At 66.9% G+C, this 113,849-nt stretch carries 111 protein-coding genes and 2 pseudogenes (1 of these 113 cut by a window edge); 61 read left to right on the top strand and 52 right to left on the bottom strand.

From position 1 onward, the window contains the following. Both BN4346_RS43375 and fadD3 read right to left on the bottom strand, forming a co-directional pair. Nucleotides 1-230, bottom strand: the 5' end (the start) of a protein-coding gene (locus tag BN4346_RS43375) for an acyl-CoA dehydrogenase family protein (RefSeq protein ID WP_067976345.1). The gene continues 904 nt to the left of window position 1, outside the view; only the first 230 of its 1,134 coding nucleotides appear in the window; the start codon lies at nt 228-230; its stop codon lies off the left edge, out of view. Next, nucleotides 231-1,757: a 3-((3aS,4S,7aS)-7a-methyl-1,5-dioxo-octahydro-1H-inden-4-yl)propanoate--CoA ligase FadD3 gene (gene fadD3, locus BN4346_RS43370; protein ID WP_067976344.1), complete on the bottom strand. Its 1,527-nt coding sequence runs from the start codon at nt 1,755-1,757 to the stop codon at nt 231-233. Nucleotides 1,758-1,863: 106 nt separating this feature from the next. On the opposite strand from fadD3, the gene ipdE1 reads away from it, so the two are divergent. Genes ipdE1 through BN4346_RS43345 form a run of 5 tightly spaced genes read left to right on the top strand, consistent with a single transcriptional unit; the run spans nt 1,864 to nt 6,225 of the window. Further along, complete coding sequence (gene ipdE1 / locus BN4346_RS43365) at nt 1,864-3,012, top strand: acyl-CoA dehydrogenase IpdE1 (RefSeq protein ID WP_067976342.1); 1,149 nt, start codon at nt 1,864-1,866, stop codon at nt 3,010-3,012. Then, nucleotides 3,009-3,797 (top strand): (5R,7aS)-5-hydroxy-7a-methyl-1-oxo-2,3,5,6,7,7a-hexahydro-1H-indene-carboxyl-CoA reductase, encoded by a 789-nt coding sequence (gene ipdF / locus BN4346_RS43360; protein ID WP_067976340.1) that lies wholly within the window; start codon nt 3,009-3,011, stop codon nt 3,795-3,797. The genes ipdE1 and ipdF overlap by 4 nt, the downstream gene beginning before the upstream one ends. Before the next feature lie 4 nt (nt 3,798-3,801). Continuing rightward, complete coding sequence (gene kstR2 / locus BN4346_RS43355) at nt 3,802-4,380, top strand: TetR family transcriptional regulator KstR2 (protein WP_067976338.1); 579 nt, start codon at nt 3,802-3,804, stop codon at nt 4,378-4,380. Between the two features lies 1 nt (nt 4,381). Then, nucleotides 4,382-5,548: a steroid 3-ketoacyl-CoA thiolase FadA6 gene (fadA6, locus tag BN4346_RS43350; protein WP_067976336.1), complete on the top strand. Its 1,167-nt coding sequence runs from the start codon at nt 4,382-4,384 to the stop codon at nt 5,546-5,548. A gap of 11 nt (nt 5,549-5,559) precedes the next feature. Continuing rightward, a complete protein-coding gene (locus tag BN4346_RS43345; protein WP_067976335.1) occupies nt 5,560-6,225 on the top strand; it encodes a TetR/AcrR family transcriptional regulator in 666 nt (221 codons plus the stop codon). Nucleotides 6,226-6,242: 17 nt separating this feature from the next. On the opposite strand, the gene BN4346_RS43340 is transcribed toward BN4346_RS43345, so the two are convergent. Further along, entirely contained in the window at nt 6,243-6,848 is a 606-nt protein-coding gene (locus BN4346_RS43340; protein ID WP_067976333.1) for a TetR/AcrR family transcriptional regulator, read from the bottom strand. Nucleotides 6,849-6,934: 86 nt separating this feature from the next. Between BN4346_RS43340 and BN4346_RS43335 the strand changes: the two genes are divergently transcribed. The 3 genes from BN4346_RS43335 (at nt 6,935) to BN4346_RS43325 (ending at nt 9,080) form a co-directional block, all read left to right on the top strand. Beyond that, nucleotides 6,935-7,621, top strand: coding sequence for a DUF899 domain-containing protein (locus tag BN4346_RS43335; RefSeq protein ID WP_067976331.1), 687 nt, complete (start codon nt 6,935-6,937; stop codon nt 7,619-7,621). 32 nt (nt 7,622-7,653) lie between these two features. Then, complete coding sequence (locus BN4346_RS43330) at nt 7,654-8,043, top strand: VOC family protein (protein WP_067976417.1); 390 nt, start codon at nt 7,654-7,656, stop codon at nt 8,041-8,043. A gap of 119 nt (nt 8,044-8,162) precedes the next feature. After that, nucleotides 8,163-9,080 (top strand): endonuclease domain-containing protein, encoded by a 918-nt coding sequence (locus BN4346_RS43325; protein ID WP_067976330.1) that lies wholly within the window; start codon nt 8,163-8,165, stop codon nt 9,078-9,080. Nucleotides 9,081-9,095: 15 nt separating this feature from the next. On the opposite strand, the gene ipdC is transcribed toward BN4346_RS43325, so the two are convergent. The 4 genes from ipdC to echA20 are packed head-to-tail and all read right to left on the bottom strand — an operon-like array spanning nt 9,096 to nt 12,548. Continuing rightward, complete coding sequence (gene ipdC, locus BN4346_RS43320; RefSeq protein ID WP_067976328.1) at nt 9,096-10,169, bottom strand: (3aS,4S,5R,7aS)-5-hydroxy-7a-methyl-1-oxo-octahydro-1H-indene-4-carboxyl-CoA dehydrogenase; 1,074 nt, start codon at nt 10,167-10,169, stop codon at nt 9,096-9,098. Beyond that, entirely contained in the window at nt 10,166-10,918 is a 753-nt protein-coding gene (gene ipdB, locus BN4346_RS43315) for a cholesterol ring-cleaving hydrolase subunit IpdB (protein WP_067976326.1), read from the bottom strand. The genes ipdC and ipdB overlap by 4 nt, the downstream gene beginning before the upstream one ends. Then, a complete protein-coding gene (gene ipdA, locus BN4346_RS43310; protein ID WP_067976324.1) occupies nt 10,915-11,793 on the bottom strand; it encodes a cholesterol ring-cleaving hydrolase subunit IpdA in 879 nt (292 codons plus the stop codon). Before ipdA ends, ipdB begins: the two co-directional genes overlap by 4 nt. Beyond that, nucleotides 11,790-12,548: a (7aS)-7a-methyl-1,5-dioxo-2,3,5,6,7,7a-hexahydro-1H-indene-carboxyl-CoA hydrolase gene (gene echA20 / locus BN4346_RS43305; RefSeq protein ID WP_067976322.1), complete on the bottom strand. Its 759-nt coding sequence runs from the start codon at nt 12,546-12,548 to the stop codon at nt 11,790-11,792. The genes ipdA and echA20 overlap by 4 nt, the downstream gene beginning before the upstream one ends. 79 nt (nt 12,549-12,627) lie before the next feature. Between echA20 and BN4346_RS43300 the strand changes: the two genes are divergently transcribed. The 4 genes from BN4346_RS43300 to BN4346_RS43285 all read left to right on the top strand — a co-directional run bounded on the left by BN4346_RS43300 (nt 12,628) and on the right by BN4346_RS43285 (nt 17,026). Continuing rightward, nucleotides 12,628-13,404: an SDR family oxidoreductase gene (locus tag BN4346_RS43300; protein ID WP_067976320.1), complete on the top strand. Its 777-nt coding sequence runs from the start codon at nt 12,628-12,630 to the stop codon at nt 13,402-13,404. Nucleotides 13,405-13,417: 13 nt separating this feature from the next. Beyond that, a complete protein-coding gene (locus BN4346_RS43295; protein ID WP_067976318.1) occupies nt 13,418-14,323 on the top strand; it encodes an SDR family oxidoreductase in 906 nt (301 codons plus the stop codon). A gap of 233 nt (nt 14,324-14,556) precedes the next feature. Beyond that, a protein-coding gene (locus BN4346_RS43290; RefSeq protein ID WP_407695161.1) for an IS3 family transposase occupies nt 14,557-15,956 on the top strand; the annotation gives its coding sequence in 2 pieces (ribosomal slippage) (nt 14,557-14,898 and nt 14,901-15,956; 1,398 coding nt in all). 119 nt (nt 15,957-16,075) lie between these two features. Further along, nucleotides 16,076-17,026, top strand: coding sequence for a fatty acid desaturase (locus BN4346_RS43285; protein ID WP_154677670.1), 951 nt, complete (start codon nt 16,076-16,078; stop codon nt 17,024-17,026). 25 nt (nt 17,027-17,051) lie between these two features. Here the strand turns inward: BN4346_RS43285 and BN4346_RS43280 are convergent, their stop codons facing one another. From BN4346_RS43280 to BN4346_RS43255, 6 genes are all read right to left on the bottom strand, one after another. Beyond that, on the bottom strand, nt 17,052-20,306 hold the full coding sequence (locus BN4346_RS43280) for a LuxR C-terminal-related transcriptional regulator (protein WP_078058818.1): 3,255 nt from the start codon (nt 20,304-20,306) through the stop codon (nt 17,052-17,054). Between the two features lie 350 nt (nt 20,307-20,656). Continuing rightward, nucleotides 20,657-20,893 (bottom strand): response regulator transcription factor, encoded by a 237-nt coding sequence (locus BN4346_RS43275; protein WP_067976313.1) that lies wholly within the window; start codon nt 20,891-20,893, stop codon nt 20,657-20,659. A 21-nt stretch (nt 20,894-20,914) separates the two neighbouring features. Next, nucleotides 20,915-21,865 (bottom strand): histidine phosphatase family protein, encoded by a 951-nt coding sequence (locus BN4346_RS43270; protein ID WP_067976311.1) that lies wholly within the window; start codon nt 21,863-21,865, stop codon nt 20,915-20,917. 8 nt (nt 21,866-21,873) lie between these two features. Further along, complete coding sequence (locus BN4346_RS43265; RefSeq protein WP_067976309.1) at nt 21,874-22,362, bottom strand: nitroreductase family deazaflavin-dependent oxidoreductase; 489 nt, start codon at nt 22,360-22,362, stop codon at nt 21,874-21,876. Nucleotides 22,363-22,371: 9 nt separating this feature from the next. Continuing rightward, entirely contained in the window at nt 22,372-22,761 is a 390-nt protein-coding gene (locus BN4346_RS43260) for a hypothetical protein (protein WP_067976307.1), read from the bottom strand. A gap of 10 nt (nt 22,762-22,771) precedes the next feature. After that, nucleotides 22,772-23,923, bottom strand: a complete 1,152-nt coding sequence (locus BN4346_RS43255; RefSeq protein WP_067976304.1) for a steroid 3-ketoacyl-CoA thiolase — start codon at nt 23,921-23,923, stop codon at nt 22,772-22,774. Nucleotides 23,924-24,116: 193 nt separating this feature from the next. Between BN4346_RS43255 and BN4346_RS43250 the strand changes: the two genes are divergently transcribed. Genes BN4346_RS43250 through BN4346_RS43225 form a run of 6 tightly spaced genes read left to right on the top strand, consistent with a single transcriptional unit; the run spans nt 24,117 to nt 30,129 of the window. Continuing rightward, the gene (locus tag BN4346_RS43250) at nt 24,117-25,367 is read left to right on the top strand and encodes a cytochrome P450 (RefSeq protein WP_067976303.1); all 1,251 of its coding nucleotides are present in this window, start codon (nt 24,117-24,119) and stop codon (nt 25,365-25,367) included. Between the two features lie 37 nt (nt 25,368-25,404). Then, a complete protein-coding gene (locus BN4346_RS43245; RefSeq protein ID WP_067976291.1) occupies nt 25,405-26,409 on the top strand; it encodes an acyl-CoA dehydrogenase family protein in 1,005 nt (334 codons plus the stop codon). Further along, nucleotides 26,410-27,573 carry an acyl-CoA dehydrogenase FadE29 gene (gene fadE29, locus BN4346_RS43240; protein WP_067976289.1) on the top strand — a complete coding sequence of 388 codons (1,164 nt, stop codon included), beginning with the start codon at nt 26,410-26,412 and terminating at the stop codon, nt 27,571-27,573. It abuts the gene before it with no gap. 14 nt (nt 27,574-27,587) lie between these two features. Next, on the top strand, nt 27,588-28,565 hold the full coding sequence (locus BN4346_RS43235; RefSeq protein WP_067976408.1) for a bifunctional MaoC family dehydratase N-terminal/OB-fold nucleic acid binding domain-containing protein: 978 nt from the start codon (nt 27,588-27,590) through the stop codon (nt 28,563-28,565). Next, on the top strand, nt 28,562-28,963 hold the full coding sequence (locus tag BN4346_RS43230; RefSeq protein WP_067976287.1) for a MaoC family dehydratase: 402 nt from the start codon (nt 28,562-28,564) through the stop codon (nt 28,961-28,963). The genes BN4346_RS43235 and BN4346_RS43230 overlap by 4 nt, the downstream gene beginning before the upstream one ends. An 8-nt stretch (nt 28,964-28,971) precedes the next feature. Then, on the top strand, nt 28,972-30,129 hold the full coding sequence (locus BN4346_RS43225) for a lipid-transfer protein (protein ID WP_067976403.1): 1,158 nt from the start codon (nt 28,972-28,974) through the stop codon (nt 30,127-30,129). A gap of 74 nt (nt 30,130-30,203) precedes the next feature. Here the strand turns inward: BN4346_RS43225 and BN4346_RS49785 are convergent. From BN4346_RS49785 to kstD, 3 genes and pseudogenes are all read right to left on the bottom strand, one after another. Further along, nucleotides 30,204-31,671 (bottom strand): annotated as a pseudogene (locus BN4346_RS49785) (PPE domain-containing protein). Between the two features lie 81 nt (nt 31,672-31,752). Continuing rightward, nucleotides 31,753-32,613 (bottom strand): MaoC/PaaZ C-terminal domain-containing protein, encoded by an 861-nt coding sequence (locus BN4346_RS43210; protein ID WP_067976285.1) that lies wholly within the window; start codon nt 32,611-32,613, stop codon nt 31,753-31,755. A gap of 2 nt (nt 32,614-32,615) precedes the next feature. Then, nucleotides 32,616-34,319: a 3-oxosteroid 1-dehydrogenase gene (gene kstD, locus BN4346_RS43205; RefSeq protein WP_208863307.1), complete on the bottom strand. Its 1,704-nt coding sequence runs from the start codon at nt 34,317-34,319 to the stop codon at nt 32,616-32,618. Between the two features lie 256 nt (nt 34,320-34,575). Between kstD and BN4346_RS43200 the strand changes: the two genes are divergently transcribed. The 6 genes from BN4346_RS43200 (at nt 34,576) to BN4346_RS43175 (ending at nt 41,151) form a co-directional block, all read left to right on the top strand. After that, nucleotides 34,576-35,835 carry a cytochrome P450 gene (locus tag BN4346_RS43200; protein WP_078058815.1) on the top strand — a complete coding sequence of 420 codons (1,260 nt, stop codon included), beginning with the start codon at nt 34,576-34,578 and terminating at the stop codon, nt 35,833-35,835. A 154-nt stretch (nt 35,836-35,989) separates the two neighbouring features. Continuing rightward, the gene (locus BN4346_RS43195) at nt 35,990-36,775 is read left to right on the top strand and encodes a 2-keto-4-pentenoate hydratase (RefSeq protein ID WP_067976283.1); all 786 of its coding nucleotides are present in this window, start codon (nt 35,990-35,992) and stop codon (nt 36,773-36,775) included. 20 nt (nt 36,776-36,795) lie between these two features. Next, on the top strand, nt 36,796-37,728 hold the full coding sequence (locus BN4346_RS43190; protein ID WP_067976281.1) for an acetaldehyde dehydrogenase (acetylating): 933 nt from the start codon (nt 36,796-36,798) through the stop codon (nt 37,726-37,728). Further along, nucleotides 37,725-38,753: a 4-hydroxy-2-oxovalerate aldolase gene (gene dmpG / locus BN4346_RS43185; protein WP_067976279.1), complete on the top strand. Its 1,029-nt coding sequence runs from the start codon at nt 37,725-37,727 to the stop codon at nt 38,751-38,753. The genes BN4346_RS43190 and dmpG overlap by 4 nt, the downstream gene beginning before the upstream one ends. Before the next feature lie 29 nt (nt 38,754-38,782). After that, nucleotides 38,783-40,867 carry a RecQ family ATP-dependent DNA helicase gene (locus tag BN4346_RS43180; protein WP_067976277.1) on the top strand — a complete coding sequence of 695 codons (2,085 nt, stop codon included), beginning with the start codon at nt 38,783-38,785 and terminating at the stop codon, nt 40,865-40,867. A 20-nt stretch (nt 40,868-40,887) separates the two neighbouring features. Further along, entirely contained in the window at nt 40,888-41,151 is a 264-nt protein-coding gene (locus tag BN4346_RS43175; RefSeq protein WP_067976275.1) for a heme-binding protein, read from the top strand. On the opposite strand, the gene BN4346_RS43170 is transcribed toward BN4346_RS43175, so the two are convergent. Genes BN4346_RS43170 through BN4346_RS43155 form a run of 4 tightly spaced genes read right to left on the bottom strand, consistent with a single transcriptional unit; the run spans nt 41,126 to nt 44,184 of the window. Continuing rightward, nucleotides 41,126-41,845 carry an EthD domain-containing protein gene (locus tag BN4346_RS43170; RefSeq protein WP_067976274.1) on the bottom strand — a complete coding sequence of 240 codons (720 nt, stop codon included), beginning with the start codon at nt 41,843-41,845 and terminating at the stop codon, nt 41,126-41,128. The two genes, BN4346_RS43175 and BN4346_RS43170, sit on opposite strands and share 26 nt — an antisense overlap. A 10-nt stretch (nt 41,846-41,855) precedes the next feature. After that, entirely contained in the window at nt 41,856-42,785 is a 930-nt protein-coding gene (locus tag BN4346_RS43165) for a TIGR03619 family F420-dependent LLM class oxidoreductase (protein ID WP_078058814.1), read from the bottom strand. Further along, nucleotides 42,782-43,252: a nuclear transport factor 2 family protein gene (locus BN4346_RS43160; protein WP_067976272.1), complete on the bottom strand. Its 471-nt coding sequence runs from the start codon at nt 43,250-43,252 to the stop codon at nt 42,782-42,784. The genes BN4346_RS43165 and BN4346_RS43160 overlap by 4 nt, the downstream gene beginning before the upstream one ends. Continuing rightward, the gene (locus BN4346_RS43155; RefSeq protein WP_067976270.1) at nt 43,249-44,184 is read right to left on the bottom strand and encodes an IclR family transcriptional regulator; all 936 of its coding nucleotides are present in this window, start codon (nt 44,182-44,184) and stop codon (nt 43,249-43,251) included. Before BN4346_RS43155 ends, BN4346_RS43160 begins: the two co-directional genes overlap by 4 nt. Nucleotides 44,185-44,280: 96 nt before the next feature. Here BN4346_RS43155 and BN4346_RS43150 point away from each other — a divergent pair, with 96 nt between their 5' ends. From BN4346_RS43150 to BN4346_RS43140, 3 genes are read left to right on the top strand one after another with little or no spacing between them, the layout of a single operon-like run. After that, the gene (locus BN4346_RS43150) at nt 44,281-45,408 is read left to right on the top strand and encodes a hypothetical protein (RefSeq protein ID WP_067976268.1); all 1,128 of its coding nucleotides are present in this window, start codon (nt 44,281-44,283) and stop codon (nt 45,406-45,408) included. A 2-nt stretch (nt 45,409-45,410) separates the two neighbouring features. Continuing rightward, complete coding sequence (locus BN4346_RS43145) at nt 45,411-46,193, top strand: SDR family oxidoreductase (protein WP_067976266.1); 783 nt, start codon at nt 45,411-45,413, stop codon at nt 46,191-46,193. After that, nucleotides 46,193-47,338: a sulfotransferase family protein gene (locus BN4346_RS43140; protein ID WP_067976264.1), complete on the top strand. Its 1,146-nt coding sequence runs from the start codon at nt 46,193-46,195 to the stop codon at nt 47,336-47,338. The genes BN4346_RS43145 and BN4346_RS43140 overlap by 1 nt, the downstream gene beginning before the upstream one ends. A 15-nt stretch (nt 47,339-47,353) precedes the next feature. Here BN4346_RS43140 and BN4346_RS43135 read toward each other — a convergent pair whose 3' ends face one another. After that, nucleotides 47,354-47,836, bottom strand: coding sequence for a hypothetical protein (locus tag BN4346_RS43135; protein ID WP_067976262.1), 483 nt, complete (start codon nt 47,834-47,836; stop codon nt 47,354-47,356). A 10-nt stretch (nt 47,837-47,846) separates the two neighbouring features. Continuing rightward, on the bottom strand, nt 47,847-49,019 hold the full coding sequence (locus tag BN4346_RS43130) for a Rieske 2Fe-2S domain-containing protein (protein WP_067976259.1): 1,173 nt from the start codon (nt 49,017-49,019) through the stop codon (nt 47,847-47,849). 110 nt (nt 49,020-49,129) lie between these two features. Between BN4346_RS43130 and BN4346_RS43125 the strand changes: the two genes are divergently transcribed. After that, nucleotides 49,130-49,666, top strand: coding sequence for a gamma carbonic anhydrase family protein (locus BN4346_RS43125; RefSeq protein ID WP_067976257.1), 537 nt, complete (start codon nt 49,130-49,132; stop codon nt 49,664-49,666). Between the two features lie 74 nt (nt 49,667-49,740). Here the strand turns inward: BN4346_RS43125 and BN4346_RS43120 are convergent, their stop codons facing one another. Further along, complete coding sequence (locus BN4346_RS43120; protein WP_067976254.1) at nt 49,741-50,010, bottom strand: helix-turn-helix domain-containing protein; 270 nt, start codon at nt 50,008-50,010, stop codon at nt 49,741-49,743. Between the two features lie 84 nt (nt 50,011-50,094). Here BN4346_RS43120 and BN4346_RS43115 point away from each other — a divergent pair, with 84 nt between their 5' ends. Further along, the gene (locus BN4346_RS43115; protein ID WP_067976253.1) at nt 50,095-50,373 is read left to right on the top strand and encodes a type II toxin-antitoxin system Phd/YefM family antitoxin; all 279 of its coding nucleotides are present in this window, start codon (nt 50,095-50,097) and stop codon (nt 50,371-50,373) included. Further along, a complete protein-coding gene (locus BN4346_RS43110; RefSeq protein WP_067976251.1) occupies nt 50,370-50,774 on the top strand; it encodes a type II toxin-antitoxin system VapC family toxin in 405 nt (134 codons plus the stop codon). The genes BN4346_RS43115 and BN4346_RS43110 overlap by 4 nt, the downstream gene beginning before the upstream one ends. 65 nt (nt 50,775-50,839) lie before the next feature. Here BN4346_RS43110 and BN4346_RS43105 read toward each other — a convergent pair whose 3' ends face one another. Genes BN4346_RS43105 through BN4346_RS43090 form a run of 4 tightly spaced genes read right to left on the bottom strand, consistent with a single transcriptional unit; the run spans nt 50,840 to nt 54,499 of the window. After that, the gene (locus BN4346_RS43105) at nt 50,840-51,250 is read right to left on the bottom strand and encodes a nuclear transport factor 2 family protein (protein ID WP_067976249.1); all 411 of its coding nucleotides are present in this window, start codon (nt 51,248-51,250) and stop codon (nt 50,840-50,842) included. An 11-nt stretch (nt 51,251-51,261) separates the two neighbouring features. Next, complete coding sequence (locus BN4346_RS43100) at nt 51,262-52,434, bottom strand: thiolase domain-containing protein (protein ID WP_067976247.1); 1,173 nt, start codon at nt 52,432-52,434, stop codon at nt 51,262-51,264. After that, nucleotides 52,434-53,498 (bottom strand): thiolase domain-containing protein, encoded by a 1,065-nt coding sequence (locus tag BN4346_RS43095; RefSeq protein ID WP_067976244.1) that lies wholly within the window; start codon nt 53,496-53,498, stop codon nt 52,434-52,436. Before BN4346_RS43095 ends, BN4346_RS43100 begins: the two co-directional genes overlap by 1 nt. Nucleotides 53,499-53,506: 8 nt before the next feature. Beyond that, the gene (locus BN4346_RS43090) at nt 53,507-54,499 is read right to left on the bottom strand and encodes a Zn-ribbon domain-containing OB-fold protein (protein ID WP_067976242.1); all 993 of its coding nucleotides are present in this window, start codon (nt 54,497-54,499) and stop codon (nt 53,507-53,509) included. Between the two features lie 58 nt (nt 54,500-54,557). Between BN4346_RS43090 and BN4346_RS43085 the strand changes: the two genes are divergently transcribed. Together BN4346_RS43085 and BN4346_RS43080 are read left to right on the top strand one after the other, a co-directional pair. Then, the gene (locus BN4346_RS43085; protein ID WP_067976240.1) at nt 54,558-55,589 is read left to right on the top strand and encodes an LLM class F420-dependent oxidoreductase; all 1,032 of its coding nucleotides are present in this window, start codon (nt 54,558-54,560) and stop codon (nt 55,587-55,589) included. 66 nt (nt 55,590-55,655) lie between these two features. Next, nucleotides 55,656-57,215 (top strand): acyl-CoA synthetase, encoded by a 1,560-nt coding sequence (locus BN4346_RS43080; protein WP_067976238.1) that lies wholly within the window; start codon nt 55,656-55,658, stop codon nt 57,213-57,215. A 534-nt stretch (nt 57,216-57,749) separates the two neighbouring features. On the opposite strand, the gene BN4346_RS43075 is transcribed toward BN4346_RS43080, so the two are convergent. From BN4346_RS43075 to BN4346_RS43060, 4 genes and pseudogenes are all read right to left on the bottom strand, one after another. After that, complete coding sequence (locus BN4346_RS43075) at nt 57,750-58,163, bottom strand: hypothetical protein (protein WP_078058812.1); 414 nt, start codon at nt 58,161-58,163, stop codon at nt 57,750-57,752. Nucleotide 58,164: 1 nt separating this feature from the next. Then, nucleotides 58,165-59,997: a putative alpha/beta hydrolase gene (locus BN4346_RS43070; RefSeq protein ID WP_067976236.1), complete on the bottom strand. Its 1,833-nt coding sequence runs from the start codon at nt 59,995-59,997 to the stop codon at nt 58,165-58,167. Beyond that, a pseudogene (locus BN4346_RS43065) lies at nt 59,979-60,244 on the bottom strand (DUF2563 family protein). The gene BN4346_RS43070 and the pseudogene BN4346_RS43065 overlap by 19 nt, the downstream one beginning before the upstream one ends. A 168-nt stretch (nt 60,245-60,412) precedes the next feature. Beyond that, the gene (locus BN4346_RS43060) at nt 60,413-61,138 is read right to left on the bottom strand and encodes an acetoacetate decarboxylase family protein (protein ID WP_096867731.1); all 726 of its coding nucleotides are present in this window, start codon (nt 61,136-61,138) and stop codon (nt 60,413-60,415) included. 28 nt (nt 61,139-61,166) lie between these two features. On the opposite strand from BN4346_RS43060, the gene BN4346_RS43055 reads away from it, so the two are divergent. Beyond that, nucleotides 61,167-62,396 carry a cytochrome P450 gene (locus BN4346_RS43055; protein ID WP_067976235.1) on the top strand — a complete coding sequence of 410 codons (1,230 nt, stop codon included), beginning with the start codon at nt 61,167-61,169 and terminating at the stop codon, nt 62,394-62,396. 20 nt (nt 62,397-62,416) lie between these two features. Here the strand turns inward: BN4346_RS43055 and BN4346_RS43050 are convergent, their stop codons facing one another. From BN4346_RS43050 to BN4346_RS43040, 3 genes are all read right to left on the bottom strand, one after another. Beyond that, the gene (locus BN4346_RS43050) at nt 62,417-63,292 is read right to left on the bottom strand and encodes a hypothetical protein (RefSeq protein WP_067976233.1); all 876 of its coding nucleotides are present in this window, start codon (nt 63,290-63,292) and stop codon (nt 62,417-62,419) included. Between the two features lie 80 nt (nt 63,293-63,372). Beyond that, a complete protein-coding gene (locus tag BN4346_RS43045) occupies nt 63,373-64,359 on the bottom strand; it encodes an NAD-dependent epimerase/dehydratase family protein (RefSeq protein ID WP_067976232.1) in 987 nt (328 codons plus the stop codon). Next, nucleotides 64,359-65,159, bottom strand: a complete 801-nt coding sequence (locus BN4346_RS43040; RefSeq protein ID WP_067976225.1) for a crotonase/enoyl-CoA hydratase family protein — start codon at nt 65,157-65,159, stop codon at nt 64,359-64,361. Before BN4346_RS43040 ends, BN4346_RS43045 begins: the two co-directional genes overlap by 1 nt. A 69-nt stretch (nt 65,160-65,228) precedes the next feature. Here BN4346_RS43040 and BN4346_RS43035 point away from each other — a divergent pair, with 69 nt between their 5' ends. Together BN4346_RS43035 and BN4346_RS43030 are read left to right on the top strand one after the other, a co-directional pair. Further along, nucleotides 65,229-66,881 (top strand): acyl-CoA synthetase, encoded by a 1,653-nt coding sequence (locus BN4346_RS43035; RefSeq protein WP_067976223.1) that lies wholly within the window; start codon nt 65,229-65,231, stop codon nt 66,879-66,881. A gap of 64 nt (nt 66,882-66,945) precedes the next feature. Next, nucleotides 66,946-68,361, top strand: a complete 1,416-nt coding sequence (locus tag BN4346_RS43030; protein ID WP_067976221.1) for a WS/DGAT/MGAT family O-acyltransferase — start codon at nt 66,946-66,948, stop codon at nt 68,359-68,361. Nucleotides 68,362-68,364: 3 nt separating this feature from the next. On the opposite strand, the gene BN4346_RS43025 is transcribed toward BN4346_RS43030, so the two are convergent. The 3 genes from BN4346_RS43025 to fadD17 form a co-directional block, all read right to left on the bottom strand. Next, a complete protein-coding gene (locus BN4346_RS43025; protein ID WP_067976218.1) occupies nt 68,365-69,918 on the bottom strand; it encodes a succinic semialdehyde dehydrogenase in 1,554 nt (517 codons plus the stop codon). 43 nt (nt 69,919-69,961) lie between these two features. Further along, complete coding sequence (locus BN4346_RS43020) at nt 69,962-70,672, bottom strand: serine hydrolase (protein ID WP_067976395.1); 711 nt, start codon at nt 70,670-70,672, stop codon at nt 69,962-69,964. A 221-nt stretch (nt 70,673-70,893) separates the two neighbouring features. Next, the gene (fadD17, locus tag BN4346_RS43015) at nt 70,894-72,408 is read right to left on the bottom strand and encodes a long-chain-fatty-acid--CoA ligase FadD17 (RefSeq protein ID WP_067976216.1); all 1,515 of its coding nucleotides are present in this window, start codon (nt 72,406-72,408) and stop codon (nt 70,894-70,896) included. Nucleotides 72,409-72,437: 29 nt separating this feature from the next. Between fadD17 and BN4346_RS43010 the strand changes: the two genes are divergently transcribed. Next, entirely contained in the window at nt 72,438-72,914 is a 477-nt protein-coding gene (locus tag BN4346_RS43010) for a nuclear transport factor 2 family protein (protein WP_067976215.1), read from the top strand. Nucleotides 72,915-72,919: 5 nt separating this feature from the next. Here BN4346_RS43010 and BN4346_RS43005 read toward each other — a convergent pair whose 3' ends face one another. Next, nucleotides 72,920-74,017 (bottom strand): acyl-CoA dehydrogenase family protein, encoded by a 1,098-nt coding sequence (locus BN4346_RS43005; protein ID WP_067976214.1) that lies wholly within the window; start codon nt 74,015-74,017, stop codon nt 72,920-72,922. A 33-nt stretch (nt 74,018-74,050) separates the two neighbouring features. Beyond that, on the bottom strand, nt 74,051-75,229 hold the full coding sequence (locus BN4346_RS43000) for an acyl-CoA dehydrogenase family protein (RefSeq protein WP_067976212.1): 1,179 nt from the start codon (nt 75,227-75,229) through the stop codon (nt 74,051-74,053). A 193-nt stretch (nt 75,230-75,422) separates the two neighbouring features. Between BN4346_RS43000 and BN4346_RS42995 the strand changes: the two genes are divergently transcribed. From BN4346_RS42995 to BN4346_RS42935, 13 genes are all read left to right on the top strand, one after another. Beyond that, nucleotides 75,423-75,617, top strand: a complete 195-nt coding sequence (locus tag BN4346_RS42995) for a ferredoxin (protein WP_024442226.1) — start codon at nt 75,423-75,425, stop codon at nt 75,615-75,617. Between the two features lie 80 nt (nt 75,618-75,697). After that, nucleotides 75,698-76,606, top strand: coding sequence for a 3-oxoacyl-ACP reductase (locus BN4346_RS42990; protein ID WP_067976211.1), 909 nt, complete (start codon nt 75,698-75,700; stop codon nt 76,604-76,606). Between the two features lie 240 nt (nt 76,607-76,846). Next, nucleotides 76,847-77,611 (top strand): MlaE family ABC transporter permease, encoded by a 765-nt coding sequence (locus BN4346_RS42985; RefSeq protein ID WP_046286802.1) that lies wholly within the window; start codon nt 76,847-76,849, stop codon nt 77,609-77,611. A gap of 1 nt (nt 77,612) precedes the next feature. Then, nucleotides 77,613-78,455 (top strand): MlaE family ABC transporter permease, encoded by an 843-nt coding sequence (locus BN4346_RS42980; protein ID WP_065042408.1) that lies wholly within the window; start codon nt 77,613-77,615, stop codon nt 78,453-78,455. Between the two features lie 40 nt (nt 78,456-78,495). After that, nucleotides 78,496-79,668 carry an MCE family protein gene (locus BN4346_RS42975; RefSeq protein WP_067976207.1) on the top strand — a complete coding sequence of 391 codons (1,173 nt, stop codon included), beginning with the start codon at nt 78,496-78,498 and terminating at the stop codon, nt 79,666-79,668. Next, a complete protein-coding gene (locus tag BN4346_RS42970) occupies nt 79,668-80,705 on the top strand; it encodes an MCE family protein (protein ID WP_067976204.1) in 1,038 nt (345 codons plus the stop codon). Before BN4346_RS42975 ends, BN4346_RS42970 begins: the two co-directional genes overlap by 1 nt. After that, nucleotides 80,692-81,750 carry a virulence factor Mce family protein gene (locus BN4346_RS42965; protein ID WP_067976202.1) on the top strand — a complete coding sequence of 353 codons (1,059 nt, stop codon included), beginning with the start codon at nt 80,692-80,694 and terminating at the stop codon, nt 81,748-81,750. Before BN4346_RS42970 ends, BN4346_RS42965 begins: the two co-directional genes overlap by 14 nt. Further along, entirely contained in the window at nt 81,747-83,081 is a 1,335-nt protein-coding gene (locus BN4346_RS42960) for an MCE family protein (RefSeq protein WP_067976200.1), read from the top strand. Before BN4346_RS42965 ends, BN4346_RS42960 begins: the two co-directional genes overlap by 4 nt. After that, nucleotides 83,078-84,265, top strand: coding sequence for an MCE family protein (locus BN4346_RS42955; protein ID WP_067976197.1), 1,188 nt, complete (start codon nt 83,078-83,080; stop codon nt 84,263-84,265). Before BN4346_RS42960 ends, BN4346_RS42955 begins: the two co-directional genes overlap by 4 nt. A gap of 6 nt (nt 84,266-84,271) precedes the next feature. Continuing rightward, nucleotides 84,272-85,969, top strand: a complete 1,698-nt coding sequence (locus tag BN4346_RS42950; protein ID WP_067976196.1) for an MCE family protein — start codon at nt 84,272-84,274, stop codon at nt 85,967-85,969. Next, nucleotides 85,966-86,637, top strand: a complete 672-nt coding sequence (locus BN4346_RS42945; RefSeq protein ID WP_067976194.1) for a mammalian cell entry protein — start codon at nt 85,966-85,968, stop codon at nt 86,635-86,637. Before BN4346_RS42950 ends, BN4346_RS42945 begins: the two co-directional genes overlap by 4 nt. Continuing rightward, nucleotides 86,634-87,122 (top strand): mammalian cell entry protein, encoded by a 489-nt coding sequence (locus tag BN4346_RS42940; protein ID WP_067976394.1) that lies wholly within the window; start codon nt 86,634-86,636, stop codon nt 87,120-87,122. The genes BN4346_RS42945 and BN4346_RS42940 overlap by 4 nt, the downstream gene beginning before the upstream one ends. A gap of 17 nt (nt 87,123-87,139) precedes the next feature. Beyond that, on the top strand, nt 87,140-87,679 hold the full coding sequence (locus BN4346_RS42935) for a hypothetical protein (protein ID WP_154677668.1): 540 nt from the start codon (nt 87,140-87,142) through the stop codon (nt 87,677-87,679). 56 nt (nt 87,680-87,735) lie between these two features. Here BN4346_RS42935 and BN4346_RS42930 read toward each other — a convergent pair whose 3' ends face one another. Together BN4346_RS42930 and BN4346_RS48270 are read right to left on the bottom strand one after the other, a co-directional pair. Beyond that, on the bottom strand, nt 87,736-89,229 hold the full coding sequence (locus BN4346_RS42930; RefSeq protein ID WP_407695152.1) for an alpha,alpha-trehalose-phosphate synthase (UDP-forming): 1,494 nt from the start codon (nt 89,227-89,229) through the stop codon (nt 87,736-87,738). Beyond that, nucleotides 89,230-89,403 carry a hypothetical protein gene (locus tag BN4346_RS48270; RefSeq protein WP_096867729.1) on the bottom strand — a complete coding sequence of 58 codons (174 nt, stop codon included), beginning with the start codon at nt 89,401-89,403 and terminating at the stop codon, nt 89,230-89,232. Nucleotides 89,404-89,502: 99 nt separating this feature from the next. On the opposite strand from BN4346_RS48270, the gene BN4346_RS42920 reads away from it, so the two are divergent. Continuing rightward, the gene (locus BN4346_RS42920; RefSeq protein WP_067976190.1) at nt 89,503-90,435 is read left to right on the top strand and encodes an enoyl-CoA hydratase; all 933 of its coding nucleotides are present in this window, start codon (nt 89,503-89,505) and stop codon (nt 90,433-90,435) included. Between the two features lie 175 nt (nt 90,436-90,610). Beyond that, nucleotides 90,611-91,546, top strand: a complete 936-nt coding sequence (locus tag BN4346_RS42915; protein ID WP_067976189.1) for an SDR family oxidoreductase — start codon at nt 90,611-90,613, stop codon at nt 91,544-91,546. A 22-nt stretch (nt 91,547-91,568) separates the two neighbouring features. Here BN4346_RS42915 and BN4346_RS42910 read toward each other — a convergent pair whose 3' ends face one another. Continuing rightward, a complete protein-coding gene (locus tag BN4346_RS42910; RefSeq protein WP_067976390.1) occupies nt 91,569-92,444 on the bottom strand; it encodes an NAD(P)-dependent oxidoreductase in 876 nt (291 codons plus the stop codon). A 61-nt stretch (nt 92,445-92,505) separates the two neighbouring features. Between BN4346_RS42910 and BN4346_RS42905 the strand changes: the two genes are divergently transcribed. Then, nucleotides 92,506-93,366, top strand: coding sequence for an SDR family oxidoreductase (locus BN4346_RS42905; protein WP_067976187.1), 861 nt, complete (start codon nt 92,506-92,508; stop codon nt 93,364-93,366). 1 nt (nt 93,367) lies between these two features. Here BN4346_RS42905 and BN4346_RS42900 read toward each other — a convergent pair whose 3' ends face one another. Then, nucleotides 93,368-94,384: an Lrp/AsnC family transcriptional regulator gene (locus tag BN4346_RS42900; RefSeq protein ID WP_167666260.1), complete on the bottom strand. Its 1,017-nt coding sequence runs from the start codon at nt 94,382-94,384 to the stop codon at nt 93,368-93,370. A gap of 98 nt (nt 94,385-94,482) precedes the next feature. On the opposite strand from BN4346_RS42900, the gene BN4346_RS42895 reads away from it, so the two are divergent. Next, entirely contained in the window at nt 94,483-95,913 is a 1,431-nt protein-coding gene (locus tag BN4346_RS42895) for a M28 family peptidase (protein WP_067976185.1), read from the top strand. Beyond that, nucleotides 95,910-96,923: a hypothetical protein gene (locus BN4346_RS42890; RefSeq protein ID WP_067976184.1), complete on the top strand. Its 1,014-nt coding sequence runs from the start codon at nt 95,910-95,912 to the stop codon at nt 96,921-96,923. Before BN4346_RS42895 ends, BN4346_RS42890 begins: the two co-directional genes overlap by 4 nt. Before the next feature lie 14 nt (nt 96,924-96,937). Here BN4346_RS42890 and BN4346_RS42885 read toward each other — a convergent pair whose 3' ends face one another. Next, the gene (locus BN4346_RS42885) at nt 96,938-98,554 is read right to left on the bottom strand and encodes a flavin-containing monooxygenase (RefSeq protein ID WP_067976177.1); all 1,617 of its coding nucleotides are present in this window, start codon (nt 98,552-98,554) and stop codon (nt 96,938-96,940) included. A 100-nt stretch (nt 98,555-98,654) separates the two neighbouring features. Between BN4346_RS42885 and BN4346_RS42880 the strand changes: the two genes are divergently transcribed. Both BN4346_RS42880 and BN4346_RS42875 read left to right on the top strand, forming a co-directional pair. After that, nucleotides 98,655-99,431: a glucose 1-dehydrogenase gene (locus tag BN4346_RS42880; RefSeq protein ID WP_067976388.1), complete on the top strand. Its 777-nt coding sequence runs from the start codon at nt 98,655-98,657 to the stop codon at nt 99,429-99,431. A gap of 23 nt (nt 99,432-99,454) precedes the next feature. Next, complete coding sequence (locus BN4346_RS42875; RefSeq protein ID WP_235653778.1) at nt 99,455-100,276, top strand: IclR family transcriptional regulator; 822 nt, start codon at nt 99,455-99,457, stop codon at nt 100,274-100,276. A 5-nt stretch (nt 100,277-100,281) separates the two neighbouring features. On the opposite strand, the gene BN4346_RS42870 is transcribed toward BN4346_RS42875, so the two are convergent. From BN4346_RS42870 to BN4346_RS42855, 4 genes are all read right to left on the bottom strand, one after another. Then, nucleotides 100,282-101,412, bottom strand: a complete 1,131-nt coding sequence (locus BN4346_RS42870) for an acyl-CoA dehydrogenase family protein (protein WP_235653777.1) — start codon at nt 101,410-101,412, stop codon at nt 100,282-100,284. Next, nucleotides 101,409-102,800, bottom strand: coding sequence for an IS607 family element RNA-guided endonuclease TnpB (gene tnpB, locus BN4346_RS42865; protein WP_067976167.1), 1,392 nt, complete (start codon nt 102,798-102,800; stop codon nt 101,409-101,411). Before tnpB ends, BN4346_RS42870 begins: the two co-directional genes overlap by 4 nt. Continuing rightward, nucleotides 102,800-103,378, bottom strand: coding sequence for an IS607 family transposase (locus tag BN4346_RS42860; RefSeq protein WP_067976161.1), 579 nt, complete (start codon nt 103,376-103,378; stop codon nt 102,800-102,802). Before BN4346_RS42860 ends, tnpB begins: the two co-directional genes overlap by 1 nt. 251 nt (nt 103,379-103,629) lie before the next feature. After that, nucleotides 103,630-104,799 carry an acyl-CoA dehydrogenase family protein gene (locus BN4346_RS42855; RefSeq protein ID WP_067976384.1) on the bottom strand — a complete coding sequence of 390 codons (1,170 nt, stop codon included), beginning with the start codon at nt 104,797-104,799 and terminating at the stop codon, nt 103,630-103,632. Between the two features lie 138 nt (nt 104,800-104,937). On the opposite strand from BN4346_RS42855, the gene BN4346_RS42850 reads away from it, so the two are divergent. Continuing rightward, nucleotides 104,938-105,447, top strand: a complete 510-nt coding sequence (locus BN4346_RS42850) for a TetR family transcriptional regulator (RefSeq protein ID WP_067976159.1) — start codon at nt 104,938-104,940, stop codon at nt 105,445-105,447. A gap of 1,308 nt (nt 105,448-106,755) precedes the next feature. Here the strand turns inward: BN4346_RS42850 and BN4346_RS42840 are convergent. Continuing rightward, nucleotides 106,756-107,940, bottom strand: a complete 1,185-nt coding sequence (locus tag BN4346_RS42840) for a Fic family protein (RefSeq protein ID WP_067976155.1) — start codon at nt 107,938-107,940, stop codon at nt 106,756-106,758. 198 nt (nt 107,941-108,138) lie between these two features. Here BN4346_RS42840 and BN4346_RS49580 point away from each other — a divergent pair, with 198 nt between their 5' ends. Then, nucleotides 108,139-108,270, top strand: a complete 132-nt coding sequence (locus tag BN4346_RS49580; RefSeq protein WP_268811500.1) for a hypothetical protein — start codon at nt 108,139-108,141, stop codon at nt 108,268-108,270. Here BN4346_RS49580 and BN4346_RS42835 read toward each other — a convergent pair. The 3 genes from BN4346_RS42835 to BN4346_RS42825 form a co-directional block, all read right to left on the bottom strand. Beyond that, entirely contained in the window at nt 108,259-109,317 is a 1,059-nt protein-coding gene (locus BN4346_RS42835) for an IS630 family transposase (protein WP_407695151.1), read from the bottom strand. The genes BN4346_RS49580 and BN4346_RS42835 overlap by 12 nt on opposite strands. A 184-nt stretch (nt 109,318-109,501) precedes the next feature. Next, a complete protein-coding gene (locus BN4346_RS42830) occupies nt 109,502-110,257 on the bottom strand; it encodes an SOS response-associated peptidase (RefSeq protein ID WP_067976151.1) in 756 nt (251 codons plus the stop codon). A gap of 16 nt (nt 110,258-110,273) precedes the next feature. Next, a complete protein-coding gene (locus BN4346_RS42825; RefSeq protein ID WP_067976150.1) occupies nt 110,274-111,008 on the bottom strand; it encodes a class I SAM-dependent methyltransferase in 735 nt (244 codons plus the stop codon). Between the two features lie 91 nt (nt 111,009-111,099). Between BN4346_RS42825 and BN4346_RS42820 the strand changes: the two genes are divergently transcribed. The 3 genes from BN4346_RS42820 to BN4346_RS48265 form a co-directional block, all read left to right on the top strand. Further along, nucleotides 111,100-112,161: an LLM class flavin-dependent oxidoreductase gene (locus BN4346_RS42820; RefSeq protein WP_067976382.1), complete on the top strand. Its 1,062-nt coding sequence runs from the start codon at nt 111,100-111,102 to the stop codon at nt 112,159-112,161. Between the two features lie 209 nt (nt 112,162-112,370). Then, the gene (locus tag BN4346_RS42815) at nt 112,371-112,670 is read left to right on the top strand and encodes a PE family protein (protein WP_067976147.1); all 300 of its coding nucleotides are present in this window, start codon (nt 112,371-112,373) and stop codon (nt 112,668-112,670) included. Nucleotides 112,671-112,679: 9 nt separating this feature from the next. After that, nucleotides 112,680-113,849 (top strand): PPE family protein (locus tag BN4346_RS48265; RefSeq protein ID WP_067976146.1); only part of this gene is annotated, 1,170 nt, incomplete at its 3' end.

Raw genomic sequence — 113,849 nt, 5'->3', positions numbered from 1 at the left:
TCCTCGTACACCACCCACTGCAGCATGCTGGCGTCGCGGCCGCCGTATTTCTTCGGCCAGGCGATCACCGACAGGCCGGCGTCGAAAAGCACCTTGTCCCAGCGGCGGTGCTGCTCGAAACCCTCGGCGGTGTCGTAGGACTCAGTCGGGAACTTGCCCTTGTTCGCGGCCAGGAAGTCGCGGACCTCGGCGCGGAAGGCCTCGGTCTCGGCATCAATATTCAGGTCCATCTAGGCCCACTCTCTCAATTCATGCTTGACCACCTTGCCGCCGGGATTGCGCGGTAGGGAGTCGGTGAAGGTCACCGATCGCGGCGCCTTGAAGTTCGCCAAATTCTCACGGGCATAAGCGATCACCGCTTGCTCATCGAGCGTCGACCCGGACCGGCGCACGATGAAGGCACGGCCCACTTCGCCCAGCCGTTCGTCGGGAACGCCGATCACCGCCACGTCGGCCACGCCGTCGAGGCGGGCCAGTGCCTGCTCGATCTCGGCCGGATAGACATTGAAACCGCCGCAGATGTACATGTCCTTGAGCCGGTCGGTGATCCGCAGATTCCCGGCGGTATCCACCGTCCCGATGTCGCCGGTGTGCAGCCAGCCGTCGGCGTCGATCGCCGCGGCGGTGGCCTCGGGGTCATCGAGGTAGCCGAGCATGATGTTGGCGCTGCGCAGCAGCACCTCGCCCGAATCGCCAATGCGCAGCTCGAAGTCGCCGATCGGACGCCCGCAGGTGGTGGCGACGGTGACGGCGTCGTCGTCGGCGCGGCACATGGTGCCGAACCCACCGGATTCGGTCAGCCCGTAGGCGGTGAGCACGATGTCGATGTCCAGCTCGGTCTGCATCCGCTCGATCAGCACCACCGGGACGGTGGCCGCGCCGGTGACCGCGAACCGCAGCGAGCTCAGGTCATACCGGTCACGCTCGGGGTGATCCAGCAGGGTCTGGTAGATGGTGGGCGGCCCGGGCAGCACGGTGATCCGATGGGATTCGATGGCGCGCAGCGCGCCGGCCGGGTCGAAGGTGAGCTGCGGGATCAACGTCGCGCCGGTCTGCAGGCAGGCCAGGATGCCGGCCTTGTAGCCGAAGTTGTGAAAGAACGGGTTGATGCACAGGTAGCGGTCCTGCGCGGTCATCTGACCGCACTGCGCCCAGGCCGCCGGGCCGGCCAGCGACTGCCGGTGGGCGCAGAGCACGCCCTTGCTGCGGCCGGTGGTCCCGGAGGTGAACAGGATGTCGGAGAGATCATCGGGTCCGACGGCGCTGGCGCGGGCGTCGACGTCGGCGGCCGGCACCGCGGCGCCGGCGGCGATGAATTCGTCCCAGGTTCCGTCGGAGATTTCCACGGGTACCCGGACGACGTGCTGTAGGTCGGGCAGCTGGGCGCGGTCCAGTTCGGTGAGCCGGTCGGTCTTGAGGAACCGGCCCATCCCGACCAGTACCTTGGCTTTGCTGCGGGCCAGGATGTCGGTGGCCTCTGCCGCGGTGTAGCGAGTGTTCAGCGGCACCAGCACGCCGCCGGCGTAGTGGGTGCCCAGGCAGGTGATCACCCAGTGCCAGGTGTTGGGCGACCAGAGTGCAACCCGGTCGCCAGGCTGCACACCCAGGGCGATCAGGGCCGCGGCGGCTCGCCGCACCTCGTCGCGCAGGCGCGCATAGGTGAAGCGGCTGTCCCCGGTGACCAGGGCGTCATGGTCGGGCAGCGCACGCGCGATGTGGTCCAGGGCCGCAGGTGTGGTCTGCGGTTCTGTACTCATAGGCGCTGCTCCTCCCCGTCGCTGAACTCTGCACCGCCGTCAGCGCGGGCTCCCTGGGCTCGACGGCTCGTAGCCGAGCAAGTGCTTGGTAGGTTAGCCTACAAGGGTGCAAGCAGTCGAGGAGTTCCGGGCTGAGGTCCGTGCATGGCTGGCCGACAACCTGGTCGGGGAGTTCGCCGAGCTCAAGGGCCTCGGCGGCCCGGGGCGCGAGCATGAGGCGTTCGAGGAGCGGATGGCGTGGAACCGCCATCTGGCCGACGCCGGACTGACCTGCCTGGGCTGGCCGGTGGAGCACGGCGGGCGCGGCCTGTCGGTGGCGCACCGGGTGGCGTTCTACGAGGAGTACGCCCGCGCCGACGCGCCCGACAAGGTCAACCACCTCGGCGAAGAGCTCTTGGGGCCGACCCTGATCGCCTTCGGCACGCCCGAGCAGCAGCAGCGTTTCCTGCCCGGCATCCGCAATGTCACCGAGCTGTGGTGCCAGGGCTACTCCGAGCCGGGGGCCGGCAGCGATCTGGCCAATGTAGCCACCACCGCGGTGCTCGACGGCGACGCCTGGGTCATCAACGGCCAGAAGGTCTGGACCTCGCTGGCGCACCTGTCGCAGTGGTGCTTCGTGGTGGCCCGCACCGAGAAGGGCTCCAAGCGGCACCACGGACTGTCCTACCTGCTGGTGCCGCTGGACCAGCCCGGGGTCGAGATCCGGCCGATCGTGCAGCTCACCGGCACCTCGGAGTTCAACGAGGTGTTCTTCGACGACGCCCGCACCGACGCCGACCTGGTGGTCGGTGAGCCCGGTGACGGCTGGAAGGTGGCGATGGGCACGCTCACCTTCGAGCGCGGCGTGTCCACCCTGGGGCAGCAGATTCGTTACGCCCGTGAGCTTTCCGCGCTCGCCGAGCTCGCGCAGCGCAATGGCGCCGCCGAAGACCCGCTGATCCGCGAGCGGCTGACTCGGTCCTGGGTGGGTTTGCGGTCGATGCGGTCGTACGCGATGGCCACCATGGACGCCGAGCAGCCCGGGCAAGATAACGTCTCGAAGCTGCTGTGGGCCAACTGGCACCGTGACTTGGGCGAGCTGGCCATGGACGTGATCGGGCGCGACTCGATGGTGCTGCGCGACGGCGAATTCGACGAGTGGCAGCGGCTCTACCTGTTCACCCGCAGCGACACCATCTACGGCGGGTCGAACGAGATTCAGCGCAACATCATCGCCGAGCGGGTTCTCGGCCTACCCCGGGAGGCAAAGGGATGAACCTGGCTCAGGCACCGGAAGAGATTGCCGGACACGGCCTTTTGAAGGGCAAGACCGTGCTGGTCACCGCCGCCGCCGGCACCGGCATCGGCTCCACCACCGCTCGGCGTGCACTGCTCGAAGGTGCCGACGTGGTGGTCTCCGACTACCACGAACGCCGGCTCGGCGAGACCCGCGACCAACTGGCCGACCTCGGGCTGGGCCGGGTCGAGGCGGTGGTCTGCGACGTCACCTCCACCACCGCGGTGGACGCGCTATTCGACGAGGCCGTGGCAAAGATGGGCCGGCTCGACGTGCTGGTCAACAACGCCGGACTCGGCGGGCAGACCCCGGTCATCGAGATGACCGACGACGAATGGGACCGAGTGCTGAACGTGACGCTCACCTCGGTGATGCGGGCGACCCGGGCGGCGCTGCGCTACTTCCGGGACGCCCCGCACGGCGGGGTGATCGTCAACAACGCCAGCGTATTGGGTTGGCGGGCACAGCATTCGCAGTCTCACTACGCCGCGGCCAAGGCCGGCGTGATGGCCCTGACCCGGTGCAGCGCGATCGAGGCGGTCGAATACGGGGTGCGGATCAACGCGGTCTCGCCGTCCATCGCGCGGCACAAGTTCCTGGAGAAGACCAGCTCAGCCGAGTTGCTGGACCGGCTCGCCGACGGCGAGGCGTTCGGCCGGGCCGCCGAGCCATGGGAAATCGCCACCACCATCGCATTCCTGGCCAGCGACTACTCCAGTTACCTGACCGGCGAGATCATCTCGGTTTCCAGCCAGCGGGCCTGATGCCATGACGCGCCGTGACGAACTCCTGAACCTGGCGGCGGCGATGATCGCCGAGCGTGGCCTGCGCGCCACCACGGTGCGCGACATCGCCGACGCCGCCGGGATTTTGTCCGGCAGTCTGTATCACCATTTCTCCTCCAAAGAGGAGATGGTCGATGAGGTGCTGCGCGACTTCCTGGACTGGCTGTTCGCCCGTTACCAGCAGATCGTGGACAGCGAAACCGATCCGATGGAGCGCCTCAAGGGGTTGTTCCTGGCCTCGTTCGACGCGATCGAGCATCGACACGCCCAAGTCGTCATCTACCAGGACGAAGCCAAGCGGCTGTCGTCCCACGAGCGGTTCTCCTACGTCGACGAACGCAACCGGCAGCAACGCAAGATGTGGCTCGACGTACTGGCGCAGGGTATCGAAGCGGGATGTTTCCGGCCCGACCTCGACGTTGACCTGGTGTACCGCTTCATCCGCGACACCACCTGGGTATCGGTGCGCTGGTACCAACCGGGTGGTCCCTTGACAGCCGAAGAAGTCGGCAGGCAATACCTCGCCATCGTGCTGGGTGGAATTACCAACGAAGGAGTCTGAAATGGCCGCACATGTCTCTGAGGCGTACGTCATCGACGCTGTTCGCACCGCCGTCGGCAAACGCAACGGGTCATTGGCCGGTATTCACCCGATCGACTTGGGTGCGTTGGCCTTTGGTGGTCTGCTGGACCGCGTCGGTGTCGACCCCGCCGCCGTCGACGATGTGATCACCGGCTGTGTGGATGCCATCGGCGGCCAGGCCGGCAACATCGGCCGGCTCGCGTGGTTGGCGGCCGGCTTCCCCGAGGGAGTTCCCGGGGTCACCGTTGACCGGCAGTGCGGTTCGTCCCAGCAGGCGATCTCGTTCGGCGCGCAGGCGATCATGTCGCGCACCGCAGACCTGATCGTGGCCGGTGGCGTGCAGAACATGAGCTGGATCCCGATCTCGTCGGCCATGGTCGTCGGCCAGCAGTTCGGCTTCACCTCGCCCACCAACGAGTCGAAGAAGTGGCTGGAGCGCTACGGGGACGAGGAGGTCTCGCAGTTCCGCGGCGCCGAGATGATCGCCGAGCGCTGGGACATCTCCCGCGAGGACATGGAGCGCTTCGCGCTGCAGAGCCACCAGCGGGCGTTCACCGCGATCGCCGAGGGCCGTTTCGACAACGAGATCATCCCGGTCGACGGTTTCCGGGTCGACGAATGCCCGCGGGAGTCCACGCTGGAGAAGATGGCCGGCCTCAAGACACTGGTCGAGGGCGGCCGGCTGACCGCCGCGGTCTCCAGCCAGATCTGTGACGGGTCGGCGGCGGTGTTGCTCGCCTCAGAAAGCGCAGTACAGGCGCACAACCTGAAGCCCCGTGCACGCATCCACCACATCAGCGCCCGTGGTGACGACCCGGTGATCATGCTGACCGGCCCGATTCCGGCCACCCGCTACGCGCTGGAAAAGACCGGTCTGAGCATCGACGACATCGACGTCGTGGAGATCAACGAGGCGTTTGCTTCGGTGGTGCAGGCCTGGATGAAGGAATTCCCGATCGACCCGGCGAAGGTCAACCCCAATGGTGGGGCGATCGCGCTGGGCCACCCGTTGGGGGCTACCGGGGCCAAACTGTTCACCACCATGCTGAACGAGCTGGAGCGCACCGGCGGTCGATACGGTTTGCAGACGATGTGTGAGGGCGGGGGCACGGCTAACGTCACGATCATCGAGCGGCTGGACGGCTAAAATTGGGCGTCATGGAAACACCGGCTCGGACGGCACCACGGGGGCGCCGGATTCGCGGTCTCGACGCTGATCAGCGCCGCGCTCAGCGGCGTCAGCAACTCCTGGCCGCAGCGTTCGAATTGTTTGCCCGAGACGGCTACCTCAATACGTCGATCGAGCAGATCTGCCAAACGGCCTACGTTGGCAACAAGGCCTTCTACGAACTGTTCGACAGTAAGGAAGACTGCTACCTGGAGCTGATGAACGAGATCAGCGACCGCATCGAGGCAAGGGTCGAGGAGGAGTTGCTGCACAGCGCTCCCGACGAGACCGAAGAGGCGACGGTGCGCCGCGTTCTTACCGTGTTCGCCCATGAACTGGTCGTCGATCCCCGGGTGGCGGTCGTTGCGTTCCGGGAAAGCGCCGGAATCTCGCCGCGGGTCGAGGCGCAGCGGCGGACGAACCGTCGGTGGGCCGCGGGCTTCATCGAGTCGTTCTGGCGCAGCAAGGCCCAAGCCGGTGACGTCGTCGACTATCGGCCGATGGCGGTAGCCACCGTCGGGGGACTCTTCGAGATCATTGCTGATTTCCTGCACCAGACCGATCCGCCGCGATCGATGGACGACCTCACGCGCGACCTCACCCTATTCTTGATCACGGTCACCAACGGGATCCATCTGCCGGCCCAAGCCAGCTGAACCCCGCCGTCGTCGAATCAGCCCACCAGCCCGGCGATGATGTCGTCGACCGTTCGTTGCGCGAGCGCGTCCAGGTCGGGGCGGGGGGCGCCGCGTAGCGGCCCGCGCAGGGCCAACTCGGCGAATCCGTGCACTGCCGACCAGCACGGCCACTCCGCGCCCGCGCGCCGGTGCGGTTGCAGCACGCCGGCATCCGTCATCGCATCGAGTGCGTCGACCAGCGCGCGAAACGGTGGTGGGACGCCGTCATCGTCGACTGCGGTGACCCCGGAGCCGAAGAATGCCACGGTGAACCACCCGGGCTCATCCAACGCGAATCCGATGTAGCCGAGCCCGACCGCGCGGAGCTGATTGCGTGCCCGGTTCGCCGCGGTGCCGCGTCGGCTCACCGAGGGGAGCATGCGCGCGGCCATCCGGTCGCCGATGGCGATCGCGACCGCCCTCAACAGTGCCTCGCGGTCGGCGAAGTGCCGGTATGCGGCGTTGGGGGAGACCCCGACGCGCCGGGTCGCCTCCCGGACGGTGAGCGCCTCTGGGCCGCCGAGCCGGGTCAGCTGCAAACCGGCGTCGATCAGCGCCGCGCCCAGGTCGCCGTGGTGATAACCGGTCTTTGTCGCAGTCACCTCTTGACAGCTCCCTCGGGTTCAAGTGTACGGTGTGAACATAGTCAATGTAGACGCCGTACACATAACAATGGGAGTTTTCGCCGATGACAGATTTCACGGCGCCGCCGGTGGTGGATCACCAGACCTGGCAACGCGAACTTGACGCGTTGCGCGTCCGGGAGAAGGCGGCCACCCGCGAACTCGACGCGATCGCCGCGCTGCGCCGGCGCCTGCCGATGGTCGCCATGGACGACTATGTGCTCGAGGGCGAGAGCGGGCGGGTTCGCCTGCCCGAGGTGTTCGAGGGCAAGAGTCAACTGATCGTCTATCACCACATGTGGTCACCGGGCCAGGAATGGCAGTGCCCGGGATGTACCGGCTACACCTCACAGTTCACCCGACTCGACTTCCTGGACGCCTATGACGCACGGTTCGTGATTGTCACGCAGGGGCCCATCGACGAGGCGATCGCGTACAAGCGGCGGGTCGGCAACCAGATGGCCTGGTACAGCACCGCCAACAGTCCGTTCGGTACCGACGTCGGGGTGCCGCCAGGTGGCCAGTTCGCGGTGAATGTCTTTCTGCGCCAAGGCGATGCGGTCTACCGCACCTGGTGCACCAACCACCGCGGGGTGGAACAGCTCAGCCACATATTCCCGCTGCTGGATGTGCTGCCCTACGGGCGCCAGGAACAGTGGCAGGACTCGCCCGAAGGCTGGCCGCAAGGCCCCACCTACAGTCGCTGGGCCAGCTCGCCGCAGATCGCCCAGCTATACGGCGTCAATTCGTAGTGTCCCCAACCCATCCCAACAGAAGGAGAATGATGAGCACGACCAAGACCGGCCTGAAGACGATCAACCTGGTGTGCGTGCCGACGCCCGAGCAGGACAAGGCGGTGGCTTTCTATGAGTCGCTGGGCTTTGAGAAGCGCACCGACATCGAGATGGGCGGTGGCTACCGGTGGATCGAGGTCTACCCGCCCACCGGCTTGGCCGGCATCGCCCTGGCCCCGCCGCCGCCGGAGAGCGGGCCGGTCGAACCGACCGACACCGGCATCGTTCTGAACACCGATGACATCGATGCCACCCACGCCGCGATGGCCGAACTCGGTGTCGACGTCGATGCTCAAGTGGCGCGGATGGGGGACCCGGTTCCGCCGATGTTCTGGTTCCGCGACCCGACCGGGCACACCCTGATGGTGGCGGAGGCCTAACCCTTGCGCCGAGTGTGAATCTCGCGACGCCGCTGCGGCGGGTCGCGTCGTGAGATTCACACTCAGCGGGCTGTGGAGTGCTGTCGGGGTGGATTGACGTCCGGTAGCACGCTGTGGGCATGACAGAACTGGACTGGCCGTTCCTTGGGGTCGAAGCATTGGCTGCCAAGATGATTCCCGAGCGGGCGATGCGGACGCTCTACGAACCGATCTACCCAGGTGTCTACGCCCCATGGGGCATCACGCTGACCGCGCGGCAACGGGCGTGCGCGGCCTGGCTGTGGTCGCGGCGGAGGGGAATCGTCGGCGGTAACTCGGGTGCAGCGCTGCTGGGGTCCAAGTGGGTGAGCCCTGAACTCGACGCGGAACTGGTGTACGTCAATCGCAAGCCACCGCCAAGGCTTGTCGTTCACACCGACACCCTGAAAGCCGGTGAGGTGATAGCCGTCGACGGGATGGCGGTAACTAGCCCGGCCCGGACGGCTTTTGACATCGGACGGCGAACGCCGTCGAGGGTGCTTGCCGTCGCGCGCGTCGACGCACTGGCCAATGCCACCGGTATCGGGATAACCGACGTCGAGGCCGTCATCGCCGCGCATCCGGGAGTGCGGGGCTTGAATCGGCTGCGACGAATCCTGCCGCTGGTCGACGCCGGCGCGGAATCGCACCAAGAGAGCCGCACCCGGCTGGCGCTCATCGACGCGGGCCTGCCGCGCCCGGAGACCCAGATCGTGGTGTACGACGAATACGGCGGGTTCGTGGCGCGAGTCGACATGGGATATCGGGAATTGAAGGTCGGCATCGAGTATGACGGCCCGCAGCATTGGACCGACCCGAAACAGCGGCAGCGCGACATCGACCGTCAGGTGGCGCTGGCCGAGCAGGGTTGGCTGATCATTCGGGTCAGTGCCGAGCTGCTCCGCTACCGGAAGGCGACGCTGATCGCTCGGGTAGCGGACGCGATGTACGCCGCTGGCTGGGCCGGCCCCGGCGTGGGTGTGGAATTGGCGACGCTTCCGCGGCGTGTTGCGTCGTGAGGTTCACACTCGGGGTTAGGGCTGGATGTGGGACGCCGCAGCCTGCAGGTGCTCGACTGCGTCGTCGACGATCGAGTTAATCAGCTCCGCGCAGGACGGCAGGCTGTCCAGGATGCCCGCCACCTGGCCCGAGGCCAGCACGCCGGCTTCGGTGTTGCCTTCCACCAGACCGGCTTTGAGCAACATCGGAGTGTTGCCGGCCATCAGCAGCTGCGACCAGGTGAGTTCCTTGCCGTGCCGCATCGCCAGTCCGTCTTTGACCATGGCCGGCCAGCTCATCTGCGACATCTTCTTGAACTTCGCCGCGTTGCGGATGGCAGCGCTGAAACCGCGTGCCCGTGAGCCGCTTTCGAGCTTGTTCACCAGTTCGGTGCGCAGCACCCGATGCGGCATGCCGTCGACCCGGGTGGAAACCACGGTGCCGTTCAGGTCGGCGGCCAGGTAGCGCTGCTTGACCGCGTCCGGAACGGTGGAGTCGCTGGTCAGCAGGAACCGGGTGCCCATCGCGACGCCGGTCGCGCCATAGGACAGCGCGGCGGCCAGGCCGCGGCCGTCGAAGAAGCCGCCGGCGGCGATCACCTGAACTCCGGTGCCGGCTACCGCGTCGAGCACCGACGGCAACAGCAGCGTGGTGGCGACCGGGCCGGTGTGCCCGCCGCCCTCGCCGCCCTGCACGATCACCGCGTCGGCTCCCCAGGACGCCACCTTCTTGGCGTGCTTGGCCGCACCGACCGACGGGATCACCACCGAGCCGGCCTCTTTGAGCTTGGCGATCAACTCGGCCTTGGGGGCCAGCGCGAACGACGCCACCTTGACACCCTCGCGGATCATCAGATCCACCCGGTCGCCGGCATCGGCTCCGTCGGCGCGGATGTTGACCCCGAAGGGCTTGTCGGTGCTGGACTTCACCTTGGCGATCGCGGTGGCCAGCTCGTCGATCGTCATGGTCGCCGAGGCCAGGATGCCCAGCCCGCCGGCATTGGCGGTGGCCGAGACCAGCCGGGCGCCGGCCACCCAGCCCATCCCGGTCTGCACCACCGGGTGTTCGACGCCGACCAGCTCGGTCAGCGGGGTCTTCAACCGGCTCATGCTCGTACTTCTTTGTCCCGCAGCGACTTCGGGTCGATGACCTCGCGGATCAGCCGCAGCTCCTCGACCGTGGGCTCCCGGGTCACCGCGGCCTCGCCCAAGCCGTGCACCTCGAACGCGGTGTTCTCGGCGACCTCGTCGGCGGTGACCCCGGGGTGCAGCGAGACCGCGCGCATCTGATGCGACGGACCGCCGAAGTCGAATACCCCGAGGTTGGTCACCACGCCGCCCAGGTTGAAGAAGCGGAATGCCGGGTTGGCCGGGTCGACCTTGTCGTAGCCGATACCCGAGACGATGTCGACGGTCTCGCAGAACACCCGCGACGAGTGCGCGCCCACCCAGTAGCTGGTGGTGTGGTTGATGGTGTTACCGGGCGCCCCGCGAACTCCGAACATCTGCCGGGTGGGCTGCTGCAGCGGGCCGAACGCGCTCAAGTTCTGGTTGCCGTAGCGGTCGATCTGGTTGGCGCCCATGATCACATGGCGCCGGCCCCACGACAGGGTTTCGAAGACTCGGTTGAACGGCATCCACCCCTCCAGCGGCCCGACCTTGCCGATCGCCGGGGTGTCGGCCAGGATGCGGGCCTCCCCGTCGGTGAGCACCAGGTCGGGGGAGAAGGTGAGACGGGCGAGGCGGGCGCCGACCGAGGGCACCGTGGCCATGGGTGAGGCCATGATCTCGCCGGCGTCGCGGAACAGCTCGGCGCAGGCGACCGCGCAGATCTCGGCGCGAGTGGGTGAATCGGTCATGCTTGTGCCTCCGCTCCGAATGCCTTGACCGCAGCCTGGTAGTCGTCTTCGCTGCCGGACAGGTAGGTGGCCTTGAATTCCGCCCAGGTCTCGTCGGACTTGGCGGCTTCGGCGTAGTGCCGCTGGAACTTCTCGTCGCGGCCGTAATCGGCTGCGCCAATGGTGAAGTGAGCTCCACCCGGGGCTTCGACCACCTTGTCCACCATCATCCGGTTGATCACCTGGGTCTGCGGTGACGTGGTGGCGATCAGCTCTTCGGTGGGCACGATCTTTTCCACCGACAGGAAGCGGCGCTGCGCCGACATCAGGAACAGGTCGTCGAAGTACGGGTCGATGCCGGTGTAGGCGGCGTTGCCGCGCTCATCGCCGAGGTTCATGTGCACGAACGCGGCGTCCAGGTTCAGCGCCGGCATCGCGACCAGGGTCTCGTGACCGCCCTCGACGGGGTACGGAGAGGTGACGGTCTTGAGCTCACCCTCCCAGAAGTCGATGACCGAGCTGCCCAGCCCGGCGCGAATCGGCAGGAACGGCAGCCGCTGGGCGGCGGCCTGCAGTCCGCAGCGCAGCATGCCCTCGTCCATCTCGCGGGCCTCGATCGCCCCGGTGGTGCGGGCACGCGAGAACCACGGGTCGTAGAACGGGGGAGAGTCCAGCGAGACGAAGCCGTAGTAGGCCCGGCGCACCTTGCCCGCCGAACACAGCAGTCCCAGATCCGGTCCGCCGTAGGTCACTACGGTCAGATCCTTGACGTCGGTACGCAGCATGGCGCGGACGAACGCCATCGGCTTACGGCGCGAGCCCCAGCCGCCGATGCCGATGGTCATGCCGTCGCGCAGTTCGGCGACGGCGTCGTCGAGGGTAGTGACCTTGCTCATTTCTTGGCGCCCTTCTCGGTCCCGGCGAATGCGTCGCGGTGCTCGTCGGCCACGCCGGCGAGGTTGAGTTCGAAGGTGAAGCCCTGCTCCATCCGGTAGCTGGAGTTGACCTTCTGCACGTCGATGAGGTTGAGGGCTTCCTTGGCGGCTCGGATCACCCGGGTGTCCTTGGACGCGATGTCGCGGGCCACCCGCAGCGCGGCCTCGTCGAGCTCAGCCCGCGGCACCACTTCGTGCACCGAGCCGTAGTTGGCCAGGACCGAGGCGGGGACGGTGGCTGCGGTGTAGAACAACCGGCGCATCATGTGCTGCGGCACCAGCCGGGACAGGTGGGTGGCCGCGCCCAGCGCGCCGCGCTCCACCTCCGGCAGCCCGAACTTGGCGTCGTCGGAGGCCACGATCACATCGGCGTTGCCGACCAGGCCGATACCGCCGCCCACGCAGAATCCGTTGACCGCGGCGATCACCGGCACCGCGCACTCGTAGACGGCCTTGAACGCCGCGAAGCAGCCACGGTTGGCGTCGATCAGGGCGGTGAAGCCCTCGGTGGCCTGCATCTCCTTGATGTCCACGCCGGCGTTGAAGCCGCGGCCTTCGGCGCGCAGGATCACCGCGTGGGTGTTCATGTCCTTGCCGGCGGCGGTGATGACGTCGCCGAGTTCGAACCAGGCGCGGGAGGGCAGGGCGTTGACCGGTGGGAAGTCGACGGTGACCGCGACGATCCCCGGTTCGACGGTGGTGGATGTGATCGGCATGGGCGGACTTCCCTGTCGTATTGGGGTCTTTGGACACCTATAGCTGCCTAAGCAAGCACTTGCTTGGTACGCTAGCACAGTGTCTGACTCTGCGGCTGCCGCGATCAACCTCGGATTGACCGGCAAGGTGGTGCTGGTGACCGGTGGAGTGCGCGGCGTCGGCGCGGGCATCAGCGCTGTCTTCGCCGACCAGGGCGCAACGGTGTTGACCTGCGCCCGACGCCCGGTGGACGGCCTGCCCTATGAGTTCCATTCCTGCGACGTCCGCGACGACGACGCGGTGAAGGCCCTGATCGAAGCGATCGTGGCCACCCACGGCCGGATCGACACGATAGTCAACAACGCCGGCGGATCCCCCTTCGCGTTGGCCGCCGACGCGTCGGCCAACTTCAGCCGCAAGATCATCGAGCTGAACCTGCTCAGCACCCTGCTGGTGTCCACGCACGCCAACGCCGTCATGCAGACCCAGGACAGCGGAGGCTCGATCGTCAACATCACCAGCGTCAGCGGCCACCGGCCGTCACCGGGCACCGCCGCCTACGGCGCGGCCAAGGCAGGAGTGGATAGCCTGACCACGTCGCTGGCCGTCGAATGGGCGCCGAAGGTGCGGGTCAACTCGATCGTGGTCGGCATGGTCGAGACCGAGCAATCCGAATTGTTCTACGGCGACGCCGAATCAGTGGCCGCCGTCGGCGCCACCGTGCCACTGGGCCGGTTGGCCAAGCCATCTGAAATTGGTTGGACCGCAGCGTTTTTGAGTTCCGATCTGGCGTCCTATGTCAGTGGCGCCAGCCTGACCGTGCACGGTGGCGGCGAGAACCCCGCCTACCTCGACGCATCCAGCGCTAACAAATAAGGAGAGAACACTGATGGGACTTCTCGACGGCCGCGTGGTCATCGTCACCGGAGCCGGCGGCGGAATCGGGCGGGCGCACGCGCTGGCCTTTGCCGCTGAGGGCGCCCGGGTGGTGGTCAACGACATCGGCGTGGGCCTGGACGGCTCACCGGCCGGTGGGGGCAGTGCCGCCCAGGGCGTGGTCGACGAGATCGTTGCAGCCGGCGGGGAGGCCGTCGCCAACGGCTCCAACGTCGCCGACTGGGCCCAGGCGGAGCAGCTCATCCAGACCGCGGTCGAGCAGTTCGGCGGGCTCGACGTACTGGTCAACAATGCCGGCATCGTGCGCGACCGGATGTTCGCCAACACCAGCGAAGAGGAATTCGACGCCGTCATCGCCGTGCACCTCAAGGGGCACTTCGCCACCATGCGGCACGCCGCCGCCTATTGGCGGGCGCAATCCAAGGCCGGCGAAACGGTGGATGCCCGGATCATCAACACCAGCTCCGGCGCCGGCCTGCAGGGCAGTGTCGGGCAGGCCAACTACTCGGCCGCCAAGGCCGGTATCGCCGCAATGACGCTGGTCGCCTCGGCCGAGATGGGCCGCTACGGCGTCAGGGTCAACGCGATCGCCCCGTCGGCGCGGACCCGGATGACCGAGACCGTCTTCGCCGACATGATGAACACCCAGGACCAGGCCTTCGACGCGATGGCCCCGGAGAACGTCAGCCCGCTGGTGGTCTGGCTGGGCAGTGTCGAGTCGCGTGAGGTGACCGGCAAGGTCTTCGAGGTCGAAGGCGGCAAGATCCGGGTTGCCGAGGGGTGGGCGCACGGCCCGCAGGCCGACAAGGGCTCTCGCTGGGACCCCGCCGAGCTGGGTCCGGTCGTCACCGATCTGCTGGCCCAGTCGCGGCCGCCGGTGCCGGTGTACGGAGCCTGAGCCGCGGGGGACTAAAAGTCACAATGCATGGACCTGCGGCGTTATACGCGGGCGTCAATATTGTGATACTTACTTAGCCAGACACCGAAGCGTTGCGGCCCGCCCTTCATCGGGCCCTGCGTGTCAGGGTGAGTTGAGTCCAACGGTTCATAGCAATCCGCTTGCAGGGCGAGATACGGATCAACTCGAAGATGACGATTTCCAGCCTGGCGACCGCCGGGGAGAATGCGGCCATGGAATCCAGTGGCCCTCGTGCCGACGGCCCGCAACGGCGGCGCTCGTTCAGTCCCGCCGACAAGCTCGCGCACCTGGCTGCCTACGAGCAGGCCTGCACCACCAACGATGGCGGTGCTTACCTGCGTCGTGAGGGCCTGTACTCCTCGCTGATCAGCGAGTGGCGCAAGCAACGCGACGCTGGCGTCCTTGAGGGCAAGCCGGCCGGGGCGAAGGTCGGCAAGCTGACGGCCGAGCAGGCCGAGATCGCCCGGCTCAAGCGGGAACTCGCTCAAACCAGCAAACGGTTGGCCACCACCGAGGTTGCCTTGGAGATCATGGGAAAAGCACACGCGCTCTTGGAAAGCATCTCCGAGAGCGCGGAGCAGCTCGACAAGCCGACCAAGCCCTGATGGACGCCTGGACCGACCTGCGCGGCCATGGGATCACCACCCGCAAGGCGGCGGCGTTGACCGGCATGCACCGCTCGACCGCGATCCGCCGCGCCAAACCCGTGCCGCCGCGTGATCCGGTGATGCGGGCGCCGGTCAACAAGCTCACGCCGGCTGAATGCGCACGAGTCCTCGCCGAGCTCAACAGTGCCCGGTTCGTTGATGCCGCCCCGATGCAGGTGTGGGCCACCCTGCTCGATGAGGGCACCTACCTGTGCTCAATGTCGACCATGTACCGACTGGTGGACGCCAATAACCAGATCAAGGAACGGCGCCGCCTGGCTCGGCACCGCAAGGCGGTCTGCCCGGAACTGGTGGCGACCGCACCGCGGCAGGTCTACTCGTGGGACATCACCAAACTGCGGGGCCCGGTCAAAGCGGTCTACTACGACGCCTACGTGATGATCGACATCTACTCGCGCTACATCGTCGGGGTGCACGTGCACGCCCGCGAATGCGGGGTGCTGGCCAAGGAGATGATGGAGCAGATCTTCGGCACCTACGGCATCCCACACGTCGTGCACGCTGATCGGGGCACCTCAATGACCAGCAAATCCGTGACGAGCCTGCTCGATGATCTGGGCGTGACCCGCTCGCATTCACGACCGAAGGTCTCCAACGACAACCCCTACAGCGAATCCTGGTTCAAGACACTCAAATACGCGCCGACGTTCCCGGAGCGCTTCGAATCCATCCATCACGCAAGAGATTTCATGGGCACGTTCGTCAACTGGTACAACCACGAACACCACCACAGTGGCATCGGCCTGCACACCCCCGCTGACGTGTTCTACGGCCTGGCGGCCGCCAAGGACACCCAGCGCCGCGTCGTGCTCGCCGGCGCCCGAGCACGCCACCCGCACCGGTTCGGCCGCGACACCGCACCCAAGATCATCGACCTACCCCAGGCCGCCGCGATCAACCCACCAAAACCTGCCGAACAGGAGGACCAGACGGCAGCCGCCTAACACCCACTGGACTCAAACACCTTGACAAATTCCGGGGAAGCAACGTAATCTTTCACCTGTTCTTAGGTGACGCCGTGTCCCGTGTATGCCCTGCTGGAGGTCTTGTGTCGGTGCTCGAGGTGGACGACCACCCACCCGCGGCAGTCCGACGTCGGCGGCACCCGCATCCGGGCGAGGGCATGCCGGACTTCGCGTGGCCGACCTTCGGGCTTGCGTTGGGAGCACTGGCCGTTTTCGTACTGGTGGTGCTCGGCACCATCGACGGATTCCTGCCGGCCTGGGCGGCGATACCGTTGAGCACCGCAGTCACCTATGTGATGTTCTCGGTGGCACATGAGGCCTTGCACCGCTCGTTGTGTTCGGTGCGCTGGGTGAACACGGTGGTTGGGCGGCTGGCTTGGCTGTTCGTGATCTTGCCATTCTCACTGCCGGCCTTCGGGTACGTCCACGGTGAGCATCATCGGCATACCAACGACCCCGATCGCGACCCGGACATGTTCGCCACGCACGCACCGGTCTGGCAGTTGCCATTCCGCTGGGCGCTGATCGACCTTTTCTACGCTTCCTGGTACATCCGCAAACTGCGGCGGCGGGTGCACCATGGCTGGCGTCGCCCGGTGGCCGAGATCTCCGAAACGGTGCTACTGTCCTCGTTCGCAGTAGTGGGTATCGGTGCGGCAATTGTCACTGATCATTTCTGGACTCTTGCGGTGATCCTGTTGATCCCGCAGCGCATCGGCATCTTTATCATTGGGTGGTCCTTCGACTGGCTGCCGCACCACGGGCTCGAGGAGACCCAGCGCGGGAACCGGTATCGTGCCACGCGCCTGCGGGTTGGTACGGAATGGTTGTTGGCGCCGTTGATGCTGTCGCAGAATTACCACCTCATCCACCACCTGCACCCGTGGTTGCCGTTCTACCGTTACCTGCAGGCGTGGCGACGTAACGAGGACCTCTACTTGGAGCACGACGCCGCCGTCACCACCGTGCTCGGCCGGGAACTGAACGCCGAGGAATACCGGCACTGGCAGCTGTGGGCGCAGGTCGAGCCCGAGTCCCGCATCGCCTGACACGTCGCGGGGCAACGTCGCCGCGTCAGGTGTTTCGCGCCGCCTCTTGAGCGAGTTGCAAGCGGGAAGAGATATTGAGCTTGGTGTAGATCCGGTTCAGGTGCGAATGCACCGTACGGGGCGAGACGCTCAGCTGTGTAGCGATCTCCTTGTCGCGGAGACCGGCACTGATGAGCCGGACGACATTGCGCTCGGCCGGAGTCAGCGAGGCCCAACCGCTGAACGGGCGTTTGGATTCGCCCTTCCCCGTTCGGTCGTGGCGGCATGCGTACGCAATGGCCTCAGCCGTCGACAGCGCATTGCCCTGAGCCCAACGACGATCAAAGTCGTTCTGCTGCATCGCTTCTTGTAGCGAGTTGACGGTGGCATCGTATTCGGCGTCGTAGACCTTGGCGCGGACTGCGCCGGTGCGACTACGGGCGCCCGCTGCTGAGCCGAACAGCCGTGCTGCGTCGTGGTGCCGCCCAGCGGCCGCTGCCGCCGTTGCCAGCAATTCGATCAGATCTGGGGCAGCCAAAGTTGCCTCGGTGTCCGCCGCGATGGCCAGCGCGTCCCTCGTGTCTCGCTCGACCTGCTCAAAGTCACCTTCAGCCAAGGCCACCCGGCCACGTATCTCCAGCAGCAATATCCGATGGATACCCGAACCCACCGACAGCGCCTCGTCCGCCCAACGGCGCGCCGCGGCCAGGTCACCGGATGCCAGTGCTGCGCGAGCGACCGGATTGCCGTTTATTGCCAGCAGTTGGGGCAGTGCGCATGCTTGGCACGCCGCATCAGCAGCGCTGAGCGCGCCGGCCACATCACCGTCGGCCAGAAATGCGTCTACCACGGCACCGAGGCCGATCGCGCGGTGGAAGTCGATGAGTTCGACGGCGGCCCCGACACACGCTTCTGCTGCCGCGTGCGCCCCGCGGATATCCCCCTGGCAGGCAAGGGCTGCGGCCAGGACAGTCAGACTCTGGGAGCTGAACAGCGGATCGCCTGCGGCCTCGGCCTCCATCGCCACCTGCCGGGCCTGATCGACTGCCATCGGGAACTCTGCGCGATGAAGGTGCGCCAATCCCAGGCAGAGGCGGCACAGTCGCGCAACCGACCAGTCACCGACCGCGTCGGCGAGGACCGCTCCTTTCTCAGCGGCGAGCCGCATCGTTGCGAGGTCCCCGGCCACGAACGCCGAATACGCCTGCACGCCATATATCTGGCTCAACCGCCAGTCGTCGTTGAATGCCGGGGACAGCGCGATGGCCTGCTCGAAATAGGGCAGGGCGAGTTCGGGACTGTAGCTGCAGGTGAAGCCGCAAGCGGCCAGCGCCCAAGCGAGCAGTCCTGGTTCGTCGAGATCCCGTGCGATCGAGACGGCTTCCTCTGCATGTCGGGCCTGCCCGTAGTTTCCGATCAACGCGTCGAAGATCGCTTTGTCCGCGAGCGCGCGGGCACGAACGCCCGGCGCCATCGTGGCGCTGACGGCGAGCACGGCATTGAACCATGCCAGCCCTTCCATGGTCTGGCTATGGATCCACAGCGGGAACAACGACGACGCGAGACGTGCGGCAAGGTTGATGTCGCCGTGCTGGCGGCTCCAGGTGAAGGCGGCCCTGAGGTTGTCGATCTCCAGTTCCGCCTGCTCCATGTGCCACCCGTATCCGGCGGTCACGTCGGAACCGAACACGGCTGTGTAGTGATCACGGTGGCGTGCCTGGATGGCCTCGGATTCCCCAGACTGCTCAAGTCTTTCCAGGGCGTACTGCTGCACGGTCTGCAGCAGCCGGAAACGCGTCGATTCCCCGGTGCTGTCGGCTATCACCAGCGATTTGTCTACCAGCGAAGTGAGTAAGTCGATGATCCGCCCGCGCGGCAGGTCAGTGCCGCCGGCGACGGCGTGGGCGGCATCAAGGTCGAACCCGCCCCGAAATGGCGCCAAACGGCGAAACACCACGCGCTCGGGTTCGCTTAACAGGTCGTGCGACCAGTCTTCGGAAGCCCGCAGGGTCTGCTGGCGCGGTACCACGGTGCGCGCCCCGCCGGTCAACAGTTGGAAGCGCTCACTCAATCCATCCGCAATTTCGGTAAGTGACAACGCCCGAATCCGTGTCGCGGCAAGCTCGATGGCCAATGGCACCCCGTCCAGGCGCCGGCAGATCTCGGCTACCAAGGCAGCATCGTCGTCGGTGTTGGTGAAACCCGGCCGGACCAGCCGAGCGCGCTGCCGGAACAGCTCGACCGCCTCGTCGCCCAGCGAGAGCGACGGGGTCTTCCAGGTCACTTCGCCTGCCACCCTGATGGGTTCGCGACTCGTCGCCACGACGGTCAGCTCTGCACCGGCGGCTAACAGGATGGCGGTCAGCTGCGCGCATGCGTCCAGTAGATGCTCACAATTGTCGAGCACCAGCAGCAGTTGCCGGTCTGCGATGAAGCGCACCAGAGCATCAAGCGGGGAGCGGTCTGGCCGTTCGGGCAGGCCCAGCATGTGTGTTACTCGCTCGGGTATCAGGTCTGGATCAGTGATCGGCGCCAGGTCCACGCACCATGCCCCGTCGCGGTACCGGCAGGCCAACTCGTCCGCCAGTTGCAGCGCCAGCCGGGTCTTGCCAACTCCGCCGGTGCCGGTCAGCGTCACCAGACGGTTGTCGGCAACCAGACGCCGCAGCTCGGCCAACTCGACTTCGCGCCCGACAAAACTCGTCAGCGGCGTCGGAAAATGTGGCTCCGCCAGCGACATTCCGGTTCGTAAGGGTGGAAAGTCGCTGGCAAGGTCGGGGTGGCAGAGCTGTGCTACGCGCTCCGGAAACGGAATGCCGCGCAGCCGATGAACGCCCAGATCGATCAGCCAAGTCTCCGAGGGCAGCAGATCCGTCAACGATTGCTGGGCGGTCTCGGACAAGACCGTCTGACCGCCATGGGCCAGGTCGCATAACCGCGCGGCGCGGTTCACCAGGGATTCGGGGTACGGGCCCGGTTCACCGGCCGGCGCCTCGTCGGAATGCACCGCGATGCGCGGTCGGATCGGTGCCGAAGGAGTGCGCTGCAACGCGATAGCGCATGCCAGAGCGTCACCGGCTTCGGCGAACCCGGCGGCGAGCCTGTCCCCGTAGTCCTGCTTCATCAGGCGGACACCGTGGTGGGCGGCAACCGACTCGGTCAGCGTGCGCTCCAGCCACGAGTGGGTGGTCGATAGCGACTCGGTCCCGGGCTGCCAGTGTGGCCGTGGGTCCCCGCCATCGACCACCAAGACCGTGCGCGCTATGGCGGACGGGAAATCTGCCTCGCTTGCGTTCGACAAGATGTACCGTCCCCTAAAGGTCACAATGCTCGCGCAAGAGGCCAGCCCTCCTTTTCAGGATGGATAACTTGCGCAGCGGTATTTCTTGTCTCCCGACCATTACGTATTTGTACCGATACTTCCCGGGGTACGCCACCGTAGTAATTGGGCGCTTTGCCGCCGATGCTGTTTGCTGCGTGCTGTCGGACAGTGGCAGGGACGGGCTGGACCTACTTGGCGGATGTCGGGCTAATTGCGCTCGGCCGGTCGAGGGCCGCGGCGGTAACGATAAGGGCGGCGGCCTGAATCGCGTCCAGGAACCTCGTCGGTTCTGCTGCCGAGCACAGGGATTTCCCGAGGTAGATCGCCGGTCAGCTGTTGCGGGCCGCCTCCCGGGCGAGGTGCACGCGGGAGGACACTCCGAGCTTGCGATAGATGCGGGTGATGTGGGTGTCGACAGTCCGGATCGAGAGAAACAGCTGTGCGGCGATGTCCTTGCTGCGCAGTCCTTGCCCGACGAGTAGGGCGACGTTGAGTTCGGCCTGGGTCAGTGCGGCCCAGCCGTCTTTCGGCCGGTCCCGCTCGGTGCGAACTCGGGAGGCATTCACGACCGCCTCGGTCCACCGGGATCACAACGACGCGCCGAGCAGGTCGTCAAATACCGCGACCGGGAACTGCAGGGCCGCCGCACCGACGTCGTCGGCACCGGCCCGGATCGCGTCGAGGAATATCGTCGTATCCCCGCTGAGCAGAGCTTCCCAGACGTGGAAGATCGCCATTTGCGGCGCGGTGATCACGTCGCGCACGTCGACGAAGAGCTCGGTGAGCAGGCCCGGGTTTTCGGCAACCGGCTGCCCGTTCCAGCTGACCAGCGTCCAGCCGTCCTCCGGGTTGCCGCGGACCTCGATGACGCCGGTGAAGGGCAGCAGCTCACCGGTGGTCAGCGCTTCGTTGAGGATGATGCCGAAGTCAGGATTGTCGACGTTCATCAACGTCCAGAACACCATCGACCCTTCGTGGGTGAACACCGCATCGGTGTCGCCGCCGTCGCTGCCGGCATAGATCGCGGCAACGGCGTCAGAGAAACGATCCTGGAAAACCATCCCGTTGAAATCCGAGGAACCCAGCTGCGGAACGAAATACAGACCGAGCGCCCACAGCATCGGGGCTGCGGCGTACAGCACCGCCCCCACCGGCAGCCCACCGACGTTCACCGGCAGATCCGCAAGAAGACCGGCGTCGATCTCGTTGAGTCCGGCCAACTCGTGCACGGGCAGGCCCAGCAGCTGGGCCAGTGGATCCGCGGTCTCCTGCGCCCGGGTCATGATCGAGGAGTAGATACCCGTGATGTGGTCACCGGCCAGCAGATCGGCGACGTTGCGCGCCTGCTGTTGGCCGAGTTCGGTGAGCGGGGGACCGGGAACCTCGTTGTTGATCACCAGGTTGTCGCCGGCTTGCCCGTGCCGGACGAACTCCAGCGTGATCGATTCGGCAGCCCATGCCGCCGGGGCTGCGAACAACACGACGACCGCGGGAAGGGCGGCTGCCCCGTACCGCAGGCGCCGCGAATCCCGGATCACCGGCGGCCCTAGGGTTCGCAGATGACGATCGGGATCTCCCGGTCGGTCCAGGCCCGGTAGTTGACGAAGTCGGGGTACATCTTGTCGAGCTTGGGCCAGTACGCGGCCCGCTCGGCCTCGCTGGCGTCGCGGGCACGCAGGATGAGCACCTCGCTGCGGATCCGGAATGACACCTGCGGGTTGGCCTTGAGGTTCAGGTACCACATCGGGTTGGTGGCACGCCCGCCCTGGGAAGCCACCAGGATCACCCGGTCACCTTCGCGCAGGAACAACAGCGGGGACTCCCGCGGCTGACCGGATTTGCGTCCGGTGGTGGTGAGGATGCCGACCTCGGGAACCTCACCGAAATGCTTTGTGCCCAAACGCCACTTCCCGCCGACCCGTCCACCGGTTGCCTTGTAGGCCCAGGTGTTTGCCCGCGACATCCACTTGATCACCGTCCCGGTGACCGGCGAATCCAGCGACTTCGGCTTTTCTGGTGTGTCTGGGTTGCTCACGGGCTCACTCTAACGGTGGATGAACGGACGAATCCCCGCGCGGATGTGGTGGATGACCGCGGTGCCGTCCGGGCTGTCGGCAGGGATCCGGAAAACCTCGTCGACATGCGAGCAGACCCGAACCCCGAACAGCGACGGCTTGGTGATGATGTCGTAGACCGCCCGCACGTCATCGCCTTCGATGCTGTACTTCGGCAGCGTGGCCGCCGAGATCAGCCGGAACTGCGGACCGCGGTTGAGGCTGCGTCGCAAATGATTTCCCGAGAAACCGGTCTTGAGTCCGACCTCGATCCGGACGCAGTCCGGGCTGAACCGAACCGCCGAAGCGTCGTGACTGACCAGCGCGTCGATGTAGGCCTGTGCCGCCGCGATGCGGTCGTTCTCCGGAACTGTAGTCATTTGTGGGCCACTAGATGCGCTCGATGATGGTGCCGGTGGACAGCGCTCCGCCGGCACACATGGTGATCAGCGCGGTGGACTTGTCGGTGCGCTCGAGCTCGTGCAGCGCCGTGGTGATCAGCCGGCTGCCGGTGGAACCCACCGGATGGCCCAGCGCGATCGCCCCGCCGTTGACGTTGACCCGGTCCATATCCGGCTTGTGCACCGCGGCCCAGGACAGCACCACCGAGGCGAATGCCTCGTTGATCTCGACCAGGTCGATGTCACCGATCTTCATCCCGGCCTTCTCCAGCACCCGCGCGGTGGACTGCACCGGGCCGTCCAGGTGGTAGTAGGTCTCCGAGCCGACGTTGGCCTGGCTGATGATCCGGGCCCGCGGCCGTAGGCCCAGGGCTTTCGCCTTGTCCTCGTCCATCCACAGCACCGCGGCGGCGCCGTCGGAAATCTGCGACGAGGTGCCGGCGGTGTGGATACCGCCCTCCATGACGGGGTTCAGCGCCGCCAGGCCCTCGGCCGTGGTGTCGCGCAGGCCCTGGTCGCGGCTGACGATGTTCAGCTCTGCGGTGGGTTGCTTGTTCTCATCGATCACCGGGGCCTCGATCGGGGAGATCTCCCGGTCGAAGCGGCCCTCGGCCCAGGCCTGCTTGGCCAGCTGCTGGGACCGCAGTCCCAGGGCATCCACGTCGGCGCGGGTGATGCCCCGGCGCTTGGCGATCCGCTCGGCCGCCTCGAACTGGTTGGGCAGGTCGATGTCCCAGGACGCCGCGCGGGCGCCGCCGCCGTTCGCGCCCAGCGGCACGCGGCTCATCGCCTCGATACCGCAGGCGATGCCGATGTCGATGGCACCGGCGGCAATGAGGCCGGCGATCAGGTGATTGGCCTGCTGTGCGCTGCCGCACTGGCAGTCGATGCTGGTGGCGCCGACGTGCTCGGGCAGCCCGGCCACCAGCCAGGACTGCCGGGTGACGTTGTTGCCCTGCTCGCCGAACTGCGTGACGCAGCCACCGATGACCTGCTCGACGCTGCCGGCGTCTATCCCGGCCTTCGCGACCAATGCCTTCTGCACCGCCCCCAGAAGTTCGGTGGCGTGCAGGCCGGACAACCAGCCATTACGTTTACCGATCGGGCTGCGGGTGGCTTCGACGATGACAGGATTACCCATGCGGCCAGGCTAGAACACGTTTCATTAGTCTGACAAGCGACGATGCAGCACCGCCTTTGATCTGCGGTCGGGCCGTGTTTCAATGGTCGCAATCAGGCACTAGACGGCGTTGTACTTGCTCCATCGTTCATGCTCCATAGTTCAAGCGTCGTCGAACACACAGTTACCTACCGAACACCCTAGGAGTAGACACATGGGCTGCCCCGCCATCCCCAGCGACTTCGACTTCCTCGACTCCGAGATGAGCCTGAAGGGCCTCCCCGTTCAGGAACTCGCTGAGCTGCGTAAGTCTGAACCGGTGCGCTGGGTCGACGTTCCCGGCGGAACCGGAGGCTTCGGCGACAAGGGCTACTGGCTGGTGACCAAGCACAAAGACGTCAAGGACGTCTCGCTGCGCAGCGAGGTCTTCTCCAGCGCGATGAACGGCGCGATCCCGGTCTGGCCGCAGGAGATGACCCGTGAGGCGGTCGACCTGCAGCGCGCGGTCCTGCTGAACATGGATGCGCCGCACCACACCCGGCTGCGCAAGATCATCTCCCGCGGCTTCACCCCCCGCGCCCTCTCGCGGCTCGAGGACGAGCTGAAGGCGCGGGCGCAGAAGATCGCCCAGACTGCCGCGGCGTCCAACACCGGCGACTTCGTCGAGCAGGTGTCCTGCGAGCTGCCGCTGCAGGCCATCGCCGAACTGCTCGGTGTGCCCCAGGACGACCGGGACAAGCTGTTCCGCTGGTCCAACGAGATGACCGCCGGCGAGGACCCGGAGTACGCCGACGTCGACCCGGCGATGTCGTCGTTCGAGGTCATCACCTACGCCATGAAGATGGCCGAGGAGCGGGGCAAGAACCCCACCGACGACATCGTGACCAAGCTGATCCAGGCCGACATCGACGGCGAGAAGCTCAGCGACGACGAGTTCGGCTTCTTCGTCATCATGCTGGCGGTCGCCGGCAACGAGACCAGCCGCAACTCGATCACGCACGGCATGGTTGCGTTCTCGCAGAACCCCGACCAGTGGGAACTGTTCAAGCGGGACCGGCCGCAGACCGCCGTGGACGAGATCATCCGTTGGGCCACACCGGTTTCGGCATTCCAGCGTACGGCGAGCCAGGACACCGAGATCGACGGCGTCAAGATCAAGGCCGGTGACCGCGTGGTGATGTCCTACCGTTCGGCCAACTTCGACGAGGAGGTGTTCGACGACCCGTTCACCTTCAACATCCTTCGTGACCCGAACCCGCACGTCGGCTTCGGCGGCACCGGCGCGCACTACTGCATCGGCGCCAACCTGGCCCGCCTGACGATCAACCTGATCTTCAACGCGGTCGCCGATCACATGCCCGACCTGAAGCCGATGGGCGACCCAGAGCGGCTGAAGTCCGGCTGGCTCAACGGCATCAAGCACTGGCCGGTCGACTACTCGGGTGCGTGCCCGGTCGCGCACTGAGCTGACTGACCGCGTCGACGAATCAAGGAGGATTCGGGTGGATTTCACACCGAACCCGGAGCAGCAGGCTGTCGCCGATGTGGTGACCTCGGTCCTGGACCGTGACAACAGCTGGGAGGCGCTGGTCTCCGGCGGGGTTGCGGCGCTGGGCGTGCCCGACCGACTGGGCGGCGACGGCTTGGGCCTCTCGGAACTGGCCACCGCCCTGACCGAGATCGGCCGTCATGGCACCATCGGTCCGGCGCTGGCAACACTGGGCCTGGGGTTGATTCCGCTGCTGGACCTCGCGTCCGAGGCTCAGCAGGACCGGTATCTGTCGGGGGTGCCCACCGGAGCGGTGCTCTCGGCCGCGCTGAACGAGCCCGGCCGGCAGCTGCCGGAACACCCCAAGACCAGCTTCGCCGGCGGAAAACTCAACGGCACCAAGACCGGTGTGCCCTACGCCGAGACCGCGGCGTGGCTGATCGTCACCGCTGACAAGGCGGTGGTGGTCGTCGCCCCGGACGCCGACGGCGTCACGGTCACCAAGACACCGACCTCCAACGGATCCGACGAATACGTGGTGACCTTCGCCGATGTCGCGATCGAGGACGCCGACGTGCTCGACGGCGCCAGCGTCGCCCGGGTCAACCAGCTGGCGCTGGCAGCCACCGGGGCCTTCGCGGCCGGACTGGTGGCCGGCGCCCTGCGGCTGACCGCCGACTACGTGGCGACCCGCGAGCAGTTCGGCCGTCCGCTGTCGACCTTCCAGACAGTGGCCGCGCAGCTCTCCGAGGTTTACATCGCCTCGCGGACCATCGCTCTGCTGTCGACCTCGGCGATCTGGCGGTTGGCCGAAGGCCTTGATGCCGACGAGGATCTGAACATCCTGGGCTACTGGCTGACATCGCAGGCTGCACCGGCCATGCGACTCTGCCACCACCTGCACGGCGGTATGGGCATGGACATCACCTACCCGATGGATCGCTACTACTCTTCGATCAAAGACTTGACCCGGCTGTTGGGTGGTCCGGTGCACCGCCTCGATTTGGTGGGAGCGTAAATGTTCATCGACCTGACGCCCGAGCAGCGGGCGCTGCAAGCCGAACTGCGCGAGTACTTCTCGACCCTCATCACGCCCGAAGAGGCGCAGGCGATGGAGTCGGATCGGCACAACGAGGCCTACCGCGCCGTGATCAAGCGGATGGGCAGCGACGGTAAGTTGGGCGTCGGCTGGCCCAAGGAGTACGGCGGCCTGGGTTTCGGTCCGGTGGAGCAGCAGATCTTCATCAACGAAGCCAACCGGGCTGACATCCCGTTGCCGATGGTCACCCTGCAGACCGTCGGCCCGACGCTGCAGGCACTCGGCACCGAAGCGCAGAAGAAGAAGTTCCTGCCTGGAATTCTCTCCGGCGACGTACATTTCGCGATCGGATACTCCGAACCCGACGCCGGTACCGATCTCGCCTCACTGCGTACCACCGCGGTCAAGCACGGTGACGAGTACATCGTAAACGGTCAGAAGATGTGGACCACCGGCGCCCACGACGCCGACTACATCTGGCTGGCCTGCCGGACCGACCCGACCGCTGCCAAGCACAAGGGCATCTCGATTCTCATCGTCGACACCAAGGATCCCGGATACTCCTGGACGCCGATCATCCTGTCCGATGGGGCCCACCACACCAACGCGACGTACTACAACGACGTCCACGTGCCCGCCGACATGCTGGTCGGCGAGGAGAACGGTGGCTGGAAGCTCATCACCACCCAGCTCAACCACGAGCGCGTCGGTCTGGGTCCGGCTGGTCGGATCGCCGGCATCTACGACCAGGTACACCACTGGGCGTCCAAGCCCGGCTCGGACGGCGTTACGCCGATCGAGCACGACGACGTGAAACATCTGCTGGCGCAGATCAAGTCGATCTGGCGTGTCAACGAGTTGCTCAACTGGCAGGTGGCAGCCTCTGGTGAGAACATCGCCGTCGCCGACGCCGCGGCCACCAAGGTGTTCTCCACCGAGCGAATCCAAGAGGTCAATCGCCTCGCCGAGGAGATCGTCGGCAGATTCGGCAACCCGGCCGACCCCGAGACCGCCGAAGTCCTCGTCTGGCTGGACAAGATGGCCAAGCGCAACCTGGTGATCACCTTCGGCGGCGGCGTCAACGAGGTCATGCGCGAGATGATCGCCGCCTCCGGCCTCAAGGTTCCGCGGGTGTCACGATGAGTCGAGGAGAGGTGATGAGCGAGCTTTCCTCTGGAATCGAGCAGATCCTGGCGTCGGGCCGCAGCAAGCCGCGGTCCGGCCGGGACCCGGTGAATCAGCCGATGATTCGCCACTGGGTCGATGCGATCGGCGACGCCAACCCGATCTACACCGACGAGGCGGCCGCGCAGGCTGCTGGTCACCCCGGAATCGTCGCTCCGCCGGCCATGATCCAGGTCTGGACGATGATGGGCCTGGGTGGGGAGCGCCCCGCCGACGACCCGCTCGGCAAGGTCATGGAACTGTTCGACGGCGCAGGCTATGTCGGCGTGGTGGCCACCAACTGTGAGCAGACCTACCACCGCTACCTGCGCCCCGGCGAAGAGGTCAGCGTCACTGCCGAGGTGACCGACATCGTGGGCCCCAAGCAGACCGGCCTGGGTGAGGGGTACTTCGTCACTCAGAAGATCCGTTGGTGGGTCGGAGAAGAAAACGTCGCCGACATGGTCTGGCGCATCCTGAAGTTCCTGCCCGCCGACAAGAGCAGTCCAGGCTCCACTCCGGGTGCCGTTGTGCCCGAGGATCTCGACCCCGACAAGATGATGCGCCCGTCGTGGTCGCGGGACTCCAAGTACTTCTGGGACGGGGTGGCCGCACACGAGCTGCGCATCCAGCTCCGCCCGGACGGCAGCCTGCAGCACCCGCCGGTTCCGGCGGTCTGGAAGGACAAGACCGAGACCACCGACTATGTCGTTTCCAGCGGCAAGGGAACGGTGTTCAGCTACGTGGTGCACCACGCACCCAAGGTGCCCGGCCGCAGCGTGCCGTTCGTGATCGCGCTGGTTGAGCTCGAGGAGGGCGTTCGGATGCTCGGTGAGCTCCGCGGCGCCGACGCGGCCGCGGTAAAGATCGGCATGCCGGTTCGCGCAGCCTTCCTCGATTTCCCAGCTAGCGATGTCGGTCCGGCGTGGTCGCTGTACGCGTGGGAGCCGGTGGAAGGAGACGGGGCATGAGCGCTGCAACGGTCGACGTGGGCACCAAGCTGCCCGAGCTGAAGATCTACGGTGACCCGACGTTCATCGTCTCCACGGCGATTGCCACCCGCGACTACCAGGATGTGCACCACGACCGGGACAAGGCGCAGGCCAAGGGCTCCAAGGACATCTTCGTCAACATCCTCACCGACACCGGCCTGGTGCAGCGTTACCTCACCGACTGGGCCGGATCCAATGCGGTGATCCGCTCGATCGGGCTGCGGTTGGGCGTGCCGTGGTACGCCTACGACACCGTCACCTTCTCCGGCGAAGTGACCGCTGTGGAAGAGGGCCTGGTGACCGTGAAAGTCGTGGGCAACAACAGTCTTGGCGACCACGTCGTCGCCACCGCCACTCTCACCCTCGGGGAGCGTTAATGCCCGGCATGCTTTCAGGACAGGCGGCTATCGCCGGAATCGGCGCGACTGACTTCTCCAAGGAATCCGGGCGCAGCGAACTGCGGCTGGCCGCCGAAGCGGTGCTCGACGCCCTCGACGATGCGGGCCTGAAGCCCTCCGACGTCGACGGCCTGGTCACTTTCACCATGGACTCCAACCTGGAGACCGCCGTGGCGCGTGCCACCGGGATCGGTGAGCTGACGTTCTTCTCCCAGATCGGTTACGGCGGCGGTGCCGCCGCGGCGACAGTGCAGCAGGCCGCCCTGGCGGTGGCAACCGGGGTCGCCGAAGTCGTTGTGGCGTACCGAGCGTTCAATGAGCGCTCGGAGTTCCGGTTCGGCCAGGTGATGACCGGGCTGACCGTCAACGCCGATTCACGCGGCGTGGAGTACAGCTGGTCGTATCCGCACGGCCTCAGCACGCCGGCGGCATCGGTGGCGATGATCGCCCAGCGCTACATGCACGAATACGGCGCCACCAGTGCGGATTTCGGTGTGGTGTCGGTGGCCGATCGCAAGCACGCGGCGACCAACCCCAAGGCGCACTTCTACGGCAAGCCGATCACCATCGAAGATCACCAGAATTCGCGGTGGATCGCCGAACCGTTGCGGCTGTTGGACTGCTGTCAGGAGACCGACGGTGGGGTGGCGATCGTCGTGACCACCCCGGAGCGGGCCCGCGACCTCAAACATCGCCCGGCGATCATCGAGGCGGCAGCGCAGGCCGCCGGGGCCGACCAGTTCACCATGTACTCCTACTACCGCGAGGAGCTCGGCCTGCCCGAGATGGGTCTGGTGGGCAAGCAGCTGTGGTCGCAGTCGGGTCTGACACCCGCCGACATCCAGACCGCGGTGCTCTATGACCACTTCACCCCGTACACGCTGATCCAGTTGGAAGAGTTGGGTTTCTGCGGCAAGGGGGAGGCCAAGGACTTCATTGCCGGTGGTGCGATCGAGCTCGGCGGCCGGCTGCCGATCAACACCCACGGTGGCCAGCTCGGCGAGGCCTATGTGCACGGCATGAACGGCATCGCCGAGGGCGTGCGTCAGCTGCGCGGCACATCGGTCAACCAGGTCGACGGCGTCGAGCACGTGCTGGTGACTGCCGGGACCGGTGTGCCTACCTCGGGTCTGATTCTGGGTTAACGTTCCTTCTCCTTACCGTCGAACGTGAAGTTGGCTTTACGTTGGGCGGGGGGCGGGAGGGGAATCCGCAGCGCTCAATCGTTGGTGGGCTCGCCCCAGCTCTCGGGCAACAGCGGAAGGGTGGGCCCGTCGCTGAAACCGCCGCTCGCCAACCTGGTCAAACCTGTTGCGGGCAGACCCGGCTTGGCTTGCGCCGCAGCGAATCCCAGAGGCCCGGCACTGCTGTTGGAGGCGCGAGTCGCGGCGTCGGGTCCGATGTCGGGGGTGTCGTCGGCGTAGACGTAGATGAACTCGTCCGCGTGCCCGCGAGCGTTTCGGCGCCGGCGGGCCCGGGACCGATCCCGTGCGGCCGCAGCTGCGGCCGCCGCCTCGGCGGCCGCTTCCGGACTCTGTGCCTTCTTGACGGCGTGAGCGCGGGCCGCGGCGGGCATCCGGCCGGTCGCACCGGGAGGGCCGATCACATAGGGCGGGAAGAAAGCCGGGGCGCCGCTTGCCGGGGGAGCTGCGGGCGGTGCTGCCGCGGGCGCGGCGCTGGTGGTCGGTGCCGATACCGATCCTGCCGTGGTCGGTGCCGCAGCAGTGTTGGCGACGGTAGTGGACGTATTCGCTGAACCCACCGACGCCAAGGGGTTTTCAGCGGGCAGGACTTCGGCGGGCAGAACGGCCGGCGCAGGCTGAATTCCGGCGAGTCCGGCCAAGCCGGCTGCCCAACCCAGGTTGCCGATCGCCAGGCCCAGCGCGGGTTGCAACAGCGCCGGCGCGAATTGGCTCAAGGTGGCGGCAAGCTGACTGGCGTGGAAAGTCACGTCGGCCATGATGACTGGAAGATCGGTCAGCAGCGCGGAAGACGTCTTTCCCCCAGTCCGGGTCGGGAGGATCCAGATCGCGGTCGTGGATCCCGTCGTGGTCGTGGTCGTGGTCGTGGTCGTGGTCGTGGTCGTGGTCGTGGTCGTGGTCGTGATCGTGATCGTGATCGTGATCGTGATCGTGTCCGGCCTCGGCGTGGTTGACGATCGGCGGTGCCACGGTCAGCTGTGGGGCCGACGCCACCGCCGCGCCGGAGACGGCTTCGTAGGTCGCCATGGTGGTGGCGGCCTGGACCCACATCCGTACGTAGTCGGCTTCGTTGACCGCGATCGGGATGGTGTTGACCCCAAAGAAGTTGGTAGCGACCAAGACTCCGTGGATGGCGTGGTTGGCCGCCAGTTCGGGCATGGTAGGCATGGCCGCCAGCGCACTGACGTAGGCCGCGGCCGCCGTTTCGTGTCGAGACGCCCGCGCGGCACTGTCCGCGCTGGCCGTTTCCAACCAGGCCAAGTACGGCAAGTGGGCTGCGAGATAACTTTCGGCGCTGGGGCCCTGCCACGACGTGGCCTGGGTGGCTCCCAGCACCTCCCGCAATGCCTCCGCGATCGCGGTGTACTCCAGGCTCAGTGATGACCACGCGCCGGCGGCGGCCAGCAGCGGACCGGGCCCCGGGCCGCTGCTCAGCGCAGCCGAATGCACCTCTGGGGGAGATGCCATCCACACCGGCGCCGTCATGGCGCCCACCATATCGAAGATGAAAGTCATTTTCAATTAGGTGCCACGCGCGGGTGACCGGCGGGGACGCCGGGGGTCTAGCTACGCCGAAACAAGCTCCACATCGTTGAGGATGGCGGCATCCTCACGCGAGGGCGCCACCACGTTGCCCATCAATCGATCGCCGTCTTTCCACAGCCGGGCCCGCAGGATCTCGCCCGGGAAGACCACGCCGGCGAACCGGGCGCCGAAGGAACGAACCGCGCCGGCGTCACCGCCCAGCGCGGTGTCCACCGCCGCCTTGCAGGTCATGCCGTAGGTGCACAGCCCGTGCAGAATCGGCCGGTCGAAGCCCGCCGCAGCCGCGAAAGCCGGGTCTGAATGCAGCGGGTTGCGGTCGCCGCAGAGCCGGTACAGCAATGCCTGCTGCGGGGACACCGGGATGTCGACTTCGAAATCCGGTGCCCTCTCGGGCAGTTCGCTCGACGTCGACGGTCCGCGTTCACCGCCGAAGCCACCCTCGCCGCGAGCGAAGATGGACCGGTGCTGCGTCCACAGCGGCGTGCCGTCGGTGCTGGTCACCGAGGTTTCGAGCACCACCACCGCGGCTTTGCCCTTGTCCCACACCTCGACGATCCGGCTGATCGCGCGGGCGCTGCCCGACGGCGGCAGCGGCGCGGGCACGGTCACCTTCTCCGAGGCGTGCAGGATCTTGGCGAGGTCGATTTCGATACCGGGCCAGCTCACCTTCGGCGGGTCTACCTCGTTGAACGACGCCGCAACGCAGCCGAAGGTCGGCAGCACCTGCGGCTTGCCGTCCACGACGTAGCTCAACTCACGCGGGTCCATCGGGTCCGACCCGGCGCCCAGCGCCAGGTTGTAGAGCTGCACATTGGTTGCGGTCCAGGAGAATTCGACCTGGCCGAACTCCGCGCCCAGGGCGACGTCGAGGTTGATCGGCATGTCTAGGGCCTCCGGGCTTCGGAATGGGCAATGTCGAGGGCTGCCAGGTAGCCGAACGTCATGGCGGGTCCAATGGTGCCGCCCGGTCCGGGGTAGGTGTGGCCCATCACCGGTGCGCTCACGTTTCCTGCCGCATACAGCCCCGCGATGACGCTGCCGTCGTCCCGCAGCGCCCGGCCGTTCACGTCGGTGCGGATCCCGCCCTTGGTGCCCAGGTCGCCCGGCACCATCTTGGCCGCGTAGAACGGGCCCTGCGCGATCTGGCCCAGGTTCGGGTTCGGCTTGTTGGTCGGGTCACCGTAGTAGCGGTCGTAGGCGCTCTCGCCGCGGTGGAAATCCTCGTCCACGCCGTTGCGGGCGAACTCATTGAACCGGTCGACGGTCGCGGCCAGTGCAGCGGCCGGCACGCCGGTCTTGGCCGCCAGCTCTTCCAGGGTATCGGCGGACACGATCACGCCGGATTCCATCCACTTCTGCGGGATCCGTTGCCCCGGCTGCAATCCGGCGAAGATGTAGTTGTTGCGGTAGCGCTGGTCGAAGATCAGCCAGGCCGGGATGTTCTCGCCGGGGCCGGGACCCTGGCCGAACTCGCCGCCGTACATGTGGTGGCAGGCCTCGACATAGGGCATCGACTCGTTCATGAACCGCTTGCCGGCCATGTTCACGATGATCGATCCGGGCGAGTTGCGCTCCGAGAGCGCGAACCACGGTGACCCGGGCAGCGGCACCGTCGGACCCCACCAGGAGTCCTCCATGATGTCCAGGGCGGCACCGAGCTTCTCACCGGCGAGAATGCCCTCGCCGGTGTTGGCCTTGGCTCCGACGGTCCACTCGGTGGTGATCGGGGCGCGCTGGTACTTCACCCGCATCTGTTCGTTGTGCTCGAATCCACCGCTGGCCAGGATGACCCCGCGCCGTGCCCGGATCAGTCGCGGCTCGCTCGATTCGGAGTCGCCCGCGCCGCGGACGTAGACACCGGAGACCACACCGTCTTCCACGTAGAGGTCGGTCAACGCGGTGTTGAGCTCCACCGGGACGCCGGCGTTGCGCAGGCCGATCCGCAGCGGCGCGATCAGGGCGCGGCCCATGCCGACCAGGTTCTTGCCGGTGGCCTGGGCCCACATGGTGCGGGCGCCCACCTTCAGGCTGCGCAGCACCCCGCGCGGGTGGCGCTTGAGCTGGTTGAGCCGGACGTAGTCCTGCTGCATGACAACGACATTCAGCGGCACCTTGCCATAAGCCGGCTCCAGGCCGTTCATGTCGGCGCCCAGCTTCTTGGCGTTGAACGGCTTCGGCTCGATCGAGCGGCCGGTGGGCTTGCCGCCGGGCTGCTCGGGGTAGTAGTCGGCGTAACCGGGAACCCAGCACATCTTCAGCGGTGAGTTGGCCAGCACGAACGACAGCATCTCCGGCCCGCGCTGCAGGTAGGTGTCGATCTTCTCGGCCGGAACCACGTCGCCGATGATCGCCTGCAGGTAGGTGCGGGCCGCGTCGGCGGTGTCCTTGACCCCCGCGCGCTGCAGCACCTCATTGTTGGGGATCCACACGCCACCGCCGGATCGAGCAGTCGAGCCGCCGTAGTGGGGGGCTTTCTCGATGACGATGGTGGACAATCCCTGGTGGGCGGCGGTGAGGGCGGCGACCATCCCGGCGCCGCCGCTTCCGACCACGACGACGTCGTACTCCTGTTCGGCCATGTAGAACACGTTATAGAATTGCCCCGCCCGGGCGCCACTTGGCTGGCCGTATTGCTCGGGCGACTCTCCCGTACAACCGTTCCCTACCCTGCTGATAACCATCGGTTCTCGCCAGGTCAGGCCGACCTGGCGACGTAGTAGAACGTGTTTCAGTTTAGCCCTGAATGCAGGGCCTTTCTGCCCTTTCGCCTGAGGTAAAGCCATGCTTTACTGACACGAGAACGTATCGTTTTCTCCTGCGGTTCAGTAGTGAGGAGTTGTCATCGTGGTCAGCCCTGCTATCTCGTCAGCCACCGGCATTCCCGCCGGTTTCGACCTCACCGACCCGGAAATCTATGCCGAGCGACTGCCCGACGCGGAGTTCGCCGAACTGCGGCGCAGCGAGCCGATCAAGTGGATCGCGCAGCCCGACGACAAGAGCGGCGGATTCAAAGACGGCGGTTACTGGGCGATCACCCGGCACGAGGACGTCAAGGAGATCTCGCGACTCGACGACGTGTTCTCCAGCGAGCGCAACGGTGCCATCCCCAGGTTCCACGACGAAACAACCCGCGAGCAGCTTGATGCGCAGCGGATCTTGATGCTGAACCAGGACGCGCCGAAGCACACCCGGCAGCGGCGGATCATTTCCCGCGGCTTCACACCCCGGCACATTCTGCCGCTGCACGATGACCTGCAGGCGCGGGCGCAGGCGATCACCAAGGAGGCGCTGGCTCGGGGGAGCGGTGACTTCGTGGTGGAAGTGGCTTCGGAGTTGCCGCTGCAGGCGATCGCCGGGCTGATGGGGGTGCCGCAGGAGGACCGCGGCAAGTTGTTCGACTGGACCAACCAGATGACCTCCTACGACGACCCGGAGTTCGCCCACTACGACCCCGCCAATTCCGCGATGGAGATCATCTCCTACGGGCTGAAGCTGGCCGAGATGAAGCGGCAGAACCCGGGCCCCGACATCGTGACGACGCTGGTCGAGGCCGACGTCGACGGCGAGAAGCTGGGTGACGACGAGTTGGGTTACTTCATCATCCTGTTGGCGGTCGCCGGCAGTGAGACCACGCGCAACTCGATCACCCAGGGAATGATGGCGTTCACCGAACATCCCGAGCAGTGGGAACTGTTCAAGAAGGAACGTCCGGCGACCACCGCCGATGAGGTGGTGCGCTGGGCCACTCCGGTGACGTCGTTCCAGCGCACCGCGACCCGTGATCACAACCTGAACGGCACGTTGATCTCCGAAGGTCAGCGGGTGGTGATGTTCTACCGCGCGGCCAACTTCGACGAGACGGTGTTCGACAAGCCGCAAGAGTTCAACATCTTGCGTGACCCCAACCCGCATGTCGGTTTCGGCGGCACGGGTGCGCACTACTGCATCGGCACGCATCTGGCGCGGATGACCATCGGGCTGATCTTCAACGCGATCGCCGACAACATCCCCGACCTCAAGCCCCTGGACCGTCCCCAGCGGCTGCGCTCGGGCTGGCTCAACGGCATCAAACACTGGAACGTCGACTACACCGGCGGTAGGTGATCTACAAGCCGCCGGTGTTGCAGCGGGTGAAGTAGGGCAGGCTTGCCAGGGCTACGGCATCGTCTCGGTGTTTGCGGTTTTAGAACACGTTATAGAATTGCCGCTGAACGGCACGTTTTCACCCGCTCCACACCACCCGAGGGGACCATCGAAGATGCTCAGCGCCCAGATCCGTGAGGAACTCGCTGCCGAGTTGGCGCAGGCGGAGCGGAGTCGGGTTCCGATCTCGCCGTTGACGGCGGCTCAGCCCGGCATCGACGTCGTCGACGCCTACGAGATCCAGCTGATCAACATCCGCCAGCGGATCGCCGAGGGCGCCCGGGTCGTCGGACACAAGGTCGGCCTGTCCAGCGAAGCGATGCAGCAGATGATGGGCGTCGACGAACCGGACTACGGGCACCTGCTCAATGCGATGCAGGTGTTCGAGGACAAGCCGGTCAAGGCGGCGAACTACCTCTACCCGCGGGTCGAGGTCGAGGTGGCGTTCATCCTGGCCGCGGATCTGCCGGGCGCGGACTGCACCGAGGAGGACGTGCTGGCCGCCACCGAGGCGTTCGCCCCGGCGATCGAATTGATCGACAGCCGGATCAGCGACTGGAAGATCAAACTCTGCGACACCATCGCCGACAACGCCTCGTCGGCAGGATTTGTGCTGGGCAAGCAGCGGGTTAAGCCGGGAGACATCGATATCAAGAACATCGATGCGGCGCTGACCAAGAACGGCGAGGTGGTCGCGCAGGGCCGCAGTGACGCGGTGCTGGGCAACCCGGTCACCGCGGTGGCGTGGCTGGCTCGCAAGGTGGAAAGCTTCGGGGTGCGGTTGAAGGCAGGCGACATCGTGTTGCCGGGCACTGCGACCCGGGCCATCGACGTACACGCCGGCGACGACTGTGTCGCCGAGTTCTCCGGGCTGGGTTCAGTCCGGCTGGTTTTCGAATAGATTCCAATAGAGGAGCGTTCATGGCTGCCAAAGCCTCAGTCGCGATCGTCGGGTCGGGCAACATCAGCACCGACTTGCTGTACAAACTGCTGCGTTCGGAGTGGCTGGAGCCGCGCTGGATGATCGGCATCGACCCGGAGTCCGAGGGTCTGGCCCGGGCCCGCAAGCTCGGTCTGGAGACTTCGGCCGAGGGGGCGGACTGGCTGCTCGCCCTGGATGAGAAGCCGGACTTCGTCTTCGAGGCCACCAGCGCCTACGTGCACAAGGCGTACGCGCCCAAGTACGAGGCCGCCGGTATCCGGGCCATCGACCTGACCCCGGCCGCGGTGGGCCCGGCGGTGATTCCGCCGGCAAACCTGCACGAGCATGTCGACGCGCCGAACGTCAACATGATCACCTGCGGTGGCCAGGCCACCATTCCGATCGTGTACGCGGTCACCCGGGCGGTCAAAGAGCAGGGCGGCACGGTGCCGTATGCGGAGATCGTGGCCAGCGTCGCGAGTGTCTCGGCGGGACCGGGCACCCGGGCCAACATCGACGAGTTCACCAAGACCACCTCGGCGGGTGTGCGGACCATCGGTGGTGCCGAGCGCGGCAAGGCGATCATTATCTTGAACCCCGCCGACCCGCCGATGATCATGCGCGACACCATTTTCTGCCAGATCCCCGAGGACGCCGACCGCGACGCGATCACCGCGTCCATCAAGGATGTCGTTGCCCAGGTGCAGACCTACGTGCCGGGCTACCGGCTGCTCAACGAGCCGCAGTTCGACGAGCCGTCGCTGAACTCCGGCGGGCGTGCCGTGGTCACCACGTTCGTCGAAGTCGAGGGCGCCGGCGATTATCTGCCCCCGTATGCGGGCAACCTGGACATCATGACCGCCGCCGCGACCAAGGTCGGCGAGGAGATCGCCCGCGAGATGGCCGGCGTGAGTGCTGGAGGAGTGAAATGAGCGACCACATCTTCGACGTGCGGATCACCGACACCTCGCTGCGGGACGGCAGCCACCACAAGCGGCACCAGTTCACCCCCGAGGAGGTTGCGGCGATCGTCGCCGCGATCGACGCCGCCGGAGTGCCGGTCATCGAGGTGACCCACGGTGACGGGCTGGGCGGGTCCAGCTTCAACTACGGGTTCTCCAAAACTCCTGACCAGGAGCTGATCAAGCTGGCGGCGCAGACCGCCAAGGACGCCAAGATCGCCTTCCTGATGCTGCCCGGCGTGGCGACCAAGGAAGACATGAAGGAGGCGCAGGGCAACGGCGGACAGATCTGCCGGATCGCCACCCACTGCACCGAGGCCGATGTCTCCATCCAGCACTTCGGTCTGGCCCGGGAGCTGGGCCTGGAGACCGTCGGGTTCTTGATGATGGCCCACACCGTCTCCCCGGAGAAGCTGGCCGGCCAAGCCCGGATCATGGCCGACGCCGGCTGCCAGTGCGTGTACGTGGTCGATTCGGCCGGCGCGCTGGTGCTCGAAGGCGTCCGCGATCGGGTGGCCGCGTTGGTCGCCGAGCTGGGCGACGACGCCCAGGTGGGTTTCCACGGCCACGAGAACCTGGGCCTGGGCGTCGCCAACTCCCTGGAGGCGGTGCGGGCCGGCGCCAAGCAGATCGACGGCTCGGTGCGCCGGTTCGGTGCGGGTGCGGGCAACGCCCCGGTCGAGGCGCTGATCGGGGTATTCGACAAGGTCGGGATCAAGACCGGTATCGACTTCTTCGACATTGCCGACGCCGCCGAGGAAGTGGTGCGCCCGGCTATGCCGGCCGAGTGCGTGCTGGACCGCAACGCGCTGATCATGGGCTACTCCGGGGTGTATTCCAGCTTCCTCAAGCACGCGGTGCGCCAGGGCGAGCGGTACGGCGTGCCGGCCCACGAGCTGCTGCACCGGGCCGGGCAGCGCAAGCTGATCGGCGGCCAGGAGGACCAGCTGATCGACATCGCGCTGGAGATCCAGCGGGAGCGGGCCGCGAAGTAGTTGTCGGCGAGGTCCGGCACGATGGGGCTGTGAGTTCGACGCGCGCTGAAGCCCAGGCGATTCTGGAGCAGCTGGCCGGTCCGCAGGCGCGGCTGCGTGACGACCAGTGGACAGCGATCGAGGCGCTGGTGGTGGGGCGCCGCCGCGCCCTGGTGGTGCAGCGCACCGGCTGGGGCAAGTCGGCGGTGTACTTCATCGCGGCCAAGCTGCTGCGGGCCGGCGGGCACGGTCCGACGGTGATCGTCTCGCCGCTGCTGGCGTTGATGCGCAACCAGGTCGCCGCTGCCGAACGCGCCGGTGTGCACGCGGCCACCATCAACTCCTCGAACGTGACCGAGTGGGCCGACGTGCAACGCCGGGTGACCGCGGGCGAACTGGACGTGCTGCTGGTCAGCCCGGAGCGGCTCAACAACCCCGACTTCCGCGACGAGGTGCTGCCGGCGCTGGCGGCCCGGGCCGGGCTGGTCGTGGTCGACGAGGCGCACTGCGTCTCGGACTGGGGCCACGACTTCCGGCCGGACTACCGGCGTATCCGCACCCTGATCGCCGAGCTCGGCGCCGACATCCCGGTGCTGGCGACCACGGCGACCGCCAACGACCGGGTGGTCGCCGATGTCGCCGGCCAGCTCGGGGTCGGCGGTGGCGACACCCTGGTGCTGCGTGGCGGTCTGGATCGCGAGTCGTTGCGGATGTCGGTGGTGGCTGCCGGTGGCCCGGCGCAGCGGGCCGCCTGGATCGGCGCTCACCTGAACGAGCTGCCCGGCTCCGGGATCGTCTACACGCTCACCGTGGCCCAAGCCCACGATGTGGCCGCCGACCTGCGCGCCCAGGGCTTCGCGGTGGCCGCCTACACCGGTTCGACCGATTCGGCCGATCGGGAGCAACTCGAGGCCGATCTGCTGGCCAATCGGGTCAAAGCACTGATCGCCACGTCGGCCCTCGGCATGGGATTCGACAAGCCCGACCTGGGATTCGTCGTCCACCTGGGTGCGCCGTCCTCACCGATCGCCTACTACCAGCAGGTCGGTCGAGCCGGACGCGCCACCGCCAGCGCCGAGGTCATCCTGCTGCCCGGCACCGAGGACCAGGACATCTGGCGCTATTTCGCCTCGCTGGCCTTCCCCGCGGAGTCCTTGGTGCGCAAGGTGATCGGCGAGCTGTCGCCGGATCAGCCGCTGTCGACACCGGCGCTGGAAGCGCGGGTCGACCTGAATCGGTCCCGGTTGGAGATGGTGCTCAAGGTCCTCGACGTCGACGGCGCGGTGCGCCGGGTCAAGGGCGGTTGGTTGGGCACCGGAGCGCAGTGGGCCTACGACGAGCAGCGCTACCGCAAGCTCGACGAGCTGCGACGGGCCGAGCAGCAGGCGATGCTGGACTACCAGAGCACCGGCGGCTGCCGGATGAGTTTCCTACGCGCCCAGCTCAATGACCCGCAGCTGCAAGCGGGGGAGCGTTGCGGGCGGTGCGACAACTGCACCGGGCCGCGGTTCGATGCCGCGGTGGATCCCAGTGCTGCCGAGGCCACCCGGGAGCGGCTGATGCGTCCCGGCGTGGAGATCACGCCGCGCCGACAGTGGCCGTCGGGGCTGGCGCAGCTCGGCGTGGAACTATCCGGCCGGATCGCCGACGGGCCGGAGCCGGGCCGGGTGATCGGCCGGCTAACCGACCTGGGTTGGGGTGCGCGGCTGCGCCGGCTGCTCGACGAGCCGGACCGCGAGGTGCCCGACGAGGTGGTACGCGCAGCCGTGAGCGTGCTGGCCGGCTGGGAGTGGCAGAGCCGGCCGACCGCGGTGCTGGGCCTGGACTCGGCCACGCACCCGGTGCTGATCGGCTCGCTGACCGACCGGCTGGCGCAGCTCGGCCGCCTGACCCGCTTGGACACCCTGCGATATGCGCCAGGCCGGCGAGCGACGGCGGCCGCGAACTCCGCCTACCGGGTCGCCGCATTGCAGGGCTGCTGGCTGCCGCCGGCGGAACTTCCGGCAGGTATCGGCCCGGTGCTGCTGGTCGACGACGTGACCGACACCGGGTGGACGTTGACGATGGCGGCCCGGGTGTTGCGCGCGGCCGGCGCACCGCAAGTCCTGCCGTTCGCCCTGGCCAGCGTCAGCTAAAACGCGGGTACCGTCGAGTGATGAGCGGTATTACTCGAGCGATTGCGGTCGGCTTGCTGAGCGTGGCAGGGGTCCTGACACCGGTGGCCAACGCAGCGCCGTGCGACCAAACCGTCGGTGAATCCATCGACTCGTACCTGAACCGGCATCCAGATGTCAGGAACGACCTGAACGAGCGAGGAAAACAAGAGGACCCGAATTCACCGAACCCGGTGCTGGCCTACCTGGAGCGGCACCCCGACGTGCGGCAGGCGCTGATCACGCTGTCTCAGCAGTGTGTGTGACGAACGGCGACCGGAACACATAGCGGCTGGTGGGCACCGTGTCGATGTTCAGGTGCGCGCCGAACGCGCTGACACTGGCGATCATCCGACCCACCCGATCGGTCAGATCGGTCTCGTCGGCCGCGCCATAGAACGCGTACGGGTCGGACACCGCCTCGTCCGGGAAGTTCTCCTCGACAATGGCGTCGATCCGGGGTGCATCCTCGGTGAGCGGGCGGATCACCACATTCTGGGTGTAGCCGAAGGTGGCCTGGGTGTCGATGGCGACTTGGGTGTGGTCGATGTGCCAGCGGTGCAGCCAGGTCGCCTCATCCAAATCAGCCGGCCGGCGCAGCAGCGCCACGTTGGCCAGCCCCCGGGTGCGACGGCCCTCGCCGGCATCCGGCGGCGGCATGGGCATCGATTCGGTGACCAGATACGCTGCCGCCGAATCAGATTCGGCTTCGATCAGTGCGATGGCGGCGCGGGTCGCTTCGCCGTAGTACTGCTGGGTCCACAGGCTGATGACGGCCGCCGCCGGCGGATCCAGCGTCGTCAGGGTCATCATGGAGTCGCGCACCGCCTCGTCGCGCACGTTGACCACGACGCCCGGCAGCCCCAGATCCAGTAGTTTCGCCGCGATCGGACCGCGCAGATTCTGGCACCATTGGTCGCTGAAATCGGCTGTCCGCGCGATGATCATGACCTTTTCCATCGATGTCTCCTTAACCGGTTGCGGCGCGGAACGCCTCGACGAGTTCGCGAAGCAGATCTGTGGCCCGGCCGATGTCCTTGGGCAGCGAGCAGGTGACCCGCACATCGGTGACCCCGGCGGCCACCAGCGCCGGAGCCGAGGCCGCGGTGGCGGCGGTGTCCAGCGAGCCGTCGGCGTTCTTGACGGTGGTCGCGTGCCCCAGCACCTGCAGGCCGGTCGGGTCGCCGCCCAAACCCACGACGCGATCCTTCATCGCCGCGATGGCGCCGGCCGGGTCGCGCATCGCCGGGCCCCACGGGATCCAGCCGGACCCGAACCGGGCCAGCCGGCGCGCCACCGCGTCGTTGACGGTGCCGCTGACCCAGATCGGAACCCCGCCGGGCGCAACGGGTTTGGGCATCTGGTGAATGTTCTCGAAAGACAACTCCGGAGACGTGTAGCTGCTGCGCTGCTGAGTCCAGAGGGTCTGGCACACCTCCAGGGTGTGATCCAGCAGTCGTCCGCGGCGCTCGAAGGACAGGCCGGCGGCCTCGTATTCCTCGCGTTGCCAGCCGACGCCCACCCCGAGATCCAGTCGCCCGCCGGAGAGTACGTCCAACGTGGCCAGCTCCTTGGCCAGCACCGCCGGACGGCGCAGTGCCGCCAGCAACACCGCGGTGCCCAGCCGGATGCGGGTGGTAGTTGCGGCCAGCGCGGTCAGCACGATCAGCGGGTCCAGCCACTGACCGTCGGGACCAGTCGGCTGGCGTCCGCCGGCGATCCCGCCCAGCCGGGGATCGGCGTAAGCATCCGGGTTCTCGCCGAACACCACATGATCGGAGACCACGACACGATCCACGCCGGCGGCGTCCATCGCAGCGCCCAGCGCCAGGGTGGTGCTCCAGTCGTGGCCCGGGTCGTCGGTGAAAGTCTTGAGCTGAAAGGAGATCTGAGGTGTCATGATGGCCGCACCTGCCGGGCCGGCCGAGACTCGATCGCGTCGATGGTCAGTGCCCGCTGCGCGATTCGCCAGCTCTGCCCGACGCGGTGATAGGCGTCGCGGTAGCGCAGGTACCAGATGTGGTCGGTGAGTCTGCCGTCGTGCTCGATCCAGTGATGCGCCACCCCGTTGATCTCGCCGGTCGCGACATCGCCGGGCGTCGCACTCGTGTAGATCTCGCCGACGATGCCGTGCTGGGTCCGGGTCACCGCGGCTAGTGCTGACATGGCGTCCCGCACCCCGGCGTGACCCCGGTGCCGGACGCACGGCTCCAGGTGATCCGGTGGATCGGGAAGCACCAGTTCGGCGTCGGCGGTGAACAATTCGGCCACCTCGTCGAAGCGCCGGGCGTCGACGTAGCCGGCGTAGCGGTGCACGAGGTAGGACAGTTCGAGCCGATCGGTCGCGGACAAGGCCGGTGCGGTCATGGCGCCGAACCTAACAGCCATGCAGGCTTGCTTCCGCCGAGTTGGGTGGTGAGCGCCTCGGCGGTGCGCAGCAGTCCACGCGCCCATTTGGTGATCTCGGCATCGGTCAGAGCGCGTTGGGCGTGCAGCGACACCACCATCGCCTGGCGTTGATGGTGGTCGTAGACCGGTGCGGAGATCACGCTGATGTCGTGCCGGCCCCGTCCGCCGGCTTCGCCGCGCAGATACACCCGCTCGCCGATATCGGAGACCAGCTCACCGAGCAGGGCCCGCAGCTCGTCGGGCAGATCGCTGGACAGGCCCGCCATCAACCCGTAGAGCCGTTGCCCGCCCGGTGTCAGTCGCTCGACCAGGTATCCGTCGGCCCGGCATTCGTCGACGACGCGCTGCAGTCGCTCGCTCTCGGACCGCAGCGGGATGGTGGGCTGGCGGGCCAGCCAGTCCTGCAGCGCAGGGTCGTCCCAGAGCACGAACATCAGCCCGACCGGCGGTGCGAACGGATAACTCTGGCCGGCCTGAACTCCCAGATGCGCGTTGGGCGCCGCCACCAGCTCCAGCACCGTTATCCGGTCATCCACCACCGCGCTCAGCGCCACGGAGGTGGCGAAATCCGCGGACAGTCGGCGCAGTTGCTCGCGTGCCTCGGGGCCGACCCGCAGCGACTGCTGGGCCGCGCGACCGAGCGAGATCAGGCCCGGTCCGAGCCGGTAGGTCTTGTCGGGATCGTCCCGCGTCAGGTAGCCCGCTTCGGCCAGGGCGTTGGCGATGCCCAGGCAGGTCGGCTTGGACAGCTCGGTGCGCCGGGCCAGTTCGGACAGGCCGAAGCTCTGGTCGGGATGGCGGGCCAGAAAGTCCAGGATCGTCACCCCCCGTGCGGTCGGCGGCGACGACCGCACGACTCGTTGGGGCGCCGCTTGTTCAGGCACAGCCATTGCAGCATGCTACCGCGACCGTCTAAAGTCGGTTCGAGATATCTACCATCCTGGTTCAATATTGGAACAGTCGAGGATCTGAGAGGTACTGCAGCGATGTACTCCGAACCACTTTCGGCCGCGATCGCCGAGGCGGAGAAGCTGGTCGCCGCGGCTCCGCACATCGAGACCGAGGCCGACCTGCTCGAGGGCCTGCAATACCTGGCCGGCGGCGTCGAGGCATGCGTGCACGCGGCGTTCAACTCCGAACGCGACCACCCGTTCCTGCTGTCGGGCACCGGGCCGTTCACCAAGATGGGCCTGGACAATCCCGACACGCTGTACTTCGGCACCGTGGTGCGCCCCGGCAACGACTACGTGGTGCGCGGGGTCCGCGGGACCACGACCGACCTGAGCTTCCAGCTGCTCGGCGGCGAATACACCGATGACAATGTTCCGGCCAGCGAGGCCGCGTTCGACGACCGCGAACTCGACATCTCAGCCGACGGCACCTTCAGCTGGCGCTTCCAGCCGAAGACGCCGGCGCAACTGGTGATCCGCGAGGTCTACAACGACTGGGCCGCGCAGCGCGGCACGCTCTCAATCTCCCGGACCGACACCGAAGGCACTGCACCGCCGCCGCTGACCCGTCAGCTCATCGAGAAGCGTTATGCGGCAGCGGGAAAGCAGCTGATCAACCGGGTCAAGACCTGGCTGGCCTTCCCGCAGTGGTTCTACCTCAACCTTCCGGTCAACACCATGGTGGCGCCGCGGCTCACGCCGGGCGGCCTGGCCACTCAGTACTCGTCGGCCGGGCACTACGAGCTCGGGCCCGGCCAGGCCCTGGTCATCACCCTGCCGGTGTCGGATGCGCCGTACCTGGGTTTCCAGTTGGGCAGTCTGTGGTACATCTCGCTGGATTACATCAACCACCAGACCTCGCTGAACGGCACTCAGGCGCAAGCCGATCCGGACGGCAAGATCCGGATCGTGGTCTCCGACAGCGATCCCGGGGTGACCAACTGGGTCGAGACCTTGGGGCATCGGCGCGGCTTCCTGCAGTTCCGTTGGCAGCGGGTATCTCGGCAACTGACCGAGGCAGACGGCCCGACCGTCGAGCTGATCGACGTCGATGCGGTGCAGGCAGCACTGCCGTTCTACGACCACAACAAGATTTCGCAAGAAGACTGGCGAGCGCGTATCACGCAGCGGCAGCAGCAAATCGCTAACAGAATGCTGGGGTGAAGATGACCGGAATGCTCAACGGCAAAGTGGTGGTGATCAGTGGGGTCGGGCCGGGGCTCGGCAGCACGATGGCCAATCGGTTCGCGGCCGAGGGTGCCGACCTGGTGCTGGTCGCGCGCAGCGCGGATCGCCTGGAAGAGGTGGCGAAGCAGGTCAGGGCTGCCGGGCGTCGCGCCCTGGTGGTCCCGGCCGACATCACCGATGACGGCCAGGTAGCGCACCTGGTGCAGGCGGCCACGGCCGAGTTCGACCACATCGACGTCTTGATCAACAACGCGTTCCGGGTGCCGTCGATGAAGCCGTTGGCGCAGACCACGTTTCAGCATATCCGCGACGCCATCGAGCTCAGCGGGCTCGGCGCGCTGCGCCTGACCCAGGGCTTCACGCCGGCACTGGCCGCGGCAGGAGGCTCGATCGTCAACCTGAACTCGATGGTGATCCGGCACTCCCAACCCAAGTACGGCGCCTACAAGATGGCCAAGGCCGCCCTGCTGGCGATGTCGCAGTCGTTGGCGTCCGAGCTGGGCGAGCAGGGAATCCGGGTCAACTCCGTTGCGCCCGGATACATCTGGGGTGACACCTTGCAGAGCTACTTCGCCCACCAGGCCGGCAAGTACGGCACCACCGTCGAGCAGATCTATGCCGCCACCGCCGCCAACTCCGACCTGAAGCGCCTGCCCACCGAGGACGAGGTGGCCTCCGCCGTGCTGTTTTTGGCCAGCGATCTGGCCAGCGGCATCAGCGGCCAGGTTATCGACGTCAACTGCGGGGAGTACCACAACTGATGACGGCTCGTACCAATGTCGGTACCGTCGAGGATCTGCACGCCTCGGCCACCAAGATGGTGGGTCTGGACGACTTCGGTCCCGACGACGACAACTACCGCGAAGCGCTCGGCGTGCTGCTGGACTCCTATCGCACCGAGGCCGGCCTTACCGAGCTCGGCAGCAAGATGAACCGGTTCTTCCTGCGCGGTGCGCTGGTGGCCCGATTGCTGTCGCAGGCCGGCTGGAACGCGAACCCCGAGTACACCCAGGTCGGCATCGAGCGGCCGATCTTCGTGACCGGGCTGCCCCGCACCGGAACCACCGCGCTGCACCGGCTGCTGGGCGCTGACCCGGCGCACCAGGGTTTAGAGATGTGGCTGGCCGAGTTCCCGCAGCCGCGGCCGCCACGCGAAACCTGGGACAGCAACCCGGTTTTCCAGCAGATGGCGGCCCAGTTCGCGCGGCACCACGACGAGAACCCGGACTACACCGGGCTGCACTTCATGACCGCCGACGGCTTGGAGGAGTGCTGGCAGCTGCTGCGCCAGTCGCTGCATTCGGTGTCGTACGAGACGCTGGCACACCTGCCGACCTATTCGCGCTGGCTCTCCGAGCAGGACTGGACCCCGGCATACCAGCGACACCGTCGTAACCTGCAACTGATCGGGCTCAACGACCCAGGCAAACGGTGGGTGCTCAAGAACCCCAGTCACCTGTTCGCGCTGGACGCGATCATGGCGGTCTATCCCGACGCGCTGATCGTGCAGTGCCACCGGCCGGTGGAAACCATCTTGGCGTCGATGTGCTCGCTGGCCCAGCACACCACCGAGGGCCAGTCGAACACCTTTGTCGGCGCGCAGATCGGCGCGGACGAGATGGAGACCTGGGCCCGCGGGTTGGAGCTGTTCAACAGCCAACGCGCCCAATACGATCAGGCTCAGTTCTGCGACATCGACTATCACGAGTTTGTCGCCGACCCGTTGGCCACCGCCGCGGGCATCTACGAACGCTTCGGCCTGCCGCTCTCCGATGAGGCGCGCCAGGCCATGGCCGACGACTATGCCGCAAGCAAGACCGGCCCGCGGGCGCCGAAGCACGAATACTCGCTGGCCGACTATGGGTTGACGGCAGAGCAGGTGCGGGAGCGCTTCGCCGGCCTGTGATCTGAGCCCAGAGCCCTAGTCGATGCCGTCGCCGGGCGGCGGCGCGCTGGATCGCTCCTCCAGATGGCCCTCGGCAACCGCGTGCAGGATGCTCTTCGCCAGCTTCGGGCAGCCGCGGTTACGGCTGCTGGTGTGGCCGGCTTCGCGCTCAGCGGCGAAGTGGGCACACTGCTGCACCGCCGCCGAATTCCATTGCACCGAGGTGTATCCGGGGCCTAGCTTCTTGACCTCGACGGTGGCTGTGCAGTGTCGGCACTCCACCGGCATCAAGCCCGAATGCAGGTAGCGGTCGGTGTCCCGTTCGGTCGCAGCACGAATCGCCTCGTAGCGTTCCGGATCGACCGGAAACAGCGGTTGCCGCGAGTAGCGGGTGTCGGGGCCCGACTGATCGTCCCGGTCGTCGGCGGAGTCGCCGTGCTCGCCGTGGTCGTCGTGCGGGCCGCAGAACATCAGCATGGACCGGGCCAGCTCGCCGGCGTCGGGAACCTCGCGGGCCATGGTGCCAGACCTACTCTGCGTTAACGGTTTCTGAGGCCTTTGGGGCCTTCGCTTCCGCTTCCTGCACCCGCAGGTTCTCGGCGACCTCCGCGTTCCACTTCTCGTTGGCCACCGTCGCGTCGATCTCGATCTCGTAGCGATCGGTCATCTCGGGGGTGACGTCGGCAGCGTCGACGTAGAACTGCGAGTACCACCGGCGCAGCTGGTAGACCGCGCCGTCTTCCTCGACCAGCAGCGGGTTCTCGATCCGGCTCTTGTGCGTCCAGATCTCGACGTCCTGCAGGAAGCCCTTGCTGACGCCGTCGGTCATGGCGTCGGCGATCTTCTCGGTCGTGGCGTCGTCGAGGCCCTTGGGCTTCTGCACGATGACGCCCCACATCAGCCGGAACTGGTCCTGGCTGATCGGGTAGTGGCAGTTGATCAGGATCGACTCGGCCTTGAAGCCGCCGTAGCTGTTGTGCAGCCAGTTGATCATGAACGACGGGCCGAAGTAGGAGGCCTCGGAGTCCAATTCCGAACCGCCGTAGCTGGTGCCCAGGCCGGGGACGTCGGAACGCCCGACATTGTGCAAGTACTGCGAGGCGATGTGGCCCTCGAAGACGTTCTTGAACGAGGTGGGCAGCCCGTAGTGGATGTAGAAGAAGTGCGCGAAGTCGGTGACGTTGTCGATGATGTCGCGGCAGTTGGAGTCGATCACCATGGAGTTCCAGCGCCAGTCGGTCCACTCACCGCTGGACCACTCCGGGATCTCCGGGATCCGCACCTCGTCCGGCGGCGGGTTGCCCTCCGGGTCGTTGTACATGAACAGCAGCCCGCCGCGCACGTCGGTCGGGAAGGACTGGGTGCGGGCCACCCGCGGGGTCCGCTTGGAGTAGGGCACCAGCTTGCAGCGTCCGTCGCCGCCCCAGCGCCAGTCATGGAACGGGCAGGCGACCGCGTCGCCCTTGATCTCACCGCGGCTCAGGTCACCGCCCATGTGGCGGCAGTAGGCGTCGAGCACGTGCAGCTCACCCTGCGAGTCGGCGAACACCACCAGCTTGGCACCGAACGCATGGATGGAGTGTGGCTTCCCATCCTGGAAGTCCTTCACCGGGCCCAGGCAGTGCCAGCCACGCGCGTAGCGGTCCGGCAGCGTTCCGGTATCGATGTGGCGGACGCCGACCTCGGCGTTGTCAGTGCTCACCTGTTGCCTCCAACCCTTTGCTTCTAACTAGAACACGTTACAGTTTTGACGCCTGTTTGCGCAATAAGCCCTGCTGGTTCGGGGTCTTTGGTCCCTGGTATATGTGAACGATGCAGCTGTTCTCGTTCAATGGTCGTTCGCCGCGGATCGACCCCACCGCCTTCGTCGCTCCCACCGCCACGTTGATCGGTGACGTCACCATCGAAGCCGGGGCTTCGGTGTGGTTCGGCGCCATCTTGCGGGCCGACGACGCGCCCATCGTGGTGCGTGAGGGTGCCAACGTACAGGACGGCTCGGTACTGCATGTGCCGCCGGGCGTGCCGGTGGACATCGGTCCGGGCGCGACGATCGCCCACATGTGCCTCATTCACGGCGCCAACATCGGTGCCGAGGCATTGATCGGCAACCACGCCACCGTGCTCGACGGCGCGGTGATCGGCAGTCGCAGCCTGGTGGCGGCCGGCGCGACGGTGCTCGCCGGCACCAAGATTCCGGCCGGAGTGCTGGTGACTGGCTCGCCCGCCGTCGTCAAGGGCCCGATCGCCGGAACCGGCGCCGAGATGTGGATCAACGCCAACCCGCCGTACTACCGCGATCTCGCACAGCGTTACCGCGACGGCATGGAGCCGGTCACGCTGAGCGATTGACCTACGCGGGCAGCTGCGCGGCCCGCATCGCCTGGGGCAGTAAGGATTTCGCGCTAGCGTCCAGTCCGGTGATGCTATGCGCCTGACCGGAACATCGTGCTGACCAACTCCGGCACGGTGGTGCCGAGGACTTCGCTGAGCGCGACAAGTGTCGACAACCGTGGATTCGCCGGCTTTCGTCCGTCGCGTTTACCCAGTCCGTATTCCAACAGTTGGTAGTGGTTGCGGCTGATCCCCGCGGCCTCGGCGACAGTCTCCTGCGTCAGGCCTCGCTCTTGGCGCAATTCCGCCAATGTCCGACCCAGAGCCTCAGCCAGCTCTCGTTCAATAGCGGACTCTGGCACCCCAGAAACATGCCTAGGTCAATGTGTTGGGTCGACCATCTATAGATTGCCGGGCTGTAGCACGCTGCGTGCTACATTGGCTGGGTGGAGGTGATCGGGGTACGGGAACTGCGCCAGCACGCGTCGCGCCATCTCGCGCGCGTCGAGGCGGGTGAGGAACTCGGCATCACCAACAATGGGCGGCTCGTTGCCCGGCTGGTTCCGGTCCCGGCCGGCGAGCGTTCCCGCGACATCCTGATCGATTCCGGTGTGCTGGTCCCGGCTCGCCGACCCCAGAACCTCCTCGACATCGAGCCCGTACCGCTGCGCGAGGGTAAACGGGACTTGTCGGCCGTGCTCCGCGACATGCGCGACGAGCAATGATCTATATCGACACCTCGGCGCTGACGAAGTTGCTCGTCGACGAGCCCGAGACGGTGGATCTGCGTGCCTGGCTGGGTGTGCAGCTCGGTCGCGGCGAATTTGCGGCCACGAGTGCGCTGGGCCGAGTCGAACTGATGCGCGCAGTTGCGCGGTACGGCGAACATGGTGGCGTCGAGCGTGCCCGATACCTGCTGGACGGGCTCGACATTCTTCCGCTGAGCGAGGCCGTGACCGCACGTGCCGAGACGATCGGACCGCCGGCGCTGCGGTCTTGGGATGCGATCCACCTGGCCGCCGCGGCCCAGCTCGGGCCGGGATTGTCTGCGGTGCTCACCTACGACCACCGCATGATCGCGGGTTGTCGCGAGGTCGGTCTGGCGGCGGTATCACCGGGGAGCTGATCGCGCGCCAACCCATCCGGACGGCGTCGCGTTCGGCGCGGGCGCTGCGAGTGAGGCAAGACCGCCTAGAGCTTGCGGGCGCTCGCCGCGGCCCTGTCCAACTCCCAGTAGGCGCGCAGCGCGAGCAGCTGGCCGGCTGCATTGGCCCGGTAGGTGAACACACCCTCGGTGACGATCTGGTGGCCGCCCATGGTGATGGTGATGTTTCCGGTGTTGGCTTCCTCGTCACCGCACTGGAAGGTGTCGGAGAAGTTGAACTCGATCTTGTCGGTGGGCGCAATCGCGTTGTCCCAGAACGCCGAGATCTCGTCGCGGCCGCGGTGGCCCTTGCCCTCCGGATCGAAGTGCGACGGCCCGATCGGGTCCTGCACGATCGCGTCATCGGCGAAGTTCGCCAGCCAGGCTTCCTTGTCACGGGCCGCCACCGCATCTCGGGAGCGCTTACCGGCCAGGTGCGCGGGGTGATCTGCGTTCATCCGAATTCCTTTCAGCTGGCGGGCTTGTCGGCCCCGACGACCCACATCGAGTAGTACTGCGAGCCGCCGCCGTAGGCGTGACCCAGTGCCTTGCGGGCGTTCGGGACCTGGTGGTCGCCGGCCTTGCCCATCACCTGGATAGCCGACTCGGCGAACCGGATCATGCCCGAGGCGCCGATCGGGTTAGACGACAGCACCCCGCCGGAGGCGTTCACCGGCAGCTTGCCGCCGATCGCGGTCTCGCCGGCCTGGGTGAGCTTCCAGCCCTCGCCGGGTGCCGCAAAACCCAAGTTCTCCAGCCACATCGGCTCGAACCAGGAGAACGGCACGTAGATCTCCGCGGCGTCGATCTCGTCGATCGGGCTGGTGATCCCGGCTTCCTTCCACAGCGCGGCCGCGGCGTCCCGGCCGGCCTGCGGATTGACCTGGTCGCGGCCGGAGTAGGCCAACGGCTCGGTGCGCAACGAGGTGGCGTGGACCCAGGCCACCGGCTCACCCGCGTCGATCCGGGCCTGTGCAGCCGTTTCGTCGCCGATCACGATTGCGCAAGCACCGTCCGAAGACGGGCAGGTCTCATCGAAACGGATCGGGTCCCACAGCATTTGGGACGCCATCACCTTCTCCACGGTGATGTCGGGCTGGTGCAAGTGCGCCAGCGGGTTGCGGGCGCCGTTGAGCCGGTCCTTGACCGCGACCATCGCGCCGATGTCATTCGGTGCTCCGGAACGGCGGATGTAGGCGCGCACGTGCGGCGCGAAGTAGCCGCCGGCGCCGGCGCCGACCGGCTTGGTGAACGGCACCGGGATGCTCAGCGCCCACATGGCGTTGGACTCCGACTGCTTCTCCCAGGACATCGCCAGCACCCGCCGGAACTTGCCGGACTTGACCAGGCTGGCCGCCACCACCGCGGTCGACCCGCCCACCGAACCGGCGGTGTGCACCCGGATCAGCGGCTTGCCAGTCGCGCCCACGGCGTCGGCCATGAACAACTCGGGCATCATCACGCCCTCGAAGAAGTCCGGCGCCTTACCGACCACCACCGCGTCGATGTCGTTGAACGTCGAGCCCGAGTCGGCCAGCGCGCGGTCGATGGCCTCACGCACCAGGCCGTTCATCGAGACGTCCTGGCGCTTGGCGACGTACTTGGTCTGCCCGGTGCCCAGCACCGCAGCGAGTTGGCCCATCAGTTGCGTCCTTCCATCACCGCGACCAGGTTCTGTTGCAGGGCAGGCCCGCTGGTGGCGTGGGCCAATACCCGGCCCGCCGAACCGTTAAAGATGTGCTGCGCGGCGAAGCCGATGCGCTCCAGCCCGGCGACGAACATCGGGTTGGCCGCCAGGGCTCCGCCGGACGGGTTCACCTTCGTCTTCGACGGCAACCGCATCGCCTCGGTCAGGATCAGCTGCTGATGGGTGAACGGCGCGTGGATCTCGGCGACGTCCACCGCAGGCATGTCATCGCCGGTGGCGGCACGCGTCGAAGCGGTGGTCGACGGCGACCGGGTCAGGTCCCGGCTGCCCAGCACCGGAGACTCGATGCGGTGCTCGAAACCGGTGATCCAGGCCGGGTTTTCGCACAGTTCACGGGCCTTGTCGCCCGCGGCCAGGACGATCGCGGCGGCGCCGTCGGTGATCGGTGCGATGTCGTGCCGGCGCAGCGGGTCGGCGAAGAACGGACGCTCCAGCAGATCGTCGAGGTTGGCCGATGGCTCCACCGAATCCACCCGGTCGGCGACCGCGAACGAATCCATTGCGACCCGCGCCATCTGCTCGGCGGTCCATTGGCCGCCGTCCAGTCCGAGCCGGGCCTGCAGTGCTGCGATCGAGACCGCGTCCGGCCACAGCGGAGCGACGGTATAGGGGTCGGTCTGCAAGGCGAGGACCCGGCGCAGCTGGCCGGCCGAGGACTTGCCGAAACCGTAGGCCAGTGCGGTGTCGACCTCGCCGGTCAACACCTTGATGTAGGCCTCATACAGCGCCCACGCGCCGTCCATCTCTACATGGGACTCGTTGATCGGCGGAACCGCGCCGATCGAGTCGATCGCCGAGATGAACGAGAAAGCCCGTCCGGCAAGGTAGTCCGAGGAACCCGAGCACCAGAAGCCGATGTCGGTCTGGGCGATACCCAGGTCGGAGTACAACTGAGCGAAACACGGCATCAACATCTCGACGCCGTTGGTGGTGCCGTCGGTGCGGCGAACGTGCGGGGCGTGGGCAAAGCCCACCACCGCGACATCGCGTTGCGTCATGCTGCCCCTCACAGGTGGTGCTTGTAGGTGTCGTAGTCGGCGTCCGGTTCGCCGGTGGGCCGGAAGTATTCGATGTTGTCGATGCCCAGGCCCCACTCCTCGCGGGGCTTCCACACCGCCTGGACGCGCATGCCCATCCGCACCTCGTGGGCATCGATCTCAGATACCAAGTGCAGGAAGGGAATATCGGCGCCGTCGAGCAGCACATAGGCGGCCACGTACGGCGGTTTGATGCGCTGTCCGGCGAACGGGATGTTGATGATGGCGAACGTCGTCACGGTGCCGGTGTCGGGCAACTCGACGAAGTTGTCCAGTGGCAGGCCGGTGGCCGGGTCGGCTTCCTTGGGCGGGAAGTACAGCTTGCCCTCGGTGCCGGTGCGGGCCCCCAGCAGTTTGCCCTCCTGCAGGGCGCGCAGATACGCGCTTTCGGGGAGCGATGCGGTGTGCTGGATCTCCAGGCTGGACGGGATCACCACCATGGTCACCGGATCGCGCTCGTCGGGGGCGTCGGCCGCCGGCTCGGCGTCCTCACCGATCGCGAAGTAGGCGATGTCGGTGATCGCGCCGACGGTCTCGTCGGCCCAGTGTGCGTGCACCCGGGTGCCGACGCTGATGTCCTGGGGGCTTTCGGCCGCCACCGCATGCAGCAAGGGCACGTCGGCGCCGTCGAGCTTGATCAGCGCCCAGGCGAACGGCTTGTCCAGCGGCTGCCCTTCCAGCGGGGCCGGCTGCCAGGACCACGACACCACGGTGCCGACACTGCCCACCGGTACGATCTCGGTGAGCGGTTCGTAGCTGACCGGGTCGTACTCGGCCGGCGGCACGTACACCCGACCGTCGGCGCCGCGTACGCCGACGATGCGGCGCTCACGCAGAGCGGTGAAGAACGCGCCTAGAACGGGGCCGACTGAACGTGTGTAGTCGAAGGACAACTTCAGCGGCGCAGAGAGGGGCGGCTCATGCTCGTCGATCTGCGCGCGGGTGCTTTGGCTGGCAGTCACGGCATCGAGTAGAACAGGTTCTAACAATGGTGGCAAGCAGGCGAGCGAGGAGCCAAGGATGAAGCTGGGACTGCAACTCGGATATTGGGGCGCGCAGCCGCCGACCAACCACGCCGAACTGGTCGCGGCGGCCGAGGACGCCGGCTTCGACTCGGTGTTCACCGCCGAGGCGTGGGGCTCCGACGCCTACACGCCGCTGGCCTGGTGGGGCTCGTCGACGTCACGGGTTCGGTTGGGCACCTCGGTGGTTCAGCTGTCGGCACGCACCCCGACCGCCTGCGCGATGGCCGCCTTGACGTTGGACCACCTCTCCGGTGGCCGCCACATCCTGGGCCTGGGCGTGTCCGGGCCGCAGGTGGTGGAGGGCTGGTACGGCCAGCGCTTCGGCAAGCCGCTGGCCCGCACCCGCGAGTACATCGACATCCTGCGCCAGGTGTGGGCCCGCGAGGCCCCGGTGACCAGCGCCGGCCCGCACTACCCGCTGCCGATCAGCGGTGAGGGCAGCACCGGACTGGGCAAGGCGCTCAAGCCGATCACCCACCCGCGCCGTGCCGACATCCCGGTGATGCTCGGCGCCGAAGGCCCGAAGAACATCGCGCTGGCCGCCGAGATCGCCGACGGCTGGCTGCCGATCTTCTACGCCCCGCGACTGGCCGACATGTACAACGAATGGCTCGACGAGGGCTTCGCCCGGCCCGGGGCGCGGCGTACCCGCGAAGACTTCGAGATCTGCGCGACCGCCAACATCGTCATCACCGAAGACCGCGCCGCGGCGTTCGCGGCGATGAAGCCCTACCTGGCGCTCTACATGGGCGGCATGGGTTCGGAGGACACCAACTTCCACGCCGAGGTCTACCGCCGGATGGGCTACGGCGAGGTCGTCGACGACGTCACCAAGTTGTTCCGCAGCGGCCAAAAGGACAAAGCCGGCGAGATCATCCCCGACGAGCTCGTGGACGACGCCGCGATCGTCGGCGACGTCGACTACGTCCGTAAGCAGATCAAGGTGTGGGAGGCCGCCGGCGTCACCATGATGGTGGTCACCGGACGCAGCGCCGAGCAGATCCAGCAGCTGGCCTCGCTGGTTTAGTTCGGTTCGGCGCGCGGCGCTGGTCCCACCTTGCGGGCAGACTAGAACGCGTTCTAGATTGGCCGAATGAGCGAAGCCGGCCTGTGGAACATTGCCCGTGACACCCCCGACGCCGTCGCCGTGGTCGACGTCCACGGTGGTCAGCTGACCTACGGGGAGCTGGCCGCCCGCGCGGACCGCTACGGCCGCGGCCTGCAGGCGATGGGCCTGGAGCCCGGTGACGTGCTGGTGATGGTGCTGCCGAACATCGTCGACACGCTCGCGGTGTACTTCGCCGCCATGCAGACCGGGCTCTACATCGTGGCCATCAACTGGCACCTGACCGGTCCGGAGATCGGCTACATCCTCGCCGACAGCGGCGCCAAAGTTGTTGTCGCCCACGAGCGGTTCGCCGAGGCAGCCAAAATCGCCGCGGACGAGGCCGGCCTGCCCGCCGCGGGGCGCTTTGGAGTGGGCGACCTGACTAAAATGGCGGGGTTCGCCCCGCTGTCCACGTTGGGCGCCGACGAGCCGGCGACCCGGCCCGACGTGCGCACCATGGGCGCCGCGATGCTCTACACCTCAGGTACCACCGGCAAGCCCAAGGGCGTCAAGCGTCCGCTGACCGGCGCCGACCCCGATGCGGTTCCGGTTGCCTCGGCCGGCTTCTTCGCGCTCTATGACCTGATGCCGTTCGACAACCACGTACACATCTGTGGCTCGCCGCTGTATCACACTGCGGTGCTGAACTTTTCGTCGATCTCCATCCAGCTGGGCCACAAGGTGGTGTTGATGGACAAGTGGGACCCCGAAGAGATGCTGGCGCTGATTGACCAGCACAAGGTCACCCACAGCCACATGGTGCCCACCCAATTCCGTCGGCTGTTGGCGCTGCCCGCCGAGGTGCGTGCCCGCTACGACATGTCCTCGCTGCGCAACATGATTCACGGCGCGGCGCCGTGCCCGCCCGAGGTCAAGCGCCAGATGTTGGACTGGTGGGGCCCGGTGATCACCGAGTACTACGCCGCCACCGAGGGCGGCGGCACCAAGATCAGCGGCGCCGAGTGGCTGACCCACCCGGGTTCGGTGGGCAAGGCCTGGCCGTATTCGGTGGTCAAGGTGCTCGATGACGACGGCAACGAGCTGCCGTCCGGTGAGGTCGGCACCGTCTACATGCAGATGGGCGGCTCTACCTTCGCCTACCACAATGACCAGAAGAAGACCGAGGAAAACCGTGCCGGTGACCTGTTCACCGTTGGTGACGTCGGCTACCTGGACGAGGACGGCTACCTGTATCTGCAGGACCGCAAGACCAACATGATCATCTCCGGCGGGGTCAACGTCTACCCGGCCGAGATCGAGAACGAGCTGATCATCCACCCGAAGGTGCTCGACGTCGCGGTGTTCGGGGTGCCGGACGAGGAGTGGGGTGAGGCGATCAAGGCCGTCGTGCAGACCGCCGAGGGCGTGACCGGTGACGACGCGCTGACCGCCGAGCTGATGGAGTACGCGGCGGCACGGTTGGCGAAGTTCAAGCTGCCCCGCTCGATTGACTACATCGCCGAGATGCCGCGCGACCCCAACGGCAAGCTGTACAAGCGCAAGCTGCGTGACCCGTACTGGGAGGGGCGGGACGCCAAGATCTAGGCGGTGGCCCGGGCGCCGCTGGCCGAGGCGGTCGCCTTTATCGCAGAAGCTCTGCTCTGCCCATCTGTTCGATCTCGGCAACAGATTTCGACAGCACATGACTGAAGATGGTGCTGTAAGGCTGTCCTAGAATCGCACTCCCGGCAGGCGATTTGATCTCTGTTTTCCATTGGTTTTCGGTCGGCGCTACCGTGACCTCACTGCTGAACCCCATCTTGTACACCCCGGCGCCCAGTGCTCCGGAGGCAAGCCTGGGGCACGCCGTGGATATCCAACGCGATATCAGGTACTCCTCCGCGAGGTCAAACGTCGAAAACTTGGCTACTCCGGGTGACCGCTGTCGGCGGTCATTAACGGTATCGATCAACTACCAGCGGCCGTCCTGGTACACATGCACCCAATAGCCATCGGACGTGAAACAAGAACTCACAATCGTCGCAGGTTGCCGACACTGCCACGTCAGCGAGGGCTGCCCTTGGTGCCCATTCAATCCACGTTGCCGTGAGGCGCGCAAAGTCGGTCATTCGTTTTCCTTTAGGGCGGTCCGAACAGCTCCGTGGCCTTCATTTCTTCCAAACCAATTAGGACTTTGCAAGAAGTTTCTACGCGTGCATCAACGAACAGTGCTTCCACTCGGTCCATATTGTGGCTCAGCCAAGTTGCAAGCTCATCAGTGAGTAGCGTGCTGCGCTCTTCCGCGCCGTCCAGATATTGTCGAATCGTCGTGAGTCTAAACCAATTTTCTGCGGTATCCAGGCGGGTTGGGGCAACCGCTACGTAGATCTGTCCTCTATCATTAATTATTTGCCAGCTGGTTGTATCGCCAGTCATCCGTAACGACGCATTCTCGGCAGGAGAGCCGGTGGTCATGGAGTTGGTGATTCGGTATTTTGGATCCAGATACAGCACTTGAAGATGCTTTAGGAATAATTCGAGCAACCGCGTCATTTTACCCGCTCCCTAGGCCTGGTGGAATCAAAGTATTACCGCTGCGCACATATCCTTGGGATTCGAGATACCTGATCTCGGCGCCAGTGTAGCTGTCTTGCCGGATCATGCGAAATGGGACTGACAACGTAATTCTATCGCGATTGGCGATCGCGACATCAAGTACGTGCTGGTTTGCGGCGAGTCGTTCCGTTTCGGTCGCTGCGTTCCATGCTTGCTGCCCGATGTCGAAGTAGCTGGCGCCGTGTGCCCGCGCGACGTCAATGTAGGACGGGCCGCTTGTGGGCTGAAACGGTCCGAGGACGGTTTCGCCGCTGTCGGTGAGGTGCTGTTCGGACAAGATCCGAAGCTCCGGGCTCATGTGATCGAGCGGGTTTTCTAATGTGAACGCCGGCCACGATGACATCGGTTCGGACGGAAGTGGACGAGGAAGGTGCGGACCGGCGTCCGGCAGCGGGTGTTCGTGGATGGGCGGTGGGCTGTGTTCGGCGGTCGCGGCGGGCGGAATGTGATCGCCACTGGTGGTGACCGGGGCGTGCACGCCGGGGTGGTGGATAGCGAGATCGTCGGCGGCGGCCTGCGCGCGGATTTCGGCCTGAGTGATCGCGCGCGGCAGCACATTGTCGGCGCTCAGGCCGGCAGCGGTACCGCCGCTGGTCTCGAGGGCTTCGTGGGCGAACAGGGACCGCATGCCTTGCCAGCCGGCTTCGACGCCGGCCTTGCCGGCGGTGACGGCGGGCCCGGCGCCCACCGCGGTGAAGATGACGTTCTGCAGCAGCGCGTCATCGGGGGTGACGCGGCCCGGGTCGAGAAACCGGGAGGCGACCAGCTTGCCGTCCTGATAGGTGAAGTAGGCGCCACTGCCGCTGGCGGTGCCCTGGTCATAGATCTCGCCGGTGCCGTTCTTGAGAGTGCCGGTTACGGCCATCTTTTGGCCCTCGAGGGTGTAGGCGAATGACACGGAGCCGTCGGGACCCAGGTGCACCGAGGCGGGGTCAATGGTCGAGTAGTCGGGGATCTTGCCCAGGTCATCGAGGGCATCGGCGAGTTTCTTCTTCAATGCCGGCAGCCGCGTCATCGCCTCTTGGGCTGCGTCGCTGCCGGCGCCCTGCTGGTAAGCCTTGGCCGTGGCGTCGTCGAGGGCTTTTTGGGCGGCCCGCACCCGCGCCATTGCATCGAGCACCGCCTGATCGTTGGCACGCAACAGCTCCTCGAACGCGGACTGCTCGCCCGGCGCGCTCGGAGCGGGACGGAGGGGGCCACCCAGCGGTGCCCGGTCGTAGCCGTGGGAGAGCAGCTTGGTTGTCGAAACCTGAAGTATTCCGGCGTAGTCGTCGCGGAGCTTTTCGATCTGATGCAAGATGCCGGCGGCATCGTCGATCGCGACCTGTTCCAACTCGGCGGTATCCAGGTGTGCCTGCTGGTACATGCCGATGCGGTTGTCGATGTCTTGAAGCTGGATCTCCAGCGCGTTGATCTTCGCGGCCGCCGACTTCTGGGCCTCGGCCAGCGCGGCGGCGATCATTTCCAGATCGGTGCCGATCGCGGTGAGCTGGGTTTGCTGCAGGTGCAAGGTGTCGGTCGCGCGTTGCACTTCCACTGAGTCGTTGATCGGGTGCTCGCCGTTCTCCCGGTTCCAGGCCGCTTGGAAGCGTTGGCGGGCTTGGGCGAACGCCGCGCTGGACGCGGCGGTACACGCGCCGGCGTTATGGAAGGCCTGCGCGAGCTCGTCGACAGCGGCCGGGTTACCGCTTCGCAGGGTGTTGTTGACCTGCCACGGGTCGCCGCCCGCGGCATCGATGAGCAGCGGCAGGCTTATGTAGCGGAGTTGCACCGCACTGCACGAAGTTTGGCCGCGTTGTGCTGATCCACACCGATAAATGCCCGCCGGGCGTGGTGTGCCTTGTCCGCGACCTCGGCCAAGACCCGCCGTTGATCGTTGAGGGTTGTGACGTGGTCGCTATGGCGGGACCAAAAGTGCCGAAGATTCCCGCCGCCACAGCAGTCTGATCCAACGACGCCGCGCCCGCCTGGGCGTGGTCCGCAGCGCTGTCGGAATGGATTGCCCCGTCCTTCAGCATTGCCGGGTCGACGAACATCGTGACTCCTCTATTGCGTCAGCTGTGAATCACACGTTGACAGCCGGTCGTGCGGGCGTCAATTCACCGAGGAGAATGGCCGAGGTTCGCGGATTAGCCCCGGCGTGTCATCTGCGACGACACCGGTGCTCGCAGCAAAGGCAAGCTGCGTTAGCTCCCGATCACCTGCGCGTCGCCGAAGGTCATCTCAACGTGGCCCACGGTGGACGACATCATCGGCCGCTTGGGCAGGCCCAGCGCGGCCAGCTCGCGGGCGTACGGGTGGGTGCCCAGCCGCAGCGTGGTACCACCCAGCGACCCGCGCACCTTCGAAATCCGCATCTCCCAAGGTACTTGGCGGGTAACGCCGTCGAGGTGACTGAATGCCTGCAGCACCCGCGGCCGGGAGGTGAGCAGTCCCGGAACCGGCAACCCGCGACCGAATTCCATAGTGGCGATGTGCTGGCCGTCCGCGGCAACGTCGAAACCCAACTGCCTGCCGTCGCGAACGGTGAAGTCCGCCATGATCTTCGGGAACCCCCAGATGGTCCGTCCGGCTTCCAGGGTGAACTCCTGGTCGACTGGTAGGTGGTGGATGAACGCGCCGGCGGAGCCCAGGGCACGCCACCCGCGCGCCGCACTGCCCGGCGGGTTGACCATCACCGCGGTGCCGAATTCCAGGTAGCGGCCGAGGTCACCGTCGATATAGCGGGCCAGCATCAAATTGACCACGGCGCGTCCCGGCTGCTGCTGGAAGACCTGCAGGCCGCTGTAGTCGATCATCGCCTGCGCGGCGTCCGCGGGCACCGAAAACATTGCGGAATGCACATCCGCATGACGGATGCGGACGGGCATGGTAAGCACAGTGCCAGCGATGGTGTGCTGTGAAAGAGCCATGACTCCCACTGTAATCCGGAGGAAGCCGATGACCGAGGTAATGGCCGATGCCAAGCCGGCAACCAAGCCGGACGTCGATCTGACCGACGGCACGTTCTATGCCGACGGGGGAGCCCGTGCCGCCTACGGCTGGATGCGGGCCAACGAGCCGGTGTTCCGGGACCGCAACGGGCTGGCCGCGGCGTCGACCTACCAGGCGGTGATCGAGGCCGAGCGAACACCCGAGATCTTCTCCAACGCCGGCGGCATTCGTCCCGACCAACCGGGCTTCCCGTACATGATCGACATGGACGACCCGGAGCACCTGGTGCGTCGCAAACTGGTCAACGCCGGCTTCACCCGCAAGCGGGTGCATGCCCAGTTGCCGTCCATCGAGACGTTGTGCGACACCCTCATCGATGCGGTCTGCGAACGCGGCGAATGCGATTTCGTCCGCGACATCGCCGCCCCGCTGCCGATGGCGGTGATCGGTGACATGCTCGGGGTACTGCCCGAAGAACGATCGATGCTGCTGAGGTGGTCCGACGACCTGGTAGCTGGGCTGAGCTCACACCTGGACCCGGAATCGGCGACGGCTCAGGCGGTCATGGCGGCGTTCGCCGGCTGGACCGAATTCACCAGGGACATCATCACGAAGCGTCGGGCCGAGCCCACCGATGACCTGTTCTCGGTGCTGGTCAACGCCGAAGTGGACGGCGCACAGATGACCGACGACGAGATCATCTTCGAGACGCTGTTGATCCTGATCGGCGGTGACGAGACCACCCGGCACACCTTGTCCGGCGGCACCGCGCAGCTGCTTCGCCACCGCGATCAGTGGGAGTTGTTGCAGCGTGAACCCGATCGGTTGCCGGTGGCGATCGAGGAGATGTTGCGGTGGACCTCGCCGGTGAAGAACATGTGCCGCACCCTGACCCGCGACACCGAGTTCCACGGCACGGCGCTGCGCGAGGGCGAGAAGATGCTGCTGCTGTTCGAGTCGGCCAACTTCGACGAGTCGGTGTTCGCAGAGCCGGAACACTTCGACGTCACCCGAGACCCCAACAGTCACGTGGCATTTGGCTTCGGCACGCATTTCTGTCTGGGCAACCAGCTGGCCCGGTTGGAATTGCGGCTGATGACGCAGCGGATTCTGCAACGGCTGCCCGATCTGCGGCTGGCCACCGATGACGTGTTGCCGCTGCGCCCGGCGAACTTCGTCAGTGGCCTCGAGTCGATGCCGGTGGTGTTCACCCCGACGGCTCCGGTGCTCGCGTAGTCGTCTCGCCGAGCGTGTAATCAGCCCGAAAGAATCGCCGGATTCCCGGTCTCAGTACACGTTCGGCGAGCCCGGGCGTCCGCTACTCGGCTGATGATGCCGGCTTCGGTGTCTTCGCGGGTGATCCGCAGGTCGATCCAGCCAAGACCGGTGACCGTCTCGTGGCGCCGGATGTCCTTGTTGAATTGCCGTGTGCTCGTGCGATGGTGATCGCCCTCGTAGTCGAGTCCGACTTTGATGCCCTCCCAACCCATGTCGAGCACCGCGACGAGTAGGCCGTACTCGTCGTAGACCGGAATCTGGGTCTGTGGCGGTGGGAACCCGGCGCGGATCAACAACAACCGTAGCCGAGATTCTCGCGGCGACTCGGCGCCGGCGTCGACGAGGGGCAGCGCGATGCGGGCTTGGCGGATACCGCGACGACCTGGATAACGCTCGGCAAGCGACTCGACATCGGTGATCTTGAGGCGAGTTGCACGAGCCAGCGAGTCGATGGTCGCCACGGCCTTCCCGGTCGGGTAGCGGCAGGCAAGGTCTAATGCGGTGCGCGCGGGCGTGGTGACCCGCATGCCTGCGATCAGCTGAACTTCGTCGTCCGCGACCCGGTCCGACCAGGTCCGCACGCCGCGGGGAGGGCGGCGACACTCGTAGAGCAACTCGGCGGGTGCGCGATCGTCCACCCATTTCGCGCCGTGTAGGGCGGCGGCGGACTGGCCGGCGACGACTCCGCGCCGCCTGGACCACAGCCACGCGGCCTTGGCCCGCAGCACCGCGGTTGGCCGGGTTCCCTTCGCTACGTAGACGTCCGGGTGCACGGCAACGAAGCGACTGCGCAACGCATACGGCGTCAGCCGCCCATTGGCGACGGCTTCGCTGCCGATGAAGGGCGCTTCCATGCCGGGAGTCTGCCAATGGGCACCGACACCTACGCCGAACGTGCGCTGGTTGCGAAAATCGCGCCGCAGATTCGCAGTGGTTACACGTTCGGCGCGGGGACCCGCAAAGACTCGACAATAGCGGCAGTCGGGGACCGCCACTCCAGGCCCAGATCGGCGAGGGTGGCCGAGTCGTCGGTCGGAGTCGCCGAAGTCAGCAGCCAGGCCGCCTCGTAGCTCAGTGACTCCGGCAGCGGCAGCAGCTTGCTGGCCAGGTCGCTGACCCGGCCGATGCCCTTGAAAACGCTGGGGGCGATACGGATTCGGCGCACCGGGGCGCCCAGCCCCTGCTCCACCGCCGCGATCATCTCGTCGAAGCTGACCATGATTCCGCCGCACAGATAGCGGTGCGGGCCGCGGCCGGGCCGCATCAGCGCCTCGTGCACCCGGCCGATGTCCCGGACGTCGACCATCGCCATGCCGCCGCGCACCACTGGAGCCACCCGATACTTCACGATCGGCGCCCAGCCTCGTTCGGTGACGCCTGGCGCGGTGTGAAACGCCGGGCCGACCACGCTGGAGGGATAGGTGACCACCACCGGAGCGCCCTCGTCCTGCAGCCGGCGGGCCACCCGCTCGCCGTAGGCCTTGGTGCGCGCGTACGCCCCGCGCCCCGGCACCGTGGGCGAGTCCGGGCCGATGATCCCGTTCGGCGGCGGGAACAGCGCACTGTAGGAACTGACCGACACCACTGGGTCCAGGCCGGCGGCCACGGCCCGGGTCACGATCGCTTCGGTGGCGTAGGCGTTGATGTCCCACATCAACTTTTCCTGGCGATCGTTGGTGCCGACCACCCCGGCGGCGTGCAGCACTGAGTCGCAGCCGTCCAACAGCGCAGCCACCACCGCGGTGTCGCGGATGTCGCCGTCGAGCACCTCCAGTGCGCCCAGCTCACGCAACCGGGGGATGACGGGCTCGTCACCGCAGCCCGGAGCGACCAGCAGCCGAACCGAATGCCCGGCTTCCAGCAGTGTCTTGACCGTGTGGGCGCCGAGGTAGCCGGTGCCGCCGGTGACTGCGACCCGCATCAGCGATTCTTGAACTCCGGCTTGCGCTTCTCGGCGAACGCCCGTGGGCCTTCCTTGGCGTCCTCGCTCAGGAACACCTTGATGCCGATCTTGGTGTCGATCTTGAAGGCGTCGTTCTCGTGCAGGCCCTCGGTCTCGTGGATGGTGCGCAGCATCGCCTGCACCGCCAGCGGCCCGTTGTTGTTGATCTGCTCGGCGATCTCCAGGGCCTTGGTCAGAGCCTGGCCATCGGCCACCACATGGCCGATCAGGCCCATCTCCAGCGCCTCGGTGGCGGTGATGTGCCGGCCGGTGAACAGCAGGTCACAGGCCATGGTGTAGGGAATCTGGCGCACCAGGCGCACCGCAGAGCCGCCCATCGGGTACAGGCTCCACTTGGCCTCGGAGATCCCGAACTTGGCGCTTTGGCCGGCGATGCGGATGTCGGTGCCCTGCAGGATCTCGGTGCCGCCGGCGATGGCCGGGCCTTCCACCGCGGCGATCAACGGCTTGGTGAGCCGGCGACCCTTGAGCAGGCCGTCGATACGTGACGGGTCGTAGCTGCCGTCCTTGAAGGAGTCGCCGGGTGCCTTCTTGTTGGCGGCCTTGAGGTCCATGCCCGCGCAGAAATAACCACCGGCACCGGTCAGGATGCACGAGCGGATCTCGTCGTCGTTGTCCACCCGGTCCCAGGCCTCGACCATGATCGCCAGCATTTCGCCGGAAAGTGCGTTGCGAGCCTCTGGCCGGTTCAAGGTGACGATCAGCGTGTGTCCGCGCTGCTCAACGAGGGCGTGGGGCTGTTCTGACGACTCGCTCACCGGCGTCCGCCTTTCCGGGTTGGAATCTCGACTTGAAATCGAAATGTAACACGTTCTAGTTTGTGTGTTGTGGCTCTCAACATCGCCGACTTAGCCGAACACGCCATCGACGCCGTACCGGATCGGGTTGCCCTGATCTGTGGGCCTGATCAGCTGACCTACGGGCAGCTGGAGGAGAAGGCCAACCGGCTGGCTCATTACCTGATCAGTCAGGGCGTCAAGAAGGACGACAAGGTCGGCCTGTACTGCCGCAATCGCAACGAGATCGTCGTGGCGATGCTCGGCATCATCAAGGCCGGCGCCATCCTGGTGAACGTCAACTTCCGCTACGTCGAGGGCGAACTGCGCTATCTGTTCGACAACTCGGACATGGTTGCGGTGGTGCACGAGCGTCAGTACGCCGACCGAGTGGCCAACGTGCTGCCCGACACCCCGCACGTGAAGACCATCCTGGTGGTCGAGGACGGCAGCGATCTGGACTACCAGCGCTACGGCGGAGTGGAATTCGAGGCCGCCCTGGCGCAGAGCTCGCCCGAGCGGGACTTCGGGCCGCGCAGCGCCGACGACATCTACCTGCTCTACACCGGCGGCACCACCGGGTTCCCCAAGGGCGTGATGTGGCGTCACGAGGACATCTACCGGGTGCTGTTCGGCGGTACCGACTTCGCCACCGGCGAACCGATCGCCGACGAGTACGACCTGGCCAAGCTGGCTGTCGCCAACCCGCCGATGGTCCGCCACCCGATCCCGCCGATGATCCACGGCGCCACCCAGTCGGCGACCTGGATGTCGCTGTTCAGCGGCCAGACCGTCGTGCTGGCACCGGAATTCGACGCCGACGCGGTGTGGCGCACGATCCACGACCACAAGGTCAACCTGCTGTTCTTCACCGGTGACGCGATGGCGCGCCCGCTGCTGGATGCACTGTTGGCTCATCAGGACGCTGGAAACGAGTACGACCTGTCGTCGCTGTTCCTGCTGGCCTCCACCGCGGCGCTGTTCAGCCCGAGCATCAAGGAGAAGCTGCTGGAGCTGCTGCCCAACCGGATCATCACCGACTCCATCGGGTCGAGTGAGACCGGGTTCGGCGGCACCAGCATCGTCGCCAAGGGCGAGGAGCACACCGGCGGGCCGCGGGTCACCATCGACAAGACCACGGTGGTGCTCGACGAGGACGGCAACGAGGTCCAGCCCGGCTCGGGCGTGCGGGGCATCATCGCCAAGCGCGGCCACATCCCGGTCGGCTACTACAAGGACGAGAAGAAGACCGCCGAGACGTTCCGCACCATCAACGGCGTGCGTTACGCGATCCCCGGCGACTTCGCGCAGGTTGAGGCCGACGGCAGCGTCACGATGCTGGGCCGCGGCTCGGTGTCGATCAACTCCGGTGGGGAGAAGATCTACCCCGAGGAGGTCGAGGCCGCCCTCAAGACCCACCCCGACGTCTTCGACGCGCTGGTGGTCGGCGTGCCCGACGCGCGCTACGGCCAGCACGTGGCCGCGGTGGTGCAGGCGCGCGGCGACGCCCGGCCTTCGCTGGACGAGATCAACGCCTGCGCTCGTACCGAGATCGCCGGCTACAAGGTGCCCCGCAGCCTGTGGTTCGTCGACGAGGTCAAGCGTTCCCCGGCCGGCAAACCCGACTACCGCTGGGCCAAGGAGCAGACCGAGGCTCGCCCCGCCGATGAGGTGCACGCCAAGCATGTTGCGGCCGAGAGCTAGATTCGCCGGATCTTTTGCCGGTGAGCCGCTCCCAGCGAACCGGTGTCCGGGCTAGTCTCTTTCGATGCAGCGACTTTCGGGCGTCGACGCGGCGTTCTGGTCCGCCGAAACGGCGGGCTGGCACATGCACATCGGTGGGTTGGCGATCTGCGACACCACCAATGCGCCGAACTACAGCTTCGAGCGAGTTCGCCAGCTCCTGATCGAGCGATTACCGCAACTGCCGCAGCTGCGCTGGCGGGTCAGCCCATCCCCAATGGGGCTGGACCGACCGTGGTTCGTCGAGGACGAGCATCTCGACATCGACTTCCACCTGCGGCGCATCGGTGTTCCCTCCCCGGGCGGGCGGCGCGAGGTCGAAGAGCTCGTGGGCCGGCTGATGTCCTACAAGCTGGACCGCTCCCGCCCGTTGTGGGAGATGTGGGTCATCGAAGGTGTCAACGGCGGCCGGGTCGCGACGCTGACCAAGATGCATCACGCGATCGTCGACGGCGTCTCTGGCGCAGGACTGTTCGAGATCATGCTGGACATCACGCCCGAGCCGCGGCCACCACTACCGGAGGCGATCGCGTCATCGAACGGGGCGACGATGCCCAGCTACGAGCGCCGGATCGTCGAGGAATTGGTCAACGTCGCGGTGAAGACGCCGTACCGCATCGGCCGACTCCTGCAGCAGACCGTTCGCCAGCAGATCGCCACTGTGGGACTGGGACTGCCGCGCAAACCACCGCGCTACTTCGACGCCCCGGTAACCCGGTTCAACGCCAGCGTGTCGCCGCACCGGCGGATCAGCGCCGCGCGCGTCGAGCTGGCCCGGATTAAGGCCGTCAAGGACGCCTACGGGGTGAAGCTCAACGACGTCGTACTCGCTATGGTCGCCGGCGCGGTTCGCGAGTACCTGGGCGAGCGGGGGGAGCTGCCGGACAAGCCGCTCGTCGCCCAGATCCCGGTGTCGACCCGGACCGACGAGAGCCAGGGCGAGGTCGGCAACAAGGTCAGCTCGATGACGGTGTCGATGGCGACCGACATCGAGGGAGCAGCTCAGCGGCTCAAGACGATTCACGCCAGCACCCAGAGCGCTAAGCAGATGGCCAAGGCGCTGTCGGCGCACCAGATCATGGGACTGACCGACACCACCCCGCCCGGCCTGCTGCAGCTCGCCGCCCGTGCCTACACCGCGACCGGGCTGTCGAATCGGCTGGCCCCGATCAACCTTGTCGTCTCCAACGTGCCGGGCCCGCCGATTCCGATCTACATGGCCGGGGCGGAACTGGAGTCACTGGTGCCGCTCGGCCCGCCGGTCATGGACGTGGCGCTGAATATCACCTGCTTCTCCTACCGTGACCACCTCGACTTCGGGTTCGTGACCACACCGGAGGTCGCCGAGGACATTCACAAGATGGCCGACGCGATCGAGCCGGCGTTGGCCGAGTTGGAGCGCGATATCGACCGGGGGAAGAACCGGACCGGCCGGCGCTGAGCGCTACCGGCCGGGCAGCGCCTGCACCGCGCGGATCATCGGGGTCAGCAGCTTCTGCCACACCGGGCCGGAGATCCCCAGCGGCGGGTCCAGATTCAGAACCCGAGCGGTGGAAACCGTCTGTGACTCGGTGTACTTGAGAATCCCGTCGGCGCCATGGCGACGGCCCACGCCGGAGGCCTTCATGCCACCCATCGGGGCGGCGACGCTGCCGAAGGCCAGCGCGTAACCCTCGTCGACATTGACTGTGCCGGACTTGATCCGCGCGGCGATCGCCTCACCCTGGGACTTGCTGGCGGCCCACACGCTGGCGTTCAAACCGTATTCGGTGTCGTTGGCCTTGGCGATGGCCTCTTCGATGTTGTCAACGGGGTAGATGGAGACCACCGGGCCGAACGTCTCGTTGCGCCCGCACTCCATCTCGTCGGTGACGTCGGTCAGCACCGTCGGCTCGTAGAACAGCGGCCCGATGTCCGGGCGGGCATTTCCGCCGGCGATCACCTTGGCGCCCTTGGCCTTTGCGTCATCGACGTGGTTGGAGATGGTCTTGATCTGGTCTTCGGAGATCAAGCTGCCCATGTCGGCGGTGAAGTCGTAGGCGGCCGAGAGCTTCATGGCGCGCACCTGCTCGGCGAACTTGGCGGCGAACTCGTCGGCGATGTCGCGCTCGACGTAGATCCGCTCGATCGAGATGCACAACTGCCCGGCGTTGGAGAAGCAGGCGCGGGTGGCGGCCTTGGCGACTTCGGACAGGTTGGCGCCCTTGGTGACGATCATCGGGTTCTTGCCGCCCAGTTCGGCGGAGAAGCCGATCAGCCGGGAGCCGCATTGCTCGGCCAGGGTGCGGCCGGTGGCGCTGGAGCCGGTGAACATCAGGTAGTCGCACTGCTGCACGATCGCGGTGCCGACCACCGATCCCGGGCCGGGCACCACCGCGAACAAGTCGCGCGGCAGACCGGCCTGATACAGCAGTTCGGCGTTGGCCAGCGTGCAGTACGGGGTCTGGCTGTCCGGCTTGACCACCACCGCGTTACCCGCCAGCAGTGCGGGGATGGCATCGGAGAGCGACAGCGTCATCGGGTAGTTCCACGGCGCGATCACGCCCACCACGCCCTTGGGGTGGTGGTTGATCACGGTCTTGACGATGCCGGGCAACAGCCCCGGTACCCGCTTGGAGGCCAGCAGCTTGGTGGCCTGGCGCGCGTAGTAGCGCGCGTTGAGCATGATGTCGAGGATCTCCTCCTGGGCCGCCGAACGCGCCTTGCCCGTCTCGGCCTGGCAGACGTCCATCAGGAAGTCCCGGTTGGCGATCACCAGGTCGCGGTAGCGTTCGATGATCGCGCTGCGCTCCTTGACGCTGCGCGCCGCCCAGCTGCGCTGCGCCGCGCGGGCCTTGGCGAATGCCGCGGTCACGTCCTCGGCGTTGCCGACCGGGATGGTGGTCAGCGGCTTACCGGTGAAGACCTCGTCGATGGTCTTCGACTGCCGGGCATCGATGTCGTCGATGGCGGACAGTTGGCGGAGCCGGTCGAAGTCTGCGACGGATGGGGCGGGCATGGGTGATCTCCTACTCGCGGGTAACACGTGGTTAGCCGCCAAACTACCCCGCGCAGCGGCCACCCGGTAGCTCGGCGGCATGGGCACTGAGCCACTGGGTCATCTGGTTGAGTGCCGCAATCCCGGAACTGAAGCTGCCATCCTTGGGCTCGGCGGCCAGTGCCACCCCGAGATCGCCGGCCGGTGCGTGCACCACGCCGAACTGGCGCACCAGGTAGCCCCCACCCTGGCCCGGACCCCATCCCGCCTTGCTGGGGACATTCAGGCTTGCCAGTCCCCAGCGCTGGTCGGGCACGGTGTTGCGCATCAGGCTGACAACGGGTGAGGCAACTGCCATGCAGGGCAGGTGGGCGGCGAACACGGCCTGGCGGGCCAGCGGCCACTGGGTCTGACCGAACGCGCTGAATTCAGGCCGCAGCCGTCGGGATTCCACCGCCGTACCGGCATCGCCGCCGGCCCGCAGGACGGCCTGCACCTGCCCCAGTTCGGACCACAACTTCTCGGCGGCGTCATTGTCGGAGGCGGTGACGGCACGGGCCGCCAGATCTTGGGCGTTCGGGACGTTGGCGTGCAGCGCCGCGATCGCCAGCGGCACTTTGATCGATGACCACGCCACTCCGGTCTGCAAGGTGCCCAGCGTGCCGGCGCCGTTCTGGCCGGCCGGGGCGTAGGCGATGCCGATGTTGGCCGGGATGGTGTTGGCCAGCTGCGCGAAGCTGGTCTGTAACGGCGCTGCGGAGGCGGGGGAGGCCAGGGCCAGGGGTAAGGCCAGGGCGGCGGCCAGGACCGTGATCAGCACTCGGCGGGCGAAGAGCATTGATTCAGTATTGCGCGCCGGGCCGCGCAATCTGTGGTGACGCGGCGGGGCCGTCCACAGCTGTACGTTTGAAATTGCGTTCAAGGTCGTGATGTCGCTGGCTCAAACAACAGCCCCGAGCGCAATCTCAACGGTGACGACGCGATGCGATGTCGGCTCTAGCGGATTCGGAACACCGGGTCGGCGCAGTCCACACCCTCGGCGGTCAACACCCGCTTGAGCACCTTGAACGTCTCGGTACGCGGCAACTCCTCGGCCACCCGCACATAGGACGGCCACTGCTTGGGGCCCAGGTCGGGCTGCTCGGCCAGGAAAGCGCGGAAATCGTCGGTGTCGAACGACGTCCCGGCGGCCAGGACCAGCGCGGCCATCACCTGATCGCCGACTGCGGGGTCCGGGATCGGATAGACCGCCACCTGAGCGACGGCGTTGTGGCGCAGCAGAACTCGCTCGATCGGTGCGGTACCCAGGTTCTCGCCGTCCACCCGCATCCAGTCGCCGAGCCGGCCGGCGAAGTAGGCGTAGCCGGCATCGTCACGGTAGGCCAGGTCGCCGGAGTGGTAGATGCCGCCGGCCATTCGTTGCGCCTCGGCCTCGGGATCGCGGTAGTAGCCGCGGAATTGGCCACGCCCACTGGCATTCACCAACTCGCCGACCACCCCGGGCGGGCACTGCGCGCCGGTCTCGACGTCGATGATGGTGTTCCCGTCGATCAACGGTCCCAGCGCGCCCGGCGGGGTGTCCGGGGTGCGTCCGATCGCCACTCCGCCCTCGGTGGAGCCGAACGCGTCGACCACGGTGCAGTCGAACCGAACCGCGAACCGCTCCAGGTCGCGGGGCGCCCCCTCGTTGCCGTACAGGAGCCGCAGCGGGTTGTCGGCATCGTCGGGCTGAGCCGGGGTGGCCAGCACGTACGACAGCGGCTTGCCCACGTAGTTGGCGTAGGTGGCGCCGAAGCGGCGTACGTCGGGAATGAACCCCGAAGCGGAGAACTTGCGCCGCAACGCGATCGACGCGCCGGCGGCCACCGCCACCGACCAGCCCGCCATCACCGCGTTGGAGTGGAACAGCGGCATCGACAGATAGCAGACATCGGAGGTCCCCAACCCGAACCGCTGCGAGAGCATCACCCCGGGGAACGCGGCCTTCCACTGCGTGCAGCGCACCGCCTTCGGGTCACCACTGGTGCCGGAGGTGAAGATCAGCATGAACAGCTCGTCGGGGTCGGCCTCCCGAAAGCTCACCGGTGCGTCGTCGTAGCCGGCCAATTCCGATTGCCACGAGGGTGATTCGACATCGATCATGCCGGGAACTCCCGCGTCGGCGGTGTTGTCGGCCAGCACCAGCTGGCAATCCGCGTGGGCCACGTCGCGCTCCAGGGCTGCACCCCGGCGGGTGGGGTTCAAGCCGACCGGCACGATGCCGGTCAGTGCCGCTGCCACCAGCATCGTGGAGAAGAACGGCGTATTGCCCAGCAGCACACCGACATGCGGTGGCTTGTCCGGATCGAGGCGGGCCCGCAGCGCGGCACCGAGCCGGGCACCCGCAGCAATGTGATCTCGCCAGCTGACGAAGGTGTCCTCGTAGAAGACACCGCGGTCGTCCACCTCGGCCACCTGCGCCAGCAGTGCTGTGACGGTGGACTGTTGGTCGATATTGGCGGGTGCTGACATGGTGATCAGATTAGTGCTGCAATAGAGCGGTGACTGATTCGCACCAAGCCATAGAAGCCATCAAGCAAGTCAAGTACCGCTACCTGCGAGCGCTGGACACCAAGCACTGGGACGACTTCGCGGACACGCTGACTGAAGACGTCAGCGCCGACTACGGCAAATCGATGGGCAGCGACCACAAGTTCGCCGATCGCGACTCGCTGGTGACGTTCATGCGCACCGTCATGCCGGCGAACCTGATCAGCGAACACCGGGTCAACCATCCCGAGATCACCCTCACCGGCCCGGACTCCGCGAGCGGCATCTGGTACCTGCAGGACCGGGTGATCGTGCCCGACGCCAACCTGATGCTGATCGGCGCGGCGTTCTACCACGACACCTACCGGCGTACCGCCGACGGCTGGAAGATCAGCTCCACCGGCTACCAGCGCACCTACGACGCCACCGTGCCGCTGTCGGACATCCCCGGGTTCAAGGTGACGTTCGGCGACGCGCTGAACCGCTGAAGTAGCTAGGCCGGGGTTTCGGCCAGCTCGCGGCCGATCGCCAGCAGCTGCCCGGTGGCGCCGCCAACTGCGAACTCAGTCTGCTTGGCGGCCAGGAAGTAGCGGTGGATCGGGTGATCGATGTCGATGCCGACCCCGCCGTGAATGTGGACGATGCTGTGCGCCACCCGGTGTCCGGCCTCGGCCGCCCAGAATGCGGCGGTGGCCACCTGGGTGGTCGCGGGCAGTCCCTCACTGACTCGCCAGGCCGCCTGCGTCAGCGTGAGCCGCAGCCCCTTGACGTCGATGTAGCCGTCGGCCAGCCGCTGCGACACCGCCTGGAAGCTGCCGATCGGCTTGTCGAACTGCTCGCGCTCGCGGGCGTATTCGGCGGTCAGGGCCAGGCCGCGCTCCAGCACGCCCAGCTGGTAGGCGCTGTGGCCCAGGGCCGCCACGCTGCTCAGGTGGTCGAGCACGTCGGCGCCACCGATCAGGCGACCGGCCTCCACCTCGACCCCGGACAGCTCCAGGTGGCCGACGCTGCCCAGTCCGGTGGTGGCCAGCGAGGTCACCGTCACGCCGGGATCGGAGGCGGCCACCAGAAATACCGCTGCGCCGGAATCGGTTTCGGCGGCCACCAGGAAGGCGTCAGCGATCGAAGCGAAACCGACCTGGGTGCGGGTCCCGGTCAGGCGGTACCCCTCACCAGCGGCGGCCGCCCGGACCGGGCCCTCGCCCATGTCGCCGTCGAGGGCGACGGTGAGGATCTTCTCGCCGGCCACGGCCGGGGCGCCCCAGGCCTGCTGCAGCTCCGCGGAGCCGAACTTGGCCAGCGTCTCGGCGGCCAGTACCACCGACTCCAGGTAGGGCACCGCGGCCAGCTGACGGCCGAGTGCGGTCAGGATCGCCGTCTGCTCCAGTACGCCGAATCCGCCGCCGCCCAACGACTCGCTCGCCGCGCTGGACACCACGTCGGCGTCGATCAGCTTGCGCCACAGCTCGGTGTCGAAGCGTTGCTCCAACGCGTCGAGTTCACGCTGGCGCTCGGGCGTGCACACCGCGTCCACGATGGTGCCGACCAGACCCGAGAGGTCGTCAGATGCTTCTGTAGTGGTGAAGTCCATGAGTACTTGTCTCCAAAGTCCTTGGGTATTGGGTCAGCGGTTACGGGGCAGGCCCAGAGCGACCATGCCGATGATGTCGCGCTGCACCTCGTTGGTGCCGCCGCCGAAGGTCAGGATCAGGCAGGCCCGGTGCATCCGTTCCACCCGCCCGCGCAGCAGTGCGCCGGGGGAGTCCTGGCGCACGGTGGCGGCGGTGCCGAGCACCTCCATCAGCAGGCGGTAGGCCTCGGTGGCCAGCTCGGTGCCGAACACCTTCGCCGCCGAGGCGTCCGCCGGCGACGGCGCGGCCTTGTCAGTTGAGGCCAGCTCCCAGTTGATCAGCTTGAGCACTTCGGCCTTGGCCAGCACCCGGGCCAGGTTGAGCTGCACCCACTGCGAGTCGATGATCCGGTTGCCGTGCGCGTCCTTGGTGTTCTGTGCCCACTCGCGGACCTCGTCGAGAGCCAGCAGGATCGGCTGCGCCGAGACCAGGGCGACGCGCTCGTGGTTGAGCTGGTTGGTCACCAGCTTCCAGCCCGCGTGCTCTTCGCCGACCAGGCTGGTCACCGGGACCCGCACGTCCTGGTAGTAGGTGGCGCTGGTGTCGGGGCCGGCCATGGTGTGCACCGGGGTCCAGGAGAAACCCTCGGCGGTGGTGGGCACGATCAGCATCGAGATGCCGCGGTGTTTCTTGGCCTCCGGGTTCGTCCGGGCCGCCAGCCACACATAGTCGGCGTAGGCGATCAGCGACGTCCACATCTTCTGGCCGTTGATCACGTAGTCGTCGCCGTCACGTACCGCGGTGGTGCGCAGCGAGGCCAGGTCGGTGCCGGCGCCCGGCTCCGAGTAGCCGATCGCGAAGTGCAGCTCGCCGGCGGCGATCTTGGGCAGGAAGAACTTCTTCTGCTCTTCGGTGCCGAACGCCATGATGGTCGGCGCGACACTGTTGATGGTCAGGAACGGCACCGGGGCACCGGCGATCGCGGCCTCGTCGGTGAAGATCAGCTGCTCCATCGGCGAACGTGCCTGGCCGCCGTACTCCTTCGGCCAGCTCAGCGTCAGCCAGCCGTCGTGCCCCATCTGGGCCACGGTCTCGCGGTAGACGTTGCCGGTGCCGTACTCGCCCTGGGTCGAGCTGAGGGCCTCACGACGCTCCGGCGTCATCAGCGTGGTGAAGTAGGACCTCAGTTCGCTGCGCAGCTCTTCTTGGGCCGGCGTATAGCTGATCTGCATCGGGGGAGTCCTTCGTTGGTGATCGGTGTCACGATAAGATTCTGGTTCGACAGCCCGTTGTAACACGTTCTAGTCCCGGGGTCCAACGGCCCTAGCGGCTCGTGTGGGAACGCTGTCGGATCGTATGGTGACACTAGTGGATGACGGCGGCCGAAAACGCTCGGTCGGCGCAGGGCTTTTACAGGAGAATGTCATGCGAGTAGAGGTTGATCTGGATCGTTGCGAGGGCAACGCGATTTGCGTCGGAATCGACCCCGACCTGTTCGATCTGAACGATGACGAGCAGGCGGAGGTCAAACTCGCTCCGGTCCCGGCGGACCGGGAAGCCCACGCCGAGCAGGCCATCGCCGAGTGCCCGCGGGCCGCGCTGCGCCGCGTCGACGACTAGCCTCCCACGGGCAACGACTAGAGGTATTCATAACCGCCGGTGACGACGAGTGCGCCGGTGACGTAAAAGGAGCGGCGTACATGACTGACAACGCGATCGACCTGACCGGCAAAGTCGCAGTGGTGACCGGAGCGGCCGCCGGCCTGGGCCGAGCGGAGGCGATCGGGTTGGCCCGCTCCGGGGCGACGGTCGTCGTCAACGACATCGCGCCGGCGCTGGAGGCCTCCGACGTCATCGACGAGATCGCCGCGGCCGGCGGCAAGGGCGTGCCGGTGGCCGGCGACATCAGTCAGCGCTCCACCGCCGACGAGCTCGTCAGCACCGCCGACGGCCTGGGCGGGCTGAACATCGTCGTCAACAACGCCGGGATCACCCGCGACCGGATGTTGTTCAACATGTCCGACGACGATTTCGACGCTGTCATCGCAGTTCATTTGCGTGGACATTTCCTGCTGACCCGCAACGCGGCCGCCTACTGGCGGCAGAAGGCCAAGGATTCCGAAGGGACCGTCTATGGCCGCATCATCAACACCTCTTCGGAGGCCGGCCTGATGGGTCCGGTCGGGCAGGCCAACTACGGCGCGGCCAAGGCGGGCATCACCGCGCTGACGCTGTCGGCCAGCCGGGCGCTGAGCCGCTACGGCGTGTCGGCCAACGCGATCTGCCCGCGGGCCCGCCCCGCCATGACCGCCGATGTATTCGGCGAGGCCAAGGTGAGTGACGGCGAGATCGACCCGCTGTCGCCCGAGCACGTGGTGACATTGGTCCGTTTTTTGGCATCGCCGGCCTCGGCTGCGGTCAGCGGTCAGGTCTTCGTGGTCTACGGACCTGAGGTAACCCTGATGGCCGCGCCGACCGTCGAACGTAAGTTCAGCGCGGACGGGCAGGCGTGGGATCCGGCCGGGCTCTCGGACACGCTGGCGAATTACTTCGCCGGCCGGGATCCGGCCCGCACTTTTTCCGCGTCCGAACTGATGTCCGGCGATTAGAGCAAAATTAGAACGCGTTACAGAGAGGCGTGGATCACAATGCGCTGTGACCAGGGTGAATATCTCTGGAATCTCGCCAAAACGTGTTCTTTGACACTGAGAACGTGTTCTAGTTAATATGATCCGGCTCACGCGGAGCGGCGTCAGAATCGCACGAACGACGTCGGCTCCACGAGGTTGCCGGATACAGTTTTGCGACTACCGATGCCCCAGAAGCCCGACCTGAGGGAAGGACGCGTCTTGATCGAACAGCTCACGGTTCCGGCTAGGGCCGTGGGCGGTTTCGTGGAGATGTCCCTGGAGACCTTCCGGGCCATGTTTCGCCGGCCCTTCCAGTACCGCGAATTCCTCGACCAGACCTGGATGATCGCCCGGGTGTCGCTGTTGCCGACGGTACTGGTCGCGATCCCCTTCACCGTGCTGGTGGCGTTCACCCTCAACATCCTGTTGCGCGAGATCGGCGCTGCCGACCTGTCCGGCGCCGGAACGGCGTTCGGCACCATCACCCAGTTGGGACCGGTGGTGACCGTCCTCGTGGTGGCCGGCGCGGGTGCGACCGCCATCTGTGCCGATCTGGGTGCCCGAACCATCCGCGAAGAAATCGACGCGATGCGGGTGCTCGGTATCGACCCGATCCAGCGACTGGTGGTGCCCCGGGCCCTGGCCTCGACGTTCGTCGCATTGCTGCTCAACGGCCTGGTGTGTGCGATCGGCCTGGTCGGCGGCTACGTGTTCTCCGTCTTTCTGCAGGGCGTCAACCCCGGCGCCTTCATCAACGGTCTCACCGTGCTCACCGGGCTCGGCGAGCTGGTGATGGCCGAGATCAAGGCGCTGCTGTTCGGCACGGCGGCCGGTCTGATCGGCTGTTATCGCGGGCTGACCGCCAAGGGCGGCCCCCAAGGCGTTGGCAACGCGGTCAATGAGACCGTCGTCTACGCCTTTATTTGTCTATTCGTCATCAACGTCGTCATGACCGCGATCAGCGTCCGAGTGCTGGTGAAGTGACATGAGCTACGACGCGACATTGCGATTCCGGCGGTTGTTCCGCGGGGTGCCCAAGGCCGTCGACAACTTCGGCGAACAGGCGCTGTTCTACGCCGAATCGATCCGCTACGTCCCCAACGCGCTGACCCGGTACCGCAAGGAGACCATCCGGCTGATCGCCGAGATCACCATGGGGACCGGCGCGCTGGCCATCATCGGCGGCACGGTCGGGGTGGCCACCTTCCTCACCCTGGCCTCCGGCGGGGTGATCGCGGTCCAGGGCTTCTCCTCGCTGGGCAACATCGGCATCGAGGCGTTGACCGGCTTCCTGTCCGCGTTCCTCAACGTGCGGATCGTCGCGCCCGTGGTTGCCGGCATCGCGCTGGCCGCCACCATCGGGGCCGGCACCACCGCGCAGCTGGGCGCCATGCGCGTGGCCGAGGAGATCGATGCCGTCGAATCGATGGCGGTCCATGCGGTGTCGTATTTGGTGTCCACCCGGCTGGTGGCGGGCCTGATCGCGATCATCCCGCTGTACTCACTGTCGGTGCTGGCCGCGTTCTTCGCCGCCCGGTCCACCACGGTGTTCATCAACTCGCAGTCACCGGGCCTTTATGACCACTACTTCGACACGTTCTTGATCCCCACAGATCTACTGTGGTCCTTCCTACAGGCGATCATCATGTCGGTCGCGGTGATGCTGGTACACACCAACTACGGCTTCAACGCGGCCGGCGGCCCGGTTGGGGTGGGCATCGCGGTGGGTCAAGCCGTGCGAACCTCACTGGTCGTCGTCGTCGTCATTACGCTGTTCGTTTCACTCGCCGTCTACGGCGGGTCCGGCAACTTCAACCTCTCGGGATAGCAGGGGAATACACGTGCAAACGGGATCGAGGCGTACCCAGGTGCGGATTGCTGCGGCAATCCTCGGTGCCATCCTGCTTGCCGCAACCGTGTTCACCTACCTGTCCTACGTGTCGGTGTTCATCTCCACCGACAAGGTCACCGTCACCTCGCCGCGCGCCGGCCTGGTGATGGAACAGGACGCCAAGGTCAAATACCGCGGTATTCAGGTCGGCAAGGTCAAGGCGATCAAGTACCAGGGCGACCAGGCCAAGCTGTTCCTGGCCATCGACAGCTCCGCGATGCACCAGATTCCGTCGAACGCGGCCGTGCGTATCGCCGGCAACACCATCTTCGGGGCCAAGTCGGTGGAGTTCATTCCGCCGCCGACGCCCTCCGGTGCCACGCTGCGCAACGGCGCGAACGTTCAGGCATCCGACGTACAGCTGGAAGTCAACACGCTGTTCCAGAAGCTGACCAATCTGCTGGACAAGATCGACCCGGTGCAGCTCAACGGATCGATCAGCGCGCTGGCCGAGGGCCTGCGGGGCAACGGCGACAACCTGGGCGGGCTGCTCTCCGGGCTGAACAGCTACCTCGGAAAGCTCAATCCCAAACTGCCCCAGCTGCAGTCGGGTTTCGCCAAGACCGCGATCGTCGGCAATATCTACGGCGATGCCGCGCCGGACCTGGCGACCACCTTCGACAACGTCCCGACGATCAGCAAGACACTGGTCGACCAGCGCGACCACCTGAACAAGGCGCTGCTGGCCACGACCGGGCTAGCCAACAACGGCTACGACACCTTGGCTCCGGCGGCCGACGACTTCATCGCCGGTGTTCAGCGGTTCCGTGCCATGGGTAGCCTGCTGGCCGAGTACTCACCGGAGTTCGGCTGTCTATTCAAGGGGGTCAAGGGCGCGCTGGAGCGGTTCGGCCCGTCGTTGGGCGGCACCAAGCCGGCGCTGTACGTGCAGTCCAGCTTCATCCCGGGCGCACCGGCCTACACCTACCCGGAGAGCCTGCCGGTGGCCAACGCGACCGGCGGACCGAACTGCCGCGGGTTGCCGGACATCCCCAGCAAGCAGTACGGCGGCTCCTGGTTCCGCTCACCGTTCCTGGTGACCGACAGCGCCTACATCCCGTTCCAGCCCAACACCGAGGTGCAGTTCGACGCGCCGTCCACCGTGCAGTTCCTCTTCAACGGCGCTTTCGCGGAACGGGATGAATACTGATGAGCCCGCGCAGCACCCAGATCAAGGTCGCGATCTTCGCCGTCGCCATGCTGCTGGTGTCGGTCGGTCTGGTGGTGGTGTTCGGCGAGTTCCGGTTCGCCTCGAACCACACCTACCACGCCGACTTCGCCAGCGCCTCGCGGCTCAAGGGTGGCGAGGACGTGCGGATCGCCGGAATACCGGTGGGCACGGTGAAACGTGTTGAATTGACGCCGGACAACAACGTCAAGGTCACCTTCGACGTCGACAAGCGCTACCAGCTGTACGACTCGACCCGCGCGCTGATCCGGTACGAAAACCTGGTCGGCGACCGGTACCTGGAAATCGCCTCCGGTGCCGGCGAGCTGCGTAAGCTGCCGCCCGGTGGCACCATCGCCCGGGACCACACTCAGCCGGCCCTGGACCTGGATGCGCTGCTGGGCGGGATGCGCCCGGTGCTCAAGGGCCTGGACGGCGGCAAGATCAACGAGATCAGCAGTGCGCTCATCGAGTTGCTGCAGGGCCAGGGCGGCGCGCTGTCGCAGATGCTGGCCAGCACCAGTTCGTTCACCACCACGCTGGCCTCCCGCGACCAGCTCATCGGTGACGTGATCACCAACTTGAACACGGTGCTGACCACAGTTGACGACAAGAGCGAGCAGTTCGACGCCACCGTCGACCGGTTGCAGCAGCTGGTCACCGGGCTGGCGCAGGGCAAGGATGCGATCGCCGGCGCGATCGGCCCACTGTCCTCGGTGGAGAACGACCTCGCCGACACGCTGCGCCGCACCCGGCGGCCGCTGCAGGGCGTGATCGAGAACGTGCGACCGCTGGCCACCGTGCTGGACAAGCGCAAGCAGGAGCTGAACGACGTCATCGACCCGCTGGAAGAGAACTACTTGCGGCTAAATGCGTTGGGCGCCTACGGCTCCTTCTTCAACATCAACTACTGCACGGTGGCCCTGAAGCTGAACGGCCCCGCCGGCAGCGACATCACGGTGCCGATGGGCGGCCAGAACGACACCAGTAAGGGGAGGTGCTCTCCTGTCAAAAATTGACGGCGTAAACCCGGTTCGCACGGGTACGTTGGGCATCGCCCTGGTGGCATGCCTGGTCTTGGTGTCGTTCGGTTACACCAGCCTGCCGTTCTGGCCGCAAGGCAAGACCTATCACGGCTACTTCGCCGATGCCGGCGGCATCATCGCGGGCAACGACGTGACGGTGTCCGGGATCCGGGTGGGCAAGGTCAAGTCGGTGGCGCTGGCCGGGCCCAGCGCCAAAGTGGACTTCACTGTCGACCGCAAGGTCCGGGTGGGCGATCAGTCGCTGGCCGCGATCCGCACCGACACCGTACTGGGTGAGAAGGCCCTGTCGGTCACGCCCGCCGGTGCCGGTTCGGTCACCACGATCCCGCTCGAACGCACCCGGGCGCCGTACACGCTGAACAACGCGCTGCAGGACCTCGGCGGCGATGCTCGCGACCTGGACAAGCCGCGCTTGGAGGAAGCACTGCAGGTGCTCACCGACTCGATGCGTGAGGCGACTCCGCAGTTGCGTGGAGCGCTGGACGGGGTGGCCGCACTGTCGCGCACCATTAACCGTCGCGACGAGGCGTTGGGCCAATTGCTGACTCACGCCAAGGTGGTCACCGGTGTGCTCAATCAGCGTGCCGCCCAGGTTAACCAGCTGGTACTCGACGGCAACCAGCTCTTCGCTGCGCTGGATGAGCGCCGGCAAGCGATCGGCGCGTTGATCGGTGGCATCGACGATGTGTCGCAACAACTTTCCGGTTTCGTCGCCGACAACCAGAAGGAGATCGGTCCGACCCTGCAGAAGCTCAACCTCGTGATGGACAACTTGATCGAGCGCAAGGACCGGATCTCTGGAGCGCTGGACCGGCTGCCCGGCTACGCCACCACGCTCGGCGAGGTGGTGGCCTCGGGTCCGGGCTTCCAGATCAACCTGTACGGCATGCCGCCGCCCACCATGTCCGAGGTGATGGTCGACATGTTCTTCCAGCCAGGCAAGCTCCCCGACAGCCTGGCCGACTACCTGCGCGGAATGATTTCCGAGCGCACGATCATTAAGCCGAAGTCACCATGACGCGCCGAAATTCACGCATCGTCCTCGCCGGGGCGCTGGCCGTACTGCTGGCCGCCGCCGCCTACGTCGTGCTGCCCGCGCAACGCAGCTACCGGATTACCGGCTACTTCGCCTCGGCAGTGGGCCTCTACCCGGGCGACGACGTCCGCGTTGTCGGCGTCCCGGTCGGTCGGGTCGAATCCATCGAGCCGCGCGCCGAGAACGTCAAGATCACCATGACGGTGAACAAGGGCGTGCCCTTGCCCGCCGACGTGCATGCGGTGCTGATGGCGCCGAATATCGTGTCGGCGCGAGTCATTCAGCTGGCCCCGGCATACACCGAGGGAGCGAAGCTGGCCGACGGTGCGACGCTGGACGAGGACCGCACCGCGGTCCCGGTCGAATGGGATGAGGTCAAGCAGGAGCTGACCCAGCTCAGCGCGCAACTGGCACCCGAGCAGGGCAAGCTCAACGGTGCGTTCAGCACACTCGTCAATCAGGCCGCGGACACCTTCGACGGCAACGGCGACTCGTTCCGCAGCGCACTGCGGGAACTGTCGGCAACCACCGGCCGGCTCGGTGACTCGCGCACCGACCTGTTCGGCACCGTCAAGAACCTGCAGGTGCTCGTCGACGCGCTCTCGGGTAGCAACGAACAGATCGTGCAGTTCACCGACCATGTCGCCGCGGTGTCGGCGGTGCTGGCCGACAGCTCGAAGGATCTGGACGTTACGTTCGGCACGTTGAACCAGGCGCTGCGTGATGTCCGGGGCTTCCTGCACGACAACAACGACGCATTGATTGCACAGGTCAACAAGCTGGCGGAGTTCACCAGCATGTTGTCGGAGCAGAGCGACAACTTCGAGCAGGTGCTGCACATCACCCCGCACGGCCTGGTCAACTTCTACAACATCTACAACCCCGCCCAGGGCACCTTGAGTGGCTTGCTGTCGCTGCCCGACTTCGCCAACCCGGTGCAGTTCATCTGTGGTGGCGTTTTCGACATCGGTTCGGTGCCGGACAACTTCAAGCGGGCGGAGATCTGCAAGGAGCGGATGGGGCCGGTTATGCGCCGGTGGTCGATGAACTTCGTGCCGCTGCTGTTCCACCCGATCAACTCCATCACCGCCTACAAGGGCCAGATCATCTACGACACGCCGGCCACCGAGGCCAAGGCGCAGACCCCGGTGCCCTACCTGAAGTGGCTGCCGGCGCCGGGTGTCACGCCGCCGAGTACCGACGATGTCGCCGGGTTGTTCCTGCCGCCGCCGGCGCCGGGGCAGCTGGGCAAGGCGCCCGGTCCGACCGGCCCGGCGCAACCCGGTGCCGGTGCACCACGGGAGGGCGGATGAGCGTGAAGTCTCTTGGAGGCGCGCTGCAGCGGGTCGGCCGGCGGGGTGCGGCGCTCGGCGCCGGGGCACTGGTGCTGTCGGGCTGCCAATTCGGTGGCCTGAACTCGCTGAACATGCCGGGAACCGCGGGTCACGGCCGCGGTTCCTACAGCATCACGGTGCAACTGCCGGACGTCACCACCCTGCCGCAGAACTCGCCGGTGATGGTCGACGACGTCACCGTCGGCAGTGTCTCGGGCATTCGGGCCGTGCAGCAGCCCGACGGCAGCTTCTATGCCGCGGTCAAGCTGTCGCTGGACGGCAACGTGCATCTGCCGGCCAACGCCATCGCGAAGGTCGCGCAGACCTCGTTGCTGGGTTCCCAGCACATCGAGCTGTCCGAGCCGATCGACCAGCCTGCGGTCGGCAAGCTCGCCCCGGGCGATGAGATTCCGCTCAGCCGTACCGGGCGTTACCCCAGCACCGAAGAAGTGCTGTCGTCACTGGGCGTGGTGGTCAACCAGGGCAACCTGGGTGCGCTACAAGACATCACCGAAGAGACGTACGCAGCTGTCGCCGGCCGGGCCGGCACCTTCGCCGGTCTGATTCCCCGGCTGGCTGAGCTCACCGCATCGCTGGACCGCCAGGCCCGCGACATCATCGCCGCCGCCGACGGGCTGAACCGGGTCGGTGTGACGCTGGCCCGCAGTGCGCCCAGCCTGGCCCGTGCGCTGGACACCATGCCGGCCGCGCTGCAGGTGCTCAACGACAACCGCGCCAACATCGTTGACGCGTTCGGGGCTCTGCAGAGGCTGGCCACGGTTGGGTCGCGGATCATGACCGAGACCAAGGACGACTTCGCGGCCGACATCAAAGACCTGTACCCGGTCGTCAAGGCGTTCGCCGACAACGCCAACGAGTTGGTGACGGCGTTCCCATTCATCCCGACGTTCCCGTTCCCGTCGATGTACCTGCGCAACGCCGTGCGCGGGGACTTCCTCAACGTCTATGTCATCTTCGACATGACCCTGCGCCGATTCGGCGAAACCATATTCACCACTGGCGGTTTCGACCCGAACATGCCGCACATGCACGACGTCCTCAACCCACCCGATTTCTTGATTGGGGAGATGGCGAACCTGTCCGGACAGGCTGCCGACCCGTTCAAGATCCCGCCCGGCACGGCTGTCCACTATGAGGAATGACCTGCGATGCTGACTCGCCTCGTTCGAATTCAACTCGGGATCTTCGCCGTGGTCACAGTGCTGGCCGTCGGTGCGATCGCGATCCTGTATCTACATGCGCCGAGCCGGCTGGGCATCGGCACCTACAAAGTGACGGCCGACTTCATCGGCGGCGGCGGCATCTACAAGAGCGCCAACGTCACCTTCCGCGGCGTGACCGTGGGTCGGGTGGAGTCCATCCGGCTCAGTGAGCACGGCGTCGACGCCGAGATGCGGCTCAACAGCAGCACCAAGATTCCGGACAACGTCACCGCCACCGTGAAGAGCATGTCCGCGATCGGTGAGCAGTACATCGACCTGGTTCCGCCGGTGCAGTCCGCGGCTGCCACTGCGCTGCGCAACGGCGCCCGGATCGGTCAGGACCGCACCGCCATCGGCCAGGACATCGCCGGACTGCTCGACCAGGCGCAGTCGCTGGTCAACAGCGTCGCCAACAGCCGCCTTCGTGATCTGCTGCGCAACGCGTTCGACGGGTTCAATGGGTCGGGGCCGGAGCTGGCCCGGATGATCGCCTCGTCGCGGCAGCTGATCGACGAGGCCAATGACAACTTCGACGCGACCTCGGCGCTGATCGACCAGGTCGATCCCTTCTTGAACGCCCAGATCCGCAGCGGTGACGACATCCGGAAACTGGCGCGGTCATTGGCGACGGTCACCACCGAGGTCCGCAACGCCGACCCGCAACTGCGGGAGGTGCTGCAGGTCCTGCCCAGCGTCACCGACGAGGCCAACACGACCTTCAGCGGGATCCGGGCCTCGTTCCCGACCCTGGCGGCCAGCATCGCCAACTTCGGCCGGGTCGGCGTCATCTACCGCAATTCGATCGAACAGGCGCTGGTGGTGTTCCCGGCGTTGATGGCGGCGCTGATCACCGTCGCCGGTGGCGTGCCGATGGAAGAGGGCGTCAAGCTTGACTTCAAGATCGACCTGCACGACCCGCCGCCGTGCACGGTCGGCTTCCTGCCGTTCACCGAGATGCGCACACCGGCCGACGAGACCGTCCGGGAACTGCCCAAGGGTCTGTACTGCAAGGCGGCACAGAACGATCCGAGCGCAGTTCGGGGCGCCCGCAACTATCCCTGCATGGAATATCCTGGCAAGCGTGCGCCGACTATCCAGCTCTGCCGCGACCCGCAGGGCTACGTCCCGGTGGGCAGCAACACCTGGCGCGGTCCGCCGGTTCCGTACGACACCCCGATCACCGATCCCCGGATGCAGCGGCCGATGAACAAGTTCCCGTACATCCCGCCGTCGACCGACTACGACCCCGGACCGCCGGTGGTGGCGTTGCCGCCGGGTGTGCCCGCGGGTCCGGGCCCGGCACCGAACCCGCCGTATCCGCTGCCGTTCCCGCCGAACCAGCTCGGCCCCAACCCGCCGGCGCCGTGGCCGTACTACGCGCCGCCGGACCAGAATCTGCCGACCGGTCCCGGGGGCAACGGTGGCCTGCCCCCCTACGGGCGGGACCCGGCGCCGGGCCCGGCTCCCGGGCCCGCTCCGGGACCGTTGCCTGCCGAGGCAAACGGTGTTGCCTACAGCAGCTACGACCGGGCCGGAAAGTTCGTGGATCCGGCCGGCAACAGCGGAGTGTTCGTGTCCGGGTCGGACAAATGGCTGCCCGCGGAGAACTGGGCTGACCTGATGCTCGCACCGAGGCAGACGTGAGCGGATCCGACGACGCGAAGATACGGCGCCGGGCTTCGCGGGCTGCGGGACCGGCGGGCGATGCCGCCGAGACGCCGCCGAGTGCGGTACGGATTCCGGCGCCCAGCCGCGCCGCGGTGCGGGCGGTCCGGCCGGCCGGACCGCCGCCGCGGCGCCGGCCCAACGCCCGCAAGACCGCGCAAGTAGCGGGCGCTGCCGGCCTGGCGGCGTCGGTCTTGTTGGGTGGGCTGGTCGCCGCGCTCGGGGTGCAACACCGGCATGCCGATGCGACGCAGCAGCGGGACCAGCGATTCATCGACACCGCGGTCCAGACCGTGCTGAACATGTACACCTATACGCCCGACACCATCAACGAACAGGTGGATCTGTTCGTGGCGGGCACCAGCGGCCCGCTGCGCGACACCATGGCCGCCAACGCCGAGAACCTCAAAGCGCTGTTGCACGAGACCAAGCACAGCTCCGAAGCCGTCATCAATGCTGCGGCCCTCGAAGGAGTCGACGATATCGCCGCGAATGCTTCGGTGCTGGTGGCGATGCGGGCTACCGCCACCGATGTCGATGGCGTCAACAAGCCTTCGCAGCCGTATGCGCTGCGGGTGATCGTGCACCAAGATGATGCCGGCAACATGACCGCCTACGACCTCAAGTGGCCGGACGGCAGCCGATGACGGGCCGCTGGATCTGGCTCGCCGTTCTGGTGGGGGTGCTCGCAGCGTTCGTGGGTTTGGGCACCGCGGCGGGAGCGCTGTACTGGAGCCGGGTCGAGGCGCGCGGAGAGCAGATGGCACGCACCGAGCTGGTCAGGCTGACAGCCGACGAGATCCCCAAGGTGCTCGGCTACGAGTACAAGACCGTAGAGCGGAGCCTGACCGAGACCTACCCGATGTTCACCGGCGACTACCGTCGCGAGTTCGAGGCGCGGGCCGCCAACGAGATCATTCCGCAGGCTCGCGAGAAGCAGTTGGTGAACCAGGTCGATGTCGTCGGCGTCGGTGCCATGGCTGCACGCCGGACTTCCGGGTCGGTGCTGGTGTTCGTCAACCGCACTGTGACGGGCAAGTCCAAGGAGAAGTACTACGAGGGCAGTCGGTTGCGGGTCGACTTCCGCAAGATCGACCGCAAGTGGCTGATCAGCAATATCGCGCCGATCTAGCTGAGAGGATGAGCACCATGGGAAAACTCGTTCGTGGTCTGGTCGCCTTGGCTGCGGCGATGACGGCGGCCAACGGCCTGGCAGTCCCAGCAGGCGCGGATGACGATGCGATTCCGGAGGGCACGCTGGAGGGTGTCTACACCTACAACGACGGCCATACCACCGCGACCTGGAGGATCTACCCGCTGTGTGTCCCGACGGTGGGTGATGGCCGGGTGCCGCTGCACATGGCGGTCGGCTGCAAACTGCAGGTCGAAAGCAGTGGTCCGCCGGGTCAGGCTGGGGCCTACCGGTTGTCGAACGGTCGATGGACTTACAAGACGCCGCTGCTGGCCGGCACCAAGTGCTCCGACGGCAGCACCGCCGGCAGCGATGAGATGTACCAGTTCGACACGTCCCTCAACGGCACCTACACCCAGTCGCACACCGCGGTGTGTGGGTTGCAGCCCGGGTTGGAGAAGCGCCCGTTCACGCTGACGTTCGTCTCGCCGCTGCCGAACCCGGTCATTCACTACCCGCTGACCTGTCAGGACAACCCGGTCCACCTGTGTAGCTAGCGTCGATCGCAAGCGCGGCGTCAGCCGGGCGCCGCAGGTCGGCGCCGTCGGCTGAGCTACTCCGCGGAGTCGGCGAGCGCGCCGAGGAACGATCGGGCCCAGCGGTCCACGTCGTGGGCCAGCACCTGACGGCGCAGCGCCCGCATCCGTCGGCGGCCCTCCTCCGGGGTCTGGTTGACCGCTGCTTCGATGACGTCCTTGACGCACTCCAGGTCGTGCGGGTTGACCAGATAGGCCTGACGTAATTCCGCTGCGGCCCCGGTGAATTCGCTGAGGACCAAGGCGCCGCCCAGGTCGCTGCGGCACGCCACGTATTCCTTGGCGACCAGATTCATCCCGTCGCGCAGCGGGGTGACCAGCATGACGTCGCTGGCCACGAAGAACGCGATCAGTTCGTCGCGGGGGACCGGGCGGTGCAGGTAGTGCACCACCGGGTGGCCGACCTCGCTGTACTCACCATTGATATGGCCGACTTGGCGTTCGATGTCGTCGCGCAGGATCTGGTAGCTCTCCACCCGTTCGCGGCTCGGAGTCGCCAGCTGCACCAGCACGGTGTCGTCCCGCTTGGCGCGTCCCTCGGCCAGCAGCTCGTTGAATGCCTTGAGCCGAACGTCGATGCCTTTGGTGTAGTCCAGCCGGTCCACGCCGAGCAGGATCTTGCGAGGATGGCCCAGTTCAGCCCGGATTTCCTTGGCGCGCCGCCGGATCCCGCGTTCCCGCGCCTTGCGGTCGAGCTCGCCGGAGTCGATCGAGATGGGGAAGGCGCCTACCCGCACCGTGCGATCGGTCAACCGCACCTCACCGAACCGGCTGCGCACCCCGACCGACCCCCGCGAGGTCACCGCGCCGGCCAGGTGGCGGGCCAAGTACAAGAAGTTCTGGGCTCCGCCGGCCAGGTGAAAGCCGACCAGGTCGGCGCCCAGTAGGCCGTCGACGATCTCGGCGCGCCACGGCAGCTGCATGAACAGCTCCACCGGCGGGAACGGGATGTGCAGGAAGAATCCGATGGTCAGGTCGGGACGCAGATCCCGCAGCATCTTGGGGACCAGCTGCAGCTGATAGTCCTGGACCCACACCGTGGCGCCCGGGGCGGCGGCGCGCGACGCAGCTTCGACGAAGCGGCGGTTGACGTCGACGTAGCGGTCCCACCACTGCCGGTGGTAAATCGGTTTGACGATCACGTCGTGATACAGCGGCCACAGGGTGGCGTTGGAGAAACCCTCGTAGTACTCGGCGATATCGGTGCTGTCCAGCGGAACCGGATGCAGCCGCAAGTCTTCGACGTCGATCGGCCCCGCGGGCGCGTCCAGGCTGCCGGGCCAGCCGACCCAGGCGCCGCGGCGCTTACGCAGCAGGGGCTCGAGTGCGGTGACCAATCCGCCGGGGCTGCGTTTCCAGGCCGTCGTGCCGTCGGGCAACACCTCGATGTCGATCGGCAGCCGGTTGGCCACCACAACGAAATCGGACTCCCCGGGTTCTTGCGGCGGTCCCAACTTCGGCTCTCCTTCGTCGAGCCTCGCTGAACCGCCGGGCGGCCCCGACTCCGGCATCTACGCCCCGTTCTTGTCGGGTGTCGCGGGCCCGATTCCCAGCATGGACAGGAACACCCGACACTCGTCGGCGTCCTCGGCGTAGGCGGCAACCACTCGCCGGGCCTGGCGCGCGGTGCTGTCGGCCAGCGGTTCCACGTCCTCGATGTCGGCGTCTTCGGATTTAGCAGGCATGACTTGACTCTAGCGAAGTGCGCGCTCGGTCACACCTGGCTCGGGCAGCTCGGGCCGGCCGCCGTAGCCTGTGGTGCGAAGACGACGAGGGCGGAGGCAATGGTCACATCGGACACCGCATCGCAGCGCGCTGGCGAGACTTCGGATCGCCTGGTCGACTACGAAACGCTCGACGACGGGCGCATCGCCCGGATCTGGCTGAACCGCCCCGACGTGCACAACGCGCAGAATCGCACCCTGCTGGTGCAGCTCGACGAGGCATTCGGCCGCGCCGAGGCCGATGACACCGTCCGGGTGGTGATCCTGGCCGCGCGGGGCAAGAACTTCTCTGCCGGCCACGACCTGGGGTCGGAGGCCACGTTGCTCGAGCGGCGGCCCGGACCGGCGCAGCACCCGACGTTCCAATCCCACGGCGCCACCCGGGAGCCGGTGGTGGAGAAGACGTATCTGCAGGAGTGGCACTTCTTCTTCCAGAACACCTGCCGGTGGCGGGACCTGCGCAAGATCACCATCGCACAGGTGCAGGGCAACGCCATCTCTGCCGGGCTGATGTTGATCTGGGCCTGCGACCTGATCGTGGCCGCAGACAATGCCCGGTTCTCCGACGTGGTCGGGGTGCGGCTGGGCATGCCGGGTGTGGAGTACTACGCCCACCCCTGGGAATTCGGCCCCCGCAAAGCCAAGGAGCTGCTGCTGACCGGGGACTCGTTGGACGCCGACGAGGCGCACCGGCTCGGCATGGTGTCCAAGGTGTTTCCGACCGATGAGCTGGCGGACAAGACGCTGGAGTTCGCTCGGCGCATCGCGAAGCTGCCCACCATGGCCGCGTTGCTGATCAAGGATTCGGTGAACGGTGCCGCCGACGCGATGGGCTTCACCGAGGCGCTGCGGCACGGCTTCCACATCCATCAACTGGGCCATGCGCATTGGGCGGCTCATAACGAAAACCGCGCCCCGTTGGGGTTGCCGCCGGATGTCGAAGACTGGCGCACCGCCGGGCCCACCGCCGTGGCCCGCCGCGACCAACCCTGACCTAAGGCCCTGCGTCGTTCGGCCCACCGGCCATCTTCTTTCGTCCTTCATTCGCCGAACGTGTAATCAGCCCGGGAAATCGCCCCCCGGATTCCGTGCTGAATGCACGTTGGGCGATGGCGGCGCCGTGGTTCCATAGGTAGAACCTGTTTCAGTTTCGATGTGAGGGGTCGGTGTGCAGCTCTCCTTTGAAGACCGCAGCTACCTGGTCACCGGCGGTGGCAGCGGCATCGGCAAGGCCGTGGCGGCCGGGCTGGCTGCCGCGGGCGCCGACGTCCTGATCGTCGGGCGAGACGCCGATCGATTAGGGAAGGTGGCCGCCGAGCTCGGCGGTTCAGCGAGGCTCGACGGAGGAGAGGTGAAGCTGGGACCGCCGCATGAACCCCGCGGTTCAGCGAGGCTCGACGGAGGAGAGGTGAAGCTGGGACCGCCGCATGAACCCCGCGGCACGGTCCGTCACCTGCCGACCGACGTCACCGACGAGGACAGCGTGATCGCCGCCGTCGATGCCGCGGTGGCCAAGCACGGCCGGCTGCACGGGGTGGTGCACTGCGCCGGTGGTTCGCAGACCATCGGGCCGATCACCCAGATCGACTCGGAGTTGTGGCGGCGCACCGTCGACCTCAACGTCAACGGCACCATGTACGTGCTCAAGCACGCCGGCCGGGCGCTGGTGCGCGGCGGCGGGGGCTCCTTCGTCGGCATCTCCTCGATCGCGGCCAGCAATACCCACCGCTGGTTCGGCGCCTACGGGCCAACCAAGTCGGCGCTGGATCACATGATGCAGCTGGCCGCCGACGAGTTGGGTGCCTCCTGGGTGCGGGTCAACAGCATCCGCCCCGGCCTGACTCGTACCGAGCTGGTAGCCCCGATCCTGGACTCGCCCGAGCTGAGCGAGGACTACCGCGTCTGCACGCCGCTTCCGCGACCCGGCGAGGTCGAAGATGTCGCCAACCTGGCGCTGTTCCTGCTCAGTGACGCGGCCGGCTACATCACCGGTCAGGTCATCAACGTCGACGGTGGGCAGATGCTGCGCCGCGGCCCGGACTTCTCCTCGATGCTGGAGCCGGCGTTCGGGGCCGACGGGCTGCGGGGAGTGGTCGAGGGCTGACCGACGGGTTTGTTTCGGGGCCTCAGAGCCCCGCGTCGCGTTCGGCCAGGGTGGCAATCGCCGACCAGTCCAACTGTCCGCCGCCGTTGGCGAGCAGGGTCAGGAAGCGGTCGCGCAGCAGGCTGCCCAGTGGCAGGGGCACCGTCAGCTCCTCGGCTGCCTGCAACGCCAACCGGACATCCTTGAGCCCGAGGGTGGCGGCGAAACCGGCCGGCACGAAGCTCTTGCGGGCAATCAGGTCGCCGTAGGTCCTATACGCCGGAGCGTTGAACAGCGTCGAGGTGAGGATGTCGACGTAGGTCACCGGATCCACCCCGGCCTTCTCCACCAGCGCGGTGGCCTCACCGAGCGACTCGATGACGGTAGCGAGCAGAAAGTTGCCGGAGAGCTTCACCAGGTTGGCGGTGTAGGGCTGCTCGGACACCACAAAGGTGCGCTGACCGATTGCGTCGAAAAGCGGCGCCACTACGTCCAGGACCGCCGGCGCGCCCGCGGCGATCACGAAAAGCTTTGCCGCCGCGGCGGCCTCGGGCCGGCCGAAGACCGGTGCGGCGACGTAGGACTGGCCCGCGTCGGCATGTGCGGCGGTGAGCCGGCGGGCCAGTGCCACGCTGATCGTGCTCGACGAGATGTGGGTGCCGCCGGGCGGCAACGACGCCACAATGCCGTCCGGTCCGAGGGTGACCTGCTCGACGGCATCGTCGTCGGCCAACATGGTCTGCGCCACGTCGCCGCGGCAGGCGTCGGCTACCGTGCGCGCCGGCGTGGCGCCTTGCTGAGCCAGGGCTTCCACCTTGGCCGGTGACCGGTTGTAGGCGGTGACAGCGTGACCCGCCTTGAGCAGGTTGGCGGCCATGCCGCTGCCCATGTTCCCGAGTCCGATGAAGCCGACGTGCATGGTGTCCACCTTGCCCTGTATGTCTGTATGACGGAGCGCAACGGGTGGAGGAGGACGTCTCGTGGGTGTGTACGCGGTGACCGGTTCGGCATCCGGTATGGGACGGCAGGTGGCGGAGAAGCTGCGGGCGGCCGGTCACACCGTGATCGGGGTCGACCTGCGCGACGCCGAGGTCGTTGCGGACCTGTCCAGCCCGACCGGGCGCGCGGGCGCCGCTGAGCAGGTGCTGGCCCAGTGTGGGGGTCGCCTCGACGGGGCGGTCCTGGCGGCCGGGCTGGGCCCGAAGCCGGGACCGAGCATGCCCCGGATCATCTTCGAGGTGAACTTTCGCGGGGTGGTGGATCTGCTCGACGCGTGGCAGCCGGCGCTGGCCGCAGGCGAACGGTCCAAAGTGGTGGTGATCGGCAGCAATTCGTCGACCACCATCCCCGCCGTTCCCCGTCGAGCGGTGCGCGCCCTGCTCGCCGGCAAGACGGCGCGGGCGGTTCGAACGGTGAAGCTACTCGGCCCTGCGGCGCCGTCGATGGCCTACGGCGCATCGAAGATCGCGGTAACCCGCTGGGCACGCCGCCAGGCAGTGACGCCGGCGTGGGCCGGCGGCGGGATCCGGCTCAACGTGCTGGCGCCCGGGGCGATCCAGACTCCACTGCTGGATGAGTTGTTGGCCATCCCTCAGCAGGCCAAGGCTCTTCAGTCGTTCCCGGTGCCGGTCGGCGGGTACGGAGATCCGGCACAGCTGGCCGACTGGATGATGTTCATGCTCTCTGATGCCGCGGAATTCCTCTGCGGCAGCGTCATCTTCGTCGACGGGGGTACCGACGCCTACTTCCGATCCGATGACTGGCCACGCAGTCTCGGGGTCTTGGGAGTACCGCGTTACCTGCTGCGGATGAGATCGTTCGCCAAGACGCATCAGGGGTAAGTCAGTGGCTGCGCACTCGACCGTCCGCTTCGAGTAGCCGACCCTGACGCTTCACCGCGTGCGTGACGGTGGCGCGGTCGCGGACCCGCCAGCCGGGAGCCAGGGCGGCCGCCGCGGACTCGAACCCCGCCAGGTTGGCCAGGGACACGAATCGCGCCATCAGCACCAGATTCGCCGGACCGACGACCGTGGCGCAGCGCAGCACCGGCGACAGTGCGGCGATCGCCAGCCCGGCACTGTGCGGATCGTCGACCTCGACCTCGAGCAGAACCGCCCGCCCCGCGCCCACTGCCGGTGCCACCACGTCACAGCCCAACCGGATCGACTGGCCCCGCAGCGCCCGATCGAGCAGTCGCCGGGCGGTGACCTCGGAGGTTCCCAGGCGTCCGCCGAGGTCGGCCAGGCTCATCCGGGCATCTTCGCCGAGGGCTTCGGTCAACTCGGCGACGACCTCGGGACGCGGTGGCCGCCCGCGGTCGGCCGTATTCGGGTGGGGGCTCGCCAGGTGGGCCTGCTGGGCCGGGGACAGCACCCGAAGCCGCCATTGGGCGTCCTCGCAGTGCACGGCGCTGAGGAAGGCCACGCGTGCGGCGGTCACATCGGGGTGCTCGGCGCTAAGCCGTTCGACCTCGTCGTGCAGCGGGGCAAGGCCACGGCCGAGCACGATCGCGGCGACGGCGTCCGCTCCCGCCAGCACGTCGACGGCCAGGACGTCCTCGCGCTGCGCGATCCCGGTCGCCACCGCCGCCGCGGAGCCCGGGCGGCACGCCAGGCGGACCAGCATCGCGTCGCGATCGGGGGCCAACTGCTGCGCGCTCGGCCGGACGACGAGCCACGCAAGTCGCTCGTCGACGAGTCGCTGCCATCGGCGCGCTGCTGTCGCGGGGTCGACGCCGAGCGCCGCCCCGATCGCGCGCCAGGGAGCCCGCGGCCACACTTGGAGGGCGTGAATGAGGGCGAGGTCGATCTCGGCCAGGGGTTCGGGGGGCTGCCACGCTGCCTGTACGGGCCCAGTCACGGGCCTGAGAATAGCGAAATCCTGCATCGCCAATCATTTTTCTATTGGAAACCCGCGTAGGTTCATCGGTAAGCGTCGGATCACCTTAAAGTCGCCACGTGATCCGCACCGACGAACTCGTCGCCACCATCGCTGACCTCGTCGCCCTCGCCCCCCGCGCCACCGGCACCCCGGGCGGCGTCGCGGCGGCCGCCTACGTGCGCGACCGGCTGACCGCCGCCGGCCTCGATGAGGTCTGGATCGAGCCGGACGAGGCCTTCCGGTGGCAGGCATCACGGGTGGGCCTGCGCGTCGGTGATGAGCAGGTGCCCGCCGCGCCCGTGCTGCACTGCCAGCTGCCGGCCCACGACGCCGTGGGGAAGTGGTCGACCGGACCCGACGGGCTCACCGCCGAGGTCGTCGACATCGGGTCCGACCGGATCGCACGCCACGACGTGCGGGGACGTCTGGTGCTGTTCGACCTGCGGTTCACCATGAGCCAGGCCAGCCTGCTGCCGCTCGCCGAGTACGTCCACGACCCCGGTCGGCGGATGCTGCGCCGTGAGGTGCTCACCTCGCGCAACCCCTACCTGACGACGCTGACCCGGGTCATGACGCAGGCGACGGCAGCCGGCGCCGTCGGCCTGATCGGCGTGCTGGCCGAGTACCCGGAGTCACTGGGTTATCACAACGAGTACTACCGGCGCGCGCTCATGGAACTGCCGGGCGTCTGGGTCACCCGTGCCGGCGGCGCCCGCCTGCGCACCCTGTTGCGCAAGGAACCGCGCGCAACACTCACCCTCGATTCGACCCGCGAACGCGTCGCATCGTCGACGGTCGTCGGCGTCCTGCGGGGCCGCTGCCCCGAGACGATCATGGTGCAGTCCCATCACGACTCGGTCGGTCCCGGCGCCGTCGAGGACGCCAGCGGCACCGCCGAGGTCATCGCCATCGCCGAGGAGGAGGTCGCTCGTGCCCGGCGCCAGGGCCCCCGCGAGAAGACCTTGATGTTCGTCACGTTCGACACCCACTTCACCGGCTACCAGGCCCACCAACGCTTCGCCTGCCAGTACGCCCTCGACCCGCAGAGCCCCTTCCCGCTGGCGCTGAACCTCACCGTCGAGCACGTGGGCCTGCGGTCTCGCATAGGCGCCGACGGCGGGTTCGAGACGCTGCGCGACACCGAGCCACGCGCCTTCTTCGAGAACGTCCGTCCCGCGTTGAAGTGGCAGTTGGTTCGCACGATCCGCCGCCGCGGACTGCACTCGACCTCGGTGCTGAATGCGACGGTCCCGGAGTTCGTCGCCGGCGGCATCCCCACCGACGCCTCGTTCACCCTCGCGGCGGGCGTGCCCACGATCAGTCTCGTCTCGGGCCCCTTGTACCTCTACGACGATGCCGACACCATCGAGCAGGTGGACGTCGACCAACTCGAGGCCGTGGGCCGGGCCTTCGTCGACCTCATCGACGCCGCCGACCATCGGCCGGCGGGCCGGATCGGCCTCATCCCGCGGCGGCTGCGTCGCCTGCTCCCGCGGGGCCGCTGGTGATCGTCGAACCCGTGGCGTTCGCGTCGACGTCGATCGACGGCGAACCGATGACGCAGACCGGACTGGTGTGGTTGCCGCACGGTCCGCCACCGGCATCCGGCTGGCCGGTGGTGACCTACGGCCACATGACGACCGGCGGTTCGGACCGGGCCGCGCCGAGCCTGGCCACGCCCGGCCATCCCGAGTCGCGCCGCATCCACCAGGGTGACGCGTTCGTCTCGCGGCTGGCCACGGCCGGCGCGGTGGTCCTGCAACCGGACTACGAGGGCCTGGGCAGCCCGGGCCCGCACCCGTACCTGCGCGGCGTCTCCCTCGGGCGCAGCGTGCGTGACCTGCTGACGTGGGCCCGCGGGCGATGGCCGCTCGACGGGCGGTGGATCAGCGCCGGGCACTCCGAGGGGGCGCTCGCCGCGATGCATGCCGTCGCCGCCGGACCCATCGAGGGGTTCGACCTGCGCGCCGTGGTCGCCTTCACGCCGGTGACCCGGATGGACCAGACGATCGGGGCGGCCCTGCGACTGCCGGTCGTGCTGCCCGGATTTCAGGTGGTGACGGCGCTGATCGCCCTGATGATCGAGGGCGCGGCGACGACGACGCAGCCGTTGCGACCGCTGTTGACAGGCGGCGGGCTGAGCCGCGAGGCGCTGGCCCGCTGGCCGCACCTGGGCGAACGCAGCCTGACCGAGCTGTGCGAACCGGACTCCTTCGGCGCGCTCGCGCCGCGCGCCCTGCTGGGGCCGCGGGGCGCCGAGGTGCGCCGGCACCTGCTCGACTCGTTCCGGGCCGACGAGGTAGCCGACCTGCTTCTGCCCGCCGGCGTTTCGCTGCGCATCGATGCCGGCCGGTTCGACGAGGTGGCACCCTTCTGGCTCACCCGCCGCCTGGTCCAGTTACAGCGCGCACGCGGCACGGACGTCGAGCTGCACTGGTGGAACGGAATGCACTCGCCCACCGTCGATCTCGCCGCGGCCGCCGCCGCGGATTGGTGTCGGGCCAAGCTCGGGCAGTGAGGTGTGCGGGGGCGTTACCTGGTGCGGATGAGGTCGTTCGTCAACACGTCGAATCCCTTATAGCCCGCGGCGGCCACCTCGGCGATGATCGCGCCGTAGGTGCCGAAGCCGCCGACGAACGGCATGAAGACCCGTGGCCGCCCGGTGATGTTGGCGCCCAGATACCACGAATTCGCCTGCGTCATCAGGGTTTCTGCTGCGCGTTGGGCGCACTCGGCGCCCCAGTCGGCGGCCGCATCCCGGCGGGCCTCCAGGGCGGCGGCGCTGTGCGCGTCGAGGTAGGCGATCGCCTCGGCGACCCAGTCGACGTGCAGTTCGGAGTGCAACACCATGTTGGCCAGCACCGACGGACTGCCCGGGCCGGTCATGTTGAACAGGTTGGGGAATCCGGGGACGCTCAACCCCAGGTAGGTCAGTGGTCCGCCGGCCCAGGCGTCGTTGAGTGTCACGCCGTCGCGCCCGACGATGTCGATCTTGGCGACCGACCCGGTCATGGCGTCGAAGCCGGTCGCGAAGACCAGGACATCCAGCTCGTGGTGTGCCGCAGTGGTGCAGATGCCACGCTCGTCGATCCGCTCGATCGGGGTGGCGCGCAGATTCACCAGATGCACGTGGTCGCGGTTGAAGGTCTCAAAGTAGTTGTCGTCGGTGCAGATCCGCTTGGCTCCAATCGGATGGTCCTTGGGGATCAGCAGTTCGGCGGTCGCCGGGTCATCGACGATCGCGCGGATCTTGTTCTCCCAGAACAGGCGTGCCGTGTCGTTGGCCGCCAGGGTAACCAGCTGATCGGGGAAGGTCTTGGAGAACAGCACCCCGCCCAGCTGCCAGCGTCGCTCGTAGGCAGCGTCGCGCTCCTCGGCGCTCAGCTCAAGCGCCGAGCACGGGTGCGGCTCGTGCGGTGAGCCGCCGCCGCTGGCCCGCGACAGCCGCCGGCGTTCGGTGTAGCCGGCCTTCTGTGCCTGGCGGGTGGCTTCGTCCAGTGGCGCGTTACCGGCTGGAATGCTGTAGTTGGCGGTGCGCTGAAACACCTCCAACCGGGCGGCCTGCGCGGCGATCGGCGGGATCACCTGAATACCCGAGGATCCGGTGCCGATCACCCCGACCCGTTTGCCGGTGAAGTCCACGCCGCCGTGCGGCCACTGCGCGGTGTGATAGATCTCGCCGGCGAATGACTCCAGTCCGTCGATGGCCGGGACGTTGGCGTTCGACAGCGGCCCGACCGCAAGGACGCAGAACCGGGCGGTCACCAGCTCGCCCGCGTCGGTGCGCACCTGCCAGGTCAAGGTGGTCTCGTCGAGGACCATGCTGGTCACCCGCGTCCCGAACGAGATGTCGCGTCGCAGATCGAAGCGGTCGGCGACGTGATTGAGGTAGCGCAGGATCTCCGGCCCGGTGGCGTACTTCTCGGTCCAGTCCCAGTCCTGCTGCAGCTGGGAGTCGAACGAGTAGGAGTAGTCGACGCTTTCGACGTCGCAGCGGGCGCCGGGGTAGCGGTTCCAGTACCAGACCCCGCCCACCCCGTCGGCTGCTTCGAACACCCGGACTTTGAGCCCGTCGCCGCGCAGGCGGTGCAGCGCGTAGAGGCCGGCGAAGCCCGCCCCGACCACCACCACATCCACGTTCGTCTCCATGACCGGCGATGCTAGGAAGCCGCACCGCACCCACCCACCGACTGTCTCGCTGGGTGGGACAGGCTGTGACGTGGGGCGCTCGTGCCCCGAAGCTATGGCCATGCTCACCCATACGGCCCGACTGGCCGGCAAAGTCGTCCTGATCACCGGCGGTGCGCGCGGCCTGGGTGCCGCGTTCGCCCAGCACGTCGTCGACGGCGGCGGCCGGGTGGTGATCGGCGATCTTCTCGACGAGGACGGGGCCCGACTGGCCAAAGAACTCGGCGAGACCGCGCGCTATGTCCACCTCGACGTCACCGACCCGGCCGACTGGGAAGCCGCGGTGCAGTCGGCGATCACCGAGTTCGGCGGGCTGACCGGGCTGGTCAACAACGCCGGCGTGGCGACCGGGCAGCTCGTCGAGCATGAGCCCGTCGCGCACTTCCGCAGTGTGCTGGAGGTCAACCTGGTGGGCGTGTTCAACGGCATCCAGGCCGTCATCGCACCGCTGCGCGCCGCGGGCGGCGGTTCCATCGTCAACATCTCGTCGGCCGCCGGGCTGATGGGCCTGGCGCTGACCGCCGGGTACGGCGCATCCAAGTGGGGCGTGCGCGGCCTGTCGAAGATCGCGGCGGTCGAACTGGCCGGCGAGAAGATCCGGGTCAACTCGGTGCATCCCGGCATGACCTACACCCCGATGACCGCGCAGGTCGGCATCGAGCCCGGAGAGGGGCACTACCCGAACACCCCGATGGGTCGCGTCGGTCTGCCCGAAGAGATCACCGGGGCCGTCAGCTTCCTGCTGTCCGACGAGGCCGCCTACATCACCGGCGCGGAGATCGCCGTCGATGGCGGCTGGACCGCGGGACCCACCGTGAAATACGTGATGGGGCAGTGACGTCGCGGGGATAATGGCCCCTGATGGATGCCACGTCGATGGTGGCGCGAGTGGCGCTGATCATCAACCTGTTCGACGAGCCCGGTAAACGGCTGCGGCTCGATCAGGTGGTGGCCCGCACCGGGCTGCCGCGCTCGTCGGTGCATCGAATCCTGACCCAGCTGGAGTCGTCTGGTCTGGTGCAGCATCGGCCCGATGGCTACGGCATGGCCGCCTCACCGCTGCCGGTGTCGCAGCTGGTCGACCACGCCGAACTGCGCGGCGTGGCCTCGCCGACCCTGGCCCGCCTGCACTCCGACACCAGGCTGGTGGTGCATCTCGGAGTGCTGCTCGGCGCCGACGTGGTCTATCTGGACAAGATCGCCGGCGACGGTGGCGCGCTGGTACCGACCCGGGTGGCCGGCCGTACCCCCGCGCATGCCAGCGCGCTGGGTAAGGCGCTGCTGGCGCGACTGCCAGCCGAGGATGTGGACGCTCTCGTCGGCGACACGCTGCCCAAAAGAACCCGGGCCACCATCGGCGACCGGGCCACCCTGCACCGGGAACTGGCCCGGATCCGCAGCCGGCACGGGGTGGCCTACGACACCGAGGAACTGGCGGTGGGCCTGTCCAGTGTCGCCGCGCCGATCGCGGCGGGCGACGGTCCGATCGCCGGGCTGTCCCTGACGGGCGCGGTGCCGATGCACCGGTTGCAGCGCACCGCGCCGTTCGTCATGCGCGCCGCGGGCCGGATCTCCCACGAGTTGAGCGGGTCCACACCGGCCGCCGGCCAGCAGCGCGAGGCCGAAACCGACAGCATGCTGTCTCGGGTGTTGCGCACCATCTCCGCCGACGCCTGGGTCTGACCGCCTCACAGAATGAGGTCGTCGACCGGCAGGCCAAAGGCGAACTGCCCCACCGCCGTCAACACCCGCTCCACGTCGTTGGCGGCGTGCAACCGCGCGGTCTGCATGTCGCGCCAGACCCGGTCCAGCCGGGCGTCCGCAGCGGCGCCGGCCTGCTCGACGCACCGCTTGACCGCCTGCATCGCCCGCTCGAACGCCAGCACCTGGTCGCGGCGTGCCCGCAGCATCAGTTCGGCATCGGGGATGGTGCCCGACCGGGCACACTCGCCGAGATCGGCCAGGTTGCGGCGGATCTGCAGGGTGGACACCTCCAGCCCAGCGGCCGCCATCGCCAATGCGCCCAACGGATTCGACATCTGATCGCGATGCGCGTCGAGCACCCCTGCGGCGGCGCCGAGCAGCGGTGCGGTGCCGGCGTGCGTGTACAGCGTGGGCTGGGGCAGGCGATACAGCGGTGCGAGCGTGGCTCGCTGCGCGTCACTGACCCAGCCGAAGCAGTGCTGGGCCGGTACCGGAGCACCGGACGCCACCACGTCGTGGGCGCCGATCCCGCGCAGCCCCAGGCTGTTCCAGGTCTCCTCGACCGTGTAGTGCTTGCGGGGCACCAGCGCCACCGTGAAGTCCTCCGCGGCACCGTCCTCCCCGACCACCAGCGCCCCGGCGATCAGCCAGGAGGCGTGCTCCACCCCGGCGCAGCGGCTCCACCGACCGGACAGCCGAAACCCGTCGCCTGTGCGCTCCAAGCGGCCGGTGGGCGCGTAGGCCGAACAGATCAGCGCGCCCGGATCAGCACCCCAGACATCGCGCTGGGCCGCACCGTCGAACAGGGCCAGGTGCCAGGAGTTGACCGCCAGTGCGGCGGCCAGCCATCCGGTCGAGGTGCAGGCCGCCGAGATCTCGGTGACCACCGCCAGATAGCTGCCCGGATCGATCTGCCGACCGCCGAATCCGGTGGGTTGCAGCAGCGTGAAGACACCCGCATCGCGCAGGCCCGCGACGGTTTCGGCCGCCACCGCCCCGTCTCGGTCGACCCGGTCGGCGGCCTCTGCTATCGCCGGCAGTAGCGCCTGAACCGCCGCCAACACGCCCTCGGCCATGCGCGCCGCCGTTGCGAGTGAGTGATCTTTAGTGGTCACGCGACTCGCACCCCGTCTCGGGGTTGTTTCCCGGCCGGGTGGCCGGGTCCCTTCCGCGCTTCACGGCCACCAGCCGGGCGTGGCCCGGTCTTACGGTCGGCTCCACGCTTGACGGCGGCCCCAACTGGGCCGACGACGCTATCGGGTTCCTCGTAGCGTGCGAGGTTGATCGCGGCGCAATCGTCGCGTTGGTGAGTGGTCCCGCAACCGCCGCCAGCGCGATCACAGGTCCAGTGTTCTGCCCAGCCGATGTCCTGAACATGCCCGCAAGCGTGGCAAGTCTTCGACGAAGGGAACCACCGATCAGCCACCACCAGTTGTGATCCGTACCAGGCGGTCTTGTAGGACAAGTGCCGCCGCGGCGTTCCCAGGGCGGCATCGGACAGGCCGCGTCGGCGGGCTCGTGCCCCCGGCAGACCCTTTTGCCGCAGCATCCCCGCAGCGTCCAGACCTTCGACCACGATCCGGCCGTGAGTTTTGGCCAATCGTGTGGTCAGGACGTGCAAATGATGCACGCGGACATCGTTGACCCGGCGATGCAGCCGGGACATTTCTGTGGTGCGCTCGCGATATTGGCGCGACCCTTTCACGCAGCGGGAGCGGGCCCGGCTGACGTGTCGTAACTCTTTGAGTGCAGCATCAAGCGGACCAGGATTGGGCACCCGTTCGAGCACTGCGCCGTCTGCGCTGGCGACCGTGGCCAGCCGACGCACACCCACGTCGACACCGACCCGTGACTTCGGCAGTGCCACGTTAGGCTGCTGCGGGCGCGCCACCAGCACCCGCACGCTGGCGTCGATCCGGGTGCCGTTGCGGCGCACACTGATCGCCAGCACCCGCGCCCGGCCTTGTGCGATGAGGCGCTCGACGCGCCGGGTGTTCTCGTGGGTGCGGACTGTGCCGATGACTGGCAGTGTGAGGTGCCGGCGGTCGGGTTCGACGCGCATCGCCCCGGTTGAAAACGACACCCGGTCGGCGTCGCGGCCCTTCTTCTTCAACCGCGGGAACCCGACTCGCTTGCCGGCGCGGGTCCCTGCGCGGGAGGCTTGCCAATTCCAGTAGGCATCCACCGCGCCGCCGATCCCGTCGGCGTAGGCCTCTTTCGAGCACTCCGGCCACCACACATCCCCGGTCGCGGCGTTGACACACACCGCGTCCTTGGCCGTGTTCCAGCGTTTACGCAACACAGCAAGCGACGGCTTCGCCGTCTCGACACCAGTCTCACGCCACGCCCCGATATCGGCTTTCAGGGCCGCTACAGCCCAGTTGTACGCCTTACGGCGAGCGCCGAAATGCCGCGCCAACGACCGAGCTTGGTCTTCGGTCAGGTCTAGGGTGAACCGGAAAGCCTGCACCGAAAAGCCCTCGGGAATCTCGAACTTCGCCATCAGGCCGCCTCACCATCATCGGCGGCCGCCATCGCCCTCTTTGCTCGGTTGGCTGCGGCGCGTTTCCCGTAGAGCCGCGCACACATACCGGTGAGGATCTCGGTCATATCGCGCACCAGATCATCATCGACCTCCGCGGCATCGACCACGACCAACTCGCGGCCCTGCGCAGCGAGCGCGGCTTCGACATACTCAGATCCGAACTGGCAGAACCGATCCCGATGCTCCACAACGATCCGGCTCACCGTCGGGTCACGCGGCAACGCAAGGAACTTGCGGCGGTGCCCGATCAAGGCGGACCCGACCTCGGTAACCACCTCATCGACCGGGATCTGTTCCGACGTGGCCCACGCAGCTACCCGCGCCACCTGCCGATCCAGACCGGCCTTCTGCTCCGCCGACAAGACCCGCACATACACCACCGTCCGCCGATGCTGGACTGGCTCGGCCGTCGCATCCCTCACCAGGATCAGCCGACCCACTCGTTGCGCCGGGACAGACAACCGGCCCGCGTGAAACCAGCGATACGCGCTCACCCACGCAACACCGTTGCGCCCAGCCCACGCCGCAAGATCCATACACCTGTTCCTACAGCACACCACCGACAACTACCGACCACTCACCACACAACAGCTGACAACCCCTATCCGGAGCGGACCCGCCGACCGATCGCACTGCACGCGGATGGCGCCAGTTTTTAACCGGCACTTCGACTTCACGCCAGGCCCGACCGATGAACTGCATCTGACGCTACTGATCAAGGACGCCCGCGCACTGCTCGGAGGATAGAGAAAGTCCCGAAGTAGGCGGGGCAGAGTAGTCGCAGCCCTCAGATCATCGCCCGCAACGCCGGCGCCGGCTCCACCCCCATGACCGTCAGGGCGCTGGAGTGATAGATGGTCCCCGGGGTCTGGATGGCGTGGCCCAGCCCGACGTGGGCGTCGCGCCAGAACCGCTGCAGCGGGTTGTTGCGGCGCGCGGCATTGCCCCCGGAGCGGGCGAAGATCGCGTCGGCCGCAGAAACGGCCCGCCAGGCGCAGCGAATCTGGTTGCGCCGCACCAACGACCGGTCCTCGAAGCTGATCTCCTTACCGGCGTCGGCGAGGTCGTACATTCGGCTGATGCCGTCCAGGAGTTGCACACGGGAGGCGGCGATCTCCGCGGCGGCCTCGGAGATGGCGTAGAGCACGTACGGGTCGTCTTTGATCTTGGTGCCGGTGGCGGCCACCCGGTCGCGCTGATAATCCAGGTGCGCGGCCAGTGCGCCTTCGGTGATCCCGATGAGTGCGCTGGTGATCCCGAGCGGGAACATGGCCCAGAACGGCAGCTTGTAGACCGTCTCATCGCGCCCGGCCGCTTCGGCGGCGCCGGCACCGGAGGCGACGTGCTCGAAGTCGATGGTGCGGTAGTCCGGGATGAAGGCGCCGTCGACGATGATGTCTTTGCTGCCGGTGCCCGACAGGCCGATGACGTCCCAGGAGTCCTCGACGATGGTGTAGTCGGTGCGCGGCAGGACGACGTGTAAGACCTTGGGCGGCATGGTCTCCGTGACGCGCGCACCGAGGAAGATCCAGTCGCAGTGATCGGTGCCCGAGGAGAAGTTCCATCGCCCGGTCAATCGGTAGCCGCCCTCGACCGGCGTCGCGACGCCTTGTGCGGCATAGGGGGACGCGATCCAGGTGTCGGGATTCTCGGCCCAGATCTCGGCTTGTAGCCGGCGGTCCATCAGCGCCATCTCCCAGGGGTGCACTCCCCCGACGCCGCACACCCATCCGGTGGAGCCGCAGTGCTTGGCCACCGCCATGACTGCCTCGGCGAAGTCGCGCGGGTGGGCGGCGTAACCGCCGAAGTCCGTCGGCTGCAGCATCCGCATCACGCCGGCTTCGCGAATTAGCGCCACCGACTGCTGCGAGAGCTTGCCCAGCCGTTCGCTGTCTTCGGCGGTGCCCGCCAGCTGGGCGGCGATCTTCTCGATGCGCTCGACGACTTCGTGCGCCATGACCGGCACCTCCTGCTCTCTGCGGAACCCCCGGCGGGATCCGTTGGTGTCAGTACCGTACTCCCGATTTGTCCAAATGGTCAATCCATATGGTCAATCCATTTGTGCAACTGCTCCTGCCCTGGCTAACCTGCCTTCATGGGCAACCGTGAGGATCTGCTGGAGGGCGCCAAGCGCTGCCTCGTCGAACGAGGCTGGGCGAACACCACGGTGCGCGACATCGCCGCGGCGGCCGGTGTCAGCCATGCCGCCATCGGCTATCACTTCGGCAGCCGCGAACGCCTGCTGGTGCAGGCCCTCTTCGAAGAACTCGACGAACTCGACGCCCGCATGTCCCCCGACGGGCAGCCGGCAGCCACGGCCGTGGAGCGATGGCAGGCGGTGCTCGAGTCCTTCACCACCGACAAGGCACTGTGGACCTCGCACCTGGAAGCGATCGTGCAAGCCCAACGCAACGACGAACTGCGCGCGCGTCTCGCCGAAGGCCAGCAGCGGGCGCGCGAGGAGCTGGGCGGCTCGGTGGCGCTGGCAGTGGTGCTGGGCATGATGATTCAGTCGCTGATCGATCCCGAGAGTGCGCCGACGGCCGCGCAGGCGGTGACGGAGCTGCGGGAGCTGGCGGGCGGCAGCGCGAACATCCCACAGTGATGCGCTCAACGCGACATCGCCTAAGCAGTTTTCGGGCCCGCGTGTATAGCCCCGTATTGAGTGCCAATCGACAACGGCCATCACGCTTTAGAACCGCTGAGACGAGCCCGAAAACGATGCGAGGCATGCGCTATCGCGCCAGCGATGCGACCCTCGGGATTTCGAACTCTGGACCTGCTGATTAAGAACCAGGTGTCAGCACCCGGGCCCTCCGCAGGCCATCGCCCCAATGCTGCCGGAGTCGACCCATCCGCGAAAGCCAACATTGTCATGGCCATCATCGTGGATGTCGGGGCGCAAGGATAATTTGAGCCAGTGGCATCGCGGCGCGACTATCTAGTACCGGCCCCCAAGGCAGGGATTCTGTGCCACCTGTGCCAGAGGTCCACTGATCTGACTAGGGCGCACGTACCACCGCAATGCGCAGGTAACGCGGGTAACCGCGTCGCCCGTATGCGGCCCTACATTCGCGAAGGAGTGCTGCGCCATGACACACCTCAAGAGGGAGGTTTGTGGCTTCGAACGCTGTGCCATAGGTGCAACACACTCGCAAGCCAATATGACAATGCATACGGAGATCTCGCAAGGCGGGTCGCTCGAAGCGATCGCCTTCACGCGCGAGCTTTCGCTTTGCCGAATCAGGCGGGAAGCGTCCCCGCCGTATACGTAGCTCCGGGACGGGTTGCACGCTCGCTTCTGCATGGCGTGGTTGCGCTTGCCCCGTCACTCCGCTTGGTTCACGGCGAGCTCGTTGGCCAACTCCTGCGCGACGAAGCGGATCTCCGCCTGCCGCCCGGCCTGCAGCTACGTGTCGCACGGGTGAACATGCCTGCCTGCCGTATTTCCAGCGCCTATTCCATGATGCAAGTGCTCGGCGTGCGACAGGTGTATGACGTTTTCGCTGAGATTTGCTTTCCGCCCTTCATTTGGGCCTTGTGCGCCCCTGCCCCAGCGTCGCTCGGGGGAAGCCTGATCGATCGGGAGCGGTGGGGCGACGCCACCGACTGGATCCGATACAGCCCAGCGGCTGTGCGCAGCGACCTTCGCGATGTCTTGGACCGACTGCCGATGACCGTCCACCCTGCGCATCGCGACCGCGACCAGTGGGTTGAACTCTCCTCGCCGGAAAGTTCGTACCTCCTTGAAGGCCTAATTCGACGGTGACCCGACCTCCTTTCGTGGCTGCGCAGCGGTCAAGACCGCAAGAACCAGCGCTGCCAGGAGCTGAAACGCGCACCAGGCGTCCGCGACTCGGCCCCTGTGCATCATCTACACCCGATCAACGGCGGAATGGCCGATCGGAAACCCCTATCCGCGGCGGACCCGCCGACCGATCGCATCACTGAGTGCATCAAGCTCGGTCAACACGTCAGCGGCAGCCCAGACACGGTTGCGCGCGCCCGTTGACAATATTTCAAGGATGCCGACCTCCGTCAGCCTTCCGAGTGCCCTGTATGTGCTGGCATCTGTTGTTCCCGTGATCTGTTGCGCGGTATCGGCATTGAAGATCGGGACATCCAAGAGGCTCTCGATGAGGGTCTCGTCTGCAGAGCCCGACCGCGGGCGCGCAACTGACCGCCAGTGGTCGGGCAGTTCGGCGAGATGGACTGCCGATTCTTCCGCGGCGTTGCTCGCATGTGCCGCAGCCTCAGCGAGGTAGCCGACAAATTGATTGGCGTCACCGCGGCGGTAGTTGGTGAGCCGCGCGAAATAGTCATCAGTATTGGCCAGCATGACCGATGCCAGCGGCACCGTTACCCGTTGGGTGAGCCCACGTCGGCGGAGGATCGCACTGATCAGTGCACGCCCGATGCGACCGTTGCCGTCAGTGAACGGGTGGATCGATTCGAACTGGGCGTGGGCGATTGCGGCCTGAGCGACAATCGGCAGATCTGTGCGGTTGGCGAAGACCAGCAGGTCTTCCACAAGAGAAGGCACTAACTCGGGTGGTGGCGGTATGTACAGCGCGCCGATAGGTGTGTAGTCGCTGCCACCGATCCAGTTCTGGACGTTGCGCAGCTGCCCGGGACTGTCGGTGTAGGGGTCAGGTGCCATCAGTAGTCGATGGGTGTCGAGGACTGCTTCGAGAGTAAGTGGACCGGCGTCGGCCGCCTCAACAAGTTGTATCAACGCCCGAACGGCAGCTAGTTGGGATTCTGCCTGCGCGCTGGCGTTTCCACCTGCGAAGGCTTTGCCGAATGCCCGCCATCCAGCGTCGATGTGCTCGATCTTGGATGACGCCACAGACTCACTCCGCAGCAAGAAATCCGCTAAGGGTGCGAGGTGCTGGCCGAATCCGGCTTCGAGGCGAGCGACAGCAACCAAGGCGGCCTCATGCGCGCGCGCCACTGCACCCACAGGGTCATAGCTCAGATTGCCGATCGTTGGCGGTAGCGCCACTTCGATCTGCTTGAGCATGCGATCGTCACGGTTACCCTGGCGCGTACGAGGCGCCCATTTACGCTGTTCGGCTTGATGCGCAGGCCAACCCATAGCGAACCCTTCTCATCTAAGAGACACCAACAACATCATTACTATAGTTTTATAGCCCTAAAGTTAGCTATAAACACTGTCGTGCGATGTCGCAGTCGTCCAATCGGACGATATTGACTGACACGCTCCATGCCACAGCTAGAGACACGCTATCTACTGTGTCTATTGCCACGTCATCTTCTGCGGTAATATGACGCAGTGTCCAATCAACGCATCTCTGCGGCGCTCGATGAGCTTGAGGCCGAGCGCAGCGCTGCGGTCGACGAGATCTTGAAGCTTGAGCGGCGGCGAGAGAACCGCCTCGCTGACCTGAAGCGCCTAGTGTCGTGAGTCGTTAATTCGCTTGCAGTAGTTACCGATTGATTCGAGGATTTGGTCGGCGGTTTTGGTCCAGACGTAGGGCCGGGGGTTGTCGTTCCAGGTTTGGATCCAGGTGCGGATATCAGTGTTGAGTTGGCGCACCGAGGTGTGTGTTCCGCGTCGCAGTTTCTTGGTGGTCAGTTCGGCGAACCAGCGTTCGACGAGGTTGAGCCAAGAGGAGCTGGTCGGGGTGAAGTGCAGGACGAAGCGGGGATGGTTTGTCAGCCAACGTTTTACCGCTGGGGTCTTGTGGGTGGAGGCGTTGTCGAGCACGACGTGGCAGTCCAGCTCGGCGGGCACGTTGGCATCGATCTTCTTGAGGAATGCGAGGAATTCCTGGGAACGGTGCCGAGCGTGCAGGGAGCCGATGACCTGGCCGGTGGCCAGATTCAGGGCCGCATACAGGCTCGAGGTGCCGTGGCGGACGTAGTCATGAGTGGCGCGCGCCGGTGTACCGGGCAGCATCGGGAACACCGGTTGGGTGCGGTTGAGGGCCTGGATCTGGGTCTTTTCATCCACGCAGAGAACGACGGCGCGCTCGGGTGGGTCGAGGTAGAGCCCGACGACGTCGCGGACCTTCTCGATGAACAGCGGATCTTTGGACAGCTTCCACGAATCCTGTTTGTGCGGCGCCAGTCCGAACGCCCGCCAGACTCGGGAGACCATCGACTGGCTCAACCCCAGGTGATCGGCCATCGACCGGGTCGACCAGTGCGTGGCATCGGTCGGCGTGGTCTCCAACGTCGCGGTGATCAGATCCTTGATCTGCTCATCGCCGACCACCCTCGGCCGGCCCGGCCGCGGCTCATCGAGCAGACCGTCGAGGCGGTCCACGACGAACCGATTGCGCCACTTCGTCACCACCGACCGGGCTACCTTCAAGTCTGCGGCGATCTGGGTATTACTCGAATCACCCTCGCAGGCAAGGATAATTCGCGAGCGCATCGCCAACGCTTGAGCACTCTTAGGCCGGCGGGCCCAGGACTCCAATTGCTCACGTTCATCATCGCTCAGCATCACGGGTACAGGAATCGGACTCGGCACACCCTAGTCTAACGTCTGAACTCGAATTAACGACTCACGACACTAGGCACCCGAGTTGACTGGGCAGCGACGACAATCTGAAGCCGACATGAACGGGAGCTTCAAATTAGGAGTTCCCTGAGCACCGGCGAAGCCCACGACCCGGCGGACCGGACCGTTACAGCAGCGTGGCCTGCTCGGGGTGCGGCACGGCCGGCGCGATCAGCTCGGGTGAGTTGTTGCGCACGCTGTTGACCAACGTGGAGACCTCCCGCACGGTGATCCGCCGCACGTCCGGCGGTTCGGCCAGCAGCATGGTGTCGACCGGAGCATCCGGATCCAGCCAACTATCCCAGGGGTTTTCGGACAGCAGCAGCGGCATCCGGTCGTGGATCCCGGCGAGTTCCCCGACCGCCTCGGTGGTGATGATCGCGATGCTCAGCAGCGGATCACGCCGCCGGTCGGGACGCCAGACCGACCACAGGCCGGCAGCGAACAGCATCGCGCCGTCGCCGTGGATGTAGAACGGCGTCTTGGGCGCCTTGGGCACGCCGGGTCCCGCGCGCCATTCGTAGTAACCGTCCATCGGCACCAGGCAGCGCCGGCGTTCGACGGCCGCTCGGTATGCCGGGGCGGTGGTGACCGTCTCGGCGCGGGCGTTGATCATCAGCGGGCTGCCGCTCGCCGGCGTACCGGCCGGGCCGGCCTTCGCCCACGGCGGCACCAGCCCCCAGCGCATCAGCCGGACCCGCCGCGTCGGCTCGTCGGCCGGTCCATGCAGCGCGGTGTACCGGCTGACCACGGTGGCGATGCTGTCGGTCGGCGCGACGTTGTAGTTCGGTCCGGAATCAGCGGTCGCCGGAATCTCGTTGATCGCGTCCATCCGCAGCGCCAGTAACGCCGGATCGGTGGTTATCGCGAAACGCCCGCACATGCCTTCATGGTGACAGTTAATCGATCCGCGTGACGGCTACGGCCCAGAACGGCATGTGTACCAGGTTGTCTTCGAGCAGCGGTTGCAGGATCGCGAACCGGTCGGCCAACGCCCGGACCCCCGCCACCAGGTCCTCCCGGCCGAGCGCCTCCATCACCGCGACCATCTCGGTGAAGGCGGTCGGCTCGAAGGAGCCCTGATAGGTAGTGGTCCCAACATGGTCGATACGCCACCCGGCTTCGGTGAGCAGCCGACCGAAGCGGTCGGGCGACAGGCCGTCCAATTGCCAGCCGTTGACATTGTGGCGTCCGGCCTCGAACAGGAACAGCCGCGCTTGCGGCTTGGTCGCCCGATGCAGGCTGCGCGCATAACGCAGCTGGGTCTCCTCGTCGTCTTGGAACAGGTGGTAGAACGCGCTGTCGACGACGGTGTCGAAGCAACCGTCGAACCCGATCAGGTCAACCGCATCGGCCAGCTGGAAGTTCACCGTCACGCCGGCTTGGGCTGCGTTGTGTCGCGCCACCGCGATAGCGGCCGGAGAGCTGTCCACGCCGGTTGTCGAATATCCTTGAGCAGCATAGTAAATAGCGTGGTGGCCCGGGCCGGTTCCCGGATCCAGCACCTCGCCCCGCAAGGCGCCGTGGGCCACCAGTTGCTGCACCACCGGCTGCGGGCGGCCGATGTCCCACGGCTCGGGCGGAGCAGCGGGCGCCGACGGTGCTATGCCGGCGAGTTCGGTGTCGCTGTTCATCACCTGCCACTGTGCGCGAGTCGGGTTAACGAAATCAGAACGCGCGGTGTATGAACGGCGACGGCGCGTGCGTACTGGCAAGATCGCCGCTGTGCGCCTCTCCATTCTCGATCTCACACCGGTACGCACGGACCAGTCCACCCCGGATGCGCTGGCCGCGACGATGCGGCTCGCGACGGTAGCGGACCGACTCGGCTACACCCGGTACTGGGTTGCCGAACACCACAACATCCCGTCGGTTGCCGCGACCAGCCCGGCGGTGCTGACCGCGATGCTGGCCGCTGCGACGTCGCGTCTCCGCGTCGGCGCCGGCGGGGTGATGCTGCCCAATCACGCACCCCTGGCGGTGGCCGAGCAGTTCGCGCTGTTGGAGGCCGCCCATCCCGGCCGCATCGACCTAGGCATCGGACGGGCTCCCGGCGCCGACCCGGTGGCGTCGATGGTGTTGCGCGGAAGCCGCGGCGACCGCGCCCCCGATGATTTCCCCGACCACCTCGACGATGTGATCGCCCTGGTGGGCCCCGCCGGGGTGGCGGTGCAACTGGCGGACCGCAGCTATGTCCTCAAGTCGACACCGCACGCGCTGACGACACCCCGGGTCTTCGTGCTGGGATCCTCAGTGGACTCGGCCCGGGTTGCCGCAGTCAAGGGCCTGCCCTATGTGTTCGGCCACCACCTGTTCGGCGAGCAGACCGAGGAAGCGCTCACCCGCTACCGGTCGGAATTCGTGCCGAGCGAACTCGCGGCCGAACCGATCGCCTTCCTCACCGTGAACACCGTGGTCGCCGAAACACGGGAGGAGGCAACGGCTTTGATACTTCCCTACCTGCACTTACAGGCCCGCACCGCGATCGGGCAACAGCCGGGCCCGTTGATGCTGGTCGAAGATGCCGAGCAGGCGGCACTCACACCCGAGCAGAGTGGCGTCGCGCAGGCAGAACTCGAGCGCGCGGTGCGGGGAACACCGGCGGAGGCGCTGGCGCAGTTGCGGCAGTTGGCGGACCGGTTCGGTGTGGAAGAATTGATGCTCAATCCGGTCGCATCGGCTCGGCGGGGCGCCGACCCCACCAGCTCGCCGGGGCGGGAATCCACCTTGCGCTTGTTGGCCGACGCGGTGTCGCCGAACTCGTCGGAGTTGGTGAACAGCGGATGACGACAGCCCAACGCCACGGTGCCGCTGGGTGAATGCTTCGGATACAGTTACCAACTGTCAATGAACAGTTGCTGGCAATCTTCGAAAAATCTCCTCCGCGACTGGGTCTCGGGGTTCAGATCGCTTAGCGTCGGGTCTGCGCCCAACCGCGCACGCGATCGCCCAACGCGGCGAGCGCGGATCACGAAAGACTTCGACGAGGAGCGTTCATGTCGTTCGTCACCACGCAGCCCGAGGCGCTACTGGCCGCGGTCGCCAACCTGCGGACCATCGGTTCGTCGATGGCCGCCCACAGTGCCGCGGCAGCGGCCCCCACCACCGGCGTGGTTCCGGCCGCCGCCGACGAGGTGTCGGCTCTGACGGCAGCACAGTTCGCCGCTCACGCGGAGGCCTACCAGACCGTGAGCGCCCAGGCCGCGGCCGTCCACGAAATGTTCGTGAACACGTTGAGCAACGGGGCCAACGCGTACGCAGCTACCGAGGCGGCCAACGCAGCCGCGGCCGGATAGTCCGCAGCGATGAACTACCTGTCGTTACCGCCGGAGGTCACCTCCACCATGATATACTCCGGGCCCGGCTCGGAACCGATGGTGGCGGCCGCATCGGCGTGGAGTGCGCTGTCAGCTGAACTGAGAACGGTTGCCGCCGCGTATCGTTCGGTCATCAACCAGCTGACCTCGCAGGAATGGCTGGGATCGGCTTCGGCGTCGATGGCGGCGGCGGCCGCGCCCTATGTGAACTGGATGGAGCTCACCGCCGAGCAGGCCAAGCAGGCCGCTGTCCAGAGCCGGGCGGCCGCGGCCGCCTACGAGACGGCGCACGCCCAGACGGTGCCCCCGATGGCGGTGACGGCCAACCGCCAGCTGCTGCAGCAGTTGGTCGCCACCAACATCTTGGGGCAGAACACTCCGTCGATCGCGGCCACCGAAGCCGAGCACGGCGAGATGTGGGCACAGGACACCATCGCGATGTACGGCTATCAGGCCCAGTCCAGCGCGGCCACCAAGCTGAGCGATTTCACCTCGCCGCCGAACCCGACCAACCCGGCCGGCGACGCCGCCACCGGCAACGCGGTCGCTCAGGCGGCCGGCAATGCGACGGCGACCCAGGCCACCAAGGCGTCCGGCACATTGCAGCATCTGGTGAACTCGCTGACTTCGCACTCGGCGGAGAGCACCGGCAACCCCGCCCAGGACATCCTCAACGACCCGAACTACACCTTGTCGAACCAGTTGATGAGCCAGCTGTTGACCCACTCGAACCTGCAGTCGAACAACGTCTGTGCGGTCTGGCGTGGTGTCAGCGGTGTGCTCGGTCTGCAGAAGCTGTTCGCGGACGGGGCGAAGGCAGCATCGACGGGAGCCTCCAGCGCGGCGGCGGGCGCCGCCAACGCGGCCTCTGGTGCGGCGAGCGCAGCCTCCGGTGCCGCCGGCGCGGTCGGCGGCCTCTCGGTTCCGGCGGCCTGGGTTCCGCCGATGGCGGCAGCCTCCACGCTGGGCCCGGTCTCCGGCGGCTCCTGGGTGCCGGTGGGTCCTGCTGCGGCAGCGGCGCTGCCGTCCGCGGGTGGAATTCTCGGCGGGGCTCCGATTGCACCGCCAACGGGAATGCCTGGAATGCCGGGTATCCCGGCCGCGGGTGCGGGTGCGGCCGGCGCCGGCTTCCGCGGGTTCGGCGGTCCCCGCTACGGG

This window comes from Mycolicibacter icosiumassiliensis, assembly GCF_900078685.2.
Lineage (GTDB): Bacteria > Actinomycetota > Actinomycetes > Mycobacteriales > Mycobacteriaceae > Mycobacterium > Mycobacterium icosiumassiliensis.
Note: the sequence above shows the minus strand (reverse complement) of the source record. Positions and strands in the feature narration are given on the sequence as shown.

Coding starts and splice junctions, on each gene's coding strand:
- fadD3 (WP_067976344.1), bottom strand. CDS start 1,757: ATGAGTACAGAACCGCAGACCACACCTGCGGCCCTGGACCACATCGCG.
- ipdF (WP_067976340.1), top strand. CDS start 3,009: ATGAACCTGGCTCAGGCACCGGAAGAGATTGCCGGACACGGCCTTTTG.
- kstR2 (WP_067976338.1), top strand. CDS start 3,802: ATGACGCGCCGTGACGAACTCCTGAACCTGGCGGCGGCGATGATCGCC.
- fadA6 (WP_067976336.1), top strand. CDS start 4,382: ATGGCCGCACATGTCTCTGAGGCGTACGTCATCGACGCTGTTCGCACC.
- BN4346_RS43345 (WP_067976335.1), top strand. CDS start 5,560: ATGGAAACACCGGCTCGGACGGCACCACGGGGGCGCCGGATTCGCGGT.
- BN4346_RS43335 (WP_067976331.1), top strand. CDS start 6,935: ATGACAGATTTCACGGCGCCGCCGGTGGTGGATCACCAGACCTGGCAA.
- BN4346_RS43330 (WP_067976417.1), top strand. CDS start 7,654: ATGAGCACGACCAAGACCGGCCTGAAGACGATCAACCTGGTGTGCGTG.
- BN4346_RS43325 (WP_067976330.1), top strand. CDS start 8,163: ATGACAGAACTGGACTGGCCGTTCCTTGGGGTCGAAGCATTGGCTGCC.
- ipdC (WP_067976328.1), bottom strand. CDS start 10,169: ATGAGCCGGTTGAAGACCCCGCTGACCGAGCTGGTCGGCGTCGAACAC.
- ipdB (WP_067976326.1), bottom strand. CDS start 10,918: ATGACCGATTCACCCACTCGCGCCGAGATCTGCGCGGTCGCCTGCGCC.
- ipdA (WP_067976324.1), bottom strand. CDS start 11,793: ATGAGCAAGGTCACTACCCTCGACGACGCCGTCGCCGAACTGCGCGAC.
- echA20 (WP_067976322.1), bottom strand. CDS start 12,548: ATGCCGATCACATCCACCACCGTCGAACCGGGGATCGTCGCGGTCACC.
- BN4346_RS43295 (WP_067976318.1), top strand. CDS start 13,418: ATGGGACTTCTCGACGGCCGCGTGGTCATCGTCACCGGAGCCGGCGGC.
- BN4346_RS43260 (WP_067976307.1), bottom strand. CDS start 22,761: ATGACTACAGTTCCGGAGAACGACCGCATCGCGGCGGCACAGGCCTAC.
- BN4346_RS43255 (WP_067976304.1), bottom strand. CDS start 23,923: ATGGGTAATCCTGTCATCGTCGAAGCCACCCGCAGCCCGATCGGTAAA.
- BN4346_RS43250 (WP_067976303.1), top strand. CDS start 24,117: ATGGGCTGCCCCGCCATCCCCAGCGACTTCGACTTCCTCGACTCCGAG.
- fadE29 (WP_067976289.1), top strand. CDS start 26,410: ATGTTCATCGACCTGACGCCCGAGCAGCGGGCGCTGCAAGCCGAACTG.
- BN4346_RS43235 (WP_067976408.1), top strand. CDS start 27,588: ATGAGCGAGCTTTCCTCTGGAATCGAGCAGATCCTGGCGTCGGGCCGC.
- BN4346_RS43230 (WP_067976287.1), top strand. CDS start 28,562: ATGAGCGCTGCAACGGTCGACGTGGGCACCAAGCTGCCCGAGCTGAAG.
- BN4346_RS43225 (WP_067976403.1), top strand. CDS start 28,972: ATGCTTTCAGGACAGGCGGCTATCGCCGGAATCGGCGCGACTGACTTC.
- BN4346_RS43210 (WP_067976285.1), bottom strand. CDS start 32,613: ATGCCGATCAACCTCGACGTCGCCCTGGGCGCGGAGTTCGGCCAGGTC.
- BN4346_RS43195 (WP_067976283.1), top strand. CDS start 35,990: ATGCTCAGCGCCCAGATCCGTGAGGAACTCGCTGCCGAGTTGGCGCAG.
- BN4346_RS43190 (WP_067976281.1), top strand. CDS start 36,796: ATGGCTGCCAAAGCCTCAGTCGCGATCGTCGGGTCGGGCAACATCAGC.
- dmpG (WP_067976279.1), top strand. CDS start 37,725: ATGAGCGACCACATCTTCGACGTGCGGATCACCGACACCTCGCTGCGG.
- BN4346_RS43175 (WP_067976275.1), top strand. CDS start 40,888: ATGAGCGGTATTACTCGAGCGATTGCGGTCGGCTTGCTGAGCGTGGCA.
- BN4346_RS43170 (WP_067976274.1), bottom strand. CDS start 41,845: ATGGAAAAGGTCATGATCATCGCGCGGACAGCCGATTTCAGCGACCAA.
- BN4346_RS43165 (WP_078058814.1), bottom strand. CDS start 42,785: ATGACACCTCAGATCTCCTTTCAGCTCAAGACTTTCACCGACGACCCG.
- BN4346_RS43160 (WP_067976272.1), bottom strand. CDS start 43,252: ATGACCGCACCGGCCTTGTCCGCGACCGATCGGCTCGAACTGTCCTAC.
- BN4346_RS43155 (WP_067976270.1), bottom strand. CDS start 44,184: ATGGCTGTGCCTGAACAAGCGGCGCCCCAACGAGTCGTGCGGTCGTCG.
- BN4346_RS43150 (WP_067976268.1), top strand. CDS start 44,281: ATGTACTCCGAACCACTTTCGGCCGCGATCGCCGAGGCGGAGAAGCTG.
- BN4346_RS43145 (WP_067976266.1), top strand. CDS start 45,411: ATGACCGGAATGCTCAACGGCAAAGTGGTGGTGATCAGTGGGGTCGGG.
- BN4346_RS43140 (WP_067976264.1), top strand. CDS start 46,193: ATGACGGCTCGTACCAATGTCGGTACCGTCGAGGATCTGCACGCCTCG.
- BN4346_RS43135 (WP_067976262.1), bottom strand. CDS start 47,836: ATGGCCCGCGAGGTTCCCGACGCCGGCGAGCTGGCCCGGTCCATGCTG.
- BN4346_RS43125 (WP_067976257.1), top strand. CDS start 49,130: ATGCAGCTGTTCTCGTTCAATGGTCGTTCGCCGCGGATCGACCCCACC.
- BN4346_RS43110 (WP_067976251.1), top strand. CDS start 50,370: ATGATCTATATCGACACCTCGGCGCTGACGAAGTTGCTCGTCGACGAG.
- BN4346_RS43105 (WP_067976249.1), bottom strand. CDS start 51,250: ATGAACGCAGATCACCCCGCGCACCTGGCCGGTAAGCGCTCCCGAGAT.
- BN4346_RS43100 (WP_067976247.1), bottom strand. CDS start 52,434: ATGGGCCAACTCGCTGCGGTGCTGGGCACCGGGCAGACCAAGTACGTC.
- BN4346_RS43095 (WP_067976244.1), bottom strand. CDS start 53,498: ATGACGCAACGCGATGTCGCGGTGGTGGGCTTTGCCCACGCCCCGCAC.
- BN4346_RS43085 (WP_067976240.1), top strand. CDS start 54,558: ATGAAGCTGGGACTGCAACTCGGATATTGGGGCGCGCAGCCGCCGACC.
- BN4346_RS43080 (WP_067976238.1), top strand. CDS start 55,656: ATGAGCGAAGCCGGCCTGTGGAACATTGCCCGTGACACCCCCGACGCC.
- BN4346_RS43075 (WP_078058812.1), bottom strand. CDS start 58,163: ATGACGCGGTTGCTCGAATTATTCCTAAAGCATCTTCAAGTGCTGTAT.
- BN4346_RS43060 (WP_096867731.1), bottom strand. CDS start 61,138: ATGGCTCTTTCACAGCACACCATCGCTGGCACTGTGCTTACCATGCCC.
- BN4346_RS43055 (WP_067976235.1), top strand. CDS start 61,167: ATGACCGAGGTAATGGCCGATGCCAAGCCGGCAACCAAGCCGGACGTC.
- BN4346_RS43050 (WP_067976233.1), bottom strand. CDS start 63,292: ATGGAAGCGCCCTTCATCGGCAGCGAAGCCGTCGCCAATGGGCGGCTG.
- BN4346_RS43045 (WP_067976232.1), bottom strand. CDS start 64,359: ATGCGGGTCGCAGTCACCGGCGGCACCGGCTACCTCGGCGCCCACACG.
- BN4346_RS43030 (WP_067976221.1), top strand. CDS start 66,946: ATGCAGCGACTTTCGGGCGTCGACGCGGCGTTCTGGTCCGCCGAAACG.
- BN4346_RS43025 (WP_067976218.1), bottom strand. CDS start 69,918: ATGCCCGCCCCATCCGTCGCAGACTTCGACCGGCTCCGCCAACTGTCC.
- fadD17 (WP_067976216.1), bottom strand. CDS start 72,408: ATGTCAGCACCCGCCAATATCGACCAACAGTCCACCGTCACAGCACTG.
- BN4346_RS43005 (WP_067976214.1), bottom strand. CDS start 74,017: ATGGACTTCACCACTACAGAAGCATCTGACGACCTCTCGGGTCTGGTC.
- BN4346_RS43000 (WP_067976212.1), bottom strand. CDS start 75,229: ATGCAGATCAGCTATACGCCGGCCCAAGAAGAGCTGCGCAGCGAACTG.
- BN4346_RS42995 (WP_024442226.1), top strand. CDS start 75,423: ATGCGAGTAGAGGTTGATCTGGATCGTTGCGAGGGCAACGCGATTTGC.
- BN4346_RS42990 (WP_067976211.1), top strand. CDS start 75,698: ATGACTGACAACGCGATCGACCTGACCGGCAAAGTCGCAGTGGTGACC.
- BN4346_RS42980 (WP_065042408.1), top strand. CDS start 77,613: ATGAGCTACGACGCGACATTGCGATTCCGGCGGTTGTTCCGCGGGGTG.
- BN4346_RS42970 (WP_067976204.1), top strand. CDS start 79,668: ATGAGCCCGCGCAGCACCCAGATCAAGGTCGCGATCTTCGCCGTCGCC.
- BN4346_RS42960 (WP_067976200.1), top strand. CDS start 81,747: ATGACGCGCCGAAATTCACGCATCGTCCTCGCCGGGGCGCTGGCCGTA.
- BN4346_RS42955 (WP_067976197.1), top strand. CDS start 83,078: ATGAGCGTGAAGTCTCTTGGAGGCGCGCTGCAGCGGGTCGGCCGGCGG.
- BN4346_RS42950 (WP_067976196.1), top strand. CDS start 84,272: ATGCTGACTCGCCTCGTTCGAATTCAACTCGGGATCTTCGCCGTGGTC.
- BN4346_RS42940 (WP_067976394.1), top strand. CDS start 86,634: ATGACGGGCCGCTGGATCTGGCTCGCCGTTCTGGTGGGGGTGCTCGCA.
- BN4346_RS42935 (WP_154677668.1), top strand. CDS start 87,140: ATGGGAAAACTCGTTCGTGGTCTGGTCGCCTTGGCTGCGGCGATGACG.
- BN4346_RS42930 (WP_407695152.1), bottom strand. CDS start 89,229: ATGCCGGAGTCGGGGCCGCCCGGCGGTTCAGCGAGGCTCGACGAAGGA.
- BN4346_RS48270 (WP_096867729.1), bottom strand. CDS start 89,403: ATGCCTGCTAAATCCGAAGACGCCGACATCGAGGACGTGGAACCGCTG.
- BN4346_RS42920 (WP_067976190.1), top strand. CDS start 89,503: ATGGTCACATCGGACACCGCATCGCAGCGCGCTGGCGAGACTTCGGAT.
- BN4346_RS42910 (WP_067976390.1), bottom strand. CDS start 92,444: ATGCACGTCGGCTTCATCGGACTCGGGAACATGGGCAGCGGCATGGCC.
- BN4346_RS42885 (WP_067976177.1), bottom strand. CDS start 98,554: ATGGAGACGAACGTGGATGTGGTGGTGGTCGGGGCGGGCTTCGCCGGC.
- BN4346_RS42880 (WP_067976388.1), top strand. CDS start 98,655: ATGCTCACCCATACGGCCCGACTGGCCGGCAAAGTCGTCCTGATCACC.
- BN4346_RS42875 (WP_235653778.1), top strand. CDS start 99,455: ATGGATGCCACGTCGATGGTGGCGCGAGTGGCGCTGATCATCAACCTG.
- tnpB (WP_067976167.1), bottom strand. CDS start 102,800: ATGGCGAAGTTCGAGATTCCCGAGGGCTTTTCGGTGCAGGCTTTCCGG.
- BN4346_RS42860 (WP_067976161.1), bottom strand. CDS start 103,378: ATGGATCTTGCGGCGTGGGCTGGGCGCAACGGTGTTGCGTGGGTGAGC.
- BN4346_RS42855 (WP_067976384.1), bottom strand. CDS start 104,799: ATGGCGCACGAAGTCGTCGAGCGCATCGAGAAGATCGCCGCCCAGCTG.
- BN4346_RS42850 (WP_067976159.1), top strand. CDS start 104,938: ATGGGCAACCGTGAGGATCTGCTGGAGGGCGCCAAGCGCTGCCTCGTC.
- BN4346_RS42840 (WP_067976155.1), bottom strand. CDS start 107,940: ATGGGTTGGCCTGCGCATCAAGCCGAACAGCGTAAATGGGCGCCTCGT.
- BN4346_RS42835 (WP_407695151.1), bottom strand. CDS start 109,317: ATGCTGAGCGATGATGAACGTGAGCAATTGGAGTCCTGGGCCCGCCGG.
- BN4346_RS42830 (WP_067976151.1), bottom strand. CDS start 110,257: ATGTGCGGGCGTTTCGCGATAACCACCGATCCGGCGTTACTGGCGCTG.
- BN4346_RS42825 (WP_067976150.1), bottom strand. CDS start 111,008: ATGAACAGCGACACCGAACTCGCCGGCATAGCACCGTCGGCGCCCGCT.
- BN4346_RS42815 (WP_067976147.1), top strand. CDS start 112,371: ATGTCGTTCGTCACCACGCAGCCCGAGGCGCTACTGGCCGCGGTCGCC.